The sequence below is a fragment of the Flagellimonas allohymeniacidonis genome, from assembly GCF_004296335.1.
Classification (GTDB): domain Bacteria; phylum Bacteroidota; class Bacteroidia; order Flavobacteriales; family Flavobacteriaceae; genus Flagellimonas; species Flagellimonas allohymeniacidonis.
Window position 1 is genome coordinate 417,581 of record NZ_SGIU01000002.1, and the last position, 115,343, is coordinate 532,923.

A 115,343-nucleotide genomic window follows, 5' to 3' on the forward strand; every position below is an offset into this window, starting at 1 on the left:
AAATTCGGTCACTTTAAGAATCTTGCTCTCCAATTCCTGAAGCTCAAGATCTTTTTCGGTTTGTTGCCTATGTTGGTCTCTTTTTTCCCTTCGGTATTTGGCTCCTTTGCCTTTAGCGGATTTACCTTGAAGTTTTTCAAGGGTTTCCCTTACCTGCTTTTGTACTTCTTCTTCAGTGGGCTCAACTTTAGGAGCCGAACTACGTTGTCCCCCTCTACGGCCTTGTCCATTTCCGCCTCGGCCACCTTGACGATCACCTCTACCGGCTTGAGGACCTGTTTTACTGATGATGCGTTTTCTTCTCTTTTTTCTATCAGCTCCCTGGGCGGTATCTTTCGACTCCTCTTTCTTGGTCTCTTCTTTCTTCTTCTTGGGCTTTTCGAATTTGGAAAGGTCAATTTTATCCCCAGTTATTTTTGGTCCGGAAAGTTTCTTGTACTGAGTCTGTATGGTTTCCGGTTCTTTTTGTTCTTCTTGGGCAGTTTCTGTTTTCCCGGTTTCCTCTTTGGAAACTGGCACTTCCTCCTTTTCCACTTTTTCCTCCACAACCTCAGGAGCTTTGACTTCAGGTTGTTCTTGGGTTGGAGCTTCCTCTGTAATCGTCTCAGCTTCTGGTTTTTTGTCCAGTTCGATCTTTCCAACCGTCTTTGGACCAGAAAGTTCAACCTTAGCCTTGATTACCTGACTTTGAGCTTGCCTACGTTCTCTGGCCAATCGGCGCTCTTCCTGCTCTTGCTCAATTTGAATACGAAGGGCTTCTTTTTCCTTGCGCTTCTCTTCGCCCACTTCCTTGGAAGCTACCTTTTTGCTCTTGTCAGTCTGGAATTCATCCAACAGGACCTGATACACCTCATCACTGATTTTAGTGGTAGGACGTGCCTCCACCTCATGTCCTTGATCAGAAAGATAATCTACTGCCCGATCCAATGAAATGTTCAATTCCCTTAGAACTTTGTTAAGTCTTATTGTTGGGTTTCCTGCCATAAATTGTTTTTGCTTACCCTAAAAATTCGGTACTAATATACTAGTTTAATCTTCAAACTCTTCTTTGAGAATCCGAACCACATTTTGAACGGTTTCCTCTTCCAAATCGGTTCGTTTGATCAAATCGTCGACGTCTTGCTCTAAAACGCTTCTTGCCGTATCCAATCCAATCTTTTTGAACTCATCGATCACCCAGCTTTCTATCTCATCGGAAAACTCGGTCAACTCAACATCTTCTTCAACCCCTTCGCGGAACACATCAATCTCATAACCAGTCAACTGACCTGCCAAACGAATGTTGTGCCCTCCTCTACCAATGGCCTTTGAAACCTCCTCGGGTTTAAGATAAACTTGGGCGGTTTTCTTTTCATCATCCAATTTTACAGATGACACTCTCGCCGGACTCAACGCGCGGGTCACCATCAATTGTGAATTGTTGGTCCAATTAATTACATCAATATTTTCATTGCCCAATTCACGAACAATTCCATGAATTCGAGACCCTTTCATTCCTACACATGCTCCAACAGGATCAATACGGTCATCATAAGAATCAACGGCAACCTTGGCTTTCTCACCAGGAATACGTACCGCTTTTTTTATTGTGATGAGGCCGTCAAAAACCTCTGGTATTTCTTGGAAGAACAACTGCTCTAAGAAAATCGGTGAGGTTCGCGACATAATAATCGAAGGTTTGTTTCCCTTAAGTTCAACACTTTCGATTATTCCACGCACATTATCTCCTTTTCTAAAGAAATCAGATGGTATCTGTTTTTCTTTGGGAAGAATGATTTCATTCCCTTCGTCGTCCAATAAAATAATCGCCTTATGACGAATGTGGTGCACCTCGGCGGTATAAATCTCGCCTTCAAGGTCCTTGAACTGCTTATAAATTGTGGTATTGTCATGCTCGTGGATTTTAGAAATCAAATTCTGGCGTAAGGCCAAAATTGCACGACGTCCCAAATCCATTAATTTCACTTCTTCCGAAACATCTTCACCAACTTCAAAGTCAGGTTCAATTTTTCTAGCTTCACTCAAGGAAATTTCTTCATTGGGTTCTTCCACTTCACCATCTTCCACAACCACACGGTTTCTCCAAATCTCTAAATCTCCCTTATCTGGGTTGATGATAATGTCAAAATTTTCATCTGAACCAAATTTTCTCTTCAAGGCCCCTCGGAAAACTTCTTCCAAAATGGCCATAAGGGTAACCCTATCTATAAACTTATCGTCCTTAAATTCCGAAAAGGATTCGATGAGCGCTAGGTTTTCCATTTTTGAACTTCAATTAAAATTTTAATACAACTTTTGCTTCTTCAATTTCAGAAAATGCAATTTCCCGCTTTTTCTGAACAGTTACCTTACCCTTGCCAACTGGTTTGGGTTCGCGTGTTTTCCACTCTAATGTGATATGATCGTCGTTGGCATCGGTCAAATTGCCCTCAATCTCTTCTCCGGCGGTTTTGACCTTTAATTTTCTACCAATATTTTTTTTATACTGTCGTGGCATTTGCAAAGGAGAAGTGGCTCCTGCCGAGGTTACCTCAAGGGCAAAGTCCTCTTCTTCCCTGTCCAAATTATGCTCGATGGCCCTGCTCACGTCCATGCAATCTTGCAGATTCACCCCATCATCACCATCCAAAACAACCCGAACGGTATTGTCTCCTCCCACGGTCATATCAATTAGAAATAGCGAGGGATGCTTTTTTAGAGCTTTATCCAACAACTCCTTCACCTTTTCTTTCAACATAGATTTTAGTAATAAAAGAGGGGACTCGAAGTCCCCTCATGAATACTTTTATATCCGTTCAGTGGCGCAAATATACAACATTATAAGAGTTTGCGCAAAGGGTATCAGAAATAAAAAACCCCAACGGAAAGTCGGGATTTTTTGTTTTAAGTTGGCCTACAAGGACTCGAACCTTGAACGACTGAACCAAAATCAGCTGTGTTACCAATTACACCATAGGCCAGTACCACATTTGAGCGTGCAAATTTAAGACAAACTTTCATTTCGACAAATATTTTAAGGAGAATCGAAAACAAATCGCACCCAGACTTCCTGTTAAAGCTTTTCCTAAAATGAATAGTCTTCTGTTCGAGATTTACTAAATTCGCCCCAACTTGGTAACAACCCATCTTTATGTTCGCAAAAGACTTCAAGAAATGGGATACCATCCTAGGATGGGTCTCTTTTACCATTGCTTTTATCGTCTATGCTCTCACCGTTGAACCCACAGGCAGTTTTTGGGATGCCGGAGAATACATAACTACCTCTGCCAAGTTGCAGGTTGGACATCCACCTGGCGCCCCCTTACTTCAAATGATCGGGGCCTTCTTCTCTTTATTTGCTTTTGGGGATAGCTCAAAAATAGCATTGATGGTCAATTCAGTATCCATTGTCTCCAGTGCCTTTGCTGTACTATTTACCTTTTGGACCATCACCAATTTGACCCAAAAACTGATATCGAAGAAAAAAGCTATCACCAACAGCAAGGCCATTGCCATTTTCGGCAGTGGATTGGTAGGTGCACTTGCTTTTACCTTTTCCGATAGTTTTTGGTTTAACGCAGTAGAGACAGAGGTTTACGCCATGGCCAGTTTAATTATGGCCTTACTACTATGGATGGGGCTTAAATGGACCGATAATTTAGATGACGTAAGAGGCAACCGATGGCTACTTTTAATTTGCTTTATCATTGGTCTTACCTTCGGAATCCAGTTTATGGGATTTTTGGCCATTCCTACCATTGGTCTGTTGTATTACTTTAAAAAGTACAAGACGACCACTGTTAAGAATTTTCTGTTGGCCAATATCGTAGTGGTCATCTTGCTCATCCTGGTTTATAAATTTTCCTTGACCTATGTTCTGAGGTTATTCGGATGGAGCGAGGTTTTCTTTATCAATAGTATTGGGCTTCCCTTCAATTCAGGAACCATTATTATGGGTCTGTTGTTTATTGGCGCCTTCTATTTCGCTTTGCGATATACTCGAAAAAATCAGTTTTATATGGGCAATACCATCGTGCTTTGCCTTATGTTTTTGATTCTAGGGTTTTCCTCCTGGATGATGTTGCCCATTAGGGCCAATGCAAAAACCGTGGTCAACGAAAATGACCCTTCTGATGCACGCTCACTTCTGGCCTATTACAATAGGGAGCAATACCCCGGGGTGGAAAGTCCATTTTACGGGGCCTATTATTCTGACACTTTTGCGCCTGCGGGCGAAGACATCAATGATAAGCCCAAGTATGAGAAGGATGAAAAGTTGGGGAAATATGTCATTGTCAACAATTATGAGGGAGCCCTTCAAGGTCCCAATGAAAAACATGTGGGACTCCTTCCCCGAATGTGGAGTGACCAACATGCCGAAAATTACATGCGCTATTTTGGTGTTCTCGAGTTTAAAATTAAATCGGAATACATCTCGAACAATGAACTTCGCGAGGCGGTGGCACAATTTAAGGCTGCGGTGGCACAGGGAGAATTGGACACCGAACAATACATTCGTTTCTTACGGGATTTTAGTGAGTACATAGAAGTGGAACCTCCTACGTTTTGGCAGAATGTCCGATATCTTTTTCAATTCCAATTTGGCTATATGTATATGCGCTACTTTATGTGGAATTTTGTGGGTAGGCAAAACGATGTTCAAGGCCGATATGATGAAAACGGACATTGGCTAAGTGGAATTGGGTTTGTTGACAGTATTCGTCTAGGAAGCCAAAATAACCTTCCCAGCGATTGGGAAAACAACAAAGCAAGAAACACCTATTTTTTCTTGCCTTTGCTCTTGGGAATCATTGGAATCGTGTTTCAAGTTTCAAAGAATCCCAAACATTTTTGGGCGCTTTTTGTGTTCTTCATTTTCACTGGGCTAGCAATTCAGTTCTACACCAATCCCTATATTTTTCAACCCAGAGAAAGAGACTACTCCTTGGTAGGCTCCTTTTATATATTCTGTATTTGGATTGGAATAGGGGTGTATGGTCTTTTTGATGAAGTCCGAAAACTGTTGGCCGCAAAAATTGCCGCTCCGGCAATTTCCATTCTTTGTTTGTTGGCTGTGCCTTTTTTAATGGCATTCCAAAACTGGGATGATCATGACCGTTCAAACCGATATACGGCCAGGTCCACAGCTAAGGCTTATCTTGATTCCTGTCAAGAAGAAGCTGGGGCCATCCTGTTTACCATTGGAGACAACGATACTTTCCCACTCTGGTATGCGCAAGAAATTGAAAACCACAGAACCGATGTACGGGTTGTAAACACGAGTCTATTTGCAACGGATTGGTATATAGACCAAATGAAGCGAAAGGCCTATGAAAGTGAACCCATTCCTTCGCAATTGACGCACGATAAATATCACTATGGTGCCAGGGATGCAGTGTACTATCAGAACATTACGGACAACCGCTGGAACATAAAAGACTTTATGAACTGGATTGGAAGTGATAAGCCCCAAACCAAGTTCAAGTATCTGTTGGAAAAACAAGGGGCTGATCTTAGTGAATATCCAGAAAGTAATCTGGACATCGTTTATTACCCAACGAACAAGATTCGAATACCCGTAAACAAACAAAATGTTCTCGAAAGTGGATTGGTTAAGCAGAAGGATGCGCATTTAATTGTGGACTACATTGACATTGACCTCCCGAGGAGTGCGCTTCCCAAAAATCGTATTTTAATGCTGGACCTCATCGCCAACAACGAATGGAAACGTCCCATTTATTTTTCTGGAGGGAGTTTTGACAGTGCTGAATACATTTGGATGAAAGAATATCTTCAATTGGATGGTTTAGTGTATAAGCTGGTACCGATTAAAACCGAAAACCGAAACAGCTTTGAAATGGGTCGAATCGATACCGAGCTCATGTACGATATTGTCAAGAAATGGGACTGGGGCAACTCTGGAAGTAGTGATATATACCATGATCCGCAGACCCGCTCCCAAGGGTTGTCCTTTAGAAGCAACTTGGCCCGCCTCACCGAAACTTTAATTAGCGAAGGTAAGATTGAGAAAGCCAAGGAGATCATCAATATTGCCATGACCAATTTACCTGTGGACCATTATGGCTTTTATGCCTTTGTGGAACCCTACGTGGATGGATACTATAAAGTGGGCGAAACAACAAAGGCAAGGGAACTCTATGAAAAATTAAGAAAGGTCTACCAAGAACGATTGGAATATTACTCTGGTGCTCCACTAGATGAACAATATGAAAAAATTGATGATATTTTGGCCGACATGCAGGCTTATCGAAGGAATATTGACATCCTGATTGAGAATCAGGACAGGGACCACGCCGAGAAGGAAACCGTAATCTTTAACGAGTACATTGACAAATTTTCGCAATTTGTAGGTGATGACGAGGAAGTTTTCGAAGACCCCATGGTACCAGACCCCGATTTGGAAGATTCCATTCCTTTGGACACCATCCCTATGGCGGAAGATTCCGTATTACAAGAAGAATAAAAAAAGCGAGGTGAAAACCTCGCTTTAAATATATTCGTTCAAAATGCCGATTAGCGTATTGGCGTCTTGTTCGCCACTCTGGCGCCAAACCATTTCGCCTTTTTTATAAATCATTAGGGTCGGCAGTCCCTTGATTCGCAACGCCTGGGAAAGCTCTTTGTTTTTGTCAACATCAATCTTGATCACCTTTCCTTTATCTCCCAATGCAGCAGCAACATCCCTAAGCACAGGATGCATAGAGGTTGATTGCTCATTCCACTCAGCATAAAAATCTAGTAGAACGGGAATGTTTAAGTCAATTAGTTCACCAAATTTGGACATAGGTATTTATTGGGTTCGTCAGCCAAAAGTAAGAAAATTTGTTAAAATTATTCCTTGAACGCTAGACTTGGGTAAAGGGCTGTGTTAAATTCAGGTTAAACCTTTCTTTTTAAGGGTAATCACTGAGATTTCAGGCCAAATTCCAAATCTTCCTGGATAACCGATAAACCCAAACCCACGGTTGACATTAATATATTGTCCCACCTCTTCATAAAGTCCAGCCCAATATTTGTAGCGCCATTTTACGGGACTCCATTTTACCCAACCAGGAATTTCAATACCAAATTGCATTCCGTGCGTATGTCCGCTAAGGGTAAGATGGTAATGGTAATCATCACTTACTACCTGTTGTTCCCAGTGCGATGGGTCATGGCTCATTAAAATTTTGAAATCCTCTTTTTGAATTCCCTCAACGGCCTTTTTCAGGTCGCCTGCTTTCTTAAATCCACCGGCACCCCAGTTCTCCACCCCTACCAAGGCTATCTTTTTACCATTTTTCTCCAAATAGCGGTGTTCATTCAATAGAAGATCGAACCCTATATCCTTTTGTAGGTTTATCAGGTCCACCAAGTTTTGCTCTTTGGCTTCAGCGGAAGGCCAACTCGCATAATCCCCATAGTCGTGGTTCCCCAAAACGGAAAACTTTCCATCCCTTGCATCCAGTTTGGCAAACAAATCGGCCCATGGTTCCATTTCATCAGCCTTGTTGTTGACCATATCCCCAGTGAAGAGAATAACATCGCTATTTTGCTCATTGATGAGATTTATTCCATAGGCCACTTTATCATAATCGTCAAAGCTGCCACTATGCACATCAGATATTTGGGTGATTTGATAGCCATCAAATTCATCGGGTAGGTCTTCGAACTCCAGAGCGTATTTTAGAACCTTATAGTTGTATTTTCCACGATACATCCCATAGAGCAGTGCTCCAAAGGGCAACGCTCCAATCCCGAGTGCCAACGTGCTCACAAACTTCCTTCGGGATGGAAAATAACTTTGACCTTCCGTAATCCCAACTATTTTTCGATAGCCGGCAGAAAACAGACGGGTTACATCTTCTAAGATCATAAAGGAACCCAACACCATTCCCAAAATGAAAAACGAGAAAAATATACCCCCGGCAACCGCCGTGGAAGGGTTCATCGCAGAACCAGGCTGATAATTATTGAGTTTTATCATGAAGTAGATCATAGCTCCCAGGAAAAGAATTCCGTAACTCCATTGCGCAAAAGGGTTTTTGAACAAGGTTCGAAAAGCTTGAAAGCCATAAACTGCAGAAATGATGTATAGTATAGAAACTATTATAAAGAATCGAGGCATGTCAATTTTTTTTGCAAAGGTATTTTTTAATCCCTTAACACCTTAAATTTTAGTAATATTTAACCTGTAGGTTATTAGACGATTAGCATTACATTTCGTTACTGCGCAAAATTCCACGGTTGGCTTTTCACATTAATTCGTAGCTTTGGTTCTCTTCCAATTTATCGACAATGTCTGACCAAAAACGACTCTTTTTACTTGATGCCTACGCCCTGATATTTAGAGGGTACTACGCCTTGATCAAAAATCCGAGAATCAATTCCAAAGGCATGGACACTTCGGCCATCATGGGCTTTGTAAACTCACTTTTCGATGTAATCAAACGGGAACAGCCCGACCATTTGGCTGTGGCCTTCGATAAGGGAGGTAGCGTAGAACGTACCGAGTTGTTTGAAGAATACAAAGCCAATCGCGATGAAACTCCAGATGCCATCAAGATAGCAGTTCCTTACATCCAAAACATATTGAAGGCTATGAAAATTCCGGTTGTAGAATTGGAAGGCTATGAGGCCGACGATCTCATAGGCACATTGGCCAAACAGGCCGAAAAAGAGGACTACAAAGTTTTCATGGTTACTCCAGATAAGGATTTTGGCCAGCTGGTATCGGAAAATATTTTTATGTACCGCCCTGCCCGAATGGGTAACGGAATTGAAGTTTGGGGCATCCCCGAAGTACAAAAACGTTTTGGTGTGGAGCGTCCTGAGCAGGTGATCGATTACTTAGGAATGATGGGAGATGCAAGTGACAACATTCCTGGACTTCCCGGAGTAGGTGACAAAACCGCCAAAAAATTCTTAGCCGATTTTGGTTCCATGGAGGATCTATTGGCCAACACCGACCAGCTCAAGGGGAAAATGAAAGAGAAGGTGGAAGCCAATGCGGAACTGGGTCGACTTTCCCGGAAACTTGCTGAAATTAAGACCGATTGCGAAGTTACCTTCAATGCGGAGGATTTTGAGATGTGCGCACCTGATAGTGAGAAAGTTCAGGAAATTTTTGAGGAACTTGAATTTAGGAGGCTCAAGGATCAATTCATTAAAATATTTTCAGGAGAAGCCACCCCTAGCACCCAAGTTACCAGCACAGAGACCGCTAAACAAGAAGTAAAAGTCGCCGGTAGTGGCCAGTTTACGCTTTTTGGAGGTGATCCTGCTGAAGCCGCTGCCACTATAAAAGATGTAAGTGGTAGAAAGACTGTTTCGGATGTATCCCATTTCTATCAAACCATTCAAAACGGATTGGGGTTGACTCTTTTTCTGGAGAACTTGATGACACAAACTTCTGTTTGTTTCGATACGGAGACTACCTCCATCAATCCGTTGGAAGCCGAATTGGTTGGTATTGCGTTCAGTTGGGGTTCCGGCAAGGGGTTCTACGTCCCGATTCCTGAGGAAAGAGAAAAAGCACAGCAAGTGGTGGAACAACTTCGACCCTTTTTTGAGGCAGAATCCATTGAAAAAATTGGGCAGAATCTCAAGTACGATGTAAAGGTGATGAAGAATTACGGTATCGAGGTTAAAGGAAAGCTTTTCGATACCATGCTGGCGCATTATCTCATCAACCCTGATATGCGACACAATATGGATGTGCTTTCGGAAACCTACCTTAATTACACCCCTGTTTCCATTACGGAACTCATTGGTAAAAAAGGTAAAAACCAGTTGAGCATGCGCCAGGTTCCGCTGGACAAACAAACGGAATATGCCACAGAGGATGCTGATATCACATACCAACTGGCCCAACATTTTAGACCTGAGCTCAAGCAAGCCAGCATCCTGAAATTGTTCGAAGAGATTGAAGTGCCCTTGCTCCGCGTATTGGCCGATATGGAACGGGAGGGCATTAATTTGAACAAGGAATTTTTAGATGGCCTTTCTGCTAAACTGGATGAGGATATCAAAATCTTGGAAACTAAAATTTATGAACAGGCAGGGGAAGAATTCAATATTGCTTCGCCCAAACAATTGGGCGACATCCTTTTTGGAAAGCTAAACCTTGTGGAAAAGCCTAAAAAAACCAAGACAGGGCAGTTTTCCACTGCGGAAGATGTGCTGTCCTACCTCGCCAAAGATCATGAAATCATTCAAAATGTACTGGATTATCGCGGTCTTGCCAAATTAAAGAGCACCTATGTGGATGCTTTGCCAAACGAGGTGCAAGCCCATAGCGGCCGAGTGCACACCGACTATATGCAGACCGTGGCCGCTACAGGCCGATTGAGCAGCAATAACCCGAATCTTCAAAATATTCCTATCAGAACTGAACGGGGAAGGCAGGTACGCAAGGCTTTCATTCCAAGGGACAAAGATCACGTGCTTCTTGCAGCCGACTACTCTCAAATTGAATTGCGAATCATTGCGGCATTAAGCGAAGAGGACACGATGATCACCGCATTTAAAAATGGCGAAGATATTCATGCATCCACTGCTTCCAAGGTTTTTAATGTACCGATAGAGGAAGTGACCCGAGAACAAAGAGGTAACGCCAAAACGGTCAACTTCGGAATCATTTATGGGGTTTCCGCATTTGGGCTCAGCAACCAGACGGATTTAAGCCGAACCGAGGCCAAAGAATTGATAGATACCTATTATAAAACCTATCCCAAATTGCGCAATTACATTAGCGAGCAGATTGATTTTGCACGGGAGCATGGCTATGTGCAAACCGTTTTGGGGCGGCGGCGATACCTAAAAGATATCAATGCGGGCAACCAAGTGGTGCGTGGTGCAGCAGAGCGAAATGCCGTTAATGCACCCATTCAGGGTAGTGCGGCGGATATCATTAAAATTGCCATGATCAACATCCACAAAAAATTGAGGGAGGGAGGATACAAAACCAAAATGCTGCTGCAGGTACACGATGAATTGGTCTTCGATGCCTACAAACCAGAGCTGGAAACTGTTAAAAAACTCATTAAAACCGAAATGGAGAATGCCTACGAGTTGGCAGTTCCTCTAGATGTGGAAGTGGGCATCGGTGAGAATTGGTTGGAGGCGCATTAAAGTCCATTACACACCAATATGGATGGTACCCCTTATTTCATTCTTGGTTTTGTCACCTGAAAACAAAAAAGGCACCCGAGGGGTGCCTTTTCCTTTAAATGGTTATTCCTTTTTTACTTACCAGCCAAAAGCCAGTTTTAATTTAGATTTTCTTGTTTTTTTAACTTCAGTTTTTACTTCTTGTTCTGCCAATCGGGCATCTTTTTCGAAGTGGGCAAACATCTCCATGGAAAAGGGATAGGCCTGCCATACGTTAGGATAATGTTTTAACTTTCTCATGCTACTGTTTTAAGATAAATGAGTCGCAAAATTCCCATAAAGCTTACGGTGGCAAAACAACAGAATTTTCCTATTTCTATGGTATTTTAACCCAACCAATGCTTTTTAACAATTTTTTTGGTTAAGATGCTATATTTCTACAGGAAATTATGGAGAATCGGGGCTATTCAGGACTGTAATTTTCACCAATACGGTCCAATACCTTCAAAAAAGTTTCAAATTCGAGTACATCCAAATCTTTGATGGCCCTTTTTCGCAGTTGAACCGCATGGGGCAATACTTGATTGATAATCCCTTCACCTTTTGGAGTCAGTTCAAGCTTAAATCGCTTTTGATCGCCTTTGAATCTTGATTTAGTAATCCATCCTTTATTTTCCAATCGGCCAATGACTCGGGAGGTTGTGGCCCGGTTTCGGAAGTTGGTCCGAACAATTTCACGCTGCGACGCTTCATCCCCGAGCTCCGAAATACGGTGTAAAATCACCCATTGCTCAATGGTCATATCCACACCCAACTGCTCAAAAGTACGCAGATAAGCGTCTTGGACTTTTCGAAGAACTAAATCCAAGTGCAATCCTATTCCCGAAATTTCATCGATTTGATTGAGCATAATTTACGTCTCTTTTTAGGGCAATACGTCGTTGAATTTCTTTTGACAGCAATACCCTAATAATGCTAGATCACTTTTAACCTAATTTTTTGTTTCGAAAACGCTTTCGTAATCCAAAAATAGTTATTTTTGTTGCACTAACAACAATAATTGATTTATACTTAAAAATATATTTCCCATGGAAACAGCAGCAATATCCCAAATGCCCGATGCCACTAAGGACTTTATGCCCATTAATGGTACCGATTATGTAGAGCTCTATGTGGGCAATTCCAAACAAGCGGCCCACTTTTATAAAACTGCCTTTGGTTTTCAATCCTTGGCTTACGCAGGCCTTGAAACGGGACTAAAAGACCGAGAGAGTTATGTAGTAGTCCAAGATAAGATTCGTTTGGTATTGACCTCTCCCCTTAACAGTGGTACCGAAATCGGAAAACACATCGACAACCACGGAGATGGTGTTAAAGTTGTAGCCCTTTGGGTTGATGATGCCACTTACGCCTATAACACCGCCATGGAGCGAGGTGCCAAATCATATATGGAACCTGTCACCGAAGAAGACGCATCCGGAAAAGTGGTTCGCTCCGGTATTTATACCTATGGAGAGACCGTACACATTTTTGTAGAACGCAAAGATTACAACGGCACCTTTCTACCTGGATATAAAAAATGGGAAACTCCAGAATACAACCCAGCACCCACTGGTTTAAAATATGTGGACCATATGGTAGGCAACGTAGGCTGGAACAAAATGAACCACTGGGTAGAATTCTATGAAAAAGTGATGGGCTTTAAAAATATCCTTTCTTTTGATGATGATGATATTTCCACCGAATACACCGCCTTGATGAGCAAGGTAATGAGCAATGGCAACGGTCGTATTAAATTCCCAATTAACGAACCTGCCGAAGGAAAGAAAAAATCTCAAGTGGAAGAATACTTGGATTTCTACGAAGGAGAAGGCGTTCAGCACGTGGCCGTAGCCACCGACGATATCATCAAAACGGTTCGTGATCTGCGCAGTCGAGGTGTTGAATTCTTACGTGTACCGGACACTTATTACGAAGCCGTTACCGACCGAGTGGGTAAAATTGATGAGGACATTGCTCCATTGAAAGAGCTGGGGATTTTGGTCGATCGGGATGATGAGGGTTATTTGTTACAGATTTTCACCCGTCCGGTGGAGCCCAGACCCACCATGTTCTTTGAAATCATCCAAAGAAAAGGTGCACAGTCGTTCGGAAAAGGTAACTTTAAGGCATTGTTCGAAGCCATTGAGCGTGAGCAAGAACTTAGAGGTACATTACACTAAAAAAGTTACAGTATGCCGATTTATCATAAACTCGGAAAAATTCCGCAAAAGCGGCACACCCAATTCGAAAAACCTGATGGAAGCCTGTATTACGAGCAATTGTTCGGCACCATCGGTTTTGATGGGATGTCGTCCCTATTGTACCATATCCACAGGCCGACCCAAGTCAAGGAAGTCGGAGAGCCTTTGGACATGAGTCCCAAAATAGCGGTAGAAAAGAACATTACCTCAAGAAAGCTTATCGGTTTTGATGTAGAGCCCAAAAAAGACTTTTTGGAATCCCGGGAACCGCTTTTGGTGAACAGTGATGTCCATGTTGGGCTGGCCGCTCCCAAGCAATCCATGAGTAGCTATTTTTACAAGAATGCGGACGCTGATGAAATGCTATTTATCCATAAAGGTTCAGGTACGTTAAAAACCTTTTTGGGCAACATTCCCTTTGAATATGGGGATTACCTCATCATCCCTCGAGGGATGATTTACCAAATTGAATTTGATACCGAGGATAACCGCATTTTATACGCAGAGTCTTTTCATCCCATATATACCCCAAAACGCTATCGCAATTGGTTTGGACAATTATTGGAGCATTCCCCCTTCTGCGAACGGGACTATAAATTACCTCAAGACTTGGAGGCGCATGATGAAACTGGGGAGTTTTTGATGAAAATCAAAAAGCAGGGCATGTTGCATAGCTTGGTGTATGCTACACATCCATTTGATGTGGTCGGTTGGGATGGGTACAACTTCCCTTATGGATTTTCCATTCACAATTTTGAACCCATAACAGGCCGTGTTCACCAACCGCCTCCAGTGCACCAGACCTTTGAAACCGGTACGTTTGTAATTTGTTCGTTCTGCCCAAGATTGTATGATTACCACCCTAAGGCCATACCTGCTCCATACAACCACTCCAATATCGATTCTGACGAGGTGTTGTATTATGTAGACGGTGATTTTATGAGCCGCACGGGAATCGGCCCTGGATATATTTCGTTGCATCCAGCTGGGATTCCCCATGGACCGCATCCAGGAACCTATGAGGCGAGCATTGGAAAAAAAGGCACTGAAGAATTAGCGGTCATGATTGACACCTTCAAACCTTTACAAGTCACCGAAAACGCCCTCAGGATTGATGATGGTGAATACTATAAATCCTGGATAGAATAAGAGATTTTATTGAAAAACCGATGTCATTTCGAAGTGAACAAGCCGATTGAGAAGTCTTTTTTAGGTTTCTCCCTTACGCTCGAAATGACAAAAAAGCTATTATGATCATAAACATACCCGAAAACTCAGATTTTTCAATCCATAATCTTCCTTTTGGAATATTTTCAACATCAGACCGAAGTCCTCGAGCCGGCATAGCCATAGGAGAACATATATTGGACTTGGCAGCCCTTGGTGAGTTGAACGTATTTGATTTTAATCCCGCGGTTTTCAAAAAAGAAGTTTTGAATGACTTTATCGGATTGGGAAAAGCAGTTACCTCCATGGTACGAAAAGAAGTTCAGCATTGGCTGCAAGATGACGATTCCATATTGGCCAATAAACCAGAACTTTTTGTCAAGCAACAGGAAGCGACTATGCACATGCCAGTGCATGTTGGGGACTACACAGATTTTTACTCGAGCATTGAACACGCTACCAATGTTGGAAAGATGTTTCGTGACCCCGAAAATGCCCTTTTGCCCAATTGGAAGCATATTCCTGTTGGATACCATGGCAGGGCCAGTTCCATAGTGGTAAGTGGAGAACCCATTCGTCGTCCAAAGGGACAGACCCTTCCCAAAGATTCCAAAACTCCTGTTTTTGGTCCTTCACAACGTTTGGATTTTGAACTGGAAGTAGGATTTATATGTGGAAAGAATACCGAGATGGGAGAATCTGTTTCTACAAGTGATGCTGAGGATTACATTTTCGGATTGGTTCTGTTCAATGATTGGTCTGCCAGGGACATTCAGAAATGGGAATATGTTCCATTGGGGCCCTTCTTGGCAAAAAACTTTGCCTCTTCCATTTCTCCTTGGATTGTTACTTTGGAAGCTTTGGAACCTTTCCGCGTTGCAGGACCTGCGCAGGAGCCCAAGGTATTGTCCTATTTGGAATATGAAGGTCAAAAAAATTATGATGTCAATTTGGAAGTGGGAGTTGCTCCAGAAAGCGGTGAAGAAACCACGGTTTGCCGTAGTAATTTTAAGCACATGTACTGGAACATGGCCCAGCAGTTGACCCATCACACGGTAAATGGATGTAATATCCATGTTGGGGATATGATGGCTTCCGGAACCATTTCGGGAAAAGAAGAGAATTCATTTGGTTCTATGTTGGAACTTGCGTGGATGGGAACCAAACCCATTCAAATGAAAGATGGCTCCGAACGAAAGTTCATTAATGACGGGGATACGGTCATTATGCGAGGATATGCTCAAAAAGGCGATATTCGTGTTGGATTTGGAGAAGTCTCCTCAAAAGTCCTTCCTGCAAAATGACAAAAACCATACATCCCGACGAAATTCCACAGCCAGACCTGCATGGGATTTTATTGACTGCAGTGGCCCCACGACCCATCTGCTTTGCAAGTACAGTTGATGCCGAGGGCAACGTAAATTTGAGCCCCTTTAGCTATTTTAATGTATTTAGCTCAAATCCGCCTGTCTTGATTTTTTCTCCGGCTAGAAGTGGACGGGACAATACACACAAACATTCCTACCTTAACGTGAAGGAAGTTCCCGAGGTAGTCATCAACATCGTGAACCATCCTATTGTGGAGCAAATGTCACTTTCCAGCACTGCATACGAACGAGGTGTGGATGAATTTATAAAATCTGGGTTGACTCCGGTGGCCAGTGACAAGGTTAAACCGCCGCGGGTTGGTGAAGCTCCGGTCTCATTTGAATGCACCGTGCAACAAACCATTGAACTCGCGGAAGAACCAGGGGCAGGCAACTTAATCATCGCCAAAGTGGAACTTATTCATATCAATGAAAACTATTTGAACGACCAAGGTAAGCTTGATACTCAAAAATTGGACTTGGTGGGCAGAATGGGAGGAAGTTGGTACATCCGAGCTGCGGGGGATGCACTTTTCGAAATACCAAAACCCATACGCACCAAGGGAATTGGTGTGGATGCGCTTCCTGAGGGTATTCGAGAAAGCGATGTTCTTACTGGAAACAACTTGGGCCGTCTAGGGAATCTCGAAAAACTCCCTTCAGAAGAAGAAATCAAAAACATCCAACAAGATGACGAAGTTCGGATGATGGGCAAAAAAGTGGGAGACAATCCCGAGAAACTCAAAATGCAACTACATTGGTTGGCCCAACAGATTATAAATGAAGGAGAAACCGCAAAGGCCATGGCCGTTTTGCTTTATGCAGAAACTTTATAAGCATGGAAAACGGAATTGAGTCAATTTTCAAATCCTTTTTGGAACCCAAGGAGGTTTATAAAGGTGGAAAGAACATTCCAGCCGGCATCAACAAAAAAATCTATAAACTTTCCTCCAACGAAAATCCAATTGGGCAGTCCCCAAAGGCTACGGAGGCGCTAATCAAAGCAGCTCACGATGTAGCGATTTATCCAGACCAGACCGATATTCGGCTTCGCGAAGCATTGGTGGATGACTTTCAGGGTCAGCTCCATGTAAACCAATTCCTTTGTGGAAACAGTGGTTCTGAGGTTATCGATATGATTTTAAGGGCCTTTATCAATGAAGGCGACGAAGTGATTTATTCCAACCCATGTTTTTTGCCCTACTCCGTCTTTTCAAGATGGTATGGGGCCAAACAAGTGGATATCCGCCTTAAAAATTCTGATTACGCGTTGGATGTTGATGGAATTCTCAACGCCATTACGGATCGGACCAAAATCATATTTCTTACGAGTCCCAACAATCCCACTGGCACCTATGTTCCAAAATCGGTTTTGGAAGATTTTCTGAACCGGGTTCCCAAAAATATCATCATCGTATTTGATGAAGTGTATCGGCACTTTGCTGATGCTCCCGATTATGTGACAGCACTTCCTTATGTGTTGGCAGAACATAATGTTATTGGCATCAACAGCTTTTCAAAGACCTATGGTTTAGCTGGATTGCGTATTGGCTATTGCTACACCACTCAAAAAATTGCGACATACATTCGTCAGATTCATAAACCATTCCTTTTGCCTCTTACCTCAATCGAAGCGGGAATAGGTGCATTAAAGGATAAAGAATTTGTTGCCGAAACCGTTCGAACCGTACAAGTGGGTAGAAAGTTCTTGGCTAAAGCTTTTGATGAACTGGGCATTAAGTATTGGCCTTCCCAAGGTAACTTTTTCATCATTGACCCTCCCCTACCTGAATTTGAATTCACTGATTTTCTGATGAATGAGGGGGTAATGGTACGGCCAGTATCTCAATTTGGTGCCCCAGGAAAAGTACGGATCACCGTTGGCACCCAAGAAGCTAATGAAGCCTTGGTAGAAGCCCTTAAAAAAATAAAACCCCATCCGAAAGGATAGGGCTTACATCAAACAAGCTTGTTAATTTATTGTTTTGTGAAGACCGCGTCGGCCCCAGCGTAGTTGTTTTCATCGATGCTTTCCCCTGGAATGATCAGGATATTCCCATCTTCAAAAGCGATGGTGATCGTTTCCTCCTCCATATCTTCATTAATGAAGGTCAACTGGTTTCCTTCCAAGGACCAAGTTGTGGATTCTGTGGTGCTTTCTGTAGGACATGGAATATCCAAGCCGCCGACACCCACGTTGATGGACAGAAAATCGGCCTTGCTATCGGAAACGGCAGTACCGTCAGCGTTGAAGGTAAAGATGATCAAATCACAATCGATGCCTTGTAAAAAGCCGATAATTTCTTTTGCAAAATCCAAATCATCATTATCAGTGGTGCTATCGACGCGTAAATCGGTCAGCACCCAGGTTCCTACCAAATCATTGGTTCCGTTTTCATTGTTTCCGGAGTCGTCTTCATTGTCAGAAGAGCAAGAAAACACCAAAATCAGGGTGCAAAGCAGTAGACTTATCTTTTTCATTTTTTTTGTTTGTGGGGTTATAATAACCAATAGAACGAAAAAATGAGATAAATCGTACCCTCAAAAAAGAATTCTACAGAACGAATCGATAGGTTGCTTTTAACAAAAAGATGTTCTGTGGGGTTTGACCAAAGGCGTTGTCCCCCAAACTTCGTAAAAGGCCCTGCGTGGGATCTCCGTCCCTGGAGACATCTTGCGACCAGACCAAGAAAATTTCAGACCCTGGAATATACTCCCACCGAATCACCAAGTTAGACCTGAACTGAACAAAGGAAAAATCTGGGTCATCGAAACTAAAATCCACATCACCATTGAGGTTTTCATCGATTGAATAGGTGCCATCCGCCAAGGATATCTGATCACCAGAATATCCTAAAAACCGATTCTCGAAACGTTGTGCCGTGGCATCGGTAACGTGCTTAAAATTGGAATAACGCCCTCTAGAAATAAAAGGCTGTCCCCAATACTGAATCGTTAAATTTGGGTTTATTGTATAGTTGAACCGGAATGACATGCTTAGTGTACGCTGTTGAATTTCACCATTCAGATACCTCGGAGTACCCCCTACATCATCAAAATTGTCTATGAATTGCAACTTGTCATTGTTAATGCTCAAGGATGGAAAAGCAGAAACCCGAATTGCGTTAACCGGCTGATACACCAAACCCGCTTCAACATAATAGAAGCGATACGAGTTGTCCACAGCCTTCCGTCCCCTATGGAAGAAATTAAACCGTAGCTTTTTTCGATTATCGGTGCGAATCGAGTTCCAAAAACTCAATTCCGGTGAACGCCTTAGACGGGGCCCTCCTCTAAGCGCAAAATTGTCGTACTGTATCGGTGCATAATTAAATCCAAAGTTGGAAAACCAGTTATTTTCCCAGTTCTGCCAGCTATTGGTATTAAATCGAAGACTGTTATGATTGCCATTAAAGTCCCATGCGCTCCAATGGTTGTAGTTGATTCCTACACGACGAAAAGTGCTATCGGGCTTTAAGGTCTGATAACCTATCCAGGTATAATGACGGATATCGTCAGATTGTCTTTGAAAACCAATATCGTTCAATTCCAACTCCGGGGACCTCCAAGTACCTCCAGTCTCAAATCGCCAATGCCCATTTCCTATTTTTCCAATTTGAAGGTTCCCTGCAGTACCTGTAAGTGAAGTTCTATCAGCTTCGACCTCCACGTGGTCAGCATCCACCCTTTGAAATAGGTGGGTTATGGATTCTTGGGTATTCTGGATGGCCTCCTCACTGCCTTCCACACGACTGAAAATCATGTTTCCCTCAACATACCAATCCCGATTATTCCACTGATGCTTAAAATCCACCCCGCCAGTATAAGCCGAACGATGCAAAAAGTTCAACTCATCGGTAAGGTTATCCCGATTGGTTGCCGTGAATATGCCTCCGATATAGGAATTGCGATCATTGAAGTCTTTCTGTAAACGCCCGACAAAATAATTGGTCAAGGGCTCCACCATCTCTCTTCTTCCGTTCCCATCCTCATCAACAATGGAAGCATAGCGCTTGGCCGTTACGCTTTCCAAAACCCCTATGGCCCAGCCATCCCTTGTTTTGCCGCTGAATTTTGCAGCACCTATTATAGGTGTATTGTCGGGCTGGTCAATAAACTCATTATCCGCGGTATCGGGCGAGCCCTGCGGACTCCTTCCAATTCGTCTGGAATAAAAAACATTGTCAAACCCGAAAGTGTTTCCCGCTTCCGATTGGGAAACGTTGAAGTCGAAAATATTTTTGTTTTCCACGAAAAATGGACGCTGTTCACGAAAAAATATCTGAAATCCATCCAAAGCAATGGCCGATGGGTCTGCTTCCACCTGGCCAAAATCTGGATTTACAGTAAGGTCAAGCGTAAGATCGTTGGTCACTCCAATTTTGGCATCGAGACCAACCGTGATGTCGCTTTCATTACCATCCCTAAAGGGATTTCCTTCTTCCGCCTCATACGTTTCGCCACTGGTTACCGTATAGGGTTGAACTTCGAGTTGTTTTTGGGGTTCAATGTTTTTTAGGCCATGCAGTTCCCCAAACTCACTGACCCAACCTGGCTGATCAATGGGTTTCCGTTGCCAAAGTGATCGCTCCTCTGCCCTAAAAAATCGTCTTGTGGATTGAAGTCCCCACACCTGGTCATCTGAACCACTAAATTTCAATTGGCTCAGTGGAATCTTCAACTCTGCCGTCCATCCTTCTTCATCCACATTGGTTTTGGTGTACCAAATAGGGTTCCAACTACCATCCCAATTGCTGCCATTGTTCGATACAAACTCATCTCCCTTCACCCCTGCAGCTGTAACGGTAAACGAAAATGCCGTACGTTGATCATGGTAACTATCGATGTTAAACTCGACCCAATCACCGTCAAAACCATCTCTTCGCGAAAGTCGTTTTACAATCTTGTCGGGTTCTTCGTCATAACAGCGCACTCCTATATAAAGGAATTTGGCGTCATACACGATTTTAAATTTGGTCTGATAACTGGGCGGCGTGTTTTCATCAGGCTGGAATTCAACATAATCTCCCGTCCACTCGACTATATTCCAGACTTGCTCGTCAAGCAGTCCATCGATGGCGGGTGGTTTTGCTTCGCCTATGGCTTGGGTTACATAAATTTTCTTGGCCACCACCTGCGTGGTATCTGGATTGGATGCATACGTGCTCGCCCAAAATAAAAGAATGAACAGGGCGGACAAGAGGGTTGGTTGTCTCACTGTTTACGTTTTTTGATTTGATTAGTTACAATAAAGACCATCCAAATTCGAAACAGTTACACTTTAACATAGAATTATTGCATTTTTAACAGTATTTAGGTTCATTGATTTGTCACTCTAATAAGACCTCCGGCAAGATTCTAAAAAAAGAAAAATATTCCGAATCAGGCATTTGTAATTCAATCTAATAATTGTACATTTGCAGCCCGTTTAACGAATTAGGTTATTAAACGATTAATATTGTAGAAGTGGATACATTAAGTTACAAGACGATTTCCGCCAATAAATCAACCGTTTCAAAAGAATGGTTGTTGGTTGATGCAGAGGGGCAAACCTTGGGTAGGTTGGCTTCAAAAGTGGCCAAGCTCCTTAGAGGAAAACATAAAACCAATTTTACCCCCCATGTTGATTGTGGTGACAACGTTATTGTAATCAATGCTGAGAAAATCAATCTATCAGGCAACAAGTGGGCAGATAAAACTTACCAAAGATATACAGGATATCCTGGGGGTCAGCGTGAGACTACCGCGATTGAAATGTTGGACAAACAGCCAGAGCGTATTGTTGAGAAGTCCATAAAGGGAATGCTTCCAAAAAACAGATTGGGTGCTGATCTTTTTAGAAACTTAAAAGTATATGCCGGGACTGAGCACGGACATGATGCGCAAAAACCAAGAGCAATAAACTTAAACGACTACAAATAATGGAAGTTGTTCACAAGATAGGAAGAAGAAAAACTGCAGTAGCTAGAGTATATCTTTCTGAAGGAAAGGGAAACATCACTGTAAACAAAAAAGATTACAAGGACTATTTTTCTACAGCTACTTTACAATACAAAGTTCAACAAGCTTTTGCATTAACTGGCAATGAAGACAGTTACGATGTAAAAGTCAATGTTTATGGAGGAGGAATTACTGGCCAAGCCGAAGCTATTCGATTGGCATTGTCCAGGGCCATGTGTGAAATCAACGAAGAGAACCGAACTGTTCTTAAGCCTGAAGGTCTATTAACAAGGGATCCAAGGATGGTTGAACGTAAGAAGTTTGGTCAGAAGAAAGCGCGTAAGAAATTCCAATTCTCCAAGCGTTAAGAATTTTTTGGGTGTTTCGACACCTTTATTATATAGGTTCATTGAAAACCCTGAAACGTTTCAGGGTTATATTTTAAAACAAGTTGTCGTTGTTCCAAAGAGCAATAATCAACTTTTTGGATACTAGTTTAGCATCTAAATGGATGGGGCGAACGAAAGTGACCACCCACTCATTGCTACTACAACGGAACGTAAACTAAGTACAAAAAATGGCAAGCAAAACTGAAGTCAAAGACTTACTTGAAGCTGGTGTGCATTTTGGGCACCTAACCAGAAAATGGAATCCGAACATGGCTCCTTACATCTACATGGAGCGTAACGGAATCCACGTTATCAATCTTTACAAAACCGTAGCAAAGCTGGACGAAGCCAAAGAGGCTTTGAAAAAAATTGCATCTTCCGGTAGAAAAATTCTTTTCGTAGCTACGAAAAAGCAGGCGAAGGACATCGTAGCTGATAAGGTGTCCAATGTAAACATGCCTTACATTACGGAGAGATGGCCAGGAGGTATGTTGACCAACTTTGTCACCATTCGAAAAGCTGTTAAGAAGATGGCAGCGATTGATCGAATGAAAAAAGATGGAACGTTCAACACACTTTCCAAAAAAGAAAGATTGCAGGTTGATCGTCTAAGGGCCAAATTGGAGAAAAACCTAGGTTCCATTGCTGACATGACCCGTTTGCCCGGGGCAATTTTCATCGTTGATACAATGAGAGAGCACATCGCAGTGAAGGAAGCACAAAAATTGAACATCCCAATTTTTGCCATGGTGGATACCAACTCTGACCCTCGACCTATTGATTTTGTAATCCCTGCCAATGATGATGCCGGAAAGTCCATTGAAGTTATCCTTACTGAGGTGACCGAAGCTGTGGCCGAAGGTTTGGCTGACCGCAAGAACGATAAGCAAGAAGAGAAAAAAGCTGCAACGGAAACGGCTGAAGCCGTAGCTGAAGCTCCAGCAAAGGAAGCTGCTCCGGCTCCTGCAGTTGAGGAAGAAAAAGTAACCGCAAAAGAGGTTAAGGAAGAAGCCGCCCCTGTTGAGGAGAAAAAAGAAAAAGTAGCTGAGCCAAAAGCAAAGAAGGAGGCTCCAGCCCCTGCTGCAGAGGTTGAGGACTTGACAAAAATAGAGGGTATTGGACCAAAAGCTGCTGAAGCATTGAACAACAATGGCATCAATACCTATGCAGACCTATCGAAAGCTAAAGCGGACAAAATCAAAGAGATTTTGACCGAGGCTAGCTCCCGAATGGCGCATTTAGATCCCACAACTTGGCCAAAACAAGCTAAAATGGCTGCTAATGGAAAATGGGACGAGCTAAAAGAATGGCAAGAAAAAGCCAAAGGAGGTGTGGAATAGAGCGATGCAATTAAGCATTGACCTAAACCCATATTCATTGACACTTTTTTACTTTATATAATTTTAAACGAGAAAGAAAATGGCAAACATTACCGCCGCAGACGTAAATAAATTAAGAAAAATGACCGGGGCTGGAATGATGGATTGCAAGAAAGCCCTAGTTGAAGCTGAAGGTGATTTTGATAAAGCAATTGAAATCCTTAGAAAGAAAGGACAAAAAGTTGCTGCCAAGAGAGCCGATAGAGATTCTTCTGAAGGTGCTGCAATTGCAAAAGTCAGTACAGACCAATCCAGTGGAGTCATTATTTCTTTGAATTGTGAAACTGACTTCGTTGCCAAAAATGACACCTTTGTCAGCTTGGCCAACGAGCTTGCCGAATTGGCCTTGGATTACGATAGCAAAGATTCTTTTCTTAGTGCACCTTATAACGGGATTACCGTATCTGAAAAGTTAACGGAACAAACTGGTGTAATTGGTGAAAAAATCGAGATTGGAAGCTTTGAGCGATTGAATGCCCCTTTTGTTGGGTCTTATATACACGCCGGAAACAAAATTGCAACCTTGGTAGGTTTATCTGCAGCGGTTGACGGTTCTGCTGAAGCAGCCAAAGATGTGGCTATGCAAGCAGCTGCCATGAATCCTGTTGCTTTGAATGAAGATGGTGTGGATCAATCCATCATTGACAAAGAAATCGAGATTGCAAAAGACCAATTGCGTCAGGAAGGAAAGCCGGAGGCTATGTTGGAAAATATCGCAAAAGGAAAACTGAAGCGTTTCTTCAAGGATAATACTTTGGTGAACCAAGCTTTCATTAAAGACAGCAAACAAAGTGTTGCCCAATATGTAAAATCTGTGGATTCCAATTTGGAAGTAACCGGATTTCAGAGGGTAGCTTTGGGATAAGCAAAACGTAACTTCATAAAAAAGCCGCTTCTTGTTGGAAGCGGCTTTTTTCATTTTCATGCGTTGTACTTACCTCGATTTTATAAGGATATCACCATTGAAAGTTTTGAAGAGCATTTCTGGACCGCCACCATTAATGGTGCCGCGGACCCACTGCTCTATCTTTACCTTGTACTTCCCAGAAGACTTGCTCGTATCCACTTGTGGCTTATTATCTGACACAACCATATTAAAGTCGGTATATACATCTCCCATTTCCGATTTTGCCTTTATGTTTGCTTTTAGCGAACTTGGAAAAGTAACCTCCACATCACCATTAAAACTGCTAAAGGCCATGTTGTCTTGATTCGCAATACGGTCGAAACTTACCTTGACTTCACCATTGGTTGTATTTGTAGTCACAGAGCCACTTACATTATCCAAGGTAATATGTCCGTTCACATTGCTGATTTCCAATGATCCCGTCACTCCTTTCACGTAAATATCCCCCTCATTCACAGTACTCAGCTTCAATGAAAAGTTAGCGGGAACCTTGATATCAAAGTCTGTTTTTTTGTTCCACGCCTCATTTTCAATTTGAACTATATTGTTTTTCTCCTCGGCACTTATATTGAGCCCTGAACCTCCTATTCGTTTGAGGCCCGCCTTGGTTTTTGTGGTTTTCACTTCATCTTCATCCACAGAAACCTTTACAATTACCTCCTTGCCTTCATAGGCATTTACTGTTATCGAACCTCTCACCTGTTCCACTTCCAAGAGACCCTCGTTACCAGGGGAACTCAATGGAATGGTAAACAAATCAATACTCTTTTCCTGTCCCGATATTCCGGTGGCGATACCCATAAACAGTATGGCCATAATCAACTTCAAATTTTTCATAGACTTATATCTTTTTAATGTATACATCTCCGTTCAGTGTTTCAAAATCAAAATCAATGTTGCCATTTCCTATTTGCACAACCGGTTTTGATTCATATCTATATTTGGGTTTATTTCCTTTACTGGATTCTTTATTGGTTTTCACAAATTGTTTGTTGATATCAAAATCAGTAAACATATCCCCGTTCATACTCTTAAAGGAAATATTGGCAGAAAGTGATTTTTGATAGGAGATGTTGATATCCCCATTCAAAGAGTAATACTCTGATGCCTCTGTGGGGTTGTCCGCATAGGATATGGTAACCGGTCCGTTGATGCAATTCACTTTGGTTTTCCCTGTAACATTGGTCAAGGTAATACCCCCATTTACATTGGCGGCCTTTAGGTAAGTGCCTTTGGTGTTTTTTACAACTACATCCCCGTCGTTTACACCACTTACCATAATCTTAACCGAATTTGGGACCTTAATGGTGAAATCCAATTGATGATCGTATGGCACTTCCTCATTATTGCACCAATTAAAGCTCAATTTCTCATCATCAAATTGGATGTAGGGAGCGTCGGGGCGAAGCACCACTCTATCCGACTCCTGAATAACTTTGAGCTGCAACTCTTTCTTGCCCAACTCAAGATCTGTAGCGGAGTCGGCCCAAATGGTTCGTTTGACATTCACCAACACCTGATTTCCTGAATACCCTTCAACCGAAATGGAACCGAAGAAATTTCGAATTATTAAAGTATTGGTGGGAACATTTTCCAAGCCCACTTCCTTCGTAATACGTTCTGAAAACTCTTTTTTCTGAGCCTCCGAACTTTGCATTCCCACCCAAAAGATGAGAAATAGCGATAAAATAATCTGTTTCATCATTTTGATTATTTGACTGTTCGTAATTTGATTTTTGTCTCAATGGAGACGGATTGATAAATAAACTCTAGATTATGGATTCAATGGAATTCTCGATTTTCTTCTTCACCGTTGTGTCCAAGGTCTTTTCTTTCAGCAATTGCCGGAATGGTTCGATGGAGGCCTTTTCTTGCAAGGCAACCATTAAGTTGGCCAAAGTAACCTGAAGAATGGGTGATTCTTGATGCGCTATGGACTGCACAAGTCCTTGCCTGACCAATGGATTCTCCAAATAGTTCGTCAATGACTCTATGGCCGCCAACCTCACATTCACGTTAGGGTCACCGTTCAGCGTTTGCAGCAGAGCCTTTACCACAATACTGTCCACCTTACTTATTTTATTGGCCTCACTGACGCCTTGCAGTCGCTGATTGGCCGATGGTTGTTCCAAAAGGGTCAACACAAGGCGCTGGCGAACCTCTTCGGCCTCATTCTCTGCTGCAACAACCTCCTGATTTGGAAAATTGGATTCTGCTGGATTAAGAAAATACCCTACTCCCAAACCGATACCCAGCAATAGGATACCATAGGCCAGTTTAGGTTTCCACATTTGGGAAAAGATTTCTAAGATCGAATTCCAAAAGGTATTCCTTGGTTCGTTTCCAATCTCCTTCGACAACATGGTGAAGAAAGTTTCATCCATTTCCGGTGAAGGTTCTGGCGTATCCAAGGCTTCCAAATGGGACCATGCCTTTGATAAATCGGCATATTCTTTTTGATAGGCTTCATTTTCACTCAGCAGCTTTTCAAATATCGCTCTATCCTCCTTTGAGATATCTCCACTTAGATAATCCATCAGCTTCATTTCAAATTTTTCCTTATCCATGGTCATGATATTTCCAGTTCTAAAAATATGGTTCTGAGCTCTTTAAGAGCTCTATGAACCCTTACTTTGGCCGCACCTTCTGTACAGTCCATAAATTCTGCCAATTCCTTAAACTTTAACCCTCGGTATTTGCTCATCATTAGAAGTTCCCTTTTATCATCGGACAGCTTGGCCAAAGCTCTTCGAAGCAATGCTGAATTACCTTCTTTTTCAATACCCTCATTAAAACCATCTTCCATTGGCTCCCCCAATTCCTCGGACGTTACATTGAGTGAGATACTTTCCTTGGCCATCTTTTTATGATAATCGTAGTTGACGTTTCTTGCCATTCGAAACATCCAGGCAGCAAACATGCCCTCACCTGTATATGAACCTTTGTACTTCACCATACGAACGAACACATTCTGAACCAAATCTTCGCTGACAGAGGGATTGTTGCCCAGATTATAGAAAAACCCAAACAGTCGCTTCTTATGGCGTTCGTAGAGTAGCCCCAGTTTGTCCAAGTCTCCAGATTTTACTTTTAACATGAGAGCGTTGTCCGTTAGGTCGTTCAAGTTGTTTACGTTTTTGGTTCGTTTTAGGATATACTGCGTCTTTTTGAAAAGGTTACAAAAAGTATAATTTTTTCATCATTTTTCCCCTAAAACCACTCATTAGGATGCTCGAAAGCCTAAATATTTTTGATTATTTTTGTCCGGATTTCAACACACCCACATGCAATACAAAAGAATTCTTTTAAAATTGAGCGGAGAAGCGCTCATGGGAGAACAGCAATACGGAATTGACGGAAAAAGGCTTGCCGAATATGCCGAGGAGATAAAAGCTGTTGTGGACAAGGGAATCGAAGTCGCTGTGGTTATCGGTGGCGGAAACATTTTTAGGGGTCTTTCGGGTGCCAGTCAAGGAATGGACCGAGTTCAGGGAGACCATATGGGTATGTTGGCGACAGTGATCAATGGTTTGGCCTTGCAAAGTGCACTGGAGCAAGTAGGTGTAGAAACAAGATTGCAATCTGCCATAAAAATCAATGAGGTAGCGGAGCCCTTTATTCGAAGAAGAGCGATACGACATCTTGAAAAAGGACGGGTAGTAATTTTTGGTGGTGGTACGGGCAACCCTTATTTTACAACAGATTCAGCCGCTGTGCTTAGAGCAATTGAAGTCAAGGCCGATGTCATCCTAAAAGGAACTCGTGTGGATGGAATTTATACCTCAGATCCAGAAAAGGATAAAAGTGCCACCAAATTTGACAATATTACCTTCAATGATGTAATTTCAAAAGGTCTTAAAGTGATGGACACAACGGCCTTCACCCTAAGTCAAGAAAATGAACTTCCCATTGTGGTTTTTGATATGAACACGAAAGGCAATCTCATGAAACTGGTCAATGGGGAGAAAATTGGAACCGTGGTCAATGTATAGATCGGCAAGCAATTTGTTGTCAAATCCCAAAAACTAAAAAATGAACGAAGAAATAGATTTTATACTGGATAGCACAAAAGAAAGTATGGATGGTAGCATTTCGCACTTGGAAAAAGCCTTGGTAAAAATCAGGGCCGGTAAGGCCAGTCCCGTTATGCTTTCCACCGTTATGATTGAATACTACGGCTCACCCACACCGCTTTCGCAAGTTTCCAATATTAATACACCCGATGCCCGCACCATCTCCGTTCAGCCTTGGGAGAAAAGTATCCTACAGGATATTGAAACGGCCATTATGAACGCAAACCTAGGTTTCAACCCCATGAACAATGGAGAAATGGTCATTATCAATGTTCCTCCGTTGACTGAAGAACGAAGAATCCAATTGGTAAAACAAGCGAAAGGTGAGGCTGAGGATGCGAAAGTGAGCATTCGAAATGCGAGACAAGATGCAAATAAGGAGATCAAAAGACTTGATGTATCCGAAGATTTGAAAAGCAATGCCGAAGTAGATGTGCAGGAACTCACTGATAAATACAGTCAAAAAGTGGATGCCATTCTTTCCGTGAAAGAGACGGAAATCATGAAGGTTTAACCCCCCTTTTAAATCATGATTCCATTCTTTAGGAGCGCAACCTATCATTTTCTACCTTTGCGCCCAATATTCGGTATATGGTAAATAAGCTTACCCGTGGTTTTTGGCCCAAAGTTGCCCGCATTATCCTAAGAAACAGAATTCTTATTTTGTTTCTGGTAGCAGCCGCCACGGTATTCCTTGCCATGCAATGGAAAAACATCCAGTTCTCCAATACCGAAGCGAATATTCTCCCAAACGATCATCCTGCCAGTGTTCAGTATAGTGCCTTTACCAAGATTTTTGGGGAAGAAGGAAATGCCATTGTCTTTGCCGTAAGGGATGCCGCACTGTTTCAACCTAACAATTTCAACCGATGGAATAAGTTTAGCAAACAACTGGAAGCTTTTCCTGAAATCGATTTTGTGGTTTCCACAGATAACCTCAAAGTGCTCGAAAAGGACAATGAGAAACAGGAATTTGTTATTGAGGATTTTATCAAAAATCCCCCAGAAACCCAAGCTGAGGTAACTCAACTAAAAGATCATCTTCTTAACAACCTTCCATTTTATAATGGTTTAATATACAATCCTGATAGCGAAACCATTCAGACCATAGCCTATTTGGATAAAGATATCATGAGTACCCCGGTAAGGAATGAGTTCATATTGAACGATCTTAGGGATTTGGTGCAAAACTTTGAAGAGGAGACCCAGTTGGATATGCACATTTCTGGGATGCCCTACATCCGAACATGGAATACAAAGTCCATTGTGGATGAAATTGGCATTTTCATTGTCGCGGCATTATTGGTCACTTCACTAATATTCTTTTTCTTTTTTAGAAGTTTTCGGGCCACCTTCATTTCTATGTGCGTCGTAGTCATCGGTGTGATGTGGGCTTTTGGAATTTTGGGGCTTCTTCAGTACGAAATCACCATTTTAACTGCACTCATTCCTCCATTGATCATTGTTATAGGTATCCCCAACTGTATTTTTCTTATCAATAAATATCAGCAAGAGGTTAAAAAGCACGGGAACCAGGCGCTTTCACTTCAGAGGGTAATTTCAAAAATTGGAAATGCCACCCTCATGACCAACATTACCACAGCTTCGGGCTTTGCCACCTTCATTATTTTGGATAGCGACCTTTTAAAGGAATTTGGTATCGTAGCTTCCATCAACATCATTGGAATTTTCATTTTATCACTGCTTATCATTCCCATTATCTACAGTTTTATGGCGCTTCCGAAAACCAAGCACTTAAAACACCTCAATAAAAAGTGGATAGACCTCTTTGTTGATTGGATGGAGCGGATGGTACGGCATTATCGTATTGGCGTTTATGTCACGACACTTATAGTGCTTATTTTGAGCATCATCGGAATCTACCAAATTGAAATTACGGGAAGTCGTATCGAAGACCTTCCAAAAAACACCCATTATTTTAAGGACATTCGCTTTTTTGAACAGGAGTTCGACGGCATTATGCCCATGGAGATTGTGGTGGACACGAAGCGTAAAAACGGCGCCGTAAGACCTGCTACTTTGAGACGGATGGACCAACTTGGCACTGTGATACAGGAAACTCCCGAATTATCGAGGCCCATTTCCATGGTAGATTTGGTAAAATATTCCAAACAGGCCTTTTATAATGGTATTCCCAAATATTACCAATTACCGACTTCACAAGAGAATACCTTCATTATGGATATGGTGAGAAAATCCTCAGCCGAAGGCGATTTATTGGAGAGTTTTGTGGATAGTACTGGGCAGACCGCACGATTGACTACCTATCTCCGCGATGTAAAGATTGATCGCATGGAGGAAATTGAGACTGATATCCTTGATGCTATTTCCAAATATTTTCCTCAAGAGCGCTATAATGTTTTTATGACAGGAAAGGCTTTGCTTTTCCTTAAAGGAACCAAGTATCTGGTCAAAAACCTATTGATTTCTTTAGCCTTGGCCATAGGTCTCATTTCGCTATTTATGGCGTATTTGTTTAGGTCCTTTAGAATGATCATTATTTCCTTGATTCCCAATCTTTTGCCTTTGGTTATCACCGCTGGATTGATGGGTTATCTTGGTATACCCATAAAACCCTCTACCATTTTGGTGTTTAGTATTGCTTTTGGTATTTCGGTTGACGATACGATTCACTTTTTGGCCAAATATCGGCAAGAGCTTACCGCCAATAAATGGCAAATCAAAAGATCGGTCTATGCCGCTTTGAGAGAAACAGGGGTTAGCATGTTCTACACATCCATTGTGCTTTTCTTCGGGTTTTCGGTATTTATAATTTCGAGCTTTGGTGGTACTAAAGCACTAGGTGGATTGGTTTCAGCCACCTTGCTCTTTGCCATGTTGGCCAATCTTATTTTATTACCATCACTTCTGCTCTCTTTGGAAAGAAGTATTGCCAACAAACAAGTTTTGAAAAAACCGCAAATCGATATCCTTCCAAAGGAAGAGGTCAGTTTAAAGGACAAATAACAGCTTCGAACCCTTTAAATCTATTGGTTTGATTGCTCTCGTTATTGACCAAAAAACTATCTTTACCGCTTAATTTCAGCAAAGGCAAAAATGAAGTCAACTGCTATCAAAGAACTGCTTGCAAAGCAGCCTATTGGAGAAACTGTAGAAGTAAATGGATGGGTAAAAACTTTCAGAAGCAACCGATTCATTGCATTGAATGATGGTTCAACCTTACAGAACCTTCAATGTGTCTTGGATTTTGAGAAGTTTGATGAATCCCTTCTTAAACAAATCTCTACTGGGGCCGCATTGAAGATAACCGGTAAATTGGTAGAGAGTCAGGGAAGAGGGCAAAGTGTGGAAATTCAATCCGATGATGTATTTGTGCATGGAACGGCCGACCCTGAAACCTATCCAATTCAACCTAAAAAACATTCCCTGGAGTTTTTACGTGAAAAAGCTCACCTGAGAGTACGTACCAGTACGTTTTCAGCAGTAATGCGCGTACGCTCCGCCTTGGCTTTTGCCATTCATAGCTATTTTCAGCAAAACGGGTTTTATTATATGCATGCGCCTATCATTACCGGTTCAGATGCCGAGGGCGCAGGTGAAATGTTCAGGGTGACCACGCTCGACCCCAAAAGTCCTCCGGTAGATGAGAAGGGTGAGGTGGATTACAGTCAGGATTTCTTCGCCAAGGAAACCAATCTTACTGTTTCGGGGCAATTGGAAGCTGAAACCTATGCCATGGGATTGGGGAAGGTGTACACATTTGGACCCGCTTTTAGGGCCGAAAACTCAAACACCTCACGTCATTTGGCTGAATTTTGGATGATCGAACCCGAAATGGCTTTTTATGATCTTGACGCCAGCATGGATTTGGCGGAAGATTTTATTAAACAGGTCATTAGTTATGTTCTAGAAAATTGCCAGGAAGATCTCGCTTTCTTGGAAAAAAGACTTTTGGATGAAGAAAAATCCAAGCCCCAAAATGAGCGCAGCGACATGGCGCTTATTGAAAAGTTAAAGTTCATTGTTGACAACAACTTTAAGCGAGTGACCTATACTGAAGCCATCGACATCTTAAAAAATAGCAAGCCCAACAAAAAGAAAAAGTTCCAGTTTCCTATCAACGAATGGGGCGCCGACCTGCAAAGTGAGCACGAACGTTTTTTAGTGGAAAAGCATTTCAAATGTCCTGTTATTCTTTTTGATTATCCTGCCAGTATCAAGGCATTTTACATGCGCCTAAACGAAGATGGTAAGACGGTTCGGGCCATGGATGTATTGTTCCCCGGTATTGGAGAACTTGTTGGAGGTTCGCAAAGAGAGGAACGATTGGATGTATTACAGCAAAAAATCAAGGAATTGGATATTGACGAGAAAGAGCTATGGTGGTATTTAGACTTAAGAAGGTTTGGTACTGCTATTCATAGTGGTTTTGGACTTGGCTTTGAAAGGCTAGTCCAGTTCGCTACCGGTATGGGCAATATTAGGGATGTCATACCCTATCCGAGGTCCCCTCAGAATGCCGAGTTTTAATTGTAATCCTTAAATTTATAGGGAAGGAAGACCCCTTAGTCCTATGTTAAAGCAACATCTCCAGTTTAAGCTTTCCCAAAAACTGTCTCCCCAGCAAATTCAGTTGATGAAGTTGATTCAATTGCCCACACAGGCTTTTGAGCAACGACTCAAACAAGAGTTGGAGGAAAACCCGGCTTTGGAGAGCGGTAAGGAGGATAACGACCGCATAGACGAAGATTACGATGGTTTCGAGGATTCGGGGGACGCAGATACCATTTCCACTGACGACATCAATATTGATGACTATTTAAGTGACGACGAAGTTCCCGACTATAGGACCCAAACTAGCAATTACAGTCCCGATGATGACGAAAAAAGCATACCCTATGCATCAGGTATTTCCTTTAATCAGTATTTATTGAACCAACTCAATACGATCTATTTAGATGATGAGGAGTGGGCCATAGCAGAATTCTTGGTGGGCAGCGTAGATGAAAGTGGCTATATCCGCCGGCCCTTAATGGATATCATGGATGATTTGGCGTTTACCCAGAACATTTATGTAGAGGAAGAAAAGATTGAGGCCGTTTTGAAGACGGTTCAAGGCTTGGATCCCCCAGGTGTTGCGGCAAGGTCGTTGGGTGAGTGTTTGATCATTCAGCTAAAAAGAAAGGAAAAGACCCCCTCGGTTGAATTAGCCATTGCGCTCTTGGAAAAGTCTTTTGAGCAGTTTACCAAAAAGCACTACGCAAAGCTCATTCAAAAACATCAAATTACCGAAGCTGAACTTAAGGACGCCATCACCGAAATAGAAAAATTGAACCCGAAGCCTGGCGGCTCATATGCTGGAAACACAAGGATTATCGAACACATCGTTCCTGACTTTTCCATCCGAATAGTAGAGGGGGAACTTGAACTTACCCTCAATGGAAGAAACGCTCCTGAACTTCATGTGTCCAGAGAGTACAACAATATGTTGCAAGGGTATAAAAACGCCAAAGAAAAATCCAAGTCACAAAAAGATACCGTTCTTTTCATCAAACAAAAACTTGATGCCGCCAAATGGTTCATTGATGCCATCAAACAGCGACAACAAACTCTTTTCGTTACGATGAACACCATAATGAACTATCAAAAAGAGTATTTTTTAACAGGTGATGAGAGGAAGTTGCGGCCCATGATTTTAAAGGACATTGCCGACCAAATCGGGATGGATGTTTCAACAGTCTCGCGTGTTGCCAATAGCAAGTATGTGGATACTCCTTATGGCACCAAACTCATTAAGGACTTTTTCTCCGAAGCCATGAAAAATGTTCAAGGGGAAGATGTTTCAACGAAAGAAATCAAAAAGATATTGGAAACGGTCATTGGAGAAGAAGAGAAGAAAAAGCCATTGACCGACGACAAACTTGCCAAAATTCTTAAAGAACGAGGTTACCCCATCGCTAGAAGAACCGTAGCCAAATACAGGGAACAATTGGGAATCCCTGTAGCCCGGCTTCGAAAACAAATCTAATGCGACATTTTCTAAATATTATCTCGTACATTTTTCATCCCCTGTTTGTACCCATCGGTGGAACGGTTATGTATTTTTTGGTAACCCCCAGATATAGTTCGCTGGAGATTCAGAGTGGTAACATTCTGCCCATCTTTATTTTGACCGTGATCATTCCCATAATTTTCTTTTTGATTCTTAAAAATCTGGGTGTTATCCACTCCATTTTTTTACCGACACTTAAAGAGCGAAAATATCCCCTCTACATTAATGCCATCTTGTTATTGATGATTCTGTACAAGGTAATTCCCAATAATTATGTGCCAGAATTATTTTACTTTTTCTTGGGTCTTCTGACCGCTACAGGGGCTACCTTGATCTTGTTGTTCCTAAAGTTCAAAACCAGTATCCACCTGCTGGGAATGGGCAGTATTTTGATGTTCATGGTTGCCTTGAGCATTCATTTTGAGATAAACATTACCTTGGCGATAAGTGTTTTTACCCTGCTGACCGGCCTGGTCGCCACTGCTAGGCTGTACCTTCGAGCCCATAGCAAAACAGAACTATTGATAGGGTTTTTATTGGGTGTGCTTTCCCAAATGTTGATTTTAAGATATTGGTTATAGGATGTAAAAAATTATACCAACACGAAGCACATTTGCTTCTATGGATTCCCCAGTATTTAGCAGTGTACCACTTTTTAGCAATGGATTTAGGCCATAATATGCTTGAACATTCCAGGTATTATAGCCAAAATTCAAAGTGAGTCCATATTGAAAATCCTGAAAATCATCATTGTAAAAACCCACAGTTTCCATATCGGACACCAATCTTGACCTTCCAGAAAAAACGTAGCCTACTTTTAGTCCAGTGTAAATCCTCCAAAATTTATAATCAGTTGCCGTAGATGTTCTCCAACGAATCTCAAAGGGTAACTCAACGGTATGGGTTTCCAACTTACTCCTGGTAAACTCATCAGAATTCAAAATTAGATATTGAATCTCACCAGTGCTGCGGTCAGCTCCAATGTTGCTATAGTACGAATTTGCGGCATAGCCCAGTCCTAACCCTATTCCAAAATTTCTAGCCTTATTCAAGGGAATGTCCTTAATAAAACCCAGCTGCAAACTATATGACAGACTGCTTTGAACAACATCGTTAGGTCGATTTCCTAAGAAATTGATGCCCACCCCTATATAGAATTGGTCCTCGAGATATCTCGAATCTACATCTACTATCAAGGAGTCTTGTGGTACCGTCTGTCCCAAACTCAGTTGAATCTGAAAAAAAAGCGGTAACCAAACTAGAACCAAGGTTGTTCTTGCCGACATACTTCAGTAAGTAATTAAAAAAAGAAACGCTTCAAATTTCATTTAATTTGAAGCGTTTCTTACTAAATCTAAGCTATTGTTTACTGCAGATTATTGAAGGCATTGCCCTCATAGGTGGTGTAATTCACCTTAAGCGCATTTACTTTTCTCAATTGTTGCTTGATATCAGCGATAAGACCCATATTGGCGTTCTTATCAACCTTCAGTGCAGTCGTCAACACATTTTGAAGCTCTTGAGGCTTTTTAGCTCGCTCCGCTAAAATATAGGAGCCCACTTCCTCAACACTTGCAAATTTATCATTCAATTGTATTTTCGGCTCGGTACCAAATACCTTTTGGTACTCTCTTGTGGGTTTCCCTACATAAATATAGATTACCCTATCCTTCTTTTCCAGCTTCTTTATCTCAGAAGCATTTGGAAGTGTGTTTTCCACAAGCAACGAGCTATCTTTCATTGTGGTTACCGTCATAAAAAAGAACAATAACATAAATACAATATCAGGTAAGGAAGCAGTGGAAACAGCTGGTAAATCGCCGTCTTTCTTTTTTGCAAATTTTCCCATAAGGTTTAATCTTTAATTACTTGTTGTCTCTGCTTCTGATAGTTTCTGTGGAAACATCTCTTGAACTCGCTTTACTTTATCTTTTAGCTCGTCACGAACATTGGAAGGTGTTTCTGGGTTCAGGAATTCTGCTTCCATTACCGTAAAATCCCTACCATATAAGCGTTGCGCTTCCCGATTTCTTAAATCGTTATATGCGCCCACCAATTCGTTTTGAACTGTAATATAAGTACTGTACTTGGTCTCCCTGTCATTCTTCAAAGAGATAATTGCCTTATCTGGATTATCCGATGATTCTGGGTTTTTCCTACCCTGACAGTAGTTACAAGAGCCATCAGCACCATTTTCCAAAAAGCTCATCGCAGCTTCGCGAAGGTCTTTCAGCTGCATTAGCTGATCTTCGACCAATAACTGACCATTTTTATTGATATTTACTGTAAAGATGTTCTTCTGCTTAATAACCACATTCTCATCTGGCGGTTCAATGGGCGGCAACATACGATCCAAGCCTGCATCTGTTTCAATGGTGGTGGTCACCAAGAAAAAGATAAGCAGCAAGAATGCAATGTCGGCCATAGAGCCAGCATTTACTTCCGGTGCACCTTTTCTTCTAGGCATAATTTTGCTTTTTTACTTTACAAATAACTTCTTCAATCCTGGAAAAACCATTAGCACAACCGCTACAGCGGAAAGGATAAAGAAAACATTCAATCCCATTCCCACATTTTTAACAGTTCCTTCTGTCGTTTCAACTCCTCTTTGTGACATCGTCTCAACAACAGCGGCATTATCCGAAGAAAGTCCATAGGATATAGCCACAATGATGGCCAATCCTCCAATCGCGAACAAGGCCTTTTTCAGACTTCCCGGAGTGGAAAACAATTTGCCAAATCCGAACACTATAGCTGAAATTGCCGCAATTGCCAAAAGCAGGTACATAATAATGAACATGAAGTTCATTGCACCACTGTTGATGGCATCTGGGTCATCGCTAGAAGGCAAGGAGAACCACAATACTGCAGCAAGCAACCCAATGGCGATAAGCACTATTTTAATTATTTTATTCATGATCCTCGATAGTTTTTATTTCGTAATTATTTTTTGTGCGCTGCCAACATATCAATCAAGGATATGGAGGAGTCTTCCATGTCGTTTACGATACTATCGATTTTTGCAATAATATAGTTGTAGAAAATCTGAAGAATAATGGCTGTGATCAGACCAAATACCGTGGTCAATAACGCTACCTGAATATCACCTGCAATAAGAGAGGCACTTAAGTTACCCACAGCTGCAATTTTCTGGAAGGCCGCAATCATACCAATTACCGTACCCATGAACCCAAGCATGGGCGCAATGGCGATAAACAGGGATAACCAAGAAACATTTTTCTCCAATTGTCCCATTTGTACCCCACCGTAGGCTACTACAGCTTTTTCAGCAGATTCCAATCCTTCACCTGCTCTGTCCAATCCTTGGTAGAAGATTGAAGCAACGGGCCCTTTGGTGTTTCGACACACTTCTTTGGCGGCTTCAACGCCACCGGAAGCCAAAGCATCTTCAACTTGTTGCTTCAACTTAGCGGAATTTGTACTTGCCAAATTCAAATAGATAATTCTTTCGATGGCAACTGCCAATCCCAAAATCAAACAAAGAAGTACAATTCCCATAAAGGCCGGACCACCCTGAATGAACTGTTCTTTTAGCACTTGGGTGAAACCTTTACCGGCTTCAGCCTCTTCCTGAAACATCGCTGCAGATGCAGATGTAGTTCCTAAAACAAACATTCCGGCAGTAGCCAGAGTCAAGGATATTTTTTTCATTTCTTTCAAACTTAAATTTAGTTAGTTAATAATGTTAAAGATATAAAAATTTTGCAATTGAAAAACTTAAATACCTAGCAGAGAGGAAGGGATTCGAACCCTCGATACACTTTTGGTGTATACACACTTTCCAGGCGTGCGCCTTCGACCACTCGGCCACCTCTCTTTTTACAATAAATGAGCTGACCAATAAACAAAAAAATAATTATTTAAGGAAATTTGAGGCGTTAATTTTGGCGCATCTCGCCCCTTAATGAAGTTTCGAAAAGTCGCTTAAAATCTTTGCTCGGAACCCTATTGCCCAAAAGGTACATCGCTTTGGTAATGGCAGCCTCGGTGGTAATGTCCTTACCGTTTATCATGCTCATCGCCTTAAGCCTTCTACTGGATTCATACTGACCCATTGCCACACTCCCTCCCGAGCATTGGGTCACATTAATGATATGTAGGCCATTGGCTAGGGCGTTTTCCAATGCAGTCAAAAACCAATCTTCTGTTGGGGCATTGCCTGCTCCATAGGTCTCTAGGACCAATGCTTTAAGTCCAGAAATTTTTAAAACAGACTCCAAAACGTTTCGACAAAGGCCAGGAAACAGTTTTAGTATGGCCACATTGGTATCCATCTTCTTATTGGCCATAAGGGGTGTTTTCGAATCGGTACCTGTGTACAAATTTGGATAGAACACGTTCAAATGAACCCCAGATTCAATCAAGGGAGGGTAATTGAGCGAGGTAAAAGCTTCAAAATGTTCGGCATTGATTTTGGTAGTTCGGTTCGCGCGATAAAGTTTGTATTCAAAATACAGCCCAACTTCTCTTATTATGGGGATGCCATTTTCGGTCAGCGCAGCAATTTGAATGGAAGTGATAAGATTCTCCTTGGCATCGGTCCTTAAATCCCCAATGGGCAATTGCGACCCGGTGAAAATGACAGGCTTATCCAAATTCTCCAACATAAAACTCAAGGCAGATGCCGAATAACTCATGGTATCACTGCCATGCAATACCACAAAACCATCAAAATCCGCATAGTTGTTTTCAACAATGGTGGCAATGGTGGCCCAGTGTTTGGGATTCATACTGGATGAATCTATCGGCTTTTTGAAGGAAACCCCTCGAATTTCACATTCCAGTTGATTGAGTTCGGGCAGGTTATTAATCAGTTCGTTAAAATTAAAAGCCCGTAACGCCCCTGTTTTATAATCCTTCACCATACCAATGGTTCCCCCAGTATATATCAAAAGGATGTTGCTCTTCTTTGCCATTTAAATACCAAAAACTGCTTTTGAATTTGCCGTTGTCACTTCTGCAATTTTTCCTGCCTCCACTCCGTAAATGTCAGCTAATTTTTCCAATATCTTTACAATATATACACTTTCATTTCGCTTACCCCGATAAGGTACAGGGGCCAAATAAGGAGAATCCGTCTCCAAAACAATGTGCTCTAAAGGGATTTGGTTTAAAAATTGGTCGATTTTTCCATTTTTAAAGGTTACCACACCTCCAATACCCAGCTTCATATTGTAGGACATTGCTTTATGGGCCTGATCCAAAGTTCCGGTAAAGCAATGAAAAATTCCATATAGGTTCTCCCCCTTCGCTTGTTCCAAGACCTCAAAAATTTCATCAAAAGATTCTCTGCAGTGGATAACTATGGGTAGATTATATTTTTTAGCCAGCTCTATTTGATAGAGAAAAGCTTCCTGTTGTTGAGTTAAAAACGTTTTGTCCCAATATAAATCAATGCCTATTTCACCCACGGCATAGAAACTTCTGTGGGCAAGCATTTCTTCCACATGGGCCAATTCTTCTTTGAAATTTTCCTTAACATGGGTTGGATGTAATCCCATCATTAAAAAAACATGTTCCGGATATTTGGCTTCCAACGTCAACATGGACTCGGTATATGTGGAATCTATGGCTGGAATAAAAAAGCGCTGCACCCCAGCGGTCATAGCCTTTTTAATAATAAGGTCACGGTCCTCATCAAAAGCTTCGCTATACAAATGGGTGTGGGTATCGGTTATGATCATGAAACAAAAATAGACTTATCTTAGATGTTTTTGAACCTTATTTTTTAAGTATATCCATGAAATCGTTGAAGAAGTTTTTGCAAACAAAAAACTATGTGAGAATCCCTCTGGTGTTGACCGAAACCAATCACTTTGAAATTTCAGCTAAGATCAATGGAGTGTCTGGAAGGTTCATCTTGGATACCGGAGCATCCAACACCTGTGTGGATATGGATAAACTGGAATTCTTCAAAATGGTATCAAAGACTTCGGACATAAAAGCGGCTGGTGCCGGTGCCACTGAAATGGAAACCTTAGTGTCTAATAAAAACAAAATTCAAATCGGCGCTTGGAAAAAACGCAAGCAGCATATCGTGTTGTTCGACCTGGTCCATGTAAACCAGGCGCTAACCACCCGCAATGCCCTTCCCGTTGATGGAATTGTAGGGGCGGACGTTCTAAAAAAAGGGAAAGCCGTAATAGATTATGACAAAAAGTGCCTGTACTTGAAATCCAAGTAGACACCTCTCAATTGAAATCGAGGTGACACAGCAATTAAAGCTCCAGTGCTTTCTTCACATTACCATCCATCAAAAGTTCTTCCGGACTTTCCAAAGCTTCCTTAACCGCTACTAAAAATCCGACAGATTCCTTGCCATCAATTATTCTGTGGTCATAGGAAAGCGCCACATACATAATGGGAGCAACCACGATTTCACCATCACGAACGATAGGACGCTCGACGATGTTGTGCATACCCAGGATTCCACTTTGTGGAGGATTTATTATCGGTGTCGATAACATGGAACCGAACACTCCTCCATTTGAAATAGTAAAGGTTCCTCCTGTCATTTCATCCACAGTAATTTGACCATCCCTCGCTCGAATCGCCAATCGTTTTACTTCGGATTCCACTCCGCGAAACGTCAAATTTTCAGCATTTCGAATTACTGGAACCATCAAGCCCTTGGGTCCGGAAACCGCAATACTGATATCACAAAAATCATAGGTGATCATTTCCTTGCCATCGATCATGGAGTTCACCGCAGGATACATTTGAAGTGCCCGTATGACAGCTTTTGTGAAAAAGGACATAAATCCAAGACTTACCCCATGTTTCTCTTTAAATTCTTCCTTGTACTGTTTGCGCAATGCAAAAATGGGAGACATATCCACCTCATTGAAAGTGGTCAACATGGCGGTTTCATTCTTGGCCGCTACCAACCGCTCTGCCACTTTTCTTCTCAGCATGGAGAGTTTGGAGCGTGATTCTCCCCTACTTCCTCCGGTAGGTGTACCCATGGAAGGAACAGCATTCATGGCATCTTCCTTGGTGATACGGCCATCTCTGCCTGTACCACTCACAGAGGACGGTTCTATTCCTTTTTCATCCAAAATCTTCTTGGCTGCAGGTGAAGGGGTCCCAGAAGCATAGGTTTCTTTTTTGGCTTCAACAGGCTTGGCGGCCTCCTCAGCCTTAGGTTCTTCTTTGGGAGCTTCTTTTTCTTCGGCTTTTGGAGCATCTCCCTCGGGTTTTGCAGCACTGGTGTCGATGAGGCAAACTACTTCCCCAACTCCTACGGCATCCCCTACTTCAGCCTTTAGGGTAATAATCCCGCTTTCTTCTGCTGGAAGTTCGAGGGTTGCTTTGTCTGAATCAACTTCTGCTATTGCCTGATCTTTTTCAACATAGTCCCCATCTTCCACCAACCATTCTGCGATTTCAACCTCTGTAATGGATTCCCCAGGAGAGGGCACCTTCATTTCTAAAACCATTCCTATAGTCGTTTATACGTTGTATTTATCGAATTAACATATTATCCTTATTCTTATCAAAGACGTAATCGATGACCTGGGCATGACGTCTTTGAGAGCGTACTGCACTACCAGCGGCTGGCGCTCCATAAAATCTTCGGGATGCAACCCTAAATTGTTTTGCCTCCTCAAGATGCATCAGCAAGTGACCCCAAGCTCCCATATTTCTGGGTTCTTCTTGAGCCCAAACAATATCATCCACTGATTTATACTTTTTAATGATTTCCCGTATTTGTTTGGTTGGCAGGGGAAACAATTGCTCTACCCTAACCAAGGCGATGTCATCCCGTTCAAGTTTCTCCTTATGGCTCAAAAGATCATAATAGAATTTGCCCGTACAGAAAACCAAAGTCTTTATTTTGGAAGCTTTTGCTGTTTGATCATCAATGACCATCTGAAAACTTCCGTTGGCCATTTCCTCTTTTGTGGACAACACTCTCGGATGTCTTAATAGGCTTTTTGGTGTGAAGATCACCAAGGGTTTTCTAAATTTTGCTTTCATCTGCCTGCGTAACAAATGGAACATGTTGGCAGGTGTCGTAACATCCGCTACGTACATATTGTCCTTAGCACAGAGTTGCAGGTATCGCTCCATCCGTGCCGAGGAATGTTCTGCGCCCTGTCCCTCATAACCATGGGGCAACAAAAGCACCAACCCATTTTGAAGTTTCCACTTATCCTCTGCAGAGGAAAGGTATTGGTCGATTATAATTTGTGCTCCATTGCTGAAATCCCCAAACTGGGCTTCCCAGATCGTCAAGGTTTTGGGACTGGCCATCGCGTAGCCATAATCAAATCCCATCACCGCGTACTCTGAAAGCAAGGAATTGTAAATATGGAATTTTCCGTTTTGATTTTTACCCATGGCATTGAGCAAAACAACCTCTTCCTCATGCATTTCAGTTTTGATCACGGCATGACGGTGGGAAAAGGTCCCACGCTCAACATCCTGTCCGGTCATCCGCACATCAAATCCTTCTTCTATTAAAGAACCATAAGCCAAAAGTTCCCCCATGGCCCAATCCAACTGGTTATCTTCGAAGTACATTTTTCTTCTTGAACCCACAAGCCTTTCCAACTTCCTCAAGAACTTCTTGTCTTCAGGGAGTGCGGTTAAGGTTTTGGCGACCTCATCCAATTTCTTTAAGGAATATGAGGTATCTATTGGACCTAGCATGGCATCTTCCACTACTTGGCTAAATCCTTCCCACTCATCTTGCATAAATGGGGTAATACGGGTTTTTTCTATTTTTCGTGAATCCAGTAAGTCCTCCTCCAAGCTCTTTTTGTATTCGGCTTCCAGGGTTTTAACGTAATCCTTGTCGATGATTCCTTCGGCCATCAACCTTTCTGCATAAATATCCCTAGGATTCTTATGCTTAGAAATGGATTTGTACAACAAGGGCTGGGTAAACTTGGGTTCATCACCCTCATTATGTCCATACTTACGGTACCCCAATAGATCTAGGAAGATGTCTCTTTTATAGCGCATACGGTATTCCAAGGCGAAGGTGGATGCATGAACTACAGCCTCTGCATCATCTGCATTGATATGGAGCACTGGTGAAAGGGTTACTTTCCCTACATCGGTGCAATAGGTGGAGGATCTCGCATCCAAATAATTGGTGGTAAATCCGATTTGGTTGTTAACTACTATGTGGATGGTTCCCCCTGTTTGGTATCCGTCCAAGCGTGCCATTTGAATCACCTCGTACGCTATACCCTGCCCGGCAAAGGCCGCATCACCATGAACTAAAATCGGAAGAACTTCAGAAACGTTGTCTTGATGGTCCCTGTCTTGTTTGGCCCTAGTAATTCCCTCAACAATGGAATTGACCGTCTCAAGATGCGAGGGATTGGGCGCAATGTTCATATTGACCATTTTCCCCGAGTCTGTCTCGCGCATTGAGGTCCATCCCAAATGGTACTTCACGTCTCCATCAAAAATGGTTTCCTCGTAATCCTTACCATCAAACTCACTGAAAATATCTTTTGGGGACTTTCCAAAAATATTGGTCAGGACATTCAAGCGGCCTCGATGGGCCATACCCATTACAAATTGTTTCACTCCAGCAATGGCTGCCTTTTCAATAATAACGTCCAAAGCGGGTATCAGCGACTCTCCTCCCTCAAGGGAGAAACGTTTTTGACCTACATATTTGGTATGTAGAAAGCTCTCAAAAGAAACAGCCTCGTTAAGCTTTCGTAGAATATTTTTTTTCTCTTCCGCTGAAAAATTGGGATGATTATCGTTTACATTCAACCAGTTCTGAATCCATTGGATACGTTCTGGCGTACGAATGTACATGTACTCAACCCCTATAGCGTCACAATAAATGCGTTCGAGATGGGCAACAATATTTTTGAGGGAGGCTGAACCAATTCCAATGATTTTTCCCGCATCAAAAATGGTATCCAAATCTTCATCGGAAAGTCCAAAATTGGACAAAGCCAGGGTAGGTTCATATTTTCTTCGCTCTCTGACGGGGTTTGTTTGGGTAAATAAATGCCCCCGGGAACGGTATCCGTCAATCAACCGGATAACTTGAAATTCCTTTTGAAGGGATTGGGGCATTTCCACAGTTTCCCCGTTGGAAAGAACAACAGTTCCATTGGATTGGGTATCAATTCCCAAATCTTCCAATGAACTTTCCAGGCCGAAGTCAAAACCTTGAAAAAAGGCTCTCCAACTCGGTTCGATACTATCGGGGCTTGTCAGATACCTGTCATAGAGCTCCGCGAAAAATGAAGTGTGCGCAGCATTTAAAAAGGAATATTTATCCATTGACCGTCTTAATCTAAAACCTAACGAAAAATTTAATCAAAAATACAACAAATACTTATGGTAATATCAACCCTGTCGCGGTTAATTGGCATTTTCTTTCACTCGGAAAACTTATGTTTAAACCAAACCTTTTGCCACTCCCGCTTCACTATTAAAAAGCACATTTCCTCTGCAGCGTCAACTGGGTTGTTCGACTTAACTTGAGCTATTTGGTTTTCGGGAATATCAACAACATAGAGTAGGTTTAAATAATCAGGAAACCGCTCCATGAGCAGAAAATAGATTTTCTCATGCAACAATGCCTTGACTTCCTTCGGGCTTGGTCCATCTATAAAGTCAAGAGGGATATTGGCAAGTTTAAAGTCTTTTTGGAGCTGTGCTATCAATTTTTGATACAATAACTGCTTATCGGCAACTTCCAATATTTCTAAGCTTGTATTGAATTTAGAAGTCATTTCAATAATAAATGAATAGCATTACTCAGACTTGAAAATCTCTCCCTCTTTCATTACAAAAAACACCTTTTCCAAAGTAGAAACCTCTTCAAGGGGGTTGGCCTCCACGGCAATGATATCAGCGAGATAAGACTCTTTAATTTGACCTAAATTCTCACCCATTCCCAAAAGCTTGGCATTAGTAATGGTAGCCGATTGAATAGCTTTCAGTGCTGGCATTCCGGCTTCTACCATATACCCAAACTCACGGGCATTTTCTCCGTGTGGAAATACCCCGGCATCTGTTCCAAAAGCAATGGGGACTCCTTTTTTATAAGCTTTGGAAAAAGTTCCTTGAATGAGAGGGCCAATCTCACTGGCTTTCTGGGCCACAACTGCAGGAAAGTAGCCTGGTATTTTAGCTTTTTCTGTCACTTGCTTTCCAGCGGTTATGGTAGGGACAAGGTAAGCATCATATTCAACCATTAGATCCATCGTCTCTTCGCTCATTAATGTTCCATGCTCAATGGTTTTGATACCACCTTTAACTGCTCGTTGCATACCTTCGTCACCATGCGCATGGGCCGCTGTGAGCATATTATAATCTTTGGCGGTATCTGTAATCGCTTTGATTTCTTCCAAGGTAAACTGTGGATTTTGACCACTTTTTGCTACACTCAACACTCCTCCAGTGGCGGTAATCTTAATTACATCAGCGCCATCTTTGTAGCGTTGGCGCACGGCTTTTTTGCCATCTTCGGGAGAGTTGACCACACCTTCTTTTGGACCAGGATTTCCCATAAGGTCTTTTCGCATCCCATTGGTAGGGTCTGCATGGCCCCCGGTGGTTCCAATGGCCTTTCCAGCTGTAAAAATCCTAGGTCCAACTACTGAACCCTTGTTGATAGCCTTCCGTAAAGCAATGTTCACACCACTTCCTCCTAAGTCGCGGACCGTTGTAAAACCTGCCATCAAAGTGTTTTTTGCATATACGGTTGATTGCAGGGCGACATCAGCCTCATTCTGGGTAAACCTTTGGATGTAAGTCTGTGGACTGGATTGACCTTCAATATGCACGTGCATATCTATCAAACCAGGTAAAACCACTTTGTTTTTTAAATCAACTACAGTTATTTCGGTGTTGGGTTGTGTGTAGCCATTTTCTATGGACTTAATTTTATTTCCCTCAACTACGATGGTCTTCTCGGATAGTATTTTGCCTGATGCTACGTCAAGTACTTTTCCGCAGTGTAGATAAGTTTCCTGTCCGGTTAAAATAAAAGTGCATAGAATGGTGGCAATTAGAAGGCTGTTTTTCATTTTTTCGAGTGCTAGTTGTTTGATTGCCTAAGTTAAGGATACAATTCCTATTTGCAAGACATGGCAACAACCAATCCTGGAAACAAAACTTCTTTAAATCTAAGGAGCGGCCTTAAAAATCTATGCTAGTCGCGAATTTTTTGCTCCCAGTCCCAAGCGGACCTCATAGCTTCATCCAGTGAAGATTTGGCTTTCCATCCCAAAACGGAATTGGCCTTTTCAGTATCGGCATATGCCTGTATCACATCCCCGGCTCGCCTATCCACTATTTGATAATTCAGTTTCTTGCCTGAAACATGTTCAAAACTATGGATGACTTCCAAAACTGAACTGCCTTTTCCTGTACCCAAGTTAAAGACCTCATAGTTTTCTGCATTTTTACCTTCGAGTAGTCTCTGCAGAGCAACCACGTGGGCCTTGGCAACATCCACTACATGAATGTAGTCTCGAATGCAGGTACCGTCTTCGGTAGGATAATCATCTCCAAAAACGGATAGTTGTTCTCTTAATCCAATGGCGGTCTGTGTAATAAAAGGGACCAAATTTTGAGGAACGCCAATGGGCAATTCACCAATTTCAGTACTCGGGTGTGCGCCTATTGGATTAAAGTAGCGCAAGGCGATGGATGACAAACCTGGATTTACCCTACAGGTGTCCTGAATGATTTCCTCCCCAACCTGTTTTGTATTGCCATAAGGTGACTCTGCAAGCTTAACTGGAGCATTCTCGGTAATGGGCATCTGGTCCGCCTGGCCATACACGGTGCAAGAAGAACTGAAAATAAGGCTCGCCTTTTCTTTTCTGGTGAGTTCCTGCAAGATATAAACTAAAACCCCCAAGTTGTTTTCATAATAAAGCAAGGGATTTTCAACACTTTCACCCACTGCTTTGGATGCGGCAAAATGAATGACCCCAGATACATCTTGATGTCTTGAAAAGAAATCCTGTACCTTTTGTTTGTCCCGTAGGTCCATTTTTTCAAAAATTGGGGTTTTGCCAGTAATGGCTTGGATACCTTCGAGTACGTTTTCGGATGAATTGGAAAGGTTATCAATGATAACAACTTCAAAACCTTCATTTTGAAGTTCAACAACGGTATGGGAACCAATGAACCCCAAACCGCCCGTTACCAAAATTTTCATAGTTATGAATTTACAAAGTCGATGACCAACTTGGTTATAAACTGTATTTGTTCATCATCCAACTCGGTATGCATGGGAAGGGATATCACCTCTTTTACCAATTGATTGGTAATCGGAAAGTCTGCCTCGTCATAACGCTCATCAACATAAGCCTTTTGTCTGTGCAATGGAATTGGATAATACACTCCACAAGGAACGTTGTTTTCTGACAAATGTTGCGCCAGTTCATCTCTTTTTCCGTTTAAAATTCTCACAGTATACTGATGAAAAACATGACAATCGCATGTTTCACAGATTCCCTCACAACCGTTCACAGTTTTTGGCAGAACTATATGATCTTGACCTTCCAGGGCTTTGGAATATTTACGAGCTGCCTCTCGTCGTTTGCTGTTGTAAAAATCCAGCTTTGGAAGTTTGGCTTTTAATACAGCTGCTTGAATGGAATCCAGTCTTGAGTTAACCCCAATTACATCGTGGTGGTAGCGTTTGTACATCCCATGGTTGACCATCCCTCGAATGATATGTGCTAAATCATCGTCATTCGTAAAAATTGCTCCACCATCACCATAACATCCCAAATTCTTCGATGGAAAAAACGATGTGGAGGCCACATGACCTAAATTTCCAGCCTTCTTTTTTCTGCCATCTTTGAAAGTGTGCACAGCACCTATTGCTTGGGCATTATCTTCAATAACATAAAGATTGTGTTTATCGGCCAGCTCTAAAATAGCATCCATATCCGCACACTGGCCAAACAGGTGAACTGGCACAATGGCTTTTGTTTTTGGGGTGATGGCTTTCTCTATGGCCTTCACATCAATATTAAAAGTATCGGGTTCCACATCGACCAACACAGGTGTCAAGTTTAGAAGAGCTATGACCTCAACCGTGGCCGCAAACGTAAAATCTGCCGTTATCACCTCATCACCTGGTTGAAGACCGAGCCCCATCATACAAATCTGCAGAGCGTCCGTGCCATTGGCACATGGAATCACATGTTTCACCCCCAAATAGTCCTCTAGCTCTTTCTGAAATTCGTGAACTTTTGGGCCGTTGATAAAAGCGGAAGATTCCAAGACCTCATTAATTGAGGTTTCTACCTCTTCCTTGATACCCTCGTACTGACCTTTAAGGTCAACCATCTGTATTTTTTTCATGGAATATTATTGATGTGCCAAAATTAAGAAATAATGCTACGGCCCGTTCTAAATTGGGAAAGAATGTATTTTAGCACAAATTTCTTGGAGTGCGATTTATTTATGGCTTTTTGGTACAGGTTTCTTGGTGGGCACTCCATATTCTAGCGCTTTTCAAGAAAAAAATAAACTTATTTGTTTCTGGACGGAAAAAAACCTTCCTCCATTTGAAATCTGGAATTTCGGAACAAGACTCCATAATCTGGATGCACGTGGCCTCGCTTGGCGAATATGAGCAGGGGTTACCCATTTTGCAACGTTGGAAGGACCTGTACCCACGTCATAAATTTCTATTGACTTTTTTCTCTCCATCCGGGTTCGAGGTAAAAAAAGATGACACCCCAGCCGATATCGTGGTCTATTTGCCCATGGATACCTTGAGAAATGCCAAAAAATTCATCAAGCTTGTCCATCCCCAACTGGCCATTTTTGTGAAATATGAAATTTGGCCCAACTATCTTGGTGAGCTTCAAAAAAGCAACATTCCTACGTTGCTGATATCCGCCGTGTTCTCCAAAAGGCAGGTATTTTTCAAACCATGGGGTGGATTTATGCGCCATAGCTTGAAAGCTTTTACCCATTTTTTTGTTCAAGATGGGAAATCCAAAGAGTTATTGACTTCGATTGGTTTCGAAAATACCACGGTTAGTGGTGACACCCGTTTTGAAAGGGTTTCTGAGATTCTGAAAAGGGACAACAACCTAAAATTCATGGATTCCTTTAAACAAAACAATTTTTGTTTTGTGGCTGGTAGTACCTGGCAAGAAGATGAAGAAGTGATTCTTGATTTTATCAACCACACCCCTTATAATCTAAAAGCTGTAATTGCCCCTCATGATATCAAAAAGTCACATATTGACAGATTGGTTGGAGGGATATCCAAATCTGTGACACTCTTTTCGGAAATCGAAGGGAAAGACCTCTCAGCTGTAGATGTAGTTGTTGTTGATACCATAGGCATTTTGACCAAAATATACAGCTATGCCGATATTGCCTATGTTGGTGGGGGCTTCGCCACTGGTCTTCACAACACCTTGGAGCCGGCAGTATTTGGCATTCCGGTTATTATTGGTCCCAACTATAACGGTTTTAAAGAGGCAGAAGATTTGGTATTGGAAAAGGGAATATATGTGGTCGACAAGTCTTCCGAGTTCAACTCCATAATGGAGGGTTTTTTAAAAGACCCACATTTTCGAACACGAACTGGGAATATCAATGACCAATATATCTCCAAAAATCAAGGTGCCTCCGACCTCATCATAAAGCACATCCAAACGCTTCTTTAATTTTTCGTTAGTTTTAAAACCATCAATTGGGATGAAATGGAGCGAAAAATATTTTTTATTGCACTCATAGTTGCGTTGGCCGGATTTCTTTTTGGTTTTGATACGGTAGTCATTTCGGGGGCCGACCAAAAACTTCAACTACTCTGGAATTCTTCGGATACCTTTCACGGGGTGGTGGTCATGGGGATGGCTCTGTGGGGTACAGTCATCGGTGCTCTCTTCGGCGCGCTTCCTACCAACAAATTGGGACGCAAAAGAACTTTGATTTGGATAGGAGTGCTATACTCCCTATCTGCTTTGGGCTCAGCTCTCGCCGGCGACCCATTTAGTTTCGCCTTTTTTAGATTCATCGGTGGATTGGGTGTGGGTGCTTCCACTATAGCAGCTCCTGCCTATATCTCGGAAATTGCACCTGCAAAAAATAGGGGCAAACTCGTAGGTATGTATCAATTTAATATCGTGTTCGGCATATTGATCGCCTATTTATCCAATTATTTGCTCAGTGGTATAAGTGAAGAAGACTGGCGGTTTATGCTAGGTGCAGAGGCCATCCCTGCCATTATTTATACCTTTTTGGTCTTCACTGTTCCCAAAAGTCCAAGATGGTTGGTCACCAAAAATAGGTTTGAAGAAGCCAGTGAAGTAATAGAGTCCCTAAAACTTGATATTGATATCAACGATTTGAGAAACGAGGTGAGCAATGCGGATAAGGTAAATTCTGAAAGTATTTTTATGAAAAAGTACAGATTCCCGCTCACGTTGGCATTTTTGATTGCTTTCTTTAACCAATGGTCGGGCATTAATGCCTTTTTATATTACGCTCCCCGTATTTTTGAACTTGCTGGTCTAGGGGAGAGTACAGCGCTACTAAGCAGTATTGGCATCGGCTTTACGAATTTTGTGTTTACTTTGATAGGTATTTATCTTATCGACCGGTTGGGACGGAAACAGCTTATGTATTACGGCTCGGTTGGGTACATTATCTCTCTTTCTTTGGTCTCCGCCGCTTTCCTATTCAATTGGACTGGTATGGCAGTACCCGTCTTTTTATTCCTATTCATAGCTTCGCATGCCATAGGGCAAGGGGCCGTTATTTGGGTTTTCATTTCCGAAATTTTCCCAAATCATCTACGCGGTTCGGGCCAGGCCTTCGGCTCTTCGACTCATTGGGTTTTGGCTGCATTGATTCCTTCTTTTGTCCCCTTTTTGTTTGGAACCATAGGTGCCGCAGTAGTTTTCGGATTTTTTGCATTCATGATGGTGCTCCAACTGCTATGGGTTGGTTTTATGATGCCCGAAACCAAAGGCATCTCCTTGGAAGAGCTTGGCAAACAAATGAGTGCACGGAAAAACTAGTGACTGCTATGCATCATGCATAACATGCCAAAAAAGCAGCGATTGGTCGAATATGAAAAGTATTCATGCCTGCAATCCCTGAATTATTCCGTACATTGATAGAAATTACACTATTATGAATGATGAAGTTTCCTTTGGCAGCAAGATGCTCGTCGGCTTCTTAAGGTTTATGGTAATTGTTTTGGTTATCATTCTGATTGCCATTCCCGTATGTATTCTACTGGACATTTTAGGCCTACTCTAAACAGCTGTTTTCAAAAACACTTTTCAACCTAGAAAAAAGGGTTGTCCCGTACTTTGGAGTACTGAAAACCAAAACTCACTTTCCAAATCTATTTTTTTACGTTTTTTGGTCACCTCAGTAATTGGGATATACACAAACCTGTTATTTACCTTACTGACTACAAAACGGGTTTTTCCCGCCATGGCGCCATGCACGGCGTGATAGGCCAATCGACTGCAATACACACTATCGCTTGAGTTGGCAGGAGCACTTCGGATGATATAGCTGGGATCAATATATTTTATGGTAATTGGAATGTGGGTGAAATGCTCACTTATTCTTTTTTTTAGGTAGACCCCAATGTCTTGATGTTTGATGTTCCCAGAGGCATCCTTTACGACATCCGTACCTTCAAACAGTTGTTGTCCCGCTCCTTCTGCCACAACGATGACCGCATGCTTTTTAGATTCAAGACGTTTTTCCAACGCTTCAAAAAAACCATGAGGACCTTCCAATTTAAAGGCCATTTCAGGTATAAGAACAAAATTCACTGTTGGCATGGCCAATGCTGCTGAGGCAGCTATAAAACCACTGTCTCGACCCATAAGCTTGATTATGGAAATTCCATTGTAAGCACCCGAAGCTTCATTATGGGCATCGCGTAAAATAGGACTTGCCACATCAAAAGAGGTTTCAAAACCAAAGGATTTGTCGATTAAGTCAATATCGTTGTCAATAGTTTTCGGCACGCCCACAACACTAATCTTAGCTCCTCTTTTTTCGATTTCCTCTCCAATGGCATCTACACCTTTTAGGGTGCCATCGCCACCTATAGCAAACAAAATATCTACTTCATTAGCTATTAGCGTATCAACCATGGTAGCAACCGATTGCCCTCCTCGGGAAGACCCCAAAAAGGTTCCTCCAAACTGATGGATATCCTTTACTTTGTCCGGGGTCAACTCAACAAAACCATGCCCCATTTCCGGGTTTAATCCCTCATACCCATAAGGTACACCAATGGTTTTTTTAATTCCATAGAAATAGTGGAGCGCCATTACAATACCACGAATAACGTTATTGATCCCAGGACACAAACCTCCGCAGGTAACCACCGCAGCGGTGGTATTCTTTGGATCAAAAAAGAGCTTCTGCCTAGGTCCAGATTTCTCAAGACACAAAGGCTCTTCCCCTGTTTTTAAACAATGGTCATAATTCTCTCGGGAAAGATCAAAGATCAGTCGCTCACTATCATCAACAAAATTGAAAATATTGTCTCCCCTAACAGTACTTAACTGTAGGGGAGACTCATAATTTGCTGGTCCTAAATTTCGGTTTTGAAATTTCAATGCTTAGTCAAATTAATCATTAAAAATGGTCATCCAAACCATGGTGGGAATCAATTAGTGGTCCACCATTTAGGATTTCCTCCGAAGCTTGGCTGGCAAACTTATCAAAATTGATATGGAATGAATGTGCCAATTGAATGGCTTTGCTCACATACGCTCCTTTTTGCAACCAAGTGTTCATTGGGTCTAAAATTTCAGTTGGCACGCCCGGACAATACTTGGGCATATACAACCCAAAGATAGGGTGAACATCGAAATCTACATCATCCAATTTACTTTCCAAAATAGCCGAAATCATCGCTCTTGTATATTTTAGCTTGATTCGCGATCCTACTCCGTAAGGTCCACCACTCCATCCTGTGTTGATCAACCACACATTTACACCGGCTTCGGTCATTTTCTTGCTTAGCATTTCTGCATAGACCGCCGGGTGCAAAGGCATAAACGGTTCCCCAAAACAAGCTGAGAATGATGGAACAGGCTCGTTGATTCCCGCTTCCGTACCTGCTACTTTCGCTGTGTACCCAGAAATAAAATGGTAGGCTGCCTGACCTGGAGTCAATTTAGAAACCGGAGGCAAAACTCCAAAGGCATCACAGGTTAAGAAAAAGATATTCTTTGGGTTGGACGCATAGGATGGTACCTGAATGTTATCAATATGCTCAAGTGGATAGCTCACCCTGGTGTTCTGTGTGATAGAGCTATCAAAATAGTCCACCTCCTTTGTACCTTCTTTAAACACCACATTTTCCAGAAGTGCTCCTGGACGTATGGCCCTATAAATGTCAGGTTCTTTTTCCTCGGTAAGATCAATAACCTTGGCATAGCATCCGCCTTCAAAGTTGAAAATGGTATTCTCTTCGGTCCACCCATGCTCATCATCACCGATAAGTTTTCTATCTGGGTCTGCTGAAAGTGTTGTTTTACCTGTTCCAGAAAGCCCAAAATAAATGGCGGTGTCCCCCTTTTCCCCAACGTTGGCCGAGCAGTGCATTGGCAAAACATTCTTGTCGACTGGTAAAATAAGATTCAAAGCGGTAAATACACCCTTTTTCATCTCTCCAGGATATTCAGACCCACCAACCAATGCAATTTTTCGGGTGTAGTTCAAAATGGAGAAATTCCCTGCAATAATTCCAAAATCTGCCGGGTTGGGTGCTTCGTAACCCGGGGCACAAACTACCAACCACTCCTCATCAAAGTTTTCCAACTCCTCTTCCGGAAGACGAATAAACATATTCTTAATGAAGTAATTGGACCATGGGAACTCCGTAATTGTCCTAACATTCATTCGATAACGCGGGTCGGCACAAACCGCCGCATCTCTTACATACACTTCTTTTCCTGAAAGGTACTTGACCACCTCATCGTATAATTTGTCAAAATTTTCGGAGGAAATGGGCTTGTTAATACGTCCCCACCAAATTCGGTCCTTGGTATAATCGTCCTTTACCAGGAATCGGTCTTTTGGCGAACGGCCCGTAAATTTTCCGGTATTGATCGCCAATGTCCCATTATCACTCTCCACTCCCATTCCTTTTTCAACGGTGATCCGTTGCAAGGTCTCAGGGTCCAAATTCCAACGTACCGTTACATCGTGTAAACCGTACTTGGTTAAATCATCGGTTCTTTCCATAACTTGACTCATAACTGTTGTTTCTATTTTAGGTTAAAAGCTCCATATTAATGGAACTACAATTAGTGTTGCAATAAAAAATAGAAGGAGCAAAGGCCCTCCTACTTTTACATAATCAATAAATCGATATCCGCCTGAAGGCATTACCATCGCGTTGGTGGTTGTTCCCACAGGGGTCAAAAATGCCGTTGAAGCACTTACGGCCACTCCAATCATAAAGGGTTTGGGAGATACCCCAAGCGTTGTTGATGCCATAATGGCTATTGGTGCCATTAGCACCGCTGTTGCTGAATTGTTTATGGTTTGACTGAATGCCGTGGTCAACAAAAAGATTCCAGCCAAAAGGGCAAGAGGGCTTACGTTGCCCAAAGCAGCGACCAATCCGTTGGCAGCCATTTGGGCCACCCCGGTTTTTTGAAGTGCCAAGCCCATGGGTATCATAGCCGCAATCATGACCACACTGGTCCAACTGATTCCCTTGTATGCTTTTGAAATGGGTACACAGCGCGTTAACATCATAATGCCGGCACAAACCAAAGCGGCAATGGCGCCGGGTAAAATATTAAGCACCAAGAGTACAATCATCAATATAAGGGTACCCAAAGCCACATAGCTTCTTGGCGTCAGCATATCCACATTTTTGGATAAAGCTTCAGGGCTACCAGAAATCACCAAATTTTCATAGACTGATTTCAGGGTCTCAATATTTTGCCATTGTCCACGTATTACAAAGGCATCCCCTGCCCCAATCTTTATTTTCCCGGTCAGGGGCATATTATTTCTGGATGCGGCCAATAACTGAACCCCCATCTTTTTTAGATAATGGCCCAGTGCTATGGTTTTGCCCACAAGTACAGAATTTGGGGTTACAATCATTTCGGCCATACCCACCTCTTGATTGATAAGTTCTCTTTTTAAAGAACCCATTTCTGGGTTGAGTGCGAGCACCCCCAAATGAAACTTCAGCACAAAATTGTCTACATCCGCAGCGTCACCTTTGATGGTAATGATATCGTGGTATCGCATTTCAGTATCGGGCTCCGGCATTTCTACAAATTGTGGGATTCCCTGCAATGGATTGGGATGTCTACGCTTCAAGCGCATTAGGGAAACATTGTAATTCTCCTCAAAATCCCAATCTCCAACCTTGGTGCCAATCAACTGTGACATCGATCGAATTCGCAGTCGATACAAATTGTCTCCAATACTGTAGTTCTTTATCCATTTGTGCATTTCATCGTCGATGGCCATAGGCTTGTTTTTGGTTCGATGGTCGGGTAACAAACGAAACCCTATGTATCGGAAGTAGAGCACTGAGATCAAGAGTAAGGGAAGTCCAATCAAGCTAAACTCAAAAAAGGAAAAGCCTTCCAGACCGTTTTCCACCAAGGCATTACTAGCAATAATGTTAGGTGGAGTTCCCGTAAGCGTTAGCAAACCTCCTGTATTGGAACCAAAAGCAACGGGCATTAGAAGTTTGGAGGGTAATGTTCCTGCATTCCATGCTGCATTCACGGTAACCGGTAAAAGTGCCGCGACCGTCCCTGTATTGCTTACAAATCCAGATAGGACACTGGAGCCCAAGGTGACGATTACCAGAAGTTTGGGCACACTGTTTTTTGCCCAATCCAAGAAATAGCGTCCTGCTACAGCCGTCCATCCTGTTCTCGACAATCCTTCCCCAATAATAAACAAGGCGGCAATCATAATGACCGTGGTGTTACTAAATCCGCTTAAGGTTTCCTGTATGTCCAAAATTCCCGTTAAATAGAGAGATAGCATGGACATCAGAGCCACCACGTCTGGAGGAAACTTCCCCCAAACAAAGAGCACAATTGTAATACTAAGTATTACCAACAACGTATACATGGCAGTGTATCAAAGGTGAATATTAGTCCAAAGCCAATACTGGGACTTCAGAATGAAGGGTCAAGAGTTTGGTCAAACGCCCCTCCGAAGGAGTGTCCAACCGAGCATGGTTTCTTGGCAATATGGCCAGCATATCAATCTTCTTTGCATTGATATAGTCCAAAATTCCTTTTTCTACATCTTCATTCTTGCTAAACGCATGTTCTACATAAAAATGCTCTAAATAGTACTCCAATAGATTCTCTGTGCGGTCAACTATAGCTTCCTCGGCATACACCGATTCCCTATAAATCGTTAACACATGAATTTTGGAGTTAAAGGTTCGTGCCACATCCAGCAACACCTTTAAAACCTTTTTGTCTTCAATTTCTTCTTTGCCAATAACCAGGGCAATTTCCTTGGGCTGTTTGATATCACAACCATAGGGAACTGAAATAACCGGGCAGTTCGCTTCCAAAACCAGTTTTGAAGTATGGGTTATAGCCTCATCAGTTGTTTTATCTCCCATGGTCCCCATGATAATAAGGTCGATTTTTTGATTGACCTGTGTGACTAGAATCGTTTCGATCACATTTCCCGATACACTGGCAAACACTGGTGGTTTTTTTGTCTTCATTTTAAATGACCCCAATACCTTCCGGAAGTTTTCCGACAGTTCCTTCTCCTCTTGCGCAGTGGATGGCAATACCCCTACATAAAGCGCAAGGATATCGGCGGAACGGTTAGGACCCACAAAATTGACCGTATATTCCAAAGCTCCTATGGAAGCTTCTGAGAAATCGAAGGGAACTAAAATTTTATGAATATTGCTCATGCCTAATTATTTAATTAAAACCTAATGACAATCCAAAAGTAGAATGGCACTCCCATCTAAAATATGACCGATATCAGGTTTTGTCCATTGCCCTTGAAATCTTTCGCAAACGCATTTTTATTAACCTTATCGTAATTTATTTTTGATTGGATATTGGTTACCTTTAAAAACCAAGTAACAGGCATAATAGATACCAAAAGATGGACTTAGTTATAGGAATAGATATTGGCGGTACCAAAACCAAAATTGGATTGGTGAACAGCGATGGCAAATGTTTGGAAAAAACCTTCTTTCGAACTCGTGAATATCCAGATCTCAATGACTATCTGGACCGAGTAGCAAAAACTTCCAACGAGCTTTTGGCAAAATATGACGGAGCCCATGTTTTGGGCTGTGGCATTGGTGCACCCAACGCATCCAGCAAAAATGGAACCATCGAAAATGCCAGTAATTTACTTTGGAAAGGAAGCGTTCCAATCTTATCGGAGCTCCAAAAACGCTTGGACATGCCCATGCGAATTATGAATGATGCCAGCGCTGCCGCTTTGGGCGAAATGCTCTTCGGAAGTGCCAAAAACATCAAGGACTTTATAGCAATCACCCTTGGAACAGGCTTTGGGGCAGGTATCGTCGCCAATGGACAACTCATTGATGGGTATGATGGTTTTGCGGGCGAACTGGGCCATGTGGATATGACCATAGGTGATGGCCGATTGACCGGACTTGGTGTAAAAGGAGGGCTGGAAGCCTATGTTTCGGCTACTGGCTTGAAACGCACCATAATGTATATGTTGAGCAAGTATATGATTGACAGTCGCTTTAAAAACGTAGCCTATAACGACCTCCATGGGGAAGACATTACCCAAGCCGCAGAAGAAGGTGATGAAATTGCACTCAAGGCTTTCGACTATACCGCTAAAATCATGGCACAAGCCTTGGCCAATTTTACAGCCTTTACACAGCCGGAAGCTTTTATTTTGATGGGAGGTCTCGTAAATAGTGGCAAATGGATTTTGGAGCCCTTGGAGTCGTATTTCAACGAATTCCTTCTGGATGTCTATAAAGGAAAAGTAAAGATCATGCAGACAGGTATGGAAGGTAAAACAGCTGCCATCTGTGGTGCCGCCGCATTGATTTGGGAGGGTCAAAAAAGTTAGCGTTCCACCGTTTAAAAACTCCAAAACCCAAGTTCACATATATTTTGTTTTTCTACTGATAAGTATCATGTTTTTTACTTTTTTAAAAAGCAAAACTTTGCATTGTAAGTTAAAATCCATTTTAAATGGGCGGTGCAGAACAGTTGACTTATTCTTCTTTATTTACATTATTTTTCACCCTTACTTTTGTATGTCTTCATGGACAAGATTTCAAGGATGACCATTCGGATTCTTGGTACATTGTAGTAAATGACTCCCAATTAAACGAGCGTTGGAGCATCCCCACCATCGGAATTATTAGATATCACGATGTTTTCGAAAATCGAGAGTTTTCCTTTATAAGCTCTGGTTTGCGTTACTCTACCCAAAAGAACTCGTCTTTTACGCTTGGGGTGGCCTATTTAAATGCCGAAACCCATGAGCAGCCTCTTATCGATACTGCGTCTTCACAAATCTGGCTTTTCGAATCATTCACAATAAAACATCCGCTTGTTCGAGGACTAATTGACCAAAGATTTCGGTTAGAATCGAGATGGATACAAAATTCAACTGAGGATTTTTTTACCAATCGCATACGCTATCGTATTCAATATATAAGACCTATTTACAAAAAAACGTTCTTAAGAATGTTCAACGAACTGTTCGTCAACTTGGATGAATCCTTTTTTAACCAAAACCGATTTTATGTAGGTTTTGGGCAGAAGCTTTCCAAGACCTTCACCTTTGATATGGGTTATTTGAAAAATCATTTTCCAAACGAAAATCGCGATGTACTTCGGATGTGTTTGACCATAACCAGCGATTTTAAGAAAAAGGATTTGGCTTATGTTGAAAGTCCTGACATTAAGTGAACTGTGGAAGTCAGACCTGACTATTATCATGTTTTTTCAGCCCCTAGCTATCTAACTTTATCTCAGTTAAATAGAAAAGTCATGAAACCAAAAAAGAATCCCAATGCTGACATAGGTAGAAATCGCAGCCTCTATTTCCTAATAGGCCTAGCTTCCATTTTGTTTGTCACCTGGCAATCGTTGGAAGTAAAAACATACGAAAAGGAATCCGATGTTTTAGATATTGTTCAGGTTGTTGATGACCTCAAGGAAGATGTTCCTGTGACTGAAAACGTTATAACAGCTCCCCCTCCACCCCCACCAGCGGCTCCCGATGTCATAGAGATTATTGAGGATGTTGAAGAGGTCGAGGAAACTGTAATCGAAAGTACCGAAAGTAGCCAAGACACCTTTATTGAGGATGTTGTGGTAAATGTTGATGAAGTAGATGTTGATGAAGTCGAGGAAGAAATCATAGTGCCCTTCGCTATAGTAGAGAATGCTCCAATTTTTCCGGGTTGTGAAAGCTGCCCAACTGAAACTGAGCGCAGGGAATGTTTTAACCAAAAGGTGCAGGAGCACATCAAAAATAACTTGGTGTACCCCCAAATGGCGCTTGAAATGCGAATAACGGGTAGGGTTTTTGTACAGTTCGTGATTGGCCCCGATGGGAAAGTGACCCATATTAAAAAACGTGGTCCAGACCGACTTTTGGAGAAAGAGGCTCAAAGAATTATAGCTTCGCTACCCATGGTTACCCCAGGCATGCAAAGGGGAAAACCCACTAAAGTGGCGTATAGCATACCTATAAATTTTGTGATGCAATAGTAGTTATTTGATGTATAAGTTTTTAGCAACCCTGACGCGTACGCTTCAGGGTTGTTTTTTGTACCAGTCTTCCTTGGAATAGAGTTTTTGTTGGGTTCGCCTTTCCCTTTTCTTCACAATGAACTTGTTGTCCTTCTCGTTTCTTATGCGATAACCCAATAGGTGAAACAACTGTTTGCTGAAGAAACGGGCAATTTTTTTATTGACACTTAACGCATCTTTGGTCTTCGATGCCCAGGAAATTCCAGGAAGTAACAATAGCAAAGCTTCCGCCCTTGTCTTTCTTAAGTACTTAGACAGAGTTAAGAAGAGCTTTGGTATTTTTCTGATGATGTAAAACCCTTCTTGCCCCTTTTTTTGATAAAGCGGCATAAATATTTGTCCCTCGGCTATTGCGGTTATCATCTTCCCATTCTTGAAAGCAAGGGGTTTACCCTTTTCAATTTTCTGAAAATTGATATATCCTTTTAGCATTTCAAACTCATCATTGATGCTTATGGCATGCTGATGAAAAACTTCATAAAACCTATAGGAAAACAACGAAGAATCTTGGATTTCATCTTTAAGAGCAGCCCATTCATTTTGATTTACTTTTTTAAACCCGGTCAACCCTAAGGTAAATTCAATAAACTTTATAGTGTTCTCTACCACTAAATCTCCGCGATGTTTACCTCCTTCAAATCCCAGGGCCACATGGCCCATTTGGTTAATGTAATTGAAAAAGGTTCCTTGAAGATATTCTTCAATACCCAGAATGACCGGTAGTGGGTAATTCGATGCAAACCTGCGGTTGAGCAAGGTGTCATTGATCAACATAAAAGGAGAAGTGTCCCCAGAAGTTGTATGCAAATCAATAAAGTAAAAAGGTCCTGAACCTGTCGCCATAATCTCCTCTACCAGACCCAGCAATTCCATCATTTCATTTTGCTCTATATTATCAACGGGTTCTAGCGGACTTGGACTAAGAAAGCGTTCCGGCAGCCAAATACGGTTGAGGTCCTCATCAATAAAACGCACACCCTTCTTTAAGGCCGGAAGGTTTCCCGCAATGGCATAAAGTTCACCAGATATACTTTTCCGGTCCGTCCCCAAACCTTTTAGGACGGATTCCAAAGCAAAAATACCCGCAGGCTCATTGCCATGGATTCCAGCAAAAAAAACAAGGGTCGGACCCTTTTGCTCTCCAATGACATGTCCAAAGATGCGGTTTACGGTTAAAGTTTGATTTGGGGTTATTGGTGATTCTTTTATGATCATAAATCTTTGATACTAATGATGCCTACCGGCTTGTTTTTTGTACAAACCGGAAGACAGCCAATCTCGTTTCTGTCCATGATTTCCTTTGCTTCCTTTATGTTCGTTGTTGGATCAATGGAAATGACATCTGTTACCATAACATCTTTTACGGACAGCCACTCCAAATTATCCTTTTCTTTAAGAGATTGCAAATGACTGGTGGTCAATAAGCCCACCAATTTACCTTTTCGGTTTTCAACCGGAATATGATTGATGTTATTCCATTCCATAATGGCCTTTGCCATCACCACATAATCGTCTTCATGCAAGGTATACAGCTTAGTGGACATTATGGAGGCTACCGAAGCTGGCCCAGATTCCTCCGTTTTCTTGGTGGGTTTTATGTCTGCCCATTGATGCACGGGCAAATTGTTTTTTTGGTTTTCCCGCATACCTTGGGTCAGTTGGCTTAAGGCTTTGCCTGGTCTGTGGGATTTACGCAACTTTCTGTAGTTCTGAACCTGCCATTGGTCTCCTGTCCGGCCAGAAGTTCTTTGTGCAATAATGGACAAAAGCCTTTCAATATCCGCCTTGTCCACATTGCATTTTTTCAGTCCTTCATGTGCAATGGGAAGTAGTTCTTTGAGTATGAGCTCTTCTGCGGTTATCTCCTCGTTTTCCCATATAAAAATGGTTTCTTTCCCCATACGGGCGGCCTTGATAAAATTCTGTTTAGCGCATTTGAAATCCATTTTTTTCTCCATATCATCATAGCTCGAAGGTCTACCTTTCATCAAGCCAACCCAAAAAGCAAAATTGGCGATTTCGTCCAAGGGTGAGGGTCCCGAGGGTATGTAGCGGTTCTCAATCCGTAAATGGGGCTTACCGCCTCCCACACCGTAACAAGGGCGGTTCCAACGATATACCGTACCATTGTGCAAACGAAGTGCATACAGTTCCGGAATACCACCTGATTCAATCACCTCAACCGAATCTTCCTCAATGGGTTTGGTCAACAGAATGCGGTGTTTGGAAATATCCTCCTTGAATATTTCTGCAACCGAGCCCTTGGCCCATCTACTTCCAAAACCTACCCGTGGCACCTGATCTTTAAGGGCGTAACTGGTCTGTCGGGTGTCCAAGCTCTGCTGAAACAGCGCAATACGCGTTTCTTTCCAAAGTTCACGACCCATCAAAAGGGGAGAGTTACAACATATGGAAAGTACTGGTCCAGCTATGGCCTGGGCCCAATTATAGCTCGATACAAAATCGTGCGAGGGAATCTGAAGATGCATTTGAAAACTGGTATTACAGCCTTCAAACAACACAGAATCATGACGAAGATAAAGCTCATCCACGCCTCGTATTTTTAGATTGAAATCTCCTCCTTTTAAGGCTAAAAGCGAGTTGTTCAATGCCATATATCTTGGAACCGGAGTAAAGTATTCAAAAGAAACTTCCTTCATGCCAATTGTCGGCAAAATCCCTGCTAAAAGTACATGACCCTTTGACTTTGCTGCAAAATCATCAGCCTTGGCCAAAAGCGAATTGAGTTGATTCTCAACCTTACTAAAACAGTCTCCTTTGAGTTCAAAGGGATCTAGGTTGATCTCAAGGTTATAACTGGCCAGTTCTGACGTAAAATGAGGGTCGTTGATTTCTTCTAAAAGTTTCAGATTGATATCATAGGGCTGATTATGTTTATCAATTATGCAGAGCTCTTGCTCAGCTCCAATACGTACAATGTCATCTTCGAAGAGTTGTCTATCCAAAAGCATTTCCAATGCCTTTACGTCTTTTACCAAATGCTGTTCGAAGATTTGCTTTTCCAGCGCGTCCGTATGACGGGTTACATTTTTCTCTCCCATAAAAGTATGAACAGTTTACCCCAAAGCTATAGGATAGTGGTTGGTTGAAACATGATATTTGTCAGCCATGGGGCCTTAGAAGGCTTGTGTGACATTTATCATGTTTTATGCTTTTTTGGCAGCCTAAATTTGAAATATAAACATGAAAGAATGTGCGGATTAGTCCAAAAGTATAATGTTCCAGGGCCCAGATATACCAGTTATCCTACGGTACCTTATTGGAATCTTGAAACTTTTTCAGGAAAACGTTGGGAAGCTTCCTTGTTGAAAGCCTATCGGGAAAACCCGGCTGAGGGTCTAAGTATTTATATACATCTGCCCTTCTGCGAGAGTATGTGCACCTTTTGTGGTTGTCACAAGCGCATTACCAAAAGACATGAGTTGGAGATGCCTTATATCAGTTCTGTTCTTAAGGAATGGAAACTATATGTAGACCTGCTTGGGGAAAAACCTAAAATAAAGGAATTGCACCTCGGGGGAGGAACACCAACCTTTTTCTCTCCGGAAAACCTTCAATATTTAATCAAAGGTATTCTAAGACGAGGTGAAAAAGCTGACAATGCTCAGTTTAGTTTTGAGGGGCACCCCAACAATACCACCAAAAAACATCTGAAAGCTCTTTTCGATGTAGGTTTCAGAAGGGTATGTTATGGTGTACAGGATTATAATGAAAGTGTTCAAAAGGCAATCAATAGAATTCAACCTTTTGAAAATGTAGAAAAAGTCACGCGATGGGCAAGGGAAATTGGATATACTTCCGTCGGTCACGATATTATATATGGACTACCCTTCCAAACCTTGGAGGATGTTAAGAAGACCATATCCATTACCCATGAGCTAAAACCCGACCGCATCGCATTCTATAGCTATGCCCATGTTCCTTGGTTAAAGGGAAATGGACAGCGGGGATACAAAGATTCAGATTTGCCAGAAGCTTCGGTAAAAAGGGATCAATACGAATTGGGAAAAAAGATGTTGACCTATTTTGGGTACACCGATGTAGGTATGGATCATTTTGCCCTTAAAACCGATGATTTACATCAATCCATGATCCAAGGGACACTCCATCGGAACTTTATGGGGTATACGCCTTCCAAAACCAAAGTGATGATCGGCTTGGGTGCTTCGAGTATCGGGGACAGTTGGTACGGTTTTGCCCAAAATGCAAAGAATGTGGATGAATACCAGCACCTTGTATCTCATGGGGTTCTTCCCATATTTAGGGGGCATATTTTGTCAGAGGAGGACCAAGTCATTCGGCAGCATATTCTTGATCTTATGTGCCGATTTGAAACTTCTTTCGGATACGAAACTACGGACCTTCCCGATTCTCAACTTATTCTAGAAAATCTCAGTGAATTGGAAAAGGATGAGCTTATTGAAATTGGCGCCAACTCTATCAAAATAACAGAAAAAGGAAAGCCCTTTGTTCGAAATATATGTATGGCATTTGACCTGAAATTATATAGAAATAAACCCAAAACTCGTCTATTTTCCATGACAATTTAACCTCAAAAACAGCAAATTATGAAAAGTATTATAGTGCCTATCGATTTCTCAGAACAATCTGAAAATGCTTTGAAAGTGGCCGCTTCATTGGCTAAAAAAAGTAATGCCGAACTGATCGTTTTGCACATGCTCGAACTTTCGCCTGCCATTATGAGCGAATCGGGATACATTGCCCAAGAACAAGTTGTGCATTTGATTAAGATCGGCGAAAAACGCTTTAATGACTTTTTGGACAAACCTTACCTAAAAGATGTAAATATTGTCCCAGTCATAAAGCACTATAAGGTGTTTCATGAAGTCAATGATGTCGCAGAAAAACACAATGCCGATCTTATTGTAATGGGTTCCCACGGTACGGATGGGCTAAAGGAAATTTTCATTGGCTCCAACACCGAAAGGGTGGTGCGGAGTTCCGATGTTCCCGTGCTTGTCATCAAAAAGGAACATGAAGAATTTAGCGTGGAGCGATTTGTATTCGCTTGTGCTTTTAAGGAGGAAAGTATTCCTGCCATCAAAAAGGCCATAGAGATTGCCAAGCTATTTGATGCCGAGCTCTTCCCAGTTTATATAAATACCCCAGGGGATGAGTTCTTGAGCACCGAGGATGCGTACTCTAGAATTTCAAACTTTCTTGATGTGGCCAAACTTGGATTGCAAGTGGAGATTTACAATGACTACACCGTGGAAAAAGGTGTTTTGAACTATAGTGATAGTATCACTGCAGATATGATTGGTATTCCAACCCATGGACGAAGGGGATTAACCCACTTTTTTATGGGAAGTATTGGAGAAGATGTGGCCAATCATGCCAATATTCCGGTGATTACCTTCAAAATATAGTTGGTTGAACTATTTGGTTGGTTTCATAGTACTGTTCACCAAAAAAAGGGAAGTTGAATTCAACTTCCCTTTTTAATTTTTAGAATCGATATCCTTTAAATCGTTCAAATGCAGCTCTTTCAAGGCCTTCCCTATGATTTGGGTGCGCTATTGAAGCTAGCGCCTTGGAACGATCCTGCAAAGTTTTACCATAAAGGTTTACTACACCATATTCTGTAATCACATAATGCACGTGTGCCCGGGTAGTCGTCACTCCCGCTCCTTCCTTTAAATAGGGCACTATTTTGGAAACCCCTTTATTGGTAACGGACGACATTGCAAAAATTGGCTTGCCACCTACCGATAGGGAGGCGCCCCGAATAAAGTCCATTTGTCCACCAACACCAGAAAACTGAAAGCTACCAATAGTGTCGGCACACACCTGACCGGTCATATCGATCTCAATGGCACTGTTAATGGCGGTCACTTTCGGATTCCGACGTATTCGTGCACCATCATTGGTATAGCCTGCATCCCTAAAATCACATATGGGGTTGTCATCGATAAAGTCATACAGTTTTTGGGATCCCACTGCAAAACAACTTACAATCTTTCCCATCTTTACTTTTTTCTCAGCGCCATTGATGACGCCTTTCTCAATAAGGGGCAAAACTCCATCAGAAAACATTTCGGTATGGATTCCCAAATTTTTGTGGTTGCCTAAGTTGGAAAGCACGGCATTGGGAATATTTCCTATCCCCATTTGGAGCGTGGCGCCATCCTCTATTAAAGAAGCCACATTCTTTCCAATCATATTTTCAATTTCGGACAGTTCCCCTGCGGTGTGTTGATGAATCGGCCGATCTATTTCTACCGCAGCAGCAATTTCATTTATATGAATAATTCCGGTTCCATGGGTTCTTGGCACTTGGGGATTGACTTGAGCAATGATTTTCTTGGCAGTTCTAACCGCCGGCAGGGCCACATCCACGGATACGCCTAAGGAGCAATACCCATGCTTATCTGGGCTTGATACCTGAATAACTGCAACATCCAACGGCAATATATCATTTTTGAACAACCACGGAATCTCACTAAGAAATATGGGAATGTAACCTGCATTTGGGGTATTAACACTTTTTCTCACATTTGCTCCTACAAAGCAAGAATTCAAGGTAAATGCCTCACTATAAGGCTTTCGCACGTATTTAGCGTCTCCTTCAGTATGTATGGAGATAATTTCTACATCCCTTAACTCATTATACCGTTCACAGAGCGCATCTATAAGTTCGTTGGGGGTCATTGCAGCTCCCTGGAAAAAAACACGGTCTCCCGATTTTATTTCTTTTACTACTTCTTCTGCTGAAGTTATTCTCATTTTTTTTGTTTAAGGTTGATGACATTCAATGGCGGCGGATACCGCATTATTTTGTGCGGGCTTGGGAGAAACATAAGGGATTCCCAGCCCCAGTCCCCTAAGTATGAACAAAACCCCAATCAGTACTACAAATACCGGGATTGCTTTTTTTATTTTTGATTTAAATCGCCCTCGAAACAGACCTTTGGAAAAAACAACCGCCGTCATCAAAGGAACCGTCCCCAATCCAAAAAGCATCATATAAAGTCCTCCATACCAAGGGTTGCTGAGGGCAACAGCTCCCAAAAGGGCCATATAGACCAATCCACAAGGTAAGAAACCATTTAGAAATCCAATGGTCAAAAAGGTGTCATTGGATTTCTTTTTTAGTTCTTGTCCGAGTTTAGATTTTACGGCACCAATCAACCTATAGATGGGTGCTGCCAATTTATGGGCCTTGAAGTACCTACCAGGAAAGAAAACCAAAATCAACATAAGAATGCCCACGGCTATGGACAACTTTTGTTGCATCCCAAATAAGGAAAGTCCTTTTCCCAAAAAACCAAACAAAACCCCAATGATGCCATAAGCCATAAAACGGCCAAAATGATATAGGGAAAGCTGTGTTACCGATTTGACTTTGCTTTCTCTATTTACGGGAAGCATAAACGCAATGGGGCCACACATGCCCAAACAGTGCAAACTTCCCAAAAAACCAAAAACCAAAGCAGATAACAGTAGCATCAATACGTTAATTTTTCTTTGTGCAAAAAGGTTTTGTCTTTATATTTCCATTGTACGGTAATGTCCCAGCGACCGTCTACCAAGCGATTGTCAGGTATGAGCAAATGTGTATTGGACAAACTTATGGGTAAGTTAAAATCCAAGTGCTTGTTAGACGGTCTATATAGGGACACTGTTCCAGTAATTTGGTTAACATCGAAGTCTTTTGGAAATACAAGCGTAAGTCCTTGGGCTGACTTAGTAACTTTCAGGTTTGCCTTCATTTTGGAAGCTGAACGTTCGGCGTCAATTTCCTTTTGATACTCCAGTTCTTGTTTGTAATAGTCTTCAGTGACCAGATCATGGTTGGCTCTATCATCCATTGCCATCTGAATGACGAAGTACATGATAAAACTTATGAAAGCTATAAATGCCAGTACGATTCCTGTTCCCCAATTGATCTTCATATCCCAATCTTTAATTATAGCTCCTTGGAGCTAAAAACTTTGTTTTTGTTGTTTCAATCAACTCACCATTGCTGTAGACGCCAATTTTTAGTTCATCTTTATCTCCTGTGAGGGCCGAGTTATTGATCTCAATAAAAAGTGTTCCCTCAGCCAGTTGTTCTGCCTCAACTTTAAAGCTATCATTGGCAACCATTTTAATGGTTCCTTTGTGCGACAGCAGTTTGAAGTTCACATTATTGATATCCTTCGACGTTTTATTGACCAATTTGTAGGTGTAAACATTGCTGATGACGTTATCCGCCTTACGTTCATAAAGTTGCCCTGGAAGTCTCAAAATATTGGCCTCCAACTCATTTCGAAGGAAAAGCATTCCTATCAATATTCCAATAAGAATGGTCAATACTCCTGTATAGCCTTTCATTCGGGCCGTGAACTTGAATTTCTCCTTTTGGTTGATTTCATCCTCGCTGGCATATCGTATAAGCCCTCTTGGTAGGTTTATGCTGTCCATAATGTGGTCGCACTCATCGATACAAGCTGTGCAGTTGACACATTCGAGTTGGGTACCGTTTCGGATATCGATTCCTGTGGGGCACACATTCACACATTGAAAGCAATCGATACAATCCCCATGACCAAGAGCGTCCCTATCTTCGTTTTTGCGGAACTTCTTACGTCCACTTTCTCCTTCACCCCTTCGGTGATCATAGGCTACAACGATGGATTTGTCATCCAGCAGTACTCCCTGTAGCCTACCGTACGGACATGCGATGATGCACACCTGTTCCCTAAACCAAGCAAAAACAAAATAGAATACGGCAGTAAAAATTAAAAGGGGAACCATGGTGCCCAAATGCGCCATCGGCCCATCTGTGACATATTGAATCAGCCTATCACTCCCAATCAGATATGCTAAAAAGACATTGGCAATAAGAAAAGAGATAATGAAAAACACACTCCATTTTAGGCTTCTTTTCCAAATTTTCTTTCCGTTCCAAGGCGCTTTGTCCAATCGCATTTGTGCTCCCCGGTCTCCATCGATCCAATACTCGATTCTTCGGAAGACCATCTCCATGAATATGGTCTGGGGACACATCCATCCGCAAAAAATTCGGCCATAGGCCACGGTAAAAAGAGCGACAAAAATTACTCCAATAATCATGGAGACGACCACCAAATGAAAATCCTGTGGCCAAAATGGAAATCCAAAAATATTGAACCGGCGCTCCAATACATTGAACAATAGAAATTGATTTCCATTGATCTTTATGAAAGGAGAAGCAAAGAGAAATAAAAGAAGGCCGTAGCTTACATATTTGCGATAGTCATAAAAGCGACCCTTTGGTTTTTTGGGATAAATCCACGCCCGTTTGCCCTCTTCTGTTATCGTTCCGATGGAATCCCTAAAATTTTCTTCCATTATTTCCTCTTCTTATTGGGGTCTCAAATATGGCACTGTCTCTCTGGATTCAATTTTAGTTCATGGCCACATTGGTGGAATCCGTAACCTGTTCCGTTGGAGTTTCCTCTGGGATTTCCGTAGGATCAGGCGCATCGGGATCCACCCAAATTTCGCCTTCCGGTGCTTTTGGACTAGCTGGAGTTGTACCGCCCAGTGTGAGAATGTAACTCGCTACTTGGGCCATTTCAGCAGGCTTCAAGCTTTGCTTCCAAGCCACCATTCCTTTTCCATCACGTCCTCCTTCAGAAATGGTATTGAACACATTCTTGATGCCTCCTCCCAAAATCCAATGCTCATCGGTCAGGTTGGGGCCAATTCCACCCCCGCCATCGGCCATATGGCAAACCACACAGTTATCGGTAAAAATCTTTTTTCCGGCGTTTAAGTCTGAAGCATCGGTCAAAAACTCCACCGTATTGATATCCACCAAATCTTTAGCGGTCTTCTTATATTCTTCAATAGCTAATTGAGCGGCGGCAACCTCTTGTTCATATTCCAAATCTTGGTCATAATCCCCAGCGATGTGGAAGCGAACCAAATAAATGACGCCGAAAATGATGGTCACATAAAAGAGATAGACCCACCAAGGCGGCAAGACATTGTCCAACTCTCGAATGCCATCGTAGTTATGATCAAGAATGATTTCTCCTTCTTTTTCAATGGATTTACTTCGGGTCAATCGTTTGTAGACTGATTTGCCCCATTTCCATTCCCATTTTTTATTCTTTGCTGCCAAATAACGCTCCTGTGCCTCGGGTGAGAGGGTTTGGAACATCACATTTTCAATGGAGCTTAAAATCAGCTCGATGGCTATCAATATCAACAAGACCATGAGCATAAAAAACTGGGTAATGGGGTATTCGATAATGGCAGGTTTCTCACCTGAATCAATGAAGTATTCCATCAATCCGAAAATCAAAAAGAATAGTAGGGGGATGCGTATCCACCAAGGTGTTTTTGTGCTCATAATGCTATGGTTTGTTATTGTAATCGTTATCTAATGGCAATTCTCCCATCTCTTTAATGTGTTCTTTTGATGAGGTGAAAACCCACCAGAACAGTAGAACGAAAAAGACAAAGAAAATGAGTAGGGACAGCATGGGATAGTTGGCTATCCCATCAATACTTTCCATATGGTTTTTGACGAATTTCAACATGGCTTATTTATTTTGGGATAATAACTCATCCGTTTCCTTTACTTTGATATCGGTTCCCAATCGCTGCAAATAGGCAATGAGGGATACAATTTCTCGATCTCGCATCTCCACAAATTCCTCACCATTTTCCTCGGCGTATTTTTTATCGGCCTCATAGGTCCTCACGAATTCGGGATCGGCGTACAGATTTTTCTCAATTTGCAGGGCCTGCTCGGCCATACTTGCATCTGCGTTGGCAATATCCTCTTCGGTATAGGGTACTCCCAAACTTACCATGGCCTCCATCTTCCCTTGAATTCCACTTCTGTCATGTCGGTCCCGGACCAACCATTGGTAGGCTGGCATTATGGAACCTGCGGAAGTACTCTGTGGGTCATACATATGGTTCAAGTGCCAGCTGTCGGAGTACTTGCCTCCAACCCTCAGTAAATCAGGCCCAGTACGTTTACTGCCCCAAAGGAAGGGGTGATCATAGACAAATTCACCTGCCTTGGCATACTCACCATAGCGCTCCACCTCGCTTCGGAATGGTCTGATCATTTGCGAGTGGCAGCCAACACAACCTTCCCTGATGTATAGGTCACGACCTTCCAATTCAAGGGGAGTATAGGGTTTCACACTGGTTATGGTTGGGATATTGGACTTCACCAAAATCGTTGGAACAATTTGGATAATACCCCCTATCAGAATAGCTACCGTAGCTAAAATGGTCAATTGAATAGGTCTTCTTTCGAGCCAATTGTGGAAGGTTTCCCCGGCAATTCTTCTTTTGGAAACCCTGGTCAATGCAGGAGCCTCAGCCAATTCATCCTCAACACCACTTCCCTTTCTTATGGTTACGATCACGTTATAGATCATGATGAGCATCCCAACAATGAACATGGTACCACCAATGGCACGCATCCAATACATAGGAATAATCTGGGTAACCGTTTCCAAGAAATTTCCGTAGACCAAAGTACCATCTGGATTGAAGTCTTTCCACATCAACGCTTGGGTAAAGCCAGCTACGTACATGGGCAGTGCATAGAGCACTATCCCCAAAGTACCAATCCAAAAGTGTAGATTGGCCAAACTTTTGGAGTACAGGGTGGTCTTAAACATTTTCGGAACCAGCCAGTAAATCATACCAAAGGTTAAGAATCCATTCCAGGCCAGTGCGCCTACGTGCACGTGGGCAATAATCCAGTCACTAAAGTGGGCAATGGCATTTACGTTTTTAAGTGACAACATTGGACCTTCGAAAGTGGCCATACCATATCCGGTAATGGCGACTACCATGAATTTTAAGGTGGCATCACTTCGAACCTTGTCCCACACGCCACGAAGCGTTAACAGACCATTGATCATACCTCCCCAAGATGGTGCTATCAGCATCACAGAGAATACCACTCCGAGATTCTGAGCCCAATCAGGCAAAGCGGAATACAACAAGTGGTGAGGACCGGCCCAGATGTAGATGAATATCAAGGACCAGAAGTGTACAATGGACAGTCGATACGAATAAACAGGACGGTTGGCGGCTTTTGGAACGAAGTAATACATCAATCCCAAGAAAGGCGTGGTCAAAAAGAAGGCCACCGCATTATGCCCGTACCACCACTGCACCAATGCATCTTGCACTCCGGCATAAACCGAGTAGCTCTTTAAGGCTGCCACCGGAAGCTCAAGGCTGTTGAAGATATGAAGCACAGCGACCGTTACAAAAGTGGCGAGGTAAAACCAAATGGCCACATAAAGATGTCTTTGCCTCCGCTTCAAAATTGTGCCGATCATATTCCAACCAAAAGCTACCCAGACGATGGCAATCGCGAGGTCAATAGGCCATTCCAACTCAGCGTACTCCTTTGAGGTGGTGTACCCCAAGGGAAGGGTAATTGCAGCGGCCACAATGATCAACTGCCATCCCCAAAAATTAAAATTACTTAGAAAATCACTGAACATACGGGCCTTCAGCAATCTTTGAAGGGAATAATAAACTCCCGCAAAGATGGCGTTCCCGACGAAAGCGAAAATCACCGCATTGGTATGCAAGGGCCTGAGACGGCCGAAGCTCAACCATGAAATTCCATCTGTAATGTTTGGGAATAAAAACATAAAGGCCAGCAAGAGCCCGACCAACATCCCAACTACACCCCACAGCATCGTGGCGTATAAAAACTTTTGAACGATTTTATTATCGTACCGAAACTGTTGTATTTCCATATTTACTGATTAGTATCGTTAGTTTTTATGATTTGTTTTTCTTCTGAAATTTCATGGTCAGGCTCGGTAAGTACTTCATCATCAAAGAGCATCCGTACCGAGGGCGTATAGGCATCATCGTATTGTCCAGACCTAACTGAAAAAACAAAAGCGATGAAAAAAATAACGGCGACCGTTATGCTTATGGCAAGCAACACATAAATCACACTCATACCTACCTGAATTTTGCGTAAAACTACATTGAGGCTGTGGTCAAAAAAATGACTATTGTCAGCTTTTTCAAATTCATTTTCATTTAAATCTTTTCCTTTTTAGATAGCGTTATCAAAGCTGCCACGATGACAAAATTCTTGCCGATATACTGTCCTAAAAGGGTTGGTACAAAAGGAAGCTCCTTGAATGATTCCGATGGGAACAATATCAAAGGGGCAAAAGTGAAAACCATATGAAACAATGCCGCACCCACTACTACCTTCCTATACAGATTCAGGATTAAGAAAATCCCAATTCCCACTTCCAAGATGGCCAGTGATATAATGGAAAATGTATCAGAGAACAATCCAAATGACAACTCATGCAAGGTGTTTTTCGCCAGATTCTCAGCAGGGCTGAGACTCGGGAAAAACTTTAAGGTTCCAAACCACAAATAAACGAGCCCGATACTAAGGGCCAACAGGTTTGGTTTTGTGAGGTTTTTCATTACTATGGTTGAGGTTTTCAAAAAAATTCATGTTTTATTTTGCAATTGCCTTCCCAAAATGTTGGTCCACAAAGTGGTAAAAACAACAATGCTGATGGAGCTCAGCGGCATAAGAATTGCTGCAATTACAGGTTCCAATTGACCGGTCACCGCGAAATACAATCCTATAACATTGTAGCATAGGGAAAGCAGAAAGCTTATTTTGATTACTTGAATGGATTTTCTCGATAGTCCAATAAAGGCCGGCAACTTGGTCAATGCCGATGCGTCGAGAATTCCATCGCTGGCTGGTGAAAACACATTGATGTTTTCAGAAACGGCAATTCCCACATCACTTTGGGCTAGGGCCCCAGCATCATTTAATCCGTCACCGACCATCAATACTTGGTTAGACTCTTGCAAACTCTTTATAAACTCCAGTTTATCCTGTGGTTTTTGATTGAAACGCAATGCTGTAGTAGCAGGGAGCATGTTTTGAAGGCGCTGTTGCTCCCCATCGTTATCCCCGGAAAGAATACCTAATCGAAGATGTTCTGCCAAAGACTTAAAAAGCTTATCCACTCCAGGTCTGTATTGATTCTTAAATACAAACCTACCTTTAAAGGTTTCGTCCGTACTCACATATACCGAAGTACTTGAAGCCTTGTCTTGATGGGGTTGTCCTACGTAGGTGGCGGAACCAATTTTAATGCTATGATCTGAGGATTTTGCCTCCAATCCCTTACCTTCCAGCTCCATGAACTCATCCAGAGTAACAATATCATTGGATTTGAGAATGGTATACAAAGACCTGCTCAAAGGATGGTTTGAAGCCCTCAAAGTGGTCTTCAAAATGCTTTTCTCCGACTCGGTGAGTGCTACCCCTTCATATAGAATGGTATCCTGCTGCGTTGTGGTTATGGTTCCTGTTTTATCAAAAATGGCCGTATCAACTTTGGCCAAGCGCTCGATAGCATTTACATTTTTTAGGTAGAACTTATGCTTTCCAAAAATGCGAAGCATATTGCCCAAGGTAAAGGGAGCGGCCAGAGCAATGGCACAAGGACATGCAATGATCAACACCGCAGTAAAGACATTCATCGCCAATGCAGGTTGAAAAATCAACCAATAGGTGGTGGCCAATACGGCAATGGTCAAAACAGCGACGGTAAAACGCTTTCCAATACTATCCGTTAAGGTTTGGAATGCACTTGCTTTATCTTTTGTAAAGACGGTATTGCTCCAAAGCTGGGTGAGGTAGCTTTGTGACACCGACTTGAGTACCTCTACTTCCAAAACTCCTGAAAGTTGTCGTCCCCCAGCATACAAACGCTCGCCCTCGGGCTTCAAAACTGCTTTGGATTCACCGGTGACAAAGCTATAATCTATTTCGGCCTGCCCCTTCATCAAAACACAGTCCACTGGAATGATTTCATGGGCACGTACCAGAAGTCTGTCCCCTACTTGAATCTTATTAACGTGGATGTTTTCTTCCCTCCCAGAAGCATCCAATCGGGTGACACCGATGGGGAAATACGATTTATAATCCCGTTCGAAGGAAAGGAAAGCGTAGGTTTTTTGCTGAAAAAATTTCCCCAGCAACAAAAAGAAAACAAGACCGGTAAGGCTATCAAAAAAACCAGAACCCAAATCAAAAATAATATCGACCGAACTTCGCAGAAACAGCGTCAAAATTCCCAATGCTATGGGAACATCAATGTTTAGTTGCTTGGAACGAATTCCACCCATCGCGGATTGGAAGTAATCTCTGGATGCATAAAAAACGACCGGGAGGGAAAACGCGAACATCAACCACCGAAACGTATGCTTGTATTGATCGAGCCAAAATTCTTCAACCTCAAAGTATTCAGGGAACGATAAAAGCATCACATTGCCAAATGCGAAGCCTGCAACTCCTATTTTATATAATAAGGAACGGTCGATTCTTGACTTTTTGCCCTTTTCGTCTTCCAATGAAATGTTGGGCTCATAGCCAATACTACTTAGCAATAATGCCAAGGTCTTTAGGGAAAAATCTTCGGTTTTATAGGTAACCTGAATTTTCTTTTGGGGAAAATCTACCTGTGAATTGACTATGGAGCTGTGAAGCTTTCCCAAATTTTCCAAAAGCCAAATACAGGAACTACAATGTATGGTAGGAATACTTAAGGTGACAACTTGAATTTCATCCTCATCAAAATCAAGCAATTGTCCTACAATTTCTTCATTCTCCAAAAAGTCATACTGCTTTTTGGTCATGTTGGGCGTACTTCCCGCCTTAGCCTCCAGTTCATAAAAGTACGACAGGTCGTTTGTGGTAAAAATTTCATAAACGGTTTTACAGCCATGGCAACAAAAATCCTTTTCATCAAAATGAACAGGATGGCCATCACAGGAATCCCCACAATGATAACACGTAGTATTTGTCATACACCTTTGCTTTACCTTCCACAAAAGTGAAATGGAAAATCGTTCTAAAACATGATATTTATCAGTTATTCTTCTAAAGGATGAGGATATTTTTGTGTCCATCAGGTAAACCAGTCCATTATGGAGAGTAGATGCGAAAATTGTATCATCAGGCAGTTCAACTCCCTACGTGCCATGAGCAAGGAGGAACTCAAAAAAGTATCCGATTCCAAAACCACAAAAAAGCTTAAAAAAGGAGAGCCCTTGTTTGAAGAGGGTGAAAAGCTCAATGGCGTTTATTGTGTGAGAAGTGGTGTTTCGAAGCTGTCCAAATTAAGTGCCAATGGTAAAGACCAAATTGTTAAACTGGCTGCAAAGGGCGAAGTTATTGGTCAGCGATCGGTGATTTCTGAAGAAACCGCCAATCTATCCGCTATTGCAGTAAATGACATGGAGGTTTGTTTTATTCCAAAGGAAAGTATTACCAATACCCTACAAACAAATCCCGATTTTACCTTGGAGGTATTACGCCACATGGCCCATGATCTAAGGGAAGCGGATGATGTTATTGTGAACATATCACAAAAAACGGTCAAGCAACGGATTGCCGAGGCCTTTCTTTATCTCAAAAACAATTTTGGGGAGGACGAGGATGGCTTTTTGGCCCTTACCCTTTCTCGAGAAGACATTTCAAATGTGGTCGGCACGGCCACAGAATCTGCCATCCGTATTATTTCGGACTTTAAGAAACAGGGACTCATTCATGCTTCTGGGAAAAAGTTGGGCATCAAAAACGAAAGAAAGCTCAAAGATTTGGTCGACGGCTTTTGATTTTTAAAAGGTGATAATTATCATAGAATTCCGCTGGTCACCCAAGTAATTTTATATCATCCTTATTCTACTGGCATGCAAAGAATACTTATCCCAACAGACTTTTCAGACAATGCGTGGAACGCAATCCAATACGCCATGCAGCTGTTTTCGAACAATAAATGTACGTTCTATTTGTTGAACACCTATACCCCTGTTATTCCCAGTAGCCGGTTCATGGCAAAAATGGTGGATGGGGTAAAAATAGTTGACGCTGTTCGAGACGCATCAGAAAAAGGACTCCAGAAAACCGTAAAGCGCATCAAGTCGACCTTTGATAATTCCAACCATCAATTTGAGACTATTTCCTCATTTAATCTTTTGACCGATGAGGTGAAGGATATTGTAAAGGAATTTGGGATTCAATTAATTGTTACCGGAACAAAAGGCGCCTCAGGTATCGATGAGGTTTTTATGGGAAGCAATACGGTGCGAATTATAAAAAACACCAAAAAGTGTCCCGTTTTGGCCATTCCCCAGCATTTCGATTATGTTACGCCTTCAGAAATTGCTTTTGCAACGGATTTTAATCGGTTTTATACGACTTCCGAGTTGCAACCTTTGGTAGACTTGGCCCAAATGTTCAATGCTACCATTCGAGTTGTACATGTACAATATAAAATCAAGGCACTGTCGGAACTTCAGCAGTTCAATCTCAATATGCTTAGAAGATATTTGGACGGAACGGAGCATTATGTGCACACGGTTTCAGAGCTCAATTCCGTTTCACAAACTTTGGAAATTTTCTCTGAGGAATTGGATATTCATTTGTTGGCCTTGTTGAATTATCAACATAGTTACATGGAAAAAATGACCCGGGAACCCATTGTAAAAAGAACTGCCTTCCATACCCAGATACCTCTATTGGTCATCCCAGAATTGGGCATGGATGGTATAGCAAAATCAGTCCAGCAGGAGCAGGTCCTTTCCAATTAAGCCTTTCCGATATATATTAAACTTACCCAATCCCAATCTGTTGGGTGAAATTTTGGTTTGTCGTTGCTATATTTAAGGGTTAAAATTATTTCCTACTCCCTAAAAAGACTTAATGGACAAAGAACAATTGATCGCATGCCATGAGCGCATAAAGCCATTTATCCATAACACTCCTGTTCTCACCTCCCAATTGTTGGATGAGATGACTGGGGCCCAATTATTTTTTAAGTGTGAGAACTTTCAAAAAATGGGAGCTTTTAAAATGCGTGGTGGAGTGAATGCCATCATGCAACTTTCTGACGAAGCCCGTCGGAAAGGGGTAGTGACCCATTCCTCAGGGAATTTCGCCCAGGCCGTATCCCTTGCGGCCAAAAGTTTGGGCGTACCCGCCTATATTGTGATGCCCTCCAATGCGCCCCGAGTAAAAAAAGAAGCAGTCAAAGGATATGGCGGAAAGGTCATTGAGTGCGAGCCGACACTTGAAGCCCGGGAAAAAGCTGCAAAAAAAATTGTGGATGAAAAGGGGGCAACTTTTCTGCATCCCTCCAATGACTTGGATGTTATTTTGGGGCAAGGCACAGCCTGTAAAGAACTACTGGAAGCCTATCCTGATTTGGACTATGTCATTGCTCCAGTAGGCGGTGGAGGGCTCATTGCAGGGACCGCATTGTCTGCCTTCTTTTTTGGAAAAGACTGCAAGGTCATAGGTGGGGAACCTTTTGAGGTGGACGATGCCTATCGATCTCTACAAAGTGGGAAAATCGAAACGAACATCACCACAAACACTATCGCTGATGGGCTAAAGACTCAACTTGGTGACAAAAACTTTCCTATAATTCAAAAACATGTTGAACAAATCATTCGCGTTACAGAAGATGAAATAATCGCCGCCATGCGATTACTTTGGGAACGTTTGAAAATTGTATGTGAGCCTTCATGTGCAGTGGCCTTTGCCGCCGTCCAGAAAGAAAAAGAGCTTTTCAGAAATAAAAAGGTGGGTATTATTATTTCAGGAGGAAATGTGGATTTGGGGAATTTGCCTTTTTAAAAAGTGCTCTTGCGCATACTTATTTGAAGTTCACCTGTCGTTCTATTCCCAAACGCTTCATCTTTGCAAACAAAGTCTTGTCTTTCATAGCCAAAATCGTTGCTGCTCCATTCGGCCCACTTACTCGTCCCTTGGTATGTTTCAACACTTTGATAATATGATCTTTTTGGATTTCTTCGAATGTTTTAAGACCGTCATCCGTTTTAACATCTCCATTTGAATTGGGTAGCCAACTACCGGGAAACAGTGTTGTTCCCTCTTCCAAAATAACAGCCCTCTCAATAAGATTCTCAAGCTCTCGAATATTTCCAGGAAATGGATAATCCATCAATTTATCAATCGTCTTTTTGGAAAGCTTTCTGAAGGCCTTCCCTGCCTTGGATGCATATTTTTCCAAAAAGTATTGGGCCAATAACGGAATATCTTCCTTACGGTCACGAAGGGGTATATTATAAATGGGGAAAACATTCAAGCGGTAAAACAAGTCTTCACGGAACTTGCCATCTTTTATCATCTCCTCCAAATTTCGGTTCGTGGCCGCAATAATTCGCACATCTACCTGGGTCGTTTTGTTGCTGCCCAAGGCATCGAACTCCCCTTCCTGTAATACCCTTAACAATTTGGGCTGCAATTCAAGTGGCATCTCTCCTATCTCGTCAAGAAAGATGGTTCCCTCATCTGCTAGTGTAAACTTTCCAACTTTATCGGCTGTGGCACCCGTAAATGCCCCCTTTTTATGACCAAAGAGCTCACTTTCGATAAGCTCATTGGGTAAAGTCGCCATGTTGACTTTGATTAAAGGTCGCTTGTTGCGCTGGCTGTTCTCGTGAATACTATTGGCCAAAAGCTCCTTACCTGTTCCCGACTCTCCGGTAATCAGTACCGTGGTATCAGTCTTGGCTACTTTTTCAACTTCCTCTAGTACTTTAGCATAACTATCACTTTTACAAATGATATTGTCAAAATTGATATTTCGCTTGATTTCCGTTTGAAGGTATTCGTTCTCTTGTTCCAGTAGTTGCTTCAAGGATTTAATCTCCTCAAACGCATTGAAAAGCTCCGACTCACGCTTTTTTCTTTCGGTTATGTCGCGAATTATGGCACAATTAAGATCTTGGCCTTCAAAACGGATATGGTTTGCTGTAATATCCGCCTGAAACTTGGTTCCATCCTTCCTGCTTATCATCCATTCAAAGCGCAATACTTTTTTTTCTGCTATTTCATCCATATGTTCATTCCACCATTCCTTGGTAATGTTTTGATCTAAATGAAAAATGTTAAAATCATCCAGTTCCTCTTTGTCAAAACCTAAAACTCTTGCCACCGAATTACTATAATGAAGTAGCTCACCCTCTCGATTGTAGACATAGACCAAATCTTCAGCATTATCCAAAATCTGTTTGTACAGGCGTAGTGCATTTTGTCTTTCCTGTTGGTCGGTAACGTCTTGATAGGCCCCTATAATCTTGAAGATCTTATCACCTTTTAAAATGGCCTGTCCAGCGCTGCGGATATAGCGTGTGGGCTGGTCATTGGTTTCAAGGATCTCGTCAAAGGCCTTGGCTTTACGCATGACCCCTTTGAGTAGCTCCTGATATTGCTTGGAATCCTTGAATCTATGGACAATATTCCCTGGTAATAAATCATCCCTATCTTCTGTATCAAAAAGCTTAAGTGCCTCTTCTGTTACAATTAGTGAACCATCTTGAAGATTCAATTTCCATCCACCTACGTTGGTCAAACGTTCCGTGTGACCCAACAAGTTACGGTAGAAACTCGACTCTGTGATCTCATTAACCAATGCCGAAATGAAACTTTTTCCATTATTTGAGAAAAACTGTGCATAAACTTCCACTTCATACAGTTTTCCATCCTTGCGTTTATGGGTGTCCTTAAAATTAATAGTGCCCTGTTTCTCTACGCTGTGCCAATGCTCTCGCCACTCTTCTATCGTGACGGTCGGATTCAATTCAAAAATGCTGAGGTTGGAAATATCTTTTTTTGAATACCCCAATCTTTTGAAAAACAATTCATTAGCATATACAATTTGTCCGGTTTCATCAAACCAGATGACTTCATAGGGGAAATCTTCAATTAGTTTTTGGCTAACACCTTCGAAGGGAATCAAGTTGTTCATTTTGGAAATCTTACGTCCTAAAAATATGTCAATATTTCTCAAATAATAGAATTTTCTACAAAAAATTACAAATCGATTTTGAGCTAACCCGTGAAGAACATTGAAAACACTGGTGTTTTCGTTTTGGCACAGGTTTGGTCTATGGAAAGACATCAAAAACTAGAAAGTTGAAACGAAAAGAGTTTATTCAGAACATGTCATGGGGAGGAATTCTAGCCGCGTTTGGAGTGGGCAACTATCTCAAAGCAGCTTCGAATTCTTCTTCGGGTCAAAAAACAAATGTCAAACAAATAGGATTTAATCATATAAGAACTATGGAAACAAAAACAGCAACTACAGTATTACATAAAGCAGACACTCGAGGAAAAGCAAATCATGGTTGGTTGAACTCGCACCACTCTTTCAGTTTTGCGAATTACTATAACCCTGACAGAATGAATTTCGGAGTACTTCGGGTGCTAAACGACGATGTCGTTTCTGCAGGAATGGGTTTTGGAACCCACCCCCACAACAATATGGAAATCATATCCATTCCATTGGAAGGCGATTTGGAACACAAGGACAGTATGGGAACTTCAGCGATAATCAAGCAAGGTGATGTTCAAGTTATGAGTGCAGGAACAGGAATCATGCATAGCGAGTACAACGCCAATAAGGACAAAGAAGTAAAATTCCTTCAGATTTGGGTCATGCCCAACAAACAAGGAGTGACACCTCGCTATGACCAAATTACTTTGGATTTGGATGATCGGAAAAATACACTCCAGCAAATTCTTTCCCCAAATAAAGACGATGCCGGAATATGGATTCACCAAAATGCCTGGTTCAATATGACTTCTTTGGAACAAGGGAAATCCTTGTACTACAAATTAAATGATGCCAAAAACAATGGGGTCTATGCCTTCGTAATTGATGGAAATGTAACCATAAACGGTCAGCAACTTGAAAAACGGGATGGTTTTGGTCTTTGGGACATTGAAAACCTGGACATCACTGCCGATTCAGATACCGAGCTATTGTTGATGGAGGTACCCATGAATATCGCGTAAGCCAAAAACTAAAACAAGTATAAACCGTCTAATTTGACACTAATTATATCTAAAATGAGAACTTTTAATTTGACAATGCTAGCACTATTTATCAGTGCCTTAACCTTTGGACAATGGACGCAATATGCCCCAAATCCAGTGAATGATCCTGCAAACGCAGCGAAACAAGTTTTAAATCCGGCTAACCACGCGTTGCTTCTAATCGACCATGAAGGCCAAATGGCCTTTGCAGTAGAATCTCAGCCTATTGAAGAATTGCGCAACAACGCCGGACTAATTGCCGGTGCCTCAAAACTTTTTGAAGTGCCTACGATCATTACAACTGTTGCTGAAAAACAGTTTTCAGGACCAATTTTCCCTGAGATTAGGGAATACTATCCCGATGAGTCAACATATATCGATAGAACTACCATGAACTCCTGGGAGGACAAGAATTTTGTAAAAGCGGTAGAGGCTACTGGGAAGAAAAAACTGGTAATGGCTGGCCTTTGGACAGAAGTATGTATCAATCTTGCAGCACTGTCCGCTCTTGAAGATGGTTACGAAGTATATGTTATCTCTGATGCCTCGGGAGCTGTTTCACAAGAAGCTCATGACATGGCCATGGCAAGAATGATTCAAGCTGGGGTGATACCGATGACCTCAATGCAATATATGTTGGAAGTTTACAGAGATTGGGCACGCTCCGACCAATACGTTGAAGTGAATGAGCTTGCCAAAAGATATGGAGGAGCCTATGGTCTTGGTATTGACTACATCAAAACGATGCAAAAATGGGCCAAAGAAGCAGAAGCGAATAAGTAAAACTAAGTGGAAAACGGGGTGATCCGCAAACATGCGGATCACTTCCAATACCGACTGAAAAATGAAAAAAATAGTTTCAATATTCTTATTGGCTGTCATTTTTCTTGCCTGTAACAACAAAAACAGGCAGCTAGAAAATCCCGCAGATTTAGTTGTCATCAACGCCAAGGTTGCGGTAATGGACAGCAATAGAACGATTACGGAAGCCATCGCCGTAAAAAACGGTAAGGTAATGGCGACAGGCACCTCTACAAAAATAAATACCCTTGTTGGCGATAGTACCCAAGTAATTGATGCGAAAGGAAGAACCTTGATTCCCGGACTTAATGATTCGCACTTACACCTGACCCGAGGAGGAAGATTCTTTAATGCAGAGGTACGCTGGGATGGGGTAAAAACCTTGAAACGTGCCCTAGAAATGCTAAAAGAGCAAGCAGCTAGGACTCCGGAAGGCCAATGGGTGCGGGTGATTGGTAGCTGGAGCCCATTTCAATTTGAGGAAAAGCGCTTGTTTACCATGGAAGAATTGAATGAGGCCACCGGGGATGTTCCAACTTATGTACTTTTCCTTTACAGCCAAGGTTATTTAAATCAAGCGGGGCTTGATGCCTTGGGCATTGATGAAAATACTAAAGCTCCCAAGGATTCAGAATTTCAGAAAGGCCCCGATGGGAAACTCACAGGAGTATTAATTGCAGATCCCAACCCAACAATCCTATACGCTCGTATAGGGAGCCTACCTCCATTGAATGGGCGAGAAATGGCAAATGGAACCAAACATTTCTACAGAGAGTTAAACACCCTTGGTATTACCAGTGGAATTGATGCAGGCGGTGGAGGTCATGTATTTCCAAAGGATTATATCGGAACCAGAAGATTGGCCGATGCAGGTGAGATGCCAATACGATTATCCTATTTCCTATTCCCACAAAACAAAGGTGCAGAATATCAGGAATTCACACGATGGATGGAAACCAATAAAGTTGGTCACAATGGTGAAATACACCTAGAGCATGGTTATGAATTAGAAGGTGGAGGTGAATTTTTAGCCTGGAGTGCTGGTGACTATGAGAACTTTTTGGCACCCCAACCAATGTTGGATAGAGATCGACCAACATGGCGTACTGACTTGAAACGTATAGTCCGCTTGCATGTAGACAATGGTTGGCCATTTAGAATACATGCTACATATGGCGAAACCATTTCTTTAATGTTGGATGTATTTGAAGAGGTTAATGAAGAAACCAACGGCAAATTGGCATCAAAAAGATGGTTGTTTGACCATGCCGAAACGGTTCAAGTAAAGGATTTGGAACGCATCAAAGCCATGAACGGTGGTATTGCCATTCAGGCTCGTATGGCGTATGCTGGAGAATATTTTGTAGAGCGCTATGGCGCCGAAAAAGCCAAACAGGCTCCCCCAGTCAAGAAGATGATGGAAATGGGCTTGCCCGTTGGTGCTGGCACAGATGGAACACGTGTAGCAAGCTATAATCCTTGGCCGGCTTTGTATTGGTTGATTACCGGTAAAACAGTAGGAGATTTTCAATTGGCCGAAGAGGCGAATCTATTGACCCGTGAAGAAGCTTTACACTTATACACCAAGGGTAGTGCTTGGGTTTCCAATGAGGAAACTGTAAAAGGGACTTTAGAAGATGGCATGTACGCCGATTTCGCCCTTCTTTCCGATGACTATTTCACTATACCTGAGAAACAAATCAATGATTTGAGTTCGGTATTGACAGTGGTTGATGGCAAAGTCGTTTATGGTGCTGAAGAATTTGCCGACATGAGTCCGGAATTGCCCAAAGTAATTCCAGACTGGTCCCCAGTAAAATATTTTGGAGGATATCAAAGAAAATAAATAGTAAAACAAAGTAGAAATGGAAACAGCAATACAAACAAAATGGAATTTAGATACCGCCCACTCAGAAATTGGGTTCAAGGTAAAACATATGATGATATCAACGGTAACCGGGCACTTTGAGAATTTCAATGCATCGGTTGTAACAGGAACAGATGATTTTAAGAACGCAGATTTTGATTTTGTAGCCAGTGTCGAAAGTATCCGCACAAAAAATACAGATAGGGATAATCACTTGAAATCAGACGATTTCTTTAATGCCGAGGCTTATCCCCAAATGACATTTAAGTCCATCTCATTTGATGGTGACACAATGATCGGCGATTTGACTATACGGGATGTCACCAAAGCCATTGAATTGGATGTTGATTTCAATGGAGTAGCCATTGACCCTTATGGACAAACCAAGGCAGGTTTTGAAATAACAGGCACGATTAACCGCAAGGATTTTGGTCTTTTCTGGAGCGCAGTAACCGAGGCTGGTAACGTAGTGGTATCGGACACCATTAGACTTAGCATTGCCCTTCAGTTCACCAAGCAATCCTAGATACCAAGGACGCCGAGTGCCTTAAGGGCAGAGGGCTATGGGATGTTTGACGTTTTTAAGTTGGAGGTCAAAAAATGAAAAAGGGAAACCTAACACTTCTCCTTCTGTTGATTTCTTTCGCGACACAAGGACAGGAAAGTAAGTTACGCTTTGGAATGCTACGACAACAGGATGGGGTTTCCATTTTGAAAGAAAAAGAGGCCAAAACTCTTTATGAACATGTCAAATGGATTCCAATTGGCACAAATTCGAGTTTAAGTTTTGGGGGGAGCTATCGCTTTCAACCGGAAGCTTTCATTAATGAGGAGTTTTCATCGGAAGTAGACCAAGATGATATTTGGTTCCTAAACCGCTTTCAGTTTCATTCCCACCTAAAGCTTGCAGGCAAATTTGAGCTGTTCGCTGAACTTAATTCAAGTTTGATCGATAGTAAGACCAACCTGGCGCCCGTAGATCGAGACAAACTCAGCTTTAATCAACTTTTTGCCAGATATCACTTGAACCGAAATTGGAATATGCTGGTGGGAAGGCAAAACATGCGCTTGGGCAGTGGACGTTTAGTTGATATTCGCGAAGGACCCAATGTTCGCTTATCATTTGATCTGGCGCAATTGCAATATAAAAACGCTAATACAGAAGTTACAGCATTTTATGCTGTGCCGGTTCGTGTGGCCCCAGGAGTATTTGACAATAAAGCCCTTGATTTTCAAGAGTCAGTTGGTGCCATATACTGGACACAGCATTGGAATGCAAATTCCAGCACGGATATATATGCCATTTATAAGGAAGAAGAAGCCAAAACTTGGGATTCTGGAACAGCAGATGACCATCGTCTCAGTTTGGGTTTGCGACATTTCGAGAACTGGAACAAGCTGAAATACAACAACGAATTTGTATTTCAAACTGGAAGTTTTGGTGACCAGGATATTAGAGCTTGGACCGTGTCTTTCAGTATTGAACACCCGGTTTCTTTTTTAGGAGAAAATAGTTCTATCGGACTTAAAACAGAGGCTATCAGCGGTGACACGAGTGATACGGATAGTACTTTGAACACCTTTGACGGACTCTATCCCCGTGGTGCTTATTTCGGAAGGGTTGCCCGAATCGGGCCTTCAAACTTATTTGACATTCATCCATATTTCGACACCTCCATGAGACGATTCACGTTTGAATTCGATTATGTGGCCTTTTGGCGATTATCAACAGACGATGGTGTTTACGGCCCTCCTTTGAATTTGCAATATCCCTCAATCAACGAAGAACGATTTATTGGCCATCAGTTGGGTTCCATAGTAGCTTTCGAGGTGAATAGCTTCATAAATCTAGAATTGGAGGCCAATGTTATTTTCCCTGGGGCTTTTTTAGATGAAAGTGGTCTGGACGATACGCTTTTCCACTCAGTTTTGACCATGGAGTTTAAATTCTAAGTAAGTTTAACAAAATCTTCTCCCAAAAACGCACAAAAAAATGGTTAGTTCTCATTCAAATATTTGTGCACCAAACTGATGGACATGGAACCCTCTCCAACCGCGGAGGCGACCCGGTTCATGGCTCCACTGCGGACATCGCCTGCGGCAAAAACTCCTGGCACGCTGGTCTCCAGCAAATAGGGAGGCTTGTTCTGTTTCCAATATATTGGCCCAGCTTCATTATCCAAGATAGCACGACCGGTCATCAAGAATCCTTTTCCATCTTTAAGAAACTTATCTCCGGTCCAATCAGTATAGGGTCTCGCTCCGATGAAGATAAAAATAGCACGTGCTTCAAACTCCTTTTCTTCTCCAGATTTGTTGTTTTTAAGAACAACATTTTCCAATCGGGATTCGCCCTGTGCTTCTATGATTTCGGAATGTGGGATCAGCTCAATGTTTTCCGTATTATCGATTTGATCAATCAAATAAGAGCTCATTGTACTCTCCAAAGAATCCCTTCGAATTACGATGTTTACCTTTTTCGCATATTTGGATAAGTACATAGCCCCCTGACCCGCACTATTTCCCCCTCCAACGATGTAAACGTTGCCATCCTTACAGGTATGCGCCTCGGTGGTGGCGGCACCATAATATACCCCTGCTCCTGTAAGACCGTCCATACCCTTGTTTGGTAATTTTCGATAATCCACCCCCGTGGCAATGACCACAGCCTTACTTTTCAAATGGCTTCCATCTGAAAGTGTGATGGTCTTATAGGAATCTTGCAAATCAATTTTGGTAACCTCAACAGGAGAAAGAAACTCAATACCAAAGCGGGTCGCTTGGGTAATGGCCCTTCGGGCCAAATCTGAACCACTCAATCCTTTGGGGAAACCCAAATAGTTTTCGATACGTGAACTTGTTCCAGCTTGACCTCCTGGTGCCTTTCGGTCAATCAAAAGGGTTTTGAGCCCTTCACTTCCGCCGTAAACAGCTGCTGCCAGTCCGGCTGGTCCGGCTCCAACAATAATTACGTCGTACAGTTCTTCCCGAGCTTTTACATTCAATCCCAGTTTTTGGGCAATGTCGGTCAGGCTTGGATTTTTTAAAACACTTCCGTCTTCAAAAAAAACGGCCGGAAGATGTTTCGAATCGAGTTGATTGCTTTCTACCAACTCTTTGGCCGTATCATCGTTTTCTACATTCAAAAATTGGTAAGGAAACATATTTCCTGCCAAAAAATCCTTGATGTTATGGGTGTTGGGTGAAAATTGATATCCCACGATTCGCAATCCAGAAAATGGCGGTGAGTAATGGGCCAACCAATCTTGCAGAACATCATCAATAACGGGATACAATTTCTCTTCTGGCGGATTCCAAGGTTTCAAGAGGTAGTAATCCAACTGCACCTCATTGATCGCCTTAATGGCCGCATCCGTATCGGAATAAGCGGTAAGCAACACCCGCTTGGCTTGCGGGTAAAACGTTAGGGCCTTTTCCAAAAAATCAACACCCAGCATTTCGGGCATTCGTTGATCAGAGAGAAACAAAGCCACTTCCTCACCTTTGTTCTTTAATTCCTTTAGAGCTTCCAAAGCTTCATTGGCTGAAGTGGTTGCCATGATGCGATAATCATTCCGATACCGGGTTCGAATATCCCCCCGGATGGCTGCCAGAACTTGTGCATCGTCGTCGACAGCAAGTATGATTGGTTTTTTCACGTGTTTTCTTCTTCAATATTATGATTAATGGGCAGGCAAACCTCAAAAATAGTTTTTCCCGGTTGGGAGGTTACCTTAAGCTGACCATTGTGCTGTTTGATGATTTTCATGGCGACATCCAGACCCAAACCTGTTCCTTTTCCTATCTCCTTGGTAGTAAAAAAGGGCTCGAAAATGCGAGTTAGATGTTCCTCCGAAATCCCATGCCCGTTATCTTCCACAAATACATACACAAAACTTCCAGCAGCCTTGGTTTTTACCTTCAATTCTCCGCCCTCTTTGGGAAGGGCATCGATAGCATTGTCAATTAAATTGGTCCACACTTGGTTTAGCTCCCCTGGCAACCCATGGATTTGAGGTACGTTTTCATCAAACTCGGTCGTAATCTTGTGCCCCACCTTGGTGATTTTATGATTCAAGACATTCAACGTACTCTTGATTCCTGTGTGGATGTCCACCATTTGGAAATCCAGGCTTTGATCCATATACGAATACGTCTTTACCGATTGCACCAAGGTCTCAATGCGGGAGGAGGCTTCTTTGATATCGGTCACGGTTTTATGAGTCGTCATGTTTTGAACGATCCATTTCAGTACAGGATTAAAATCTTCATCGCGTAAACAGGATTTCACAAAGAGCAAATCATCTGTATTGAACTGATACTCGACCAACAGGGGTACCAAATCATACCTATCCTCCAAGCTGCATTCAGAAAACCAATCGTATAAATCGTCTTCCAAGGTATTTTGTTCCAACATCGAGAGTTCGCTAGACTTTTCCTCCAGTTTTTGATACATGAACTGGTTAATTTTATCTATCGCCTCATCATCAGCACGAATTTTGATCACCTTTTTGAAATCTGCTGGTAATCCCTTTAGATGCTGTTGCAACAGTGAAGCACTTCGAACCATGGCTGACGCGGGATTATTCAGTTCATGGGCCAATCCGGCCGATAGTTTCCCTAAAGCGATGAGTTTTTCGTTTTGTACCTCAATTTGGGTGATGTTCCGGATGCGATTGTTCATTTCATGAACCAGCACTTCGGTCAACTCGTAATACTTGCCAATCAACTCATGGAGCTTCTCTCGATTCAATGTACCGATTACAGCAGGTTGGATTGCAACCGCAAAACCACCTGCATTTTTTGCCCTCGAATAAGGCAACAAACCTGAAATGTCATGTTTTCTGATTCTTCCAAAGGATTTTCGGCTATTGTTTTGCTGAAAGTATAGCTCAAAATCTCCTTCGAATACAAGGGTCAAATGATCTATGGGGCTGCCTTTTTCAAATAGATAGCCCCCTTTTGGAATTTCGACGATTTCCAAATGCTCCGTCAACCAATCCAATTGTTCCTGGGGAACCTCTTCAAATTGAGGAAAATCTGTTAGTTCATAAGTCATTTGTATACAAAAATTTTAGGATGGGATAGATCTCGCTTTACTCATTGAAAGATAACGAACTTCCACTTAAAAATCATTGTTGGTACAATTAGGGATCTGGTCTTACTATTTTTCTTTTTGTCACCCTGCTTGTGTTTTAAGGACAACTGAATATTTGTAACTTAACATCACCTAAAAACCAACGCATGCAGCACCATGTTCTTCTTAACCTATTTGCCATTTTTGGCGTGGCGACAGCGGTAATTGTCATATGCAAATTCCTTAAAATCAGATACATTATTGGCTACCTCATCACAGGGGTATTGCTAAGTCCCAACACGAGTCAATATTTTGCAGATATGGAGGAGGTTGATGTTTACGCTGAGATTGGCATTATTCTTCTGTTGTTTACGGTAGGGCTTGAATTTTCGTTCAGCAATTTGAAGCGCATCAAGAACTATGTATTGATTGGGGGAGCCTCCCAGGTATTTCTTACCATTTTGCTCACGGCAGGCTTAATTTGGCTACTGATGCGACCTTCGGTGGAGGAAAGTATTTTTTGGGGATTCCTGTATGCCTTGAGCAGTACCGCCATTGTGGTAAAAGTGCTTCAGGACACCAATAAAATTACAACCCAACACGGAAAATTTATTCTGGCTGTACTCCTTTTTCAAGATATTATGATAGTGCCCCTGATGTTGTTCACACCCATTTTGGCAGGTGCAGGGGACACCAGCCCCATGGAAGCTCTACTTTGGCTATTGGGCAAACTGGTTTTGATGGGGGGAATCGCTTATCTGTTGGCACGTTTTGTCATCCCTTTTTTCTTGAAGACCGTAATGAAAATACAAAGTCAAGAAGTGTTTTTAATTGCTTTAGTCTTTATTGTTACGGGTATTGCACTTCTTACTGAAGAGCTTGGTCTTTCTTTGGCTTTAGGAGCGTTTATTGCGGGACTGATCATTGCGGAAACCGAGTATCACCGTATGGCGATTTCATGTTTTCTCCCCTTTCGATATGTGTTCATGAGCTTCTTTTTTATCTCGATGGGCATGCTACTTGATTGGAAAATTTTTACAACTGACCTTGGTTGGATTGTATTTTGGTTCTTCTTCACCCTTGCCGTGAAAGCTGTGGCTGGTATACTAGCGGTAAAAGTGATGAAGCTGGATTGGAAAACTGCTTTGGCCGTCGGATTCTCCATTGCACAAATCGGAGAATTCTCCTTTGTTTTGGCCCAAAGCGGATTGGAATATGAACTCATCAGCAAAAACAACTACCAAATCTTTTTGGCGGTGTCCATTTTATTGATGTCGGTCACTCCTTTTATCGTAACCCAAGCGGAAAATATTCATCCTACCTTTTTAAAACCCTTTAAAACGAAACGCCATGTCGGATAACAAATTGAAACTGCATGGTACCAATTGGTGCACCAAGTCCGCGAACCTTCGCAATTACCTGCAATCCATTTGGGTAGAGTTTGAGGATTTTAATGTAGAGACCCAACCCGAGGCCGACCAAGAAGTACGGGCTTTGTACAATGGCGAGCTCAAATTTCCGACGGTCATTTATGGAGACGATTTTCTAAAAAATCCCACAATCAAGGAAATGGATGCTTTTTTGGAGAAACATGGGTTGAGGGATTGAAAGCAACTAAGTTCCCAATAGGGATTTTTCAATTTCTGTTGTAATCTGCATTATTGGAAATGGCCTAATGTTGCCAAGTATGATTATTGTGAGGTTGTCATCCAGATACCTGTGAACGTTGCACACAAATCCATACATGGAGCCCCCATGTCTGACCAATTTACCGGTAGGCTTAGTGCAAGAATTCCTTTTATATTCCTTGACCTTAAAACCATAGCCATAACCACCAAAAGCATCAGGATTTCCATCGAACATCAGCTCAATTGATTCTTTTGTCAAAAAAGTGTTTTTGTAAAGAGCCCTATCCCAAAAATATAAATCTCCCACCGTCGAATACATGTCACCGCTTCCCTTAGCATAGCCCATATAATTTCTATCTGCTGCTTCATAGTGGTCATCATTGATGTAGCCGGTTGCCCTGCCAGATGGAATTGAGCGGGTTTTCTCTATTCCAGTATTGTTCATATCCAGTTTCCTAAAGACATTCTCTGACATATAGTTCTCATAGCTGATACCTGTTACCCTTTCCAAAATCAATGAGGCAAGTTGATAGTTGAGGTTTGAGTAACTGTACCCGCTTCCTGGTTTCATGGACAAAGAAGCCCTATTTATGATGTCCAATAACTCTTGACTTGAAATATCCCGATATTGCAAATCCGTAATCCTGTTCAAATGCACTGGTAGGCCGCTGCTATTTTTTAAAAGATAGTGCAAGGTTAGGTTGCCTATTTCCTTTTCCAATTCCGGAATGTAGTTCCCAATTCGGGTGCTCAAATCCAGCTTCCCTGTTTCCACCTGCTGCATAATGGCACATGCAACAAACGATTTCGTAAGTGAGCCTATTGGAAATTTGGTGTTTAGGTCATTGGGTATTCCTTTATCAATATCGGAATAACCATAGCCTTTCTTGAGCAAAATGGAATCGTTCCTTGCGACTAAAACTGTTCCCATAAACTCCCCTTTATTCAGGTAACCATGGAGAATACTGTCAACTTTTCCCAATCCGTTCTGGGCTCTGACCAAATTTGTCAATCCAACAACCAAGAACAATATTATTCCCAGTGAATTCCGTTTACTCCATTTTGTTGCCATTACTATCAAATCTCTTCGTTGAAATAAGCATGTTCTTTTCATCGTAACTGTAAAGAATCTTGGATATACCATTGTCCAAACGGTCAATGGGATTACCTTTTACTCCAAGAAATGTTGTTTGAGTCAACCTGTCCAACGAATCATATTCCTGCTTGATTTTGGAGTATCCTCTGGATTTGTGCGCTACAGGTTCTCCCTTGACATTCAAAAGTTCGATCATTGTTCTGTTGATTCCCCTGTTGTCCCATGAATATTTGGCAAAACAATAACCAGATTGTTCATTGATATCCGGTTCTCCATTTTCATTAATAAAATGGGTCAATGCATAATTGCCAAACCGGTCATAGTTACGAATACTTCCGTAAAACCCATGTGAGTTTATAATATTTGATCCGTCCACATCCTCAAATGTTATGGATTTTTCGTATCCGAAAGAGTCACTTTTGTTTATCCCTTTGGCTACGTTGGGCCCATTTCCCTTTCGCAATTTTCCATTTGCATCCAAAACCATCCATCCAAGCCATCTGCCTTCAACATCGAAAAGCAGTTTGTCCTGTGCCACGCCGCTGCTGTTTTCTATCAAGGTTCCTTCTTTTGAGACGTTTTGCATAAGGGCAATAGTGCCATTTGGGTTGTAGTACAGCTTAAGGTCATAAAATTCGAAGCCTGGACGGATCGATACTAGTTCTCCCTTCTTGTTGGTTCTCGATTCAAACACTGAACCGTCGTTTTCCCTTTTCCATTTGTATTCAAAAATGCCCCAATCATTCTCAATACGATTACCGTTCTCGTTCTCAAACCAAAGTGCAACGTATCTGCCATCTTCCCCTTGGACATATACCTCCCTGTGTGCCCCTCTTTGATTTACCCTGTTGCCAAATCTGTCATAGAAGGTCCGATATTCCATATTTTCTGAGTAATCGAACTTTTGAGAAGTACTGGTAAAGAAATAATTGGATGTATGGTTGGGGATAACGGGAACAACGCCATTTTTGAAGGTAATTGATTTAAGCCTAAAGATGGAATCGTAAAGGAATTCATAATGGTTCCTGGTTATGGCCATTTCTTTTGTAAGACGAACAACCCCCATAGGTTTTGGATAAGGGGTTTCCCGCAAAGGGATGGTTGAATAGTACTCTACAAATTCATCTTCAGAGTGTAATGGTTCAGATTGTGACTGGCAAATGGTAGATCCATTACAGCCCATTAGCATAATTGAGACCAAAAAAGTAAATGCAAGAATACGCACAGTGTTAGTTTTGGTCCAAAGATTGAAAATAAGGCTAATGCTAGAGGGTCAAAAACAAGAAACTTAGTACGGATTCGTGAATGTGTTCGGGTTACTATTTTTAAGGTATTGACCGGGGGTCTTTCCTACTAATCTCTTGAAGGCTTTGATAAATGATGATTTAGAATAGAATCCAGCACGATTTCCTATGGCTTCAAGTGTCAGTGACTTGGATTCGCTGCCATCAATTAATTTCTTGGCCTCTTCTATTCGGTACTTATTGACGAAATTGGTAAAGGTCGTTCCCTTATGGTGGTTCAGAACTTGTGAGACATATTTGGAATTGATCATCAATCTATCTGCGATTTTCTTAACTGTAATATTTTGGTCCAGATAAAGTTTTTCTGTTTCTACAAGTTCAATAATTTGAGCCAATAATGCGGGATATCTTTTTTCATCCAACGCGCTCGAGGTGTACTTTAAAGGTGGAAAGAATTGTGATCCCGAATTGACCATCAATGCTATACAGACCAAGAAACTTGTTACCAGTGAAAGGAAAACTATGTCAACGGGCCATTCAATAAGGGATACATTTGTCAACTTATATAAATATTTGTATATCAAATTATTGGAAAAACTAAAAAGAATATAGGCCACTATTACGGAAAGCAAAATCACTGCAAGTCTTTTGTTGGGTTTCCCTTCATGTCCTTTACTAAGTTTATAGAAAAAGAAAGTAATTATGACAAGCATTGCAATTGGTATCACAGTTGATTTTGTTAAGGTAGAAAGGTTCATCCAATAGTCGTGGGGGCCAGGCCTTGTATCGGCATAGAACTTTTCCAAAATGGACAGTTTATCCGCCCTGGTCAATGAGAAGATCAACCACAAGCGTCTAATTCCAGTGATTGAAAAAACCAGAAAGATTAAGACTTGCCAACTTTTCTTGATGGGTCTATAATCCATAAGCGACCACACTAAAAACAAGAGACTGGGATAAAGCATTAGGTTATAGTACCTTCCTGGAGCATATAGAAAGGGCATTTCATAAAACGTCTTTGAGAGCAAGAAAGTCTTATGCCCTAATTCCAGGCCAATAAGAGCAATGACTATGTAAAGCCAAAAGTATCCGTCATCACGAAACCCTTTTCCTGTTAAATAATAAATGGAAACAAACAGGCCCATAAATGAAAGGCCTATTCCAAGAATCGAAAACAAACTATGTCCTTCCAAAATCTAAGCTTTGTGGGTAAAAAAATTGATTAGGATAGAATCTCCAGATTTTTAGACAATAATATAGCCAAAACATAGGAAGTTCAATCTAGTTCCTATGGGTCGGCTCTACGTGCAAAATAGCGAACCTGACACATCTGACCTTGAATCAATAGTAAAAGACGTAGGGATTCCTGAATTGATTATTATTTTTCGAAGTAACAGAATGGAAGACTATCTTCACAAGACTACGCGCACACGTATTGTTGGAGTTTTTTCTGAGTCTTTTATTTATTCGAGCCTAATTGGCTTATTCGGATTTGGTTCAAATAGGCTATCGTCCAATTTCATTTCCTCGATGTTTACAGCCACACTCGTACTAATAAAAAAGGGTTGATATTCTGTTTCGTTCCTAATACTGATAGCTCCAGATTCTTTGACGTAGTCGTTCCAATACCCATTGCCATATTCTTTGTACTTTTCTGGGTTCAAGCGATATTTTGGACTGAAATAGTGGGTACCCCTGATTTCCTTCACAAAAGACATATCTTCTCCCGGCAGTACATTAATTGTTACGGATTCACAAAGTTCGCCCATTACTTCCTTTTTCTCCTTGTGGTTCCTTTCAAATAACAATAGTGGACTTGTCTCGGGAGCAAATTTGGTTTTGGCTATAGTATCGAGTTTCTCGTATTCCGTATAAGAGTATCCTTCATCGAGCCTAACAATTATCTTCATCCATCCGTTGGATCCGCTACCGTTATATATCATTGTATATCTATCCTCCTTAACAAATGCGGTGAAGGAGTCCCCAAATTCTTTGGCCATATACTCAGCCGAAATATTTTTGTTCAACGTCTCATACTCTATCTTATAAAGCAATTCTCCCTCAAAGTATTCTTGGGAATGGCAAAAAAATCCTAACAGAAAAAATGTTCTAAGCCAAAGTCTAACAACCATAAACATGGGTTTTGCGCTAAACTAACCAAACACATGATATCGAGAAAGATTTATACCTTCTTTTTGCTATCTTGAATAATCGCGTTTTTCAAACATGAAGGTGAGGCCTCAACCAGGTAAACCCATACACCTTTTTAAACTCATCCCACCACTACCTAAACAAAAAAACCCTTCAAAATTGAAGGGCTTCTTGGTTACAATTAAAATCGTTTTTGTGCGGATGAAGGGAGTCGAACCCCCACGCCTTGCGGCACTAGATCCTAAGTCTAGCGTGTCTACCAGTTCCACCACATCCGCCTAGGTACCGATTGAAATCGGGATGCAAATATAAATCAATTTTCCGATTTGCAAATCCACCCCCTTTAAAAACTTGTTTTTTGTACATTTAGTGTCCATTTTAACATCTCCATGGAACAAATCAAAGACTACATCAATACCCACAAAGATCGATTCATCAACGAACTCATTGACTTATTAAAAATTCCTTCCATTAGTGCAGATTCTGCCTTTTCGGAGGACGTGCTCAAGACGGCGGAAACCGTTCAACAGTCCTTGATGGATGCAGGTTGCGATAACACTGAAATATGCGAGACCAAAGGGTACCCCGTGGTCTATGGCGAAAAAATCATTGATTCCAACCTTCCTACGATTCTAGTTTATGGACACTATGATGTTCAACCACCAGATCCCATGGAATTGTGGGAATCCCCTCCTTTTGAACCCGTAATCAAAGAAACGGAACTGCATCCCAATGGGGCAATTTTTGCCAGGGGTGCCTGTGATGACAAAGGGCAATTCTTCATGCATGTAAAGGCCGTGGAATTTATGATCAAGAATGACCAATTGCCTTGCAATGTGAAATTCATGATCGAAGGGGAGGAAGAAGTGGGCAGTGATAGTTTAGCTGATTTTTTGAATGACCATAAAGAAAAGCTCGATAATGATATTATTTTGATTTCTGATACAGGCATGGTTGCCAATGATATTCCTTCCATTACCACCGGTTTACGCGGTTTGAGTTATGTGGAAGTAGAGGTGACCGGACCCAATCGAGATCTTCATTCGGGAATTTATGGTGGAGCGGTGCCCAATCCCATAAATGTGCTCAGTAAAATGATTGCTTCATTGCACGATGAAAACAATCATATTACCATTCCTGGTTTTTATGATAAAGTAGAAGAGCTCACAGATGCCGAAAGAGCAGAAATGGCAGAAGCTCCTTTTGATTTAGAAGCATACAAACAAGCTTTGGATATTGGGGATGTTTACGGAGAAAAAGGTTATCGCACTCCCGAGCGTTATTCCATCCGGCCTACTTTGGATGTGAACGGAATTTGGGGAGGTTATACCGGCGAGGGTGCCAAAACCGTAATTGCCAGTAAGGCCTTTGCCAAAATTTCCATGCGTTTGGTTCCTGACCAAGATCCCGACGAGATTACCGAACTTTTCACAAAACATTTTGAGTCGATAGCCCCAGCTGGAGTTAAAGTCAAGGTGAATCCCCATCACGGCGGGCTACCCTACGTAACCCGAACGAACAGCGTAGGATATCAAGCAGCGGCAAAAGCTTATGAAACCACCTTTGGAAAGAAGCCTGTTCCTGAGCGCACAGGAGGCAGTATTCCTATTGTGGCCCTCTTCGAAGAGGTTTTGGGCAGTAAGACCATTTTAATGGGCTTTGGGCTGGACAGTGATGCCATCCACTCTCCCAATGAGCACTTTGGGGTCTGGAATTTTTTGAAGGGCATTGAGACCATACCATTCTTCTACAAGTACTACACTGAACTTACTAAAGGATAATCAAAAAAAAACTCCGCTTGGATACCAGCGGAGTTTTTTCAATCAATCAACAATCAAGGTAATTGTGAATACCCATTTCGGGTTTTCCACATAAAATATTTTTCAAATAGAACTTTGGAAAAATCGTAAAATATATTCGGTATCATTATGGCAAATTTTCGTGGTTTAAAGAGATGGTCGCTCAAAATTATGACCTCTTTTTTACCCGCATCCATCACACAGATTCCAGGAATTTTTCCCCAAGCTTTCTTTCTCAACTTAGTTTTTCCCTTGGTTACCCTAATGATGTTCTCGGCCACAATTTTTCCGGTTTCATCGGAAGGGTATCCCGTTTTCGGACCTGAGAAGGGCACTTTCCCTGGTTTAAATGGCAAATCTACCTGAACGGCTATGCCTGCGGCCCAAACGTTAGGCCAATCTTGATGCCGGTAATCCTCACCCACAGGAAGGTAACCATTACTCGTCGGATTAAGAGCGGGTGAATTGGTCACAAAATCAACCCCTACAAAAGGAGGCATCAGCATGGTGAAAGAACTGGGCAACACCTCACCAGAAGTAAGCTTGATTCCATCCTTGTAGACCTCGCTTACCCCGACTTCTGTTCGATAATGGATGTTGAACATTTTCATAAACGACTTCAGCATGGTCTCTCCTCCAGGCATACCATCAATACCAAAATGACCTAGGTACGTTTCGGGCGTAATCCAATAGAGATCAACCTTCTTACGGATTTTTTCTTCCCGGAGCCATTTCTCAATGTTGAACAAAAATTCATACGCGGCACCCATACAACCGGCACTTTGGGTGGCCCCGATAACTACCGGTCCCGGATTTTTCTTAAACTCTTCCAGCGCCTTTTTGGTCTTCATAGCGCCTTTTGGTGTTCCTATATAATACGCGTGTTCCCTTACTCCTGGCGCTACCTCGTAGTCTACTTTCGGACCTGTCGCTATAACCAAATGATCATATGCGAAATCACCATTCTTTGTTTTTACAATATTATGGGCTGGGTCAACGCTCAGGGCTTCAGTCTGCACAAATTCAACACCCTTTTTCCTAAAGATTTCATCTTTCCTAAAAGAAATGTCCTTCATCTGTCTTCTCCCAAATGGGACCCAAATGAGTGAAGGAATAAACAGAAAAAGAGGTGACTTGTCAATTACAATGACCTTATGGTCCTTCTTTCCTTTTCGTTTGATTTCCAAAGCGGCGGTCATTCCCGCAAAATTTCCACCAATTACTACCGTTGTTGTCATGGCCTTTAATTTTATAACATTAAGTTACGCCAATTTTCAGCCAAAATTGGTAACCTAAGTTACACGATATCAATTATTTTGGAGTTTTCTGGTTTTGGAAAAACAAGGATAGATCATCTGCTCCAAATCCAGGTATTGAGTTTATAAACAAACGTTAAATTGATGGTTTTGAAGGTATTGGTGTAACAAATTCATCAACATCGCGTTCTAATAGTCTATCAGAACCAAACGAACACTATCATGTTACAACGCTTTTTTATTTTCTGCTCGGGAGCGGACACCCACATTTTAGATACTTGTTCCAACGGGGAACGCAACAAATATGCCGGCATAGGTGCTACGGTATTTTTCACGGCCGTAATGGCATTTATTGCAAGTGGATATGCGCTCTACACCGTTTTCGACAATATTTATACCTCCATCTTTTTTGGTCTCATTTGGGGCTTGTTGATTTTCAATCTGGACCGCTATATCGTTTCTACCATTAAGAAAAGGGATAGCTTTAAAAGTGAGCTTTTGCAAGCAACCCCTCGTATTATTCTGGCAATGATCATTGCCGTGGTGATTTCCAAACCCTTGGAAATGAAAATTTTTCAGAAGGAAATTGACCAAGTTCTTCTTGAAGAAAAAAATGCAATGACCTTGGCAAACAAGGAACAATTGGCCTTGCAATACACCCCAAAAATTGAAGGTCTCAATCAAGAAATTGCCAATCTTAAAAATGAGATTCAGGCAAAAGAGGCAGAGACCAATGCTTTGTATGATGTCTATATTACCGAGGCAGAAGGCACAGCTGGTACCGGATTGTTGGGTAAAGGTCCCGTATATAAGGAAAAGCGGGAAAAACATGATGGCTACCTCGCTGAACTAAATGAGCTTAAGGCTACCAACGGAGAAAAAATAGAAAATTTGGAAGCGCAAATAGCGGCTTTGGGCGCAGATTACAACACCGCGGTAAGCAGCTCCCAACCCATTATTGATGGTTTTGATGGTTTGATGGCACGTATCAATGCTCTGGGCAAACTGCCCTGGTTTCCATCTTTCTTTATATTTCTTTTGTTCCTTGCCATTGAAACAGCACCCATTATCGCGAAGTTATTGGCTCCAAAAGGGGAATACGATTATAAGTTTGAGGAACAAGAAAGTGTTGTGGCCACATGGGTCACCCAAAAGGTGGAACAACGCAAACTTCTGCTATCCACCGACGGGGCTTTGAACGAGCAAGTGTATGCCGACATCAAAAGCGAGGAAGAGCTGTATCGATACAAAAAAGAGAAAGCTGAGGAACTGCTCAGATTACAAGCAGACTCATTCCACAACGTGCAAGTTAAGGGGCTTTAATAAGGAAGGGTCAATTAAGCGCGTGGTTTGAAGCGCAAAAATCGACCCTTTATTCACTTTCATATAAATTGATTACAGCACAATAGGAGTGTGTAGGCTGAGAACTATCTCATCCTTTCCGATTACAATGTCACAATATTGGCAACAGTCTTTGTTTTTGTCCAACATGAGGAAACCATGATAGACTTTGGCTTTGCTTTTCCTTTTCATACGCTCAACTAGATTTGGTGATGATTTATTACTCATCCAAAACTACAGTAGCTGCAAAACCTTTAAGTACTTTTTGGGTTGATTGCACAAGAAGTATAGACCACTTACTATAACCAATCGACGAAAAAGGCGGGATAAAAAAGTGTAACTAATTGATTTGTAGTATTTTACCTACTTTATAAGAGCTTCTTTGGCAAGGGCCACCTTCAGACTATCTCTCCAGTGAGGTATATCAAGATGAAATGCATTTTTTATTTTACTCTTATCTAGGACACTAAATTTTGGTCTTTCAGCCGGTGTGGGATACGCTTCAGAAAGAATGGGTGAAAGCTCGACAGGTATTTTGTGAATTTCGAAAATAGCCTTGGCAAAATCATACCAACTGGCCACTCCCTCATTACTGTAGTGATAAACTCCATAATCAATGCTATGGGCTTTGATGATATGCAAAACTACCAGTGCAAGGTCCAAAGCATAGGTGGGTGTTCCTATTTGATCATACACCACAGAAAGCTCATCTTTTTCATTGCCTAAACGAACCATGGTCTTCATAAAATTGTGACCAAATTCAGAATATAACCATGAAGTTCTAATGATAAAATGCTCCTCAAGATTATTTATGATCGCCCGTTCCCCTTTATACTTGGTATCGCCATAAAACCCAATAGGTCGAGCGATATCCTCTTCAACATAAGGTGTATTCAGAAAACCGTCAAAAACGAAATCTGTGGAAATATGGACAAGTACCGTTTTACTTTCATTGCAGTTAAGGGCAAGATTTCGGGAGCCAGTGACATTGACCTTGTAAGCCAAATCTTTTTCTGTCTCTGCCTGATCAACATTGGTATAGCCCGCACAGTTAATGCAGTAGGCATAATTGTCGGACAACAACTCTTGTCTCACCGCCTCAAAATCCGTGATATCCAGTTCTTGGGAGGACTTAAAAACAAAGTTCAAATCTTCAACCTGCTTGTTTTCAACCAAGGATTTGAAAGTATTTCCTAATTGACCGGATGCTCCGGTAACCAATATTTTCATAATTTGATAGTCAAGAATTAATGGGGAACTGCTTCTTTAAAAACAGGTAAAACTTTATCCTTTTCTGAAATGATCAAATCCTCTTCGGCCAATATCCAATCGATATTAAAAGTAGGGTCATTGTAAATTATCCCTCCCTCCGATTCTGCGTTGTAAAAATTATCACACTTGTAAAAAAAAGTGGCTGTGTCACTCAAAGTTACAAAACCATGGGCGCATCCACGGGGAACAAACATTTGTTTTTTGTTTTTTGATGAAAGTAAGGTCGTAACCACCTTCCCAAAGGTTTTGGAATCGGGCCGAATATCCACCGCCACATCCAAGACCTGCCCTTCAAGCACACGTACCAACTTGGCCTGCGCATGGTCTCCTTTTTGAAAATGAAGGCCCCTCAAAACTCCCTTGGAAGAAAAGGATTCATTATCCTGAACAAAAAAGGGCTTGGCTCCAGTGAGCTGCTCAAATTTTTCTTGGTTGTAACTCTCAAAAAAACAGCCCCGCTTGTCTTCAAACACCTTGGGTTCAATAATGTAACAGCCGACTATTTCTGTTTTTGATACTTGCATATTTTTCTAGGTCAAAACTTCCAAAAGTCGGGTACTATACCCACTTTTTAGGAAAGGTTCGGTCAATGCTTTAAACTGATTTTTGGTAATGAATCCCATTTTATAGGCCGAGGATTCTATTGCTCCTATTTTCAACCCTTGTCGTTCTTCAATTACCTGAACAAATTGGGAAGCCTGCATAAGTGATTGAAACGTACCGGTATCCAACCAGGCTGTTCCTCGATCCATGATGGACACTTTTAGCTTACCTCTTTTGAGATATTCCCGGTTCACGTCGGTAATTTCGAGTTCACCTCTTGAACTGGGTTTGATGTTTTTTGCAATTTCCACAACCTCATTGTCATAAAAATAGATTCCCGGAACTGCATAGTTCGATTTTGGTTCTTTAGGTTTTTCTTCAATGGACAGAACCATGCCCTCATCATCAAACTCCACAACACCATAACGCTCAGGGTCATTTACATGATAGGCATAAATAATACCTCCATCTGGGTCGTTGTTCGATTGTAAAAGTTTCTCAAGACCTGTTCCGTAAAAGATATTGTCCCCTAAAATCAGAGCCACCTTATCATCCCCAATGAACTCCTCTCCAATCAAAAAGGCCTCCGCTAAACCATTGGGTTCTTCTTGAACCGCATATTCAAATCGGCAGCCATACTTTCTTCCATCTCCCAGTAATCTTTTAAAAAGTGGAAGATCATGCGGGGTGGAAATGATCAATATTTCCCAAATCCCTGATTCAATCAATGTGGATAAGGGATAGTAAATCATGGGTTTGTCGTATACGGGTACCAGTTGCTTGCTCACCGCAAGAGTGATGGGATGCAAACGTGTTCCGGAACCTCCGGCCAATATTATTCCTTTCATATGATGGGTTTAATACCTCTAAGTCTTAGTTTAATAACGCTTAGGCCAAGTTTTTAGCCTGATTGTGTGCGAATTTTTCAAGATACCAGCCAATGGTTTTTTCGATTCCTGTTTCAAAGTTTTCATCGGCCTTCCATCCCAGTTCACCTTCAATTTTGGTAGCATCGATGGCATACCTAAAATCATGGCCAGCCCTATCCTTCACAAATTTGATCTGTTCGCGATAGGAAGCATTGTTCTCCTTTGGATGCTTTTTATCCAAAATATCACATACGGTTTGGGCAATGTACAGGTTGTTTCGTTCATTGCGGCCACCAATGTTATAGGTTTCTCCCGAAGTGCCTTTTTCGTAAGCCAAGGCTATTCCCTTGCAATGATCTAACACATAGAGCCAATCCCGAATATTGGAACCATCACCATAAATAGGAATGTCTTCCCCGGCCAACGCTTTTCGTATTATGGTTGGAATTAATTTTTCATCATGCTGCTTAGGTCCGTAATTATTGGAGCAGTTTGTAGTAACCACATCCATACCGTAGGTATGATGGTAACTTCTCACAATAAAATCAGAGGATGCCTTTGAGGCACTATACGGACTGTTGGGCGCATAAGGAGTAATCTCACTGAAGAGACCTTCCTTTCCCAAAGTTCCGTAAACCTCATCTGTTGAGACATGATGAAATCGTGAATCTTTGTAAGCTTCCTTGTATACCCCTGGACCCACCATCCAATATTTTTTGGCCACATCAATAAGATTGAAGGTGCCGATGATATTGGTCTGCATAAATGCATCGGGGTGTGCAATGGAGTTGTCCACATGTGACTCGGCCGCAAAGTGGATGACCCCTTGTATATCGTATTTTTCAAAAATCTTTTCTACCAAATTTCGGTAACAAATATCCCCTTTGATAAACGTATATCGGGGATGGCTTTCAATTTCTTTTAGGTTATCAAGATTACCGGCATAGGTCAACGCATCTATATTCACTAAATGCACATTTTGATGGGTTTCTAAATAGTAAGGAAGAAAGTTAGATCCTATAAAACCCGCTCCTCCGGTAACTAAGATGTTGATCATAAGAATTATGCTTTGTATTACTTATTTTGTAAATATAATCCTACTTTTTAGCCGTGTTCAATTTATGTTGTGAATCGCGCATTTTTGTTGGCAGGACGTTCATAATATAGGTTTAATGCACTTCCACACCAATTAATTAACCTTTCGTTTGATTCATTGAGCGTTAATTCGTAACAAAGAAAAATCTTTTTCCTACTTTCGTGTAAGGTCTTATGTATTTACATGCAGAACCAAGTTACGGAAAAACCATATATCCTTGCCGTTGATGATGAACAGCTCAATCTGGAGTTGCTTCAGTTTATTCTCGAAAGAAACCAGTACGAATTTATAGGCACCAGTAATGATGACTACTTTTTTGAACTGTTACATGAAAGAAAACCAGATTTGATTCTTCTGGATGTCATCATGCCCCGAATTGAAGGTTTTGAATTGTGTGAGAAGATAAAAGGGTATGCCGAATTTCGGGATATTCCCATCATCTTTCTTACTGGAAAGGTCAATGTTCGCGACAAAGTAAAAGGCTTTGAAGTTGGGGGTGTAGATTATGTGACCAAGCCCTTTAACGAGCAAGAGCTTATAGCACGAATCCATACCCATGTGGAATTGATTCGGGCCAAAAACCAGATTGAACAACAGGCCAAAAATTTGCGGCAATCCAACGATCTTAAAGATCGGATGTTTTCAATAATAGGCCATGATCTGAGGTCGCCTTTAAGCGCGGCCAAGCTGAAAATGGACTTTATTATGAGGGGAATCATCGACCCCAAGGACGAAAAGTTTTTGGACGATACAGTCTTTAGTCTATTAAAGACCATGGATGAAGCCCTTAATCTTCTGCAGAACCTCTTGGGGTGGGCCAAGTCGGAAAGTGATCAAATTCAGATTATACCTGAGCAACTCGACGTTCATGATTTGGTTGAACAGACCATCCGCCTGTTAAAACTGGGCAGTGAGCATAAAAAGATAGCCATTAGCAATAACGTGCCTGATGAAGTATGTGCCTATGCCGACAATAACATGATCAAAACCGTATTGCGTAATCTGGTTTCCAATGCCATTAAATTTACCCCCGTTGAAGGCGCCATAAATATCAACGCCCAACTGAAAGGTGAAATGATCATTCTTGAAGTGCAGGATAATGGGAGTGGTATTTCGGAGGCGGACATTCAAAAAATACTGAACCCCAACGAACATTTCAGCAAGTTAGGAACGGAAAAAGAACCGGGAACCGGACTTGGATTGGTGCTCTGTCAAACTTTTGTTCAAAAAAATGGGGGAACTATGAAAATCAAGAGTGCACTGGGCAAGGGCAGTACATTCTATTTTGATTTGCCCCTCGCCAAAGAAAAAGTCTAGGCCACTACCTCTGTTCCTACGTCCCTCTTGGCTCTTTCCCAATTCACAGATTGGTTGCCCTTGAGATATCTTCCAAAACCTAAAAAAACGGATAGGTTCATGATGAAGAAGTAATAAGGGATGAACAACACCTTTAATCGTATATGTCGGTGCTCCAAGAACCATCCCAATAAAGCTGCACCATAAAACACCATCTGACACCAGAAAAGAGTGCTGAAAATTCCAAAGGAATAAAGCCCCTCATTTAAGGCCAGTATAAAGTTGGCAGGAATCAAAAGTAAGAGCAATAAAGGTGTCAACGTCCAACGCAAAACGCGATGCGAAACATATTGAAATGAAAGTGTGCCATACTTGAAGACATTCAACAAGCTTCTCAATCGCACCACGGATTGAATACCTCCGGCCGATATCCGCACTTTCCGCTTTAATTCCTCCTTTACATTGGCAGAGGCTGTTTCAATGGCATAGGCCTCGGGATTATATTGAATGGTATATCCTTTCATGACCACACGTAAGGAAATCATGAAATCATCCAACAGCGTATCAGGCTCCACTTCCTGCCATAGTTCGGTTCTGATAGCAAAAAGTTCGCCTGCCGCACCAACCACCGAGTACAGTTCTGCATCCCATTTCTTTAATTGGGATTCATACTTCCAATACATGCCCTCTCCGGCACCTGCAGCACTATCGGCTTCTTTGGAATAAATTCTTTTTTCCCCCGAAACACATCCCACTTTCGGATTACGGAACAAACGCACAATTTCCCTGATGGAGTTTTTGCCCAAATCGGTGTTGGCGTCAGAAAAAATTACAATAGGGGTCTTTATAAAGTCCATACCACGATTCATTGCAGCGATTTTTCCTGCTCTTTCATCCCTGTGGTAGACTTCCACATCAGTATATTGCCGAAGCAAGTCCGGAGTGCCATCATCAGAGCCGTCGGTGACCCATATTTGGGTAACTTTTTCCTTCGGATAGTTTAAGCTTTGGGAATTCTTAACCTTCCGGTCCAAATAATCTTTTTCATTGAAGGCGCTAACGAACAAAGTCACATGAGGTTCATAATCCTCGTTGCCCTTGAAGGGTTTGCCAAGACCAAAGGCTCTTCTGATTTTGATAATCAAAAAGAGAAGAATTCCATAGCCCAAATAGGAGTAAAAGATGATAAAAAGCGCTATCCAGAAAAAATATTGTAAAAATTCCATTTGAGTTTTGTTGAAAGGTTGATTAAACAGCCACTTACTTTTTTTGTGAAACCCTTTCCCAAGTGCCACTTTCAAGATTATAGGTCTTGAACACCCTGGCAGGGTTTCCCACGACGACAGAATAGGCTGGCACATCTTTGGTGACCACGCTTCCACCGGCCACAATGCTGTGCTTCCCAATAGTGACCCCTGCAACCACAACGGTATTGGCTCCAATCCAGGTTTCCTCTTCCACCACAATGGGTGCAGTGGAAACCCCTTGGGCATGAATGGGTTTCGAAATATCTTCGTAGTTATGGTTTAGTCCAGAGAGCACAACGTTTTGTGCAAGTCGCACATCATTCCCTATGGTTACGGGACCAATTATTGTATTCCCCAGGCCAATTCGGGTCCTGGCTCCTATCTGTACCGCGCCCACGCCATTATTTATGGTAGAAAAATCTTCAATAGTGGAATCTGCACCCAATTCAAAAGTGTTCCAAGGCAATACATCCATTCGCGTTCTTCTTCGGATGGTTGCTCGCTTGCCTTTCTTGTGGTAAAACGGATTTACAAACCATTGTACCCAAAGTCGCGGCCTTGCTTGATTCTTGGGTACTAGAAGCCAATACACAAAAGTTTTTAGTTTTTTGTTGTTTTTAATCTTTTCCTTTAAGCCCATCACGTTGATTTTATGCAGATTTTTTAATAGCGTCATAGATGGCCAACACATTATTTTCCCAAGTATGGCTTTTAGCAAAGGAGATGCGTTTCCCAGCCAATTGCTTTGAATGCTCGGCCAGTGCCTTTTCTGCCAATTGCAGGTACTCCACCTTGCTAGATCCTAGATACACGTAATCCTCAAACATTTCCATGGCTTTGGTTCTGGTGGCCAATGTGGGTTTCCCCATGGCCAAGTATTCGTCTATCTTCCGAGGGTAATTTCCTATGGTCCAATCATTGACCACCTGAGGGTTCATGGCCACATCAAAACCTTTGACATATGCCGGTAGTTGGGAGGCATCCTTGCTTCCTAGAAAATAAACGTTGTCCAGTTCGTGCAAATTGGAATTCCGAAAGTCCTCATCTTCCGGACCCACCAAGACGATGCTCCAATTTTTTCGTTCTTTGGCCAAATATTCCAATAGTTCCAAATCGAGGCGCATACTGGTCAAATAGCCTACATACCCAAGTATTGGCCTTGGAATGGTTTCAAATTCCGTAGGAATTGGAATTTCGTTTTTTTCGTCGTTGAACAAGCTAACATCACAGCCTTGACCCACCATAAAACTATTGGGGTTGTACTGTTGCCCATATTCGGTATAAAGGGTAGAATTGTTCACAACAGTATCGGCTTTTGCGATGATTTTGGGCTCAATACGTTCCCCATGCCTCTGCCAATAGGGCACCTTTATGAGGTAGTCCCTCATGTAGTAGGTATAGCTTTTTGGAGAAAGGAACTCCTTCAAATGCAGTCCCAAAAACATAGAACTGTCATTAAAAAGTAAGATGTCCTTAAAACCAAGTTCATCCATGGCATTTTGGATATCCCTTGAAAAAACTTTGGAATTTCTTCGATTCAATATTTTAAATAGACCGTGAAAGGGAATCCAATTGATGGATTCCGTCATGGACTCTGGATAAAGATTCCAAAGCTTATCTTCAATTTGCACCAGTCCATTTTCCTCTCCATTGCGAATGCGAATTCTTTTTTGAACCTTTTCCGTATTTTTTTCCCTTCGTAATGTTGCCCTATCCAAGGGGGGATTTACATAGAGAACCCGGTTGTTTTTGGAAAATTCCAAGGCTATGTTCTTGCAATTGCTGCCAATCTCAATATCCCAAGCCTGAATGCCAATAACGACTATATCTTGATTCTTAATCATGCTAACTTTCTTGTATTTCGTAATGAACATTTTCATAGAGCTCCAAAACATTTTTAGCCATGGCTTCCCATGAAAAATGCTTGGCGCGCTGGATTCCTTTTTCTACCAAAAGCTTTGTGAGCATCTCATCCTCAATGACTGTGATCAATGCTTTGGTAATTTGCGAGGTATCCAACGGGTCTACCAGCAAAGCGGCATCCTCGCCGGCTACTTCAGGCATGGAAGAAGTATTTGAAGTAATCACTGGAACTCCACAGGCCATTCCCTCCAAAATGGGAATACCAAAACTCTCTCGAAGCGAAGGATATAGAAATACCGAAGATTGACTAATGATTGCTGGCAAATCGGTGTTCGTCACGTATCCAGTCAAATGGATGAGCTCCTTAATTTCTTCAATACCTTGTGAACTTAAAAGTCGATGAAGCTCGGCTTTATCATAATCGAGCATCACCAATTGATATTGACCAGGGTATTCCTTATTGAAATCGGCAAAAGCCTTAAGTACCCCTTTCGTATTTTTTTTGGGGTCGGTGTTTCCCAAGAAGAAGAAAAACTTATCGGGCAAGTTGTATTGGTCCTTAATGGACCTAAGCTGTTCGGCATCTGTCACCTTCTTAAAATGCTCTCCTACCCCATTATAGATAGCGGTCAAACGTTCTCCTTCAAACCCAAAGTGTTTATTGATTCGATCCTTTTCATAGTTGGAAACAGTGATGACTTTTTTACTTTTTCGAATTACCGGAGGCACACAATACCTTCTGTACATATTTCCCAGTTTTTGGTACCAGGTTCCTTCCTTCTTAAGAAGACTTATGCTTTCCAAATAAATGATGTCATGCAGCGTAGTAATCAAAGGCACTTTGGAGAATAAAGGTCCTGTATTGCTTGTACAATGCAGAACATCGCAGCCTTCCCGATAGGCGGCCTTGGGTAATGCAATTTGCTCCCACCCCGGGTAGCCCCATTTCGAATCAAGTTCTACAATCTTAAAATTGGGCGCATCCGGAATACAGGTATCATCAACATCTGGCCTAACGAAAACAACATATTCATTTTTTGAATCAATCTTTTGAAGATTCTTGATCAACTCCAAGGCCACCATGTCCATGCCATGCTTTTTCTTCCGAAATAGTCGTTGCCCTTCAATTCCAATTTTCATTTTAGTTGCCATTGACCGTTCCGTGTTGGGTGTGTATGAATTTTTTGTTAGCTCCCTTCAGTTTGAAAAGGGATAGAAACATGAGTAAAAATGCTTTGGGAAGTTTCAAAATCGCCCGCAGCGTTGCTTTTGTGTAGAACCTTTTCGGGACGGCAAAGAAGAAAGCCAATACCGTTAGGGCTAAACTCAAGTACCAGTAAATGGATAAAACCCCAAGCATTGAATTCTGAAGTAAATCCACCAAAATGAAATAAAAAAGGGAAAAGACAAATACCAAACCAAGTAACAATACCCTAGGTGGTGAAACCATTTGGTAGACCTTGTCAAAAAAGTCAAGATTGCCCCTTAAAAACAATTCTTTAATCCCAGGGAAAAAGTATCTTCCAAAATAGATGAATTGGGCCGAAAGCCAACGTTTGCGTTGATTTGCGAAGACTTCCGATTTTTGGACCTTCTCATCCAAAACCAAAGCGTCCTGTAAATATTCAATCCGTATTTTGTTTTTCAGAAGTTTTAGTTCAAGCTCCTTATCAAACCCTCCTACGGCATTAACCTTGCCCATCGTGGTTTTAAAAAAATGATAGTTGAAGGCCATTCCCGAGCCGATCAAAGCCGAAGAGAGCCCTAAAACTCTATGCCCTTTTCTAAAAATATGATTGTTGATTTCTTCACTGATAGCATCCAAAACAGCAAATGATGTATTGACATTTTTGGCTATCCGATGCCCTTGCACCACCTTGTATCCCTGATTGAACGAAGCATTTACTTTTTCAAGAAAACCGCGTTCCATCACATTGTCGGCGTCCAATACCAAGGCTATGTCATAATCATCGCCGATGACATCCATGGCCTTGTTAAGGGCTTTTGATTTTGTACTTTTCTCAAAGGATACTTCCACTACCCTTATGGGTAATTGGTACAACTTACTCAATGTGCGTTGTTGAAAGGAATCTGCTATGATGACCACATCATAGAGGTCTGAGGGGTAGTTTTGCTTCAAGGCCTGTTCGGCCACCTCAACAATAACATTGTCTTCCTTATATCCTGGAATCAGGACTGCAAATTTCCGTTGCTTTTGCAGAATTTCTTCTCTTTTTTTCATTGGGAAAAGCCCAGCAAATGAAAACAGAAAAACGTATAGGGAGGCAAAACCAAAATACCCTATTAGAAGAAACTCAATAGCGTTTAAAATGATTTTCAACACATCCATAGTGGTGGTTTAGAGCCCTGGGCTAACTTTCCATGAGTTCTTTGATGGATTTCTCCTTAAGGAGGTCATCGAAATATTCAATGGTCTTGCTCAAGCCGGTCCTCAAATCGATTCGAGGTTCCCAGTCCTGAAGCTTTTCTTGCGCCAAAGAAATATCTGGCTTTCGTTGCATGGGGTCATCAGACGGTAGTGGCAAGTGAATGATTCTTGATTTGGACCCGGTAAGTTCAATGATATTCTCTGCCAATTCGAGCATGGTGAACTCCCCTGGATTACCAATATTGATGGGTCCGATAAAGTCATCTTCGGTGGCCATCATTTTGATCATCCCATCCACTAAATCGCTTACATACTGAAAGCTTCGTGTTTGGGTACCATCGCCAAAAACGGTGATGTCTTTTCCTTGTAAGGCTTGCATAATGAAGTTGGAAACCACCCTACCATCATCCGGCTCCATTCGTGGGCCGTAGGTATTGAAGATCCTAACAATCTTTACCAGCACATCGTTTGAATTGTGATAATTCACGAACAGTGATTCTGCACAACGCTTTCCTTCATCGTAGCACGAACGAATTCCTATAGGGTTAACATGCCCCCAATAATCTTCAGGTTGCGGATGGATCTCGGGATCCCCATACACTTCACTTGTGGATGCTTGTAATATTTTCGCCTTGATTCGTTTCGCCAATCCCAACATATTAATAGCCCCCAAAACTGAGGTCTTTACCGTTTTAATAGGATTGTGCTGGTAATGAACCGGGGAAGCCGGACAAGCCAGATTATATATTTCGTCCACCTCTAAAAAGTAAGGCAGCGTAACATCGTGCCGAATGATTTCGAAGTAGGGGTTATCCATTAAGTGGACAATTTTACTTTTTCTTCCGGTAAAGTAATTGTCCATACTAATGACCTCGTTTCCTTCTTCCAAAAGTCTTTCACATAGGTGGGAACCTACAAATCCTGCACCTCCGGTGACCAATATTCTTTTCATGTTCTTGTTTTAGGCGTTAATGGTTTCTACTTCCTTGTTCTTTACAACGTCCCTACCGATACTGTAATAGGTGAAATCCAATTCAGACATTTCTTCGGGATCATAAACATTTCGGCCATCAAAAATGGTCTTGTTGTTCATCAATTTTTCAAGGATACGGAAGTTGGGCATCCTGAATTCAGACCATTCGGTAACCAGGATAAGTGCATCGGCATCTATTATGGCATCGTATTCATCCTTGGCATATTCAATCTTATCGCCAAGAATACGTTTGGTCTCCTCCATGGCAACAGGGTCATAAGCTCTAACGGTTGCACCCAAAGTCCTAAGCTGTTCAATAATTACTAGGGATGGGGCTTCACGCATATCGTCGGTCTTGGGTTTAAAGGAAAGTCCCCACATACCGAATTGTTTCCCTTTTAAGTTTTCACCGAAATGATTTTTTATTTTTTCTACTAGAACAGATTTCTGTCGATAGTTTACACTCTCCACAGCCTTCAGTACTTCTAGCGAATGACCGTATTCATCAGCAGTTCGCACCAGGGCCTGGACATCTTTGGGGAAACAACTTCCACCATACCCCGTTCCTGGATAAATAAACTTATTCCCAATTCGTGAATCGGAGCCTATTCCTTTTCGGACCAAATCAACATTGGCGCCCACCAACTCACAAAGGTTCGCGATATCGTTCATGAAACTAATTTTGGTGGCCAACATGGAGTTAGCCGCATATTTGGTCATTTCAGAAGAGAAAATATCCATAAATAGCAGTGGGTGCCCATTCATCAAGAACGGTTTATAGAGTTTTTTCATCACCTTTTCGGCGCGCTTGCTCTCTACCCCGACCACAATTCTATCGGGTTTTAGAAAATCATCCACGGCGCTACCTTCCTTTAAAAATTCTGGGTTGGAGGCCACATCAAAAGGTATGCGCACATTTCTTTTGGCCAATTCTTCCTCAACCGCAGCTTTCACTTTAAATGAGGTTCCCACAGGAACTGTACTTTTAGTGATAACGACTTTATAGTCCTGCATATGTTGTCCTATTTCGCGAGCTACTCCCAAAACGTATTTCAGGTCGGCACTTCCATCTTCATCTGGAGGTGTCCCTACGGCTATAAAAACGGCATCGCTTTCCTTAATTCCTTTTTCAAGGCTGGTGGTAAATGAAATACGACCTTTATCAATGTTTCTTTCGAGAATAACGTCAAGGCCGGGCTCATAAATGGGCACTTCCCCTTTGCGAAGTTTTTCAATTTTCTTTTCATCAATATCAACGCAGGTGACGTTGATTCCGGTTTCGGCAAAACAGGTTCCCGTTACTAATCCGACGTAGCCTGTGCCCACTACTGTAATGTTCATATCTTTTACTGTTTTAAAGTTTGATTTTATACTTGGTTCTATCTTGTGTACCAATCCAAATCTTGAGTTCCTCCTGAGTTGGCCCAATTCACGAATTTTGGATATTCAATGGTTATGGGAATAGACTCTGCAGGTGCCACAAAATCATCAAAGATGTTCAGGGCCCAGGGCAGATTGGTCCCTGTTTTGTAATACCTGCCATTGACGGGGTCACTATCGTCATCTCCCGTACTTAGCAGAATTGCTTTACTTGTTGGCGGAAAATCCGGCAAATGAATTTCACGTCCTCTTTCTCCGTTTGACACCAAAAAGGGGTTAAACGGCACTAAACCCAATTGTTCGTATATCAGAGGTGAATTGAAATCTATGGTAATGTCAATGGTATCCCCTTGCATTTCAATGGTATTACCGGCTACAAAAACTACGGTTTCATTTGTCGCAGTTCCTGATTCTGTTCCGTTGGCATTCAAATTGATAAAATCCGCATTGATGACCTGCCCTTCTACATTATCTACCAGCGAAGGATCAATTGGAAACACCAAGCCAAAACCGTTTCTTAAGGCTCCACCAATATTATCAATGGTAAAAGAACCTTCGATACTGGTTATTTGGTTGGAGGCATTTGTAACTAGGTTATACCCATAGGACACTACCAAATCATTGAAATCGTAATCTCCTTGACTGGGCCATAAATCCTCAAAGGCCAAAACACCTGTTAGGTTAGCACTTGGGGTAAAATTGTTGAAGGCTTTGTTCACATCAAAAGGAAAATCATCCAAGGCATCATTCACACCATCACCATCGGAATCATTCGCAGGAACAAGTGCCACTACATTGGTCAATTCAATGGACTCCACAGGATTGGCCCTTGCATAAAAAACGGCATCGTTGAAATCGTCATCCGAGTTTCCATCTCTTCGTAAATCCTCGAAAGCAAGGAAATTAATTTCCCGAGCACTGTCATACAATTGTACTACATGGGTACTTAAATTGGAAGGCTCCGGGTTAAAGCTTGGTTCCGAATAAAAAATATTATTACCATCACCAACTGCAGAACCATTCCACCCGTTGGCTACGATGAACCAGGAAACTACCGTATTGGGAGGGAACCTACCCAAGTAAACGCGATCTCCGGGGACGAGTCCTCCAGAAGAACCCACCATGGAAGTATTTGGAAAAATTATATTGTGGCTGGCTATTTCATCTACCGAAGCAGGTGGTGATCCCAATGGATAGGAATAGTACCCCAAAGCATTGCGATACCCTGCACCTTCTGAAACAAAGGTCACCCAAACATCCGCCAAATCGTTCAAGACCATACTAGATTCACTGGTATTCGCTAAAAATTGTGGATTGGCCACGGGCACTCTGCTTCTTTCAGGTAAGGATGCATTGACATCATCCAAAAGGTTTTGTTCAATAACATCGGGAAGTTCCAATTCCGAAGGAACTCCAAGGAAGTTGTAACTGCTTAAATAGTTATAGGTTACCTTAGAGGTCAAGTTGGCGCTCCCCTTACCCTTAAACATCCCATTTACTTGACTTCTTGAGGAATTATTTCTTTCATATAAGGGTCTATAATCATAGGAGATGGAATTGCCTTGAACCGGTAAGTGTATATCCTTGGTCAATCCAAGGTAATCAGAAACAAAAATGATACTATCGGTTTGGGCCTGTATTAAAAAGTCCCGTTCAAAGTGTCCACTATTATCGAATGTCGCCCTCCCGAAGGGAATACTGTCTTGGTTACCTGTTTTGCTAAATATCGTAAAAACAGCATTGCTTAAAAACGGTGGAACATCCAGGGTCACGGAAATCTCCTTGTTGGTGGCATAACTGAAGTCAGCAGAAACATTTAATCCTGCCAGAGGACCGTCCTCAATGGCATTGTCATCAGTATTATCTATATTCGAATCCAAGTCACTTTC

Annotated in this window: 101 protein-coding genes and 3 tRNA genes (2 of these 104 running past the window's edge); 39 read left to right on the plus strand and 65 right to left on the minus strand. The window is 41.9% G+C overall.

Features of this window, described 5'->3' with window-relative positions:
- From infB to EW142_RS10235, 4 genes are all read right to left on the minus strand, one after another.
- A protein-coding gene (infB, locus tag EW142_RS10220) for a translation initiation factor IF-2 (RefSeq protein WP_130613527.1) crosses the window boundary here: on the minus strand, window positions 1-984 show its 5' portion. It extends 1,725 nt beyond the left edge of the window; 984 of the gene's 2,709 nt are visible here — the first part of the coding sequence; its start codon is at window positions 982-984; the stop codon falls past the left edge of the window.
- A gap of 45 nt (window positions 985-1,029) precedes the next feature.
- Entirely contained in the window at window positions 1,030-2,262 is a 1,233-nt protein-coding gene (gene nusA / locus EW142_RS10225; RefSeq protein WP_130613529.1) for a transcription termination factor NusA, read from the minus strand.
- Window positions 2,263-2,275: 13 nt separating this feature from the next.
- Complete coding sequence (gene rimP / locus EW142_RS10230; protein WP_130613531.1) at window positions 2,276-2,737, minus strand: ribosome assembly cofactor RimP; 462 nt, start codon at window positions 2,735-2,737, stop codon at window positions 2,276-2,278.
- A gap of 151 nt (window positions 2,738-2,888) precedes the next feature.
- Window positions 2,889-2,960, minus strand: a tRNA-Gln gene (locus EW142_RS10235).
- 170 nt (window positions 2,961-3,130) lie between these two features.
- Here EW142_RS10235 and EW142_RS10240 point away from each other — a divergent pair.
- On the plus strand, window positions 3,131-6,463 hold the full coding sequence (locus EW142_RS10240) for a glycosyltransferase family 117 protein (RefSeq protein ID WP_130613533.1): 3,333 nt from the start codon (window positions 3,131-3,133) through the stop codon (window positions 6,461-6,463).
- Between the two features lie 24 nt (window positions 6,464-6,487).
- On the opposite strand, the gene EW142_RS10245 is transcribed toward EW142_RS10240, so the two are convergent.
- Window positions 6,488-6,784, minus strand: coding sequence for a thioredoxin family protein (locus EW142_RS10245; RefSeq protein ID WP_130613535.1), 297 nt, complete (start codon window positions 6,782-6,784; stop codon window positions 6,488-6,490).
- Window positions 6,785-6,874: 90 nt separating this feature from the next.
- Entirely contained in the window at window positions 6,875-8,107 is a 1,233-nt protein-coding gene (locus EW142_RS10250; RefSeq protein WP_130613537.1) for a metallophosphoesterase, read from the minus strand.
- A 170-nt stretch (window positions 8,108-8,277) separates the two neighbouring features.
- On the opposite strand from EW142_RS10250, the gene polA reads away from it, so the two are divergent.
- The gene (gene polA / locus EW142_RS10255) at window positions 8,278-11,112 is read left to right on the plus strand and encodes a DNA polymerase I (RefSeq protein ID WP_130613539.1); all 2,835 of its coding nucleotides are present in this window, start codon (window positions 8,278-8,280) and stop codon (window positions 11,110-11,112) included.
- Window positions 11,113-11,229: 117 nt separating this feature from the next.
- Here the strand turns inward: polA and EW142_RS16725 are convergent, their stop codons facing one another.
- The gene (locus EW142_RS16725; protein ID WP_165395255.1) at window positions 11,230-11,391 is read right to left on the minus strand and encodes a hypothetical protein; all 162 of its coding nucleotides are present in this window, start codon (window positions 11,389-11,391) and stop codon (window positions 11,230-11,232) included.
- 163 nt (window positions 11,392-11,554) lie between these two features.
- Window positions 11,555-12,001 (minus strand): MarR family winged helix-turn-helix transcriptional regulator, encoded by a 447-nt coding sequence (locus tag EW142_RS10260; protein ID WP_130613541.1) that lies wholly within the window; start codon window positions 11,999-12,001, stop codon window positions 11,555-11,557.
- A gap of 178 nt (window positions 12,002-12,179) precedes the next feature.
- Here EW142_RS10260 and hppD point away from each other — a divergent pair, with 178 nt between their 5' ends.
- The 5 genes from hppD (at window position 12,180) to EW142_RS10285 (ending at window position 17,819) form a co-directional block, all read left to right on the plus strand.
- Window positions 12,180-13,313, plus strand: coding sequence for a 4-hydroxyphenylpyruvate dioxygenase (gene hppD, locus EW142_RS10265; RefSeq protein ID WP_130613543.1), 1,134 nt, complete (start codon window positions 12,180-12,182; stop codon window positions 13,311-13,313).
- A 12-nt stretch (window positions 13,314-13,325) separates the two neighbouring features.
- Window positions 13,326-14,483 (plus strand): homogentisate 1,2-dioxygenase, encoded by a 1,158-nt coding sequence (locus tag EW142_RS10270; protein ID WP_130613545.1) that lies wholly within the window; start codon window positions 13,326-13,328, stop codon window positions 14,481-14,483.
- Between the two features lie 101 nt (window positions 14,484-14,584).
- Window positions 14,585-15,805, plus strand: a complete 1,221-nt coding sequence (gene fahA, locus EW142_RS10275; protein WP_130613547.1) for a fumarylacetoacetase — start codon at window positions 14,585-14,587, stop codon at window positions 15,803-15,805.
- Complete coding sequence (locus EW142_RS10280; protein WP_130613549.1) at window positions 15,802-16,704, plus strand: flavin reductase family protein; 903 nt, start codon at window positions 15,802-15,804, stop codon at window positions 16,702-16,704. Before fahA ends, EW142_RS10280 begins: the two co-directional genes overlap by 4 nt.
- A 2-nt stretch (window positions 16,705-16,706) precedes the next feature.
- Window positions 16,707-17,819, plus strand: a complete 1,113-nt coding sequence (locus EW142_RS10285) for a pyridoxal phosphate-dependent aminotransferase (protein ID WP_130613550.1) — start codon at window positions 16,707-16,709, stop codon at window positions 17,817-17,819.
- Between the two features lie 26 nt (window positions 17,820-17,845).
- Here the strand turns inward: EW142_RS10285 and EW142_RS10290 are convergent, their stop codons facing one another.
- On the minus strand, window positions 17,846-18,349 hold the full coding sequence (locus tag EW142_RS10290; protein ID WP_130613552.1) for a lipocalin family protein: 504 nt from the start codon (window positions 18,347-18,349) through the stop codon (window positions 17,846-17,848).
- Window positions 18,350-18,422: 73 nt separating this feature from the next.
- Complete coding sequence (locus tag EW142_RS10295; RefSeq protein WP_130613554.1) at window positions 18,423-21,086, minus strand: DUF5916 domain-containing protein; 2,664 nt, start codon at window positions 21,084-21,086, stop codon at window positions 18,423-18,425.
- Between the two features lie 248 nt (window positions 21,087-21,334).
- Here EW142_RS10295 and rplM point away from each other — a divergent pair, with 248 nt between their 5' ends.
- From rplM to tsf, 4 genes are all read left to right on the plus strand, one after another.
- Window positions 21,335-21,790, plus strand: coding sequence for a 50S ribosomal protein L13 (rplM, locus tag EW142_RS10300; RefSeq protein ID WP_130613556.1), 456 nt, complete (start codon window positions 21,335-21,337; stop codon window positions 21,788-21,790).
- A complete protein-coding gene (gene rpsI, locus EW142_RS10305; protein WP_130613558.1) occupies window positions 21,790-22,176 on the plus strand; it encodes a 30S ribosomal protein S9 in 387 nt (128 codons plus the stop codon). Before rplM ends, rpsI begins: the two co-directional genes overlap by 1 nt.
- 209 nt (window positions 22,177-22,385) lie before the next feature.
- A complete protein-coding gene (gene rpsB / locus EW142_RS10310) occupies window positions 22,386-23,537 on the plus strand; it encodes a 30S ribosomal protein S2 (protein WP_130613560.1) in 1,152 nt (383 codons plus the stop codon).
- Between the two features lie 79 nt (window positions 23,538-23,616).
- Window positions 23,617-24,441, plus strand: a complete 825-nt coding sequence (gene tsf, locus EW142_RS10315; protein ID WP_130613562.1) for a translation elongation factor Ts — start codon at window positions 23,617-23,619, stop codon at window positions 24,439-24,441.
- A 69-nt stretch (window positions 24,442-24,510) separates the two neighbouring features.
- On the opposite strand, the gene EW142_RS10320 is transcribed toward tsf, so the two are convergent.
- From EW142_RS10320 to EW142_RS10335, 4 genes are all read right to left on the minus strand, one after another.
- Complete coding sequence (locus EW142_RS10320; RefSeq protein ID WP_165395256.1) at window positions 24,511-25,320, minus strand: DUF4097 family beta strand repeat-containing protein; 810 nt, start codon at window positions 25,318-25,320, stop codon at window positions 24,511-24,513.
- A 4-nt stretch (window positions 25,321-25,324) separates the two neighbouring features.
- Window positions 25,325-26,185 carry a DUF4097 family beta strand repeat-containing protein gene (locus tag EW142_RS10325; protein WP_205783250.1) on the minus strand — a complete coding sequence of 287 codons (861 nt, stop codon included), beginning with the start codon at window positions 26,183-26,185 and terminating at the stop codon, window positions 25,325-25,327.
- A gap of 67 nt (window positions 26,186-26,252) precedes the next feature.
- Window positions 26,253-27,050, minus strand: coding sequence for a HEAT repeat domain-containing protein (locus EW142_RS10330; RefSeq protein WP_165395257.1), 798 nt, complete (start codon window positions 27,048-27,050; stop codon window positions 26,253-26,255).
- Between the two features lie 2 nt (window positions 27,051-27,052).
- Window positions 27,053-27,607, minus strand: coding sequence for an RNA polymerase sigma factor (locus EW142_RS10335; RefSeq protein WP_130613570.1), 555 nt, complete (start codon window positions 27,605-27,607; stop codon window positions 27,053-27,055).
- 160 nt (window positions 27,608-27,767) lie between these two features.
- On the opposite strand from EW142_RS10335, the gene pyrH reads away from it, so the two are divergent.
- From pyrH to EW142_RS10365, 6 genes are all read left to right on the plus strand, one after another.
- Entirely contained in the window at window positions 27,768-28,475 is a 708-nt protein-coding gene (pyrH, locus tag EW142_RS10340; protein ID WP_130613572.1) for a UMP kinase, read from the plus strand.
- 40 nt (window positions 28,476-28,515) lie between these two features.
- Complete coding sequence (gene frr, locus EW142_RS10345; RefSeq protein WP_130613574.1) at window positions 28,516-29,070, plus strand: ribosome recycling factor; 555 nt, start codon at window positions 28,516-28,518, stop codon at window positions 29,068-29,070.
- Window positions 29,071-29,147: 77 nt separating this feature from the next.
- Window positions 29,148-31,544, plus strand: coding sequence for an efflux RND transporter permease subunit (locus EW142_RS10350; protein ID WP_130613576.1), 2,397 nt, complete (start codon window positions 29,148-29,150; stop codon window positions 31,542-31,544).
- A 90-nt stretch (window positions 31,545-31,634) separates the two neighbouring features.
- A complete protein-coding gene (gene asnS / locus EW142_RS10355) occupies window positions 31,635-33,068 on the plus strand; it encodes an asparagine--tRNA ligase (protein WP_130613578.1) in 1,434 nt (477 codons plus the stop codon).
- A 43-nt stretch (window positions 33,069-33,111) separates the two neighbouring features.
- A complete protein-coding gene (gene rpoN / locus EW142_RS10360) occupies window positions 33,112-34,566 on the plus strand; it encodes an RNA polymerase factor sigma-54 (protein WP_130613580.1) in 1,455 nt (484 codons plus the stop codon).
- Window positions 34,566-35,171, plus strand: a complete 606-nt coding sequence (locus EW142_RS10365; RefSeq protein ID WP_130613582.1) for a hypothetical protein — start codon at window positions 34,566-34,568, stop codon at window positions 35,169-35,171. Before rpoN ends, EW142_RS10365 begins: the two co-directional genes overlap by 1 nt.
- Here EW142_RS10365 and EW142_RS10370 read toward each other — a convergent pair.
- The 8 genes from EW142_RS10370 to EW142_RS10405 all read right to left on the minus strand — a co-directional run bounded on the left by EW142_RS10370 (window position 35,166) and on the right by EW142_RS10405 (window position 40,295).
- Window positions 35,166-35,876: a porin family protein gene (locus EW142_RS10370; protein ID WP_130613584.1), complete on the minus strand. Its 711-nt coding sequence runs from the start codon at window positions 35,874-35,876 to the stop codon at window positions 35,166-35,168. The genes EW142_RS10365 and EW142_RS10370 overlap by 6 nt on opposite strands.
- 80 nt (window positions 35,877-35,956) lie before the next feature.
- Window positions 35,957-36,439, minus strand: coding sequence for an ExbD/TolR family protein (locus EW142_RS10375; RefSeq protein WP_130613586.1), 483 nt, complete (start codon window positions 36,437-36,439; stop codon window positions 35,957-35,959).
- Between the two features lie 12 nt (window positions 36,440-36,451).
- Window positions 36,452-37,057, minus strand: coding sequence for an ExbD/TolR family protein (locus EW142_RS10380; RefSeq protein WP_130613588.1), 606 nt, complete (start codon window positions 37,055-37,057; stop codon window positions 36,452-36,454).
- A 12-nt stretch (window positions 37,058-37,069) separates the two neighbouring features.
- Window positions 37,070-37,507: a hypothetical protein gene (locus tag EW142_RS10385; protein WP_130613590.1), complete on the minus strand. Its 438-nt coding sequence runs from the start codon at window positions 37,505-37,507 to the stop codon at window positions 37,070-37,072.
- A 26-nt stretch (window positions 37,508-37,533) separates the two neighbouring features.
- Complete coding sequence (locus EW142_RS10390) at window positions 37,534-38,262, minus strand: MotA/TolQ/ExbB proton channel family protein (protein WP_130613592.1); 729 nt, start codon at window positions 38,260-38,262, stop codon at window positions 37,534-37,536.
- 78 nt (window positions 38,263-38,340) lie between these two features.
- Window positions 38,341-38,428 (minus strand) — tRNA-Ser (locus EW142_RS10395).
- 61 nt (window positions 38,429-38,489) lie between these two features.
- Window positions 38,490-39,527, minus strand: coding sequence for an asparaginase (locus tag EW142_RS10400; RefSeq protein WP_130613594.1), 1,038 nt, complete (start codon window positions 39,525-39,527; stop codon window positions 38,490-38,492).
- Window positions 39,528-40,295: a TatD family hydrolase gene (locus tag EW142_RS10405; protein ID WP_130613596.1), complete on the minus strand. Its 768-nt coding sequence runs from the start codon at window positions 40,293-40,295 to the stop codon at window positions 39,528-39,530.
- A gap of 56 nt (window positions 40,296-40,351) precedes the next feature.
- Here EW142_RS10405 and EW142_RS10410 point away from each other — a divergent pair, with 56 nt between their 5' ends.
- Entirely contained in the window at window positions 40,352-40,795 is a 444-nt protein-coding gene (locus EW142_RS10410) for a retropepsin-like aspartic protease (protein ID WP_130613598.1), read from the plus strand.
- A 34-nt stretch (window positions 40,796-40,829) separates the two neighbouring features.
- Here the strand turns inward: EW142_RS10410 and odhB are convergent, their stop codons facing one another.
- From odhB to EW142_RS10440, 6 genes are all read right to left on the minus strand, one after another.
- Window positions 40,830-42,050 carry a 2-oxoglutarate dehydrogenase complex dihydrolipoyllysine-residue succinyltransferase gene (odhB, locus tag EW142_RS10415; RefSeq protein WP_130613600.1) on the minus strand — a complete coding sequence of 407 codons (1,221 nt, stop codon included), beginning with the start codon at window positions 42,048-42,050 and terminating at the stop codon, window positions 40,830-40,832.
- Between the two features lie 25 nt (window positions 42,051-42,075).
- Window positions 42,076-44,874 (minus strand): 2-oxoglutarate dehydrogenase E1 component, encoded by a 2,799-nt coding sequence (locus EW142_RS10420; protein WP_130613602.1) that lies wholly within the window; start codon window positions 44,872-44,874, stop codon window positions 42,076-42,078.
- A 98-nt stretch (window positions 44,875-44,972) separates the two neighbouring features.
- Window positions 44,973-45,329, minus strand: a complete 357-nt coding sequence (locus tag EW142_RS10425; RefSeq protein ID WP_130613604.1) for a hypothetical protein — start codon at window positions 45,327-45,329, stop codon at window positions 44,973-44,975.
- Between the two features lie 21 nt (window positions 45,330-45,350).
- Entirely contained in the window at window positions 45,351-46,628 is a 1,278-nt protein-coding gene (locus EW142_RS10430; protein ID WP_130613606.1) for a metal-dependent hydrolase family protein, read from the minus strand.
- Between the two features lie 125 nt (window positions 46,629-46,753).
- Window positions 46,754-47,770: a UDP-glucose 4-epimerase GalE gene (gene galE / locus EW142_RS10435; RefSeq protein ID WP_130613608.1), complete on the minus strand. Its 1,017-nt coding sequence runs from the start codon at window positions 47,768-47,770 to the stop codon at window positions 46,754-46,756.
- Window positions 47,771-47,772: 2 nt separating this feature from the next.
- The gene (locus EW142_RS10440) at window positions 47,773-48,927 is read right to left on the minus strand and encodes a DegT/DnrJ/EryC1/StrS family aminotransferase (protein WP_130613610.1); all 1,155 of its coding nucleotides are present in this window, start codon (window positions 48,925-48,927) and stop codon (window positions 47,773-47,775) included.
- Window positions 48,928-49,016: 89 nt separating this feature from the next.
- On the opposite strand from EW142_RS10440, the gene EW142_RS10445 reads away from it, so the two are divergent.
- From EW142_RS10445 to EW142_RS16935, 3 genes are all read left to right on the plus strand, one after another.
- Window positions 49,017-50,252, plus strand: coding sequence for a 3-deoxy-D-manno-octulosonic acid transferase (locus tag EW142_RS10445; protein WP_130613612.1), 1,236 nt, complete (start codon window positions 49,017-49,019; stop codon window positions 50,250-50,252).
- 36 nt (window positions 50,253-50,288) lie between these two features.
- Window positions 50,289-51,608 (plus strand): sugar porter family MFS transporter, encoded by a 1,320-nt coding sequence (locus EW142_RS10450; RefSeq protein ID WP_130613614.1) that lies wholly within the window; start codon window positions 50,289-50,291, stop codon window positions 51,606-51,608.
- Window positions 51,609-51,723: 115 nt separating this feature from the next.
- Window positions 51,724-51,852 carry a hypothetical protein gene (locus EW142_RS16935; RefSeq protein ID WP_262708062.1) on the plus strand — a complete coding sequence of 43 codons (129 nt, stop codon included), beginning with the start codon at window positions 51,724-51,726 and terminating at the stop codon, window positions 51,850-51,852.
- A 23-nt stretch (window positions 51,853-51,875) separates the two neighbouring features.
- Here the strand turns inward: EW142_RS16935 and EW142_RS10455 are convergent, their stop codons facing one another.
- Genes EW142_RS10455 through EW142_RS10470 form a run of 4 tightly spaced genes read right to left on the minus strand, consistent with a single transcriptional unit; the run spans window position 51,876 to window position 57,499 of the window.
- Entirely contained in the window at window positions 51,876-53,180 is a 1,305-nt protein-coding gene (locus EW142_RS10455; protein WP_130613616.1) for an ATP-dependent 6-phosphofructokinase, read from the minus strand.
- 19 nt (window positions 53,181-53,199) lie between these two features.
- On the minus strand, window positions 53,200-54,828 hold the full coding sequence (gene pckA / locus EW142_RS10460) for a phosphoenolpyruvate carboxykinase (ATP) (protein ID WP_130613618.1): 1,629 nt from the start codon (window positions 54,826-54,828) through the stop codon (window positions 53,200-53,202).
- A gap of 21 nt (window positions 54,829-54,849) precedes the next feature.
- Window positions 54,850-56,685: an SLC13 family permease gene (locus EW142_RS10465; protein WP_130613620.1), complete on the minus strand. Its 1,836-nt coding sequence runs from the start codon at window positions 56,683-56,685 to the stop codon at window positions 54,850-54,852.
- Window positions 56,686-56,707: 22 nt separating this feature from the next.
- On the minus strand, window positions 56,708-57,499 hold the full coding sequence (locus EW142_RS10470) for a universal stress protein (RefSeq protein ID WP_130613622.1): 792 nt from the start codon (window positions 57,497-57,499) through the stop codon (window positions 56,708-56,710).
- A gap of 200 nt (window positions 57,500-57,699) precedes the next feature.
- Here EW142_RS10470 and EW142_RS10475 point away from each other — a divergent pair, with 200 nt between their 5' ends.
- From EW142_RS10475 to EW142_RS10485, 3 genes are all read left to right on the plus strand, one after another.
- Entirely contained in the window at window positions 57,700-58,656 is a 957-nt protein-coding gene (locus EW142_RS10475; RefSeq protein ID WP_130613624.1) for an ROK family protein, read from the plus strand.
- A 125-nt stretch (window positions 58,657-58,781) separates the two neighbouring features.
- On the plus strand, window positions 58,782-59,507 hold the full coding sequence (locus tag EW142_RS10480) for a DUF2490 domain-containing protein (RefSeq protein WP_130613625.1): 726 nt from the start codon (window positions 58,782-58,784) through the stop codon (window positions 59,505-59,507).
- Window positions 59,508-59,588: 81 nt separating this feature from the next.
- Window positions 59,589-60,314, plus strand: a complete 726-nt coding sequence (locus EW142_RS10485; protein WP_130613627.1) for an energy transducer TonB — start codon at window positions 59,589-59,591, stop codon at window positions 60,312-60,314.
- A gap of 45 nt (window positions 60,315-60,359) precedes the next feature.
- Here EW142_RS10485 and EW142_RS10490 read toward each other — a convergent pair whose 3' ends face one another.
- Window positions 60,360-61,571 carry a succinylglutamate desuccinylase/aspartoacylase domain-containing protein gene (locus EW142_RS10490; RefSeq protein WP_130613629.1) on the minus strand — a complete coding sequence of 404 codons (1,212 nt, stop codon included), beginning with the start codon at window positions 61,569-61,571 and terminating at the stop codon, window positions 60,360-60,362.
- Complete coding sequence (locus EW142_RS10495) at window positions 61,568-63,418, minus strand: CBS domain-containing protein (protein WP_130613631.1); 1,851 nt, start codon at window positions 63,416-63,418, stop codon at window positions 61,568-61,570. The genes EW142_RS10490 and EW142_RS10495 overlap by 4 nt, the downstream gene beginning before the upstream one ends.
- 150 nt (window positions 63,419-63,568) lie before the next feature.
- On the opposite strand from EW142_RS10495, the gene hemN reads away from it, so the two are divergent.
- A complete protein-coding gene (hemN, locus tag EW142_RS10500) occupies window positions 63,569-64,927 on the plus strand; it encodes an oxygen-independent coproporphyrinogen III oxidase (RefSeq protein WP_130613633.1) in 1,359 nt (452 codons plus the stop codon).
- An 18-nt stretch (window positions 64,928-64,945) separates the two neighbouring features.
- Window positions 64,946-65,767 (plus strand): universal stress protein, encoded by an 822-nt coding sequence (locus EW142_RS10505; protein WP_130613635.1) that lies wholly within the window; start codon window positions 64,946-64,948, stop codon window positions 65,765-65,767.
- A gap of 79 nt (window positions 65,768-65,846) precedes the next feature.
- Here the strand turns inward: EW142_RS10505 and EW142_RS10510 are convergent, their stop codons facing one another.
- The 10 genes from EW142_RS10510 to EW142_RS10555 form a co-directional block, all read right to left on the minus strand.
- Entirely contained in the window at window positions 65,847-67,124 is a 1,278-nt protein-coding gene (locus EW142_RS10510) for an acetyl-CoA hydrolase/transferase family protein (RefSeq protein ID WP_130613637.1), read from the minus strand.
- Between the two features lie 9 nt (window positions 67,125-67,133).
- On the minus strand, window positions 67,134-67,847 hold the full coding sequence (locus EW142_RS10515) for a sulfite exporter TauE/SafE family protein (protein WP_130613639.1): 714 nt from the start codon (window positions 67,845-67,847) through the stop codon (window positions 67,134-67,136).
- On the minus strand, window positions 67,847-68,293 hold the full coding sequence (locus tag EW142_RS10520) for a FixH family protein (RefSeq protein ID WP_130613641.1): 447 nt from the start codon (window positions 68,291-68,293) through the stop codon (window positions 67,847-67,849). Before EW142_RS10520 ends, EW142_RS10515 begins: the two co-directional genes overlap by 1 nt.
- A 10-nt stretch (window positions 68,294-68,303) precedes the next feature.
- On the minus strand, window positions 68,304-69,713 hold the full coding sequence (gene ccoG, locus EW142_RS10525; protein WP_130613643.1) for a cytochrome c oxidase accessory protein CcoG: 1,410 nt from the start codon (window positions 69,711-69,713) through the stop codon (window positions 68,304-68,306).
- Between the two features lie 55 nt (window positions 69,714-69,768).
- A complete protein-coding gene (locus EW142_RS10530; protein ID WP_130613645.1) occupies window positions 69,769-70,722 on the minus strand; it encodes a cbb3-type cytochrome c oxidase N-terminal domain-containing protein in 954 nt (317 codons plus the stop codon).
- A gap of 4 nt (window positions 70,723-70,726) precedes the next feature.
- The gene (locus tag EW142_RS10535) at window positions 70,727-70,912 is read right to left on the minus strand and encodes a CcoQ/FixQ family Cbb3-type cytochrome c oxidase assembly chaperone (RefSeq protein WP_130613647.1); all 186 of its coding nucleotides are present in this window, start codon (window positions 70,910-70,912) and stop codon (window positions 70,727-70,729) included.
- A 3-nt stretch (window positions 70,913-70,915) separates the two neighbouring features.
- Window positions 70,916-73,117, minus strand: a complete 2,202-nt coding sequence (gene ccoN, locus EW142_RS10540) for a cytochrome-c oxidase, cbb3-type subunit I (protein WP_130613649.1) — start codon at window positions 73,115-73,117, stop codon at window positions 70,916-70,918.
- Window positions 73,118-73,119: 2 nt separating this feature from the next.
- Window positions 73,120-73,329 carry a cbb3-type cytochrome oxidase assembly protein CcoS gene (gene ccoS / locus EW142_RS10545; RefSeq protein ID WP_130613651.1) on the minus strand — a complete coding sequence of 70 codons (210 nt, stop codon included), beginning with the start codon at window positions 73,327-73,329 and terminating at the stop codon, window positions 73,120-73,122.
- An 83-nt stretch (window positions 73,330-73,412) separates the two neighbouring features.
- Window positions 73,413-73,817, minus strand: coding sequence for a doxx family protein (locus EW142_RS10550; protein WP_130613653.1), 405 nt, complete (start codon window positions 73,815-73,817; stop codon window positions 73,413-73,415).
- Window positions 73,818-73,844: 27 nt separating this feature from the next.
- Window positions 73,845-76,226, minus strand: a complete 2,382-nt coding sequence (locus EW142_RS10555; protein ID WP_130613655.1) for a heavy metal translocating P-type ATPase — start codon at window positions 76,224-76,226, stop codon at window positions 73,845-73,847.
- Window positions 76,227-76,346: 120 nt separating this feature from the next.
- On the opposite strand from EW142_RS10555, the gene EW142_RS10560 reads away from it, so the two are divergent.
- From EW142_RS10560 to EW142_RS10570, 3 genes are all read left to right on the plus strand, one after another.
- Window positions 76,347-77,036, plus strand: coding sequence for a Crp/Fnr family transcriptional regulator (locus tag EW142_RS10560; protein ID WP_130613657.1), 690 nt, complete (start codon window positions 76,347-76,349; stop codon window positions 77,034-77,036).
- A 75-nt stretch (window positions 77,037-77,111) separates the two neighbouring features.
- Window positions 77,112-78,011 carry a universal stress protein gene (locus EW142_RS10565; protein WP_130613658.1) on the plus strand — a complete coding sequence of 300 codons (900 nt, stop codon included), beginning with the start codon at window positions 77,112-77,114 and terminating at the stop codon, window positions 78,009-78,011.
- A 112-nt stretch (window positions 78,012-78,123) separates the two neighbouring features.
- The gene (locus EW142_RS10570) at window positions 78,124-79,059 is read left to right on the plus strand and encodes a threonine ammonia-lyase (RefSeq protein ID WP_130613660.1); all 936 of its coding nucleotides are present in this window, start codon (window positions 78,124-78,126) and stop codon (window positions 79,057-79,059) included.
- 19 nt (window positions 79,060-79,078) lie between these two features.
- Here the strand turns inward: EW142_RS10570 and EW142_RS10575 are convergent, their stop codons facing one another.
- Window positions 79,079-81,196: a sigma 54-interacting transcriptional regulator gene (locus EW142_RS10575; protein ID WP_165395258.1), complete on the minus strand. Its 2,118-nt coding sequence runs from the start codon at window positions 81,194-81,196 to the stop codon at window positions 79,079-79,081.
- A 314-nt stretch (window positions 81,197-81,510) separates the two neighbouring features.
- Between EW142_RS10575 and EW142_RS10580 the strand changes: the two genes are divergently transcribed.
- The 5 genes from EW142_RS10580 to EW142_RS10600 all read left to right on the plus strand — a co-directional run bounded on the left by EW142_RS10580 (window position 81,511) and on the right by EW142_RS10600 (window position 86,887).
- On the plus strand, window positions 81,511-82,245 hold the full coding sequence (locus tag EW142_RS10580) for a pirin family protein (RefSeq protein ID WP_205783298.1): 735 nt from the start codon (window positions 81,511-81,513) through the stop codon (window positions 82,243-82,245).
- A 54-nt stretch (window positions 82,246-82,299) separates the two neighbouring features.
- The gene (locus EW142_RS10585; RefSeq protein WP_240740198.1) at window positions 82,300-83,049 is read left to right on the plus strand and encodes a hydrolase; all 750 of its coding nucleotides are present in this window, start codon (window positions 82,300-82,302) and stop codon (window positions 83,047-83,049) included.
- A gap of 61 nt (window positions 83,050-83,110) precedes the next feature.
- Window positions 83,111-84,913: an amidohydrolase gene (locus EW142_RS10590; protein WP_130613664.1), complete on the plus strand. Its 1,803-nt coding sequence runs from the start codon at window positions 83,111-83,113 to the stop codon at window positions 84,911-84,913.
- Between the two features lie 19 nt (window positions 84,914-84,932).
- Window positions 84,933-85,460, plus strand: coding sequence for a YceI family protein (locus EW142_RS10595; protein WP_205783252.1), 528 nt, complete (start codon window positions 84,933-84,935; stop codon window positions 85,458-85,460).
- A 74-nt stretch (window positions 85,461-85,534) separates the two neighbouring features.
- Entirely contained in the window at window positions 85,535-86,887 is a 1,353-nt protein-coding gene (locus EW142_RS10600; RefSeq protein ID WP_130613666.1) for an alginate export family protein, read from the plus strand.
- Between the two features lie 44 nt (window positions 86,888-86,931).
- On the opposite strand, the gene EW142_RS10605 is transcribed toward EW142_RS10600, so the two are convergent.
- Together EW142_RS10605 and EW142_RS10610 are read right to left on the minus strand one after the other, a co-directional pair.
- Window positions 86,932-88,593 (minus strand): FAD-dependent oxidoreductase, encoded by a 1,662-nt coding sequence (locus EW142_RS10605; RefSeq protein WP_130613667.1) that lies wholly within the window; start codon window positions 88,591-88,593, stop codon window positions 86,932-86,934.
- The gene (locus EW142_RS10610) at window positions 88,590-89,993 is read right to left on the minus strand and encodes an ATP-binding protein (RefSeq protein ID WP_130613669.1); all 1,404 of its coding nucleotides are present in this window, start codon (window positions 89,991-89,993) and stop codon (window positions 88,590-88,592) included. Before EW142_RS10610 ends, EW142_RS10605 begins: the two co-directional genes overlap by 4 nt.
- Before the next feature lie 185 nt (window positions 89,994-90,178).
- On the opposite strand from EW142_RS10610, the gene EW142_RS10615 reads away from it, so the two are divergent.
- On the plus strand, window positions 90,179-91,372 hold the full coding sequence (locus EW142_RS10615; RefSeq protein WP_130613671.1) for a cation:proton antiporter: 1,194 nt from the start codon (window positions 90,179-90,181) through the stop codon (window positions 91,370-91,372).
- Window positions 91,362-91,619, plus strand: coding sequence for a glutaredoxin family protein (locus EW142_RS10620; RefSeq protein WP_130613672.1), 258 nt, complete (start codon window positions 91,362-91,364; stop codon window positions 91,617-91,619). Before EW142_RS10615 ends, EW142_RS10620 begins: the two co-directional genes overlap by 11 nt.
- 6 nt (window positions 91,620-91,625) lie before the next feature.
- Here the strand turns inward: EW142_RS10620 and EW142_RS10625 are convergent, their stop codons facing one another.
- From EW142_RS10625 to EW142_RS10645, 5 genes are all read right to left on the minus strand, one after another.
- Window positions 91,626-92,711, minus strand: a complete 1,086-nt coding sequence (locus tag EW142_RS10625) for a serine hydrolase domain-containing protein (protein WP_165395259.1) — start codon at window positions 92,709-92,711, stop codon at window positions 91,626-91,628.
- Entirely contained in the window at window positions 92,692-93,960 is a 1,269-nt protein-coding gene (locus EW142_RS10630) for a hypothetical protein (RefSeq protein WP_130613676.1), read from the minus strand. Before EW142_RS10630 ends, EW142_RS10625 begins: the two co-directional genes overlap by 20 nt.
- Before the next feature lie 63 nt (window positions 93,961-94,023).
- Entirely contained in the window at window positions 94,024-95,172 is a 1,149-nt protein-coding gene (locus EW142_RS10635) for a helix-turn-helix domain-containing protein (RefSeq protein ID WP_130613678.1), read from the minus strand.
- 270 nt (window positions 95,173-95,442) lie between these two features.
- Window positions 95,443-96,111: a hypothetical protein gene (locus tag EW142_RS10640; RefSeq protein ID WP_130613680.1), complete on the minus strand. Its 669-nt coding sequence runs from the start codon at window positions 96,109-96,111 to the stop codon at window positions 95,443-95,445.
- 215 nt (window positions 96,112-96,326) lie between these two features.
- Window positions 96,327-96,408, minus strand: a tRNA-Leu gene (locus tag EW142_RS10645).
- 111 nt (window positions 96,409-96,519) lie between these two features.
- Here EW142_RS10645 and EW142_RS10650 point away from each other — a divergent pair.
- Window positions 96,520-97,911 carry a dipeptidase gene (locus EW142_RS10650; RefSeq protein WP_130613682.1) on the plus strand — a complete coding sequence of 464 codons (1,392 nt, stop codon included), beginning with the start codon at window positions 96,520-96,522 and terminating at the stop codon, window positions 97,909-97,911.
- 53 nt (window positions 97,912-97,964) lie between these two features.
- Here EW142_RS10650 and EW142_RS10655 read toward each other — a convergent pair whose 3' ends face one another.
- The gene (locus tag EW142_RS10655) at window positions 97,965-99,167 is read right to left on the minus strand and encodes an NAD(P)/FAD-dependent oxidoreductase (protein WP_130613684.1); all 1,203 of its coding nucleotides are present in this window, start codon (window positions 99,165-99,167) and stop codon (window positions 97,965-97,967) included.
- 240 nt (window positions 99,168-99,407) lie between these two features.
- On the opposite strand from EW142_RS10655, the gene EW142_RS10660 reads away from it, so the two are divergent.
- The gene (locus EW142_RS10660; RefSeq protein ID WP_130613686.1) at window positions 99,408-100,508 is read left to right on the plus strand and encodes a DUF4407 domain-containing protein; all 1,101 of its coding nucleotides are present in this window, start codon (window positions 99,408-99,410) and stop codon (window positions 100,506-100,508) included.
- Between the two features lie 381 nt (window positions 100,509-100,889).
- On the opposite strand, the gene rfbD is transcribed toward EW142_RS10660, so the two are convergent.
- From rfbD to rfbB, 4 genes are read right to left on the minus strand one after another with little or no spacing between them, the layout of a single operon-like run.
- Window positions 100,890-101,756, minus strand: coding sequence for a dTDP-4-dehydrorhamnose reductase (gene rfbD, locus EW142_RS10665; RefSeq protein WP_130613688.1), 867 nt, complete (start codon window positions 101,754-101,756; stop codon window positions 100,890-100,892).
- A gap of 17 nt (window positions 101,757-101,773) precedes the next feature.
- Entirely contained in the window at window positions 101,774-102,322 is a 549-nt protein-coding gene (gene rfbC, locus EW142_RS10670) for a dTDP-4-dehydrorhamnose 3,5-epimerase (protein WP_130613690.1), read from the minus strand.
- 6 nt (window positions 102,323-102,328) lie between these two features.
- Window positions 102,329-103,189, minus strand: coding sequence for a glucose-1-phosphate thymidylyltransferase RfbA (gene rfbA, locus EW142_RS10675; RefSeq protein ID WP_130613692.1), 861 nt, complete (start codon window positions 103,187-103,189; stop codon window positions 102,329-102,331).
- Between the two features lie 40 nt (window positions 103,190-103,229).
- A complete protein-coding gene (rfbB, locus tag EW142_RS10680) occupies window positions 103,230-104,267 on the minus strand; it encodes a dTDP-glucose 4,6-dehydratase (RefSeq protein WP_130613694.1) in 1,038 nt (345 codons plus the stop codon).
- A gap of 222 nt (window positions 104,268-104,489) precedes the next feature.
- Here rfbB and EW142_RS10685 point away from each other — a divergent pair, with 222 nt between their 5' ends.
- A complete protein-coding gene (locus tag EW142_RS10685) occupies window positions 104,490-105,623 on the plus strand; it encodes a hybrid sensor histidine kinase/response regulator (protein WP_130613696.1) in 1,134 nt (377 codons plus the stop codon).
- Here EW142_RS10685 and EW142_RS10690 read toward each other — a convergent pair.
- The 8 genes in view from EW142_RS10690 to EW142_RS10725 are tightly spaced (at most 38 nt apart) and all read right to left on the minus strand, a layout consistent with a single transcriptional unit that may run on beyond the window.
- Window positions 105,620-106,828 (minus strand): glycosyltransferase family 2 protein, encoded by a 1,209-nt coding sequence (locus EW142_RS10690; RefSeq protein ID WP_130613698.1) that lies wholly within the window; start codon window positions 106,826-106,828, stop codon window positions 105,620-105,622. The two genes, EW142_RS10685 and EW142_RS10690, sit on opposite strands and share 4 nt — an antisense overlap.
- 34 nt (window positions 106,829-106,862) lie before the next feature.
- Window positions 106,863-107,525: an acyltransferase gene (locus EW142_RS10695; RefSeq protein WP_240740199.1), complete on the minus strand. Its 663-nt coding sequence runs from the start codon at window positions 107,523-107,525 to the stop codon at window positions 106,863-106,865.
- Complete coding sequence (locus tag EW142_RS10700) at window positions 107,500-108,693, minus strand: glycosyltransferase (protein WP_130613700.1); 1,194 nt, start codon at window positions 108,691-108,693, stop codon at window positions 107,500-107,502. The genes EW142_RS10695 and EW142_RS10700 overlap by 26 nt, the downstream gene beginning before the upstream one ends.
- Window position 108,694: 1 nt before the next feature.
- Window positions 108,695-109,852: a glycosyltransferase family 4 protein gene (locus EW142_RS10705; protein WP_130613702.1), complete on the minus strand. Its 1,158-nt coding sequence runs from the start codon at window positions 109,850-109,852 to the stop codon at window positions 108,695-108,697.
- A 1-nt stretch (window position 109,853) separates the two neighbouring features.
- Entirely contained in the window at window positions 109,854-111,062 is a 1,209-nt protein-coding gene (locus EW142_RS10710; protein ID WP_205783254.1) for a glycosyltransferase family 2 protein, read from the minus strand.
- A gap of 22 nt (window positions 111,063-111,084) precedes the next feature.
- The gene (locus tag EW142_RS10715; protein ID WP_130613704.1) at window positions 111,085-112,053 is read right to left on the minus strand and encodes a UDP-glucuronic acid decarboxylase family protein; all 969 of its coding nucleotides are present in this window, start codon (window positions 112,051-112,053) and stop codon (window positions 111,085-111,087) included.
- A gap of 9 nt (window positions 112,054-112,062) precedes the next feature.
- Window positions 112,063-113,415, minus strand: a complete 1,353-nt coding sequence (locus tag EW142_RS10720; protein ID WP_130613706.1) for a UDP-glucose dehydrogenase family protein — start codon at window positions 113,413-113,415, stop codon at window positions 112,063-112,065.
- A 38-nt stretch (window positions 113,416-113,453) separates the two neighbouring features.
- On the minus strand, window positions 113,454-115,343 hold the 3' portion of the coding sequence (locus EW142_RS10725) for an LruC domain-containing protein (protein ID WP_130613708.1). Its footprint extends 72 nt past the window's final position; only the last 1,890 of its 1,962 coding nucleotides appear in the window; its start codon lies off the right edge, out of view; the stop codon is at window positions 113,454-113,456.

Excerpts from the sequence above, each read along its gene's own strand:
- EW142_RS10430 (WP_130613606.1), bottom strand. The coding sequence starts at position 46,628 with ATGAAAAACAGCCTTCTAATTGCCACCATTCTATGCACTTTTATTTTA.
- EW142_RS10420 (WP_130613602.1), bottom strand. The coding sequence starts at position 44,874 with ATGGATAAATATTCCTTTTTAAATGCTGCGCACACTTCATTTTTCGCG.
- EW142_RS10570 (WP_130613660.1), top strand. The coding sequence starts at position 78,124 with ATGGACAAAGAACAATTGATCGCATGCCATGAGCGCATAAAGCCATTT.
- EW142_RS10660 (WP_130613686.1), top strand. The coding sequence starts at position 99,408 with ATGTTACAACGCTTTTTTATTTTCTGCTCGGGAGCGGACACCCACATT.
- fahA (WP_130613547.1), top strand. The coding sequence starts at position 14,585 with ATGATCATAAACATACCCGAAAACTCAGATTTTTCAATCCATAATCTT.
- EW142_RS10620 (WP_130613672.1), top strand. The coding sequence starts at position 91,362 with ATGTCGGATAACAAATTGAAACTGCATGGTACCAATTGGTGCACCAAG.
- EW142_RS10285 (WP_130613550.1), top strand. The coding sequence starts at position 16,707 with ATGGAAAACGGAATTGAGTCAATTTTCAAATCCTTTTTGGAACCCAAG.
- EW142_RS10450 (WP_130613614.1), top strand. The coding sequence starts at position 50,289 with ATGGAGCGAAAAATATTTTTTATTGCACTCATAGTTGCGTTGGCCGGA.
- EW142_RS10580 (WP_205783298.1), top strand. The coding sequence starts at position 81,511 with ATGGAAACAAAAACAGCAACTACAGTATTACATAAAGCAGACACTCGA.
- pckA (WP_130613618.1), bottom strand. The coding sequence starts at position 54,828 with ATGAGTCAAGTTATGGAAAGAACCGATGATTTAACCAAGTACGGTTTA.
- EW142_RS10700 (WP_130613700.1), bottom strand. The coding sequence starts at position 108,693 with ATGATTAAGAATCAAGATATAGTCGTTATTGGCATTCAGGCTTGGGAT.
- rfbC (WP_130613690.1), bottom strand. The coding sequence starts at position 102,322 with ATGCAAGTATCAAAAACAGAAATAGTCGGCTGTTACATTATTGAACCC.
- EW142_RS10625 (WP_165395259.1), bottom strand. The coding sequence starts at position 92,711 with ATGGCAACAAAATGGAGTAAACGGAATTCACTGGGAATAATATTGTTC.
- EW142_RS10405 (WP_130613596.1), bottom strand. The coding sequence starts at position 40,295 with ATGATCATAACCGATACCCACACCCATTTGTATAGCGAAGCTTTTGAT.
- EW142_RS10390 (WP_130613592.1), bottom strand. The coding sequence starts at position 38,262 with ATGAAAAAAATATCCTTGACTCTGGCTACTGCCGGAATGTTTGTTTTA.
- rimP (WP_130613531.1), bottom strand. The coding sequence starts at position 2,737 with ATGTTGAAAGAAAAGGTGAAGGAGTTGTTGGATAAAGCTCTAAAAAAG.
- EW142_RS10325 (WP_205783250.1), bottom strand. The coding sequence starts at position 26,185 with ATGAAACAGATTATTTTATCGCTATTTCTCATCTTTTGGGTGGGAATG.
- EW142_RS10330 (WP_165395257.1), bottom strand. The coding sequence starts at position 27,050 with ATGGATAAGGAAAAATTTGAAATGAAGCTGATGGATTATCTAAGTGGA.
- EW142_RS10260 (WP_130613541.1), bottom strand. The coding sequence starts at position 12,001 with ATGCTCAATCAAATCGATGAAATTTCGGGAATAGGATTGCACTTGGAT.
- EW142_RS10470 (WP_130613622.1), bottom strand. The coding sequence starts at position 57,499 with ATGAGCAATATTCATAAAATTTTAGTTCCCTTCGATTTCTCAGAAGCT.
- EW142_RS16725 (WP_165395255.1), bottom strand. The coding sequence starts at position 11,391 with ATGAGAAAGTTAAAACATTATCCTAACGTATGGCAGGCCTATCCCTTT.
- EW142_RS10475 (WP_130613624.1), top strand. The coding sequence starts at position 57,700 with ATGGACTTAGTTATAGGAATAGATATTGGCGGTACCAAAACCAAAATT.
- EW142_RS10575 (WP_165395258.1), bottom strand. The coding sequence starts at position 81,196 with ATGAACAACTTGATTCCCTTCGAAGGTGTTAGCCAAAAACTAATTGAA.
- EW142_RS10705 (WP_130613702.1), bottom strand. The coding sequence starts at position 109,852 with ATGAAAATTGGAATTGAAGGGCAACGACTATTTCGGAAGAAAAAGCAT.
- odhB (WP_130613600.1), bottom strand. The coding sequence starts at position 42,050 with ATGGTTTTAGAAATGAAGGTGCCCTCTCCTGGGGAATCCATTACAGAG.
- ccoN (WP_130613649.1), bottom strand. The coding sequence starts at position 73,117 with ATGGAAATACAACAGTTTCGGTACGATAATAAAATCGTTCAAAAGTTT.
- EW142_RS10600 (WP_130613666.1), top strand. The coding sequence starts at position 85,535 with ATGAAAAAGGGAAACCTAACACTTCTCCTTCTGTTGATTTCTTTCGCG.
- rpsB (WP_130613560.1), top strand. The coding sequence starts at position 22,386 with ATGGCAAGCAAAACTGAAGTCAAAGACTTACTTGAAGCTGGTGTGCAT.
- EW142_RS10640 (WP_130613680.1), bottom strand. The coding sequence starts at position 96,111 with ATGGTTGTTAGACTTTGGCTTAGAACATTTTTTCTGTTAGGATTTTTT.
- ccoS (WP_130613651.1), bottom strand. The coding sequence starts at position 73,329 with ATGAGTGTGATTTATGTGTTGCTTGCCATAAGCATAACGGTCGCCGTT.
- EW142_RS10425 (WP_130613604.1), bottom strand. The coding sequence starts at position 45,329 with ATGACTTCTAAATTCAATACAAGCTTAGAAATATTGGAAGTTGCCGAT.
- ccoG (WP_130613643.1), bottom strand. The coding sequence starts at position 69,713 with ATGGAAGAAAATTTTAGGGATTCCATCGGAACGATAACAGAAGAGGGC.
- frr (WP_130613574.1), top strand. The coding sequence starts at position 28,516 with ATGAACGAAGAAATAGATTTTATACTGGATAGCACAAAAGAAAGTATG.
- EW142_RS10320 (WP_165395256.1), bottom strand. The coding sequence starts at position 25,320 with ATGAAAAATTTGAAGTTGATTATGGCCATACTGTTTATGGGTATCGCC.
- rpoN (WP_130613580.1), top strand. The coding sequence starts at position 33,112 with ATGTTAAAGCAACATCTCCAGTTTAAGCTTTCCCAAAAACTGTCTCCC.
- EW142_RS10465 (WP_130613620.1), bottom strand. The coding sequence starts at position 56,685 with ATGTATACGTTGTTGGTAATACTTAGTATTACAATTGTGCTCTTTGTT.
- EW142_RS10350 (WP_130613576.1), top strand. The coding sequence starts at position 29,148 with ATGGTAAATAAGCTTACCCGTGGTTTTTGGCCCAAAGTTGCCCGCATT.
- EW142_RS10375 (WP_130613586.1), bottom strand. The coding sequence starts at position 36,439 with ATGGGAAAATTTGCAAAAAAGAAAGACGGCGATTTACCAGCTGTTTCC.
- pyrH (WP_130613572.1), top strand. The coding sequence starts at position 27,768 with ATGCAATACAAAAGAATTCTTTTAAAATTGAGCGGAGAAGCGCTCATG.
- EW142_RS10710 (WP_205783254.1), bottom strand. The coding sequence starts at position 111,062 with ATGGATGTGTTGAAAATCATTTTAAACGCTATTGAGTTTCTTCTAATA.
- rfbD (WP_130613688.1), bottom strand. The coding sequence starts at position 101,756 with ATGAAAATATTGGTTACCGGAGCATCCGGTCAATTAGGAAATACTTTC.
- EW142_RS10685 (WP_130613696.1), top strand. The coding sequence starts at position 104,490 with ATGCAGAACCAAGTTACGGAAAAACCATATATCCTTGCCGTTGATGAT.
- nusA (WP_130613529.1), bottom strand. The coding sequence starts at position 2,262 with ATGGAAAACCTAGCGCTCATCGAATCCTTTTCGGAATTTAAGGACGAT.
- rfbA (WP_130613692.1), bottom strand. The coding sequence starts at position 103,189 with ATGAAAGGAATAATATTGGCCGGAGGTTCCGGAACACGTTTGCATCCC.
- EW142_RS10535 (WP_130613647.1), bottom strand. The coding sequence starts at position 70,912 with ATGTTGAAATTCGTCAAAAACCATATGGAAAGTATTGATGGGATAGCC.
- EW142_RS10565 (WP_130613658.1), top strand. The coding sequence starts at position 77,112 with ATGCAAAGAATACTTATCCCAACAGACTTTTCAGACAATGCGTGGAAC.
- EW142_RS10615 (WP_130613671.1), top strand. The coding sequence starts at position 90,179 with ATGCAGCACCATGTTCTTCTTAACCTATTTGCCATTTTTGGCGTGGCG.
- EW142_RS10370 (WP_130613584.1), bottom strand. The coding sequence starts at position 35,876 with ATGTCGGCAAGAACAACCTTGGTTCTAGTTTGGTTACCGCTTTTTTTT.
- EW142_RS10520 (WP_130613641.1), bottom strand. The coding sequence starts at position 68,293 with ATGAAGATCAATTGGGGAACAGGAATCGTACTGGCATTTATAGCTTTC.
- EW142_RS10495 (WP_130613631.1), bottom strand. The coding sequence starts at position 63,418 with ATGGGAGAGAAAAATGTAACCCGTCATACGGACGCGCTGGAAAAGCAA.
- EW142_RS10245 (WP_130613535.1), bottom strand. The coding sequence starts at position 6,784 with ATGTCCAAATTTGGTGAACTAATTGACTTAAACATTCCCGTTCTACTA.
- EW142_RS10610 (WP_130613669.1), bottom strand. The coding sequence starts at position 89,993 with ATGACTTATGAACTAACAGATTTTCCTCAATTTGAAGAGGTTCCCCAG.
- EW142_RS10595 (WP_205783252.1), top strand. The coding sequence starts at position 84,933 with ATGGAAACAGCAATACAAACAAAATGGAATTTAGATACCGCCCACTCA.
- tsf (WP_130613562.1), top strand. The coding sequence starts at position 23,617 with ATGGCAAACATTACCGCCGCAGACGTAAATAAATTAAGAAAAATGACC.
- EW142_RS10550 (WP_130613653.1), bottom strand. The coding sequence starts at position 73,817 with ATGAAAAACCTCACAAAACCAAACCTGTTGGCCCTTAGTATCGGGCTC.
- EW142_RS10250 (WP_130613537.1), bottom strand. The coding sequence starts at position 8,107 with ATGCCTCGATTCTTTATAATAGTTTCTATACTATACATCATTTCTGCA.
- rpsI (WP_130613558.1), top strand. The coding sequence starts at position 21,790 with ATGGAAGTTGTTCACAAGATAGGAAGAAGAAAAACTGCAGTAGCTAGA.
- EW142_RS10365 (WP_130613582.1), top strand. The coding sequence starts at position 34,566 with ATGCGACATTTTCTAAATATTATCTCGTACATTTTTCATCCCCTGTTT.
- EW142_RS10400 (WP_130613594.1), bottom strand. The coding sequence starts at position 39,527 with ATGGCAAAGAAGAGCAACATCCTTTTGATATATACTGGGGGAACCATT.
- EW142_RS10690 (WP_130613698.1), bottom strand. The coding sequence starts at position 106,828 with ATGGAATTTTTACAATATTTTTTCTGGATAGCGCTTTTTATCATCTTT.
- galE (WP_130613608.1), bottom strand. The coding sequence starts at position 47,770 with ATGAAAATTTTGGTAACGGGCGGTTTGGGGTTCATTGGTTCCCATACC.
- EW142_RS10650 (WP_130613682.1), top strand. The coding sequence starts at position 96,520 with ATGGAACAAATCAAAGACTACATCAATACCCACAAAGATCGATTCATC.
- EW142_RS10380 (WP_130613588.1), bottom strand. The coding sequence starts at position 37,057 with ATGCCTAGAAGAAAAGGTGCACCGGAAGTAAATGCTGGCTCTATGGCC.
- hppD (WP_130613543.1), top strand. The coding sequence starts at position 12,180 with ATGGAAACAGCAGCAATATCCCAAATGCCCGATGCCACTAAGGACTTT.
- EW142_RS10715 (WP_130613704.1), bottom strand. The coding sequence starts at position 112,053 with ATGAAAAGAATATTGGTCACCGGAGGTGCAGGATTTGTAGGTTCCCAC.
- EW142_RS10585 (WP_240740198.1), top strand. The coding sequence starts at position 82,300 with ATGAGAACTTTTAATTTGACAATGCTAGCACTATTTATCAGTGCCTTA.
- EW142_RS10410 (WP_130613598.1), top strand. The coding sequence starts at position 40,352 with ATGAAATCGTTGAAGAAGTTTTTGCAAACAAAAAACTATGTGAGAATC.
- EW142_RS10490 (WP_130613629.1), bottom strand. The coding sequence starts at position 61,571 with ATGATCATAAAAGAATCACCAATAACCCCAAATCAAACTTTAACCGTA.
- EW142_RS10385 (WP_130613590.1), bottom strand. The coding sequence starts at position 37,507 with ATGAATAAAATAATTAAAATAGTGCTTATCGCCATTGGGTTGCTTGCT.
- hemN (WP_130613633.1), top strand. The coding sequence starts at position 63,569 with ATGTGCGGATTAGTCCAAAAGTATAATGTTCCAGGGCCCAGATATACC.
- rfbB (WP_130613694.1), bottom strand. The coding sequence starts at position 104,267 with ATGATCAACATCTTAGTTACCGGAGGAGCGGGTTTTATAGGATCTAAC.
- EW142_RS10270 (WP_130613545.1), top strand. The coding sequence starts at position 13,326 with ATGCCGATTTATCATAAACTCGGAAAAATTCCGCAAAAGCGGCACACC.
- EW142_RS10655 (WP_130613684.1), bottom strand. The coding sequence starts at position 99,167 with ATGACAACAACGGTAGTAATTGGTGGAAATTTTGCGGGAATGACCGCC.
- EW142_RS10515 (WP_130613639.1), bottom strand. The coding sequence starts at position 67,847 with ATGCTACTGTTATCTGCTTTGGTTTTTGGTTTTTTGGGAAGTTTGCAC.
- EW142_RS10280 (WP_130613549.1), top strand. The coding sequence starts at position 15,802 with ATGACAAAAACCATACATCCCGACGAAATTCCACAGCCAGACCTGCAT.
- EW142_RS10440 (WP_130613610.1), bottom strand. The coding sequence starts at position 48,927 with ATGAAAAAAATACAGATGGTTGACCTTAAAGGTCAGTACGAGGGTATC.
- EW142_RS10720 (WP_130613706.1), bottom strand. The coding sequence starts at position 113,415 with ATGAACATTACAGTAGTGGGCACAGGCTACGTCGGATTAGTAACGGGA.
- EW142_RS10510 (WP_130613637.1), bottom strand. The coding sequence starts at position 67,124 with ATGAGAATAACTTCAGCAGAAGAAGTAGTAAAAGAAATAAAATCGGGA.
- EW142_RS10530 (WP_130613645.1), bottom strand. The coding sequence starts at position 70,722 with ATGAGCACAAAAACACCTTGGTGGATACGCATCCCCCTACTATTCTTT.
- EW142_RS16935 (WP_262708062.1), top strand. The coding sequence starts at position 51,724 with ATGAATGATGAAGTTTCCTTTGGCAGCAAGATGCTCGTCGGCTTCTTA.
- EW142_RS10480 (WP_130613625.1), top strand. The coding sequence starts at position 58,782 with ATGGGCGGTGCAGAACAGTTGACTTATTCTTCTTTATTTACATTATTT.
- polA (WP_130613539.1), top strand. The coding sequence starts at position 8,278 with ATGTCTGACCAAAAACGACTCTTTTTACTTGATGCCTACGCCCTGATA.
- EW142_RS10555 (WP_130613655.1), bottom strand. The coding sequence starts at position 76,226 with ATGACAAATACTACGTGTTATCATTGTGGGGATTCCTGTGATGGCCAT.
- EW142_RS10590 (WP_130613664.1), top strand. The coding sequence starts at position 83,111 with ATGAAAAAAATAGTTTCAATATTCTTATTGGCTGTCATTTTTCTTGCC.
- EW142_RS10240 (WP_130613533.1), top strand. The coding sequence starts at position 3,131 with ATGTTCGCAAAAGACTTCAAGAAATGGGATACCATCCTAGGATGGGTC.
- EW142_RS10505 (WP_130613635.1), top strand. The coding sequence starts at position 64,946 with ATGAAAAGTATTATAGTGCCTATCGATTTCTCAGAACAATCTGAAAAT.
- EW142_RS10290 (WP_130613552.1), bottom strand. The coding sequence starts at position 18,349 with ATGAAAAAGATAAGTCTACTGCTTTGCACCCTGATTTTGGTGTTTTCT.
- asnS (WP_130613578.1), top strand. The coding sequence starts at position 31,635 with ATGAAGTCAACTGCTATCAAAGAACTGCTTGCAAAGCAGCCTATTGGA.
- EW142_RS10560 (WP_130613657.1), top strand. The coding sequence starts at position 76,347 with ATGGAGAGTAGATGCGAAAATTGTATCATCAGGCAGTTCAACTCCCTA.
- EW142_RS10485 (WP_130613627.1), top strand. The coding sequence starts at position 59,589 with ATGAAACCAAAAAAGAATCCCAATGCTGACATAGGTAGAAATCGCAGC.
- EW142_RS10695 (WP_240740199.1), bottom strand. The coding sequence starts at position 107,525 with ATGACGCTATTAAAAAATCTGCATAAAATCAACGTGATGGGCTTAAAG.